This is a genomic window from Halopenitus sp. POP-27 (assembly GCF_029889855.1).
Taxonomy (GTDB): Archaea; Halobacteriota; Halobacteria; order Halobacteriales; family Haloferacaceae; genus Halopenitus; species Halopenitus malekzadehii.
The window spans coordinates 1-94,520 of record NZ_JARANU010000013.1; the positions used below are offsets into that span (position 1 = coordinate 1).

A 94,520-nucleotide genomic window follows, 5' to 3' on the forward strand; every position below is an offset into this window, starting at 1 on the left:
CCGCGTCCCACACGTCGTCCTCATCTTCTTCTACATCGTCGTCTTTCTGCTCTTCCTATTCTAGTTTATTCTCGTCGTCATCATCGTCGTCATCATCGTCGTCATCATCGTCGTCATCATCGTCCTCTGTGACGTTGATATTTCCAGACTCAGTCTCCGCCGTCGAGTCGGTCGTGTCGGACTCGACGGTCAGGGTCCACTCGTAGCGCCCCGCGTCGAAGTCGCCGACGTCCTCGAAGGTGACCGTCGCGGTCCCGTCCCCGGAGACGGTCCCGACGTCGATCGTCTCCTCGACGCCGTCGTCGGCCTCGACCGTGAGCGTCACGGTCACGTTCTCGGCGGTCACGCCCGCGGTTTCGGCGACCGTGACGGTGGGTTCGTACTCGTGGTCCGTGTCGGCGTCCTCGAGCCCGTCGATCGAGGCAAACTCGAGGGTCGGTGCGGTGGGCTCCTCCTCGTCATCATCAGCATCGCCGTCGTCCGTCCCACCATCGCCGTCATCGGCATCGCCGTCATCGGTATCGTCACCGTCGCCGTCATCGGTGTCGTCACCGTCACCGGCATCGTTCGTGGCGGCGAGGTCGCGGGTGGTCCGGTCGAGCACCTCACCCGAGGCGTCGTGGACGACCGAAACGACGACGGTGTCCCCGTCGTCGTACGGCGGAGACGTGAGTCGCCACTCGTCGCCGGGGCGCCACGTCCCGGTGATCGGGGTGACGGTGCCCGGACCGTCGGTCCCGTCCAGCCGATAGCGGTCGACCTGGTCGTCGTGTTCGATCCGTATCGAGACCGAATCGGCGGCAAGCGCGTCGCCGCCACCGTGAGTCACGGAAACGGCCGATTCGGTCACGTCGGTCTCGACGATGGTCGCCCCGGTGCTCCCCGGGGCGTCGTCGGTCACGGCGGCGAGGCCGGCGACTCCGACCGTCGTTGTGAGGGCAATGACTACCCCCAGAATCATGATCGCGCCGATCGCCGACGACTGTGCACGCACGTGAGGTATATACGACACGGATCAGTATAATTGTACCCTTTGAGAGGTACTCCGGCCGATAGAGGTGTTTCAGACGGAGCGTTCGACCGGGATCCCGTGACGGCGGAACACGAGAACCACCGCGGTGATGCCGGTCAGGGCAACCGCCGCCGCCAGCGCGGTCGAGACGTCGATCCCGACGATCCCCGCGACGCTCGTCACGAGCGTGAACGCGAGAAAGACCGGCAGAACGACCGCGATCGCGTAGTACCACGGTGCCTCGAGGATCCGGGCGATCGGCCCGGCCCCACGCGAGAACTCCTCACGGGCGAGCCGACCGAGCACCCAGCCGTCGAACAGCAGGAAACCGATCAGGCCGGCGGTGAGCACGACGTTCGAGAGCGTGTCGGCGAGCAGCCCGAAGACGGACGGCGAGAGCGCGGCGACCGTCCCGGTGACGAGGAAGATTCCGCCCGTCCCGAGGGTCGCTCGGCCGCGTGAGAGGTCGTGTTCGTCGACGAGATAGGCGACGAGGACCTCGAGGATGCTGATCGCCGAGGACAGCGCTGCCAGCAGAACGACGCCGAAGAAGACGACGCCGACGAGACGGCTGTAGGGAAGTTCGGCGAAGGCACCCGCGAGACTCACGAACAGGGCACCGGGACCGCCCTGTCCGGGTGAGACGCCAAGCGAGAACAGCAGCGGGAAGATGACCAGCCCGGCAAGCACGCCGATGGCGGTGTTGAGAACCGCGATCAGGGTGCCGTCGGCGGCAAGCGATCGGTCCTCGCCGAGGTACGACGAGTAGGTGAGCATCGTGCCGGCCCCGACCGAGAGGGTAAAAAGCGCCTGTCCGGCGGCGGCCGGCAGGACGCTGAAGAAGTTCTCACGAAGGTACGAGACGTCCAGAGAGAGGTAGAAGTCGTAGCCGCCGCCGGCCCCCGGCAGCGTCGAGACCCAGACGGCGAGCCCGCCGAAGAGGACGACGATCCCCGGCACCATCACCGTCGTCGACAGCTCGATCCCCCGTTCGACGCCGAGGTAGACGATGGCGACCGTCGCCGCCAGAAAGAGGACGTGGAACCCGACCGCGCCGAGCCCGTAATCGATCGCGGCGAAGTACTGCTGGGGCGCCGCGAAGTAGGCACCGGTGGTGCTCGCGAACGTGTACCGCAGGATCCACCCGCCGACGACCGAGTAAAACGAGAGGATCACCAGACACGCGATCAACGCGATCGCGCCGAGTGGGCGGTACCACCGTCCGGCCAATTCGTCGAAGGCCCCGACCGGATTGCGGTTGCTTCGACGGCCGATCACGAACTCGCCGATGAGACCCGGAACGCCGACGCCGACGACCAACACGAGATACAGCGTCAAAAACGCCGCCCCGCCGTTCTCGGCGGTCAACCACGGGAACCGCCAGATGTTCCCGATCCCGACCGCGCTCCCGACGGCGGCGAGAATGAAGCCGATCCGGGTCCGCCACGTGGATCTCGTCATCGTCGTTCGCTCGGGGACCGGCGCGAAAAAGGCTGACGAGACGCATCGACGGCGGGCGGCGGTGCGACGGACGCCGACGCTCAGAACGGCGCGAAGAACGCGGCGTCCTCGACGAGGAACAGCTCGTTGATGCCGAGCGCGAGCGTGAGCAGCACGCCGCCGACGACCACGAGGCGGATGGTCCATAGCCAGACGGTACCGAACGTCGCGTATCCCTCGGCGCCCGAGAGCAGCTCCTCGACGGACTCCCGGCCGATGACCCACCCGACGAACAGGACCGTAAGCAGCACGGACAGCGGGAGCAGCGCCTGATAGGCGATGTTGTCGAACCAGGTCAACCAGGCGGTGTCCCACGCGGAGGGCACCCCGAGCAGGAAGAGGGCGACCCCGATGGCGATCGACAGCATCGGCCGCGGCACGTCGTAGTTGTCGTTGGCGTACGAGACGGTCACCTCGAGCAGGCTGATCGCCGAGGAGAGCGCCGCGATGAACACGACGCCGAAGAAGACGACGCCGAAGAGCCGGCCGAACGGGACCGACCCGAAGCCGGCTGCGGTCGCGACGAACAGCGCGCCGGCGCCGCCGGTGTCGGTGGTGATGTCCGCCCCGGCGCCGATCGTCAACAGGATCGGGAAGACGACCAGTCCGGCGAGGATCCCGACGAGGGTGTTCGTGATGACCACGGAGCCGCCGTCGAGGATCAGGTTGTCGTCACGCCCCACGTACGAGGAGTAGGTGATCATGATCGCCATCCCGAGCGAGAGGGTGAAGAACGCCTGCCCGACCGCGAACGGGATGATGGTGCCGGCGTTCTCGATCATCGTCGAGAGGTCCGGCGAGAGGAAGAAGGCGTAGCCCTCGCCGGAACCCGGCAGCGTCGCCACCCAGATAGCCAGCGCGACCATCAGGATCACGATGCTGGGCACCATCACCTTGGTCGCCTTCTCGATGCCGTCCTCGATCCCGAGCGCCACGATACCGACGACGATCGCGAGGAAGACCGCCTGTGCGAGGACCGCCCCCGGACCGGCGGAGACGGCGGCGAAGTACTCGCCGGGGTTCGCGAAGTACGCGCCGTTCACGCTCCCGAGGATGTACCGCAGGACCCATCCGCCGACGACGTTGTAGTACGAGAGGATCCAGAAGCCGGTTACCACCGCGAGTGCACCGGCGATCCGCCACGGACCGGAGCCAAGCCGGCCGAAGGCGTCGATCGCGTTGCGTTTCGTCCGGCGACCGAGTACGAACTCCGAAAGCATCGCCGGGAAGCCGATCAGGAAGACGGCAGCGAGGTAGAAGACGACGAAGGCCGCGCCGCCGTTCGTCGCCGTCTTGAACGGGAACTGCCAGAGGTTCCCGAGTCCGACCGCGCTACCGATCGCCGCGAGGATGAACCCGACACGGGTCGCCCAGGTTTCTCGTTGAGCCATGTATCGGCTCGTTTCACCGTTGTACCCGATAACCCCTGTGGTTCCGGATCCGACCGGTCCGACCCCGGAACGAACCGATGACGCGCTCGATCCGACCCCGGAACGACGCGCCGTCGACGCGTTCCTGGACGACCTTTATACCCCGGACGCACGTACGATCGCTATGGATGTGGATCCGGAGATCGGGTCGCTTTCGGGCGAGTCGGTCGTCGTCATCGGCGGCGGGTTCGGCGGGCTCTCGACGGCGTGTTACCTGGCCGATGCGGGCGCCGAGGTGACCCTTCTCGAGAAGAACGAGCAGCTCGGCGGGCGAGCGAGCCGACTCGAGACCGACGGGTTCCGGTTCGATATGGGGCCGTCGTGGTACCTGATGCCCGACGTGTTCGAGCGCTTCTTCGGGCATTTCGGTCGATCGCCGTCCGATTACTACTCGATCTCCCAGCTCGATCCGCACTATCGCGTCTTCTGGAAGGACGGCGATCAGGTCGACGTCGTCCCCGACCTCGAGACGAACAGGAAGCTGTTCGAATCCTATGAGCCGGGCGCCGGGGACGCCCTGGAACGATATCTCGCGGAGGCGGAATACACCTACGAGGTCGGGATGGAACACTTCGTCTACGAGGACCGGCCACGACTCCGGGACTACGTCGATCGCGACGTCCTCCGACACGCCCACGGGCTCTCGCTGCTCGGCTCGATGCAGGACCACGTCGAGGGCTATTTCGACCATCCGAAGCTGCAACAGCTGATGCAGTATTCGCTGGTGTTTCTCGGCGGATCGCCGCGGAACACGCCGGGGCTGTACAACCTGATGAGCCACGTCGATTTCAACATGGGCGTCCACTATCCCGACGGCGGGATCGGCGCGGTCGTCGACGCCGTCGTCGATCTCGGGGCGGAGCTGGGCGTCGAGTACGTCACCGACGCCGAAGCCACCGCGATCGAGGGTCGTCGCGGGGGGTTCGCGGTCGACGCCGAAAACGGCGAGCGGTATCTCGCCGACCTGGTCGTCTCGGACGCTGATTACGCCCACACCGAACGGGACCTCCTCCCGCCGAAGAAGCGGCAGTACACCGACGAGTACTGGGAATCGCGGACCTACGCGCCCTCGGCGTTCCTGATCTACCTCGGCGTCGAGGGTGAGGTCCCCGAGCTGGCCCACCACACGCTCGTGCTCCCCACGGAGTGGGAGCAACACTTCGACCAGATCTTCGCGGACCCCGCGTGGCCCGAAGACCCTGCCTACTACCTCTGTGTCCCGTCGAAGACCGACGACACGGTGGCGCCGGCGGGCCACAGCAACCTCTTTGCCCTCGTGCCGATCGCGCCCGGCCTCGACGACGACGCGGAGACACGGTCGTGGTACCGCGACCTGATCCTCGAGGACATCGCCGAGCACACCGGAACCGACCTGCGCGACCGGATCGTCCTCGAGGAGACGTTCTCGGTGAGCGAGTTCGCCGACCGCTACAACAGCTACCGGGGCTCCGCGCTCGGGCTTGCACACACGCTCCGGCAGACGTCGCTGCTGCGGCCGCCGCACGTCTCCGAGACGGTCGACGGGCTCTACTTCACCGGCTCGTACACCACCCCGGGAATCGGCGTCCCGATGTGTCTCATCAGCGGCCAACTGACCGCGGAGTACATGACGGGATCGTGACGTCGATCGAGCCGACCGAGTCGACCGAGCGCGACGGCGGAGCCGACGCCGCGAGCCAGGCTCCCGTCCCGACGGTTCGCGGCCGGCTCCGATACCTGCTGGTGCTGTCACGGCCCCGGTTCTGGTTCTATCTGGCCGGGCCGGTCATCGTGGGCGTCGCGTACGGTGCCGACGCCGTTCCGGAACTGTTCGGCCCGGCGGCACTCGTCCTGTTCGGCTACTTCCTCGTGCCCGCCAACGTCCTCCTGTACGGCGTCAACGACCTGTTCGACGCCGACATCGACGCCGAGAACCCGAAGAAGGCGGCCGAGGACGGACGCGAGTCACGGTGGCGCGGCGACCGCGTCGTCACCGCCGCGATCGTGGCGGCCGGCCTTCTGAGCCTCGTGACGCTGGCCGTGACGCCGCCGATCGCGTGGCCGTACCTCGGCGGCTTCCTCCTGCTTGCGGTGGGCTACAGCGCGCCGCCGACCCGGTTGAAGACGACGCCGCTTCTCGATTCCGTCTCGAACGGCCTGTACGTTCTCCCGGGCGCGGCCGCCTACGCTGCCCTCTCGGGGATCCATCCGCCGGTCGCTGCCCTCCTCGGCGCCTGGACGTGGGCGATGGCGATGCACACGTTCTCGGCGATCCCCGACATCGAACCCGACCGACAGGCAGGGATCCGGACGACTGCGACCGTCCTCGGAGCGCGGCGCGCCTACGGGTACTGTGCCGGCTGGTGGGCGATCGCCGTGGTCGTGTTCGCGATCCTCGATCCCCGGCTCGGAGCGTTGCTGGGCGTCTACCCGATCTTCGTCGCCGTCGTCGCAGCGACCGACGTGGCGGTCGAGCGGGCCTACTGGTGGTTCCCGGCGCTCAACACCGTCGTCGGGACGGCTCTCACGATCGGCGGCCTGACCAGGATCGTCCGTCCGGCCGAAGCGGGACTGCTGATCGAGGTGTGGTCCCTCGTTGGGGTGATCGTTGGTGTCGCGTGAAGACGGGGGCGGACCGCTCGGAAGCGCACTGCATCGACTCCCGCGAACGCGTGCGGACGTCGAGGTCGCCTTCGACCGGCTCGTTGCGGAGAATCGGTTCACGATCGCGGTGGTGTTCCCGATCGTCGGCGCGGTCTCGCTGGTCGCGAGCGCGGCGGAGTGGCTTCCCGAGCCGCTGGCGTTCAACCCGTGGTTCCTGTTGATGGGGGTCGTGGTGATGCGCTCGCCGCTCGTCGCCGGGGTGTTGCCGCTGGTCGATCGGCGGGCGGCGGCCTGGATCGGCGCGCTCGTCGCCTACACCTACGTGATCGAAGCGATCGGCGTGGCGACTGGGTGGCCCTACGGCGCGTTCACCTACGGGATCGATCTGGGCCCGATGCTCGGCGGCGTCCCGCTGGCGCTCCCGGTCTTTTTCATCCCGCTCGTGGTGAACGCGTACCTGCTGTGTCTGTTGTTGCTGGGTACGCGCGCGGAGACCGCGATCGTCCGCCTGCTGGCCGTGATCGCGGCCGTGATCGCGATGGACGTCGTGTTGGATCCCGGCGCGGTCGCGCTCGGGTTCTGGCGCTACGACGCCGGCGGCGCCTTCTACGACGTTCCGCTCTCGAACTACCGCGGCTGGGTGCTCTCGGCGACCGTTGCCGTCGTCGCGCTCGATCGGGCCTTCGACCGGCGGCGACTGCTCGACCGGCTCGAGTCGTGCCCGTTCATGCTCGACGATATGGTGAGCTTCGTGATCCTCTGGGGCGGGATCAGCCTCTGGTTCGGGGCCCTTCTGCCGGCCGCCGTCGCCGTGGTCTTCGGTGTCGGGCTCGTTCGTGCCGACCGGTTCGACGCCCGCGTCTTCGATCCCCGCCACCGCGGGACGTGGGGTCGCGCCGACGCCCCGCGAGCACCGGCGTCCGACGACCCGAGTCGAGATCCCGAAACCGATCGGAGTTAAGGTCGATCGGTACCTCTTCGAGGGTATGTCACGGCAGGGTGACGGGTCGGCACGGGCAACCGACACGGGAACGACCGACTCCGAGGCGGCCGACTCCGAGGCGACAGACCCGGAGGCGACGCCCACCGACGCCGGCGGACGACCCTGTCCGCTGTGTGCGCGACCGATGCAGCACCGCCACTGCAAGTACGTCTGTCCGACTCACGGCGTGGTCTACGACTGTAGCGATACGTTCTATTGAGCAGGTCGAACCGGACGACGATCGGGCCGTCGACGCCGGCGTCGTCGAGCGAAACCGCACGAACAATTATGGGTCTACGTCCCGTGTGATCCGATGGTATGGGAACCCGCACATTCACGTCCGATCGATCGATCACGGCCGATCGTGACGCGTCACGGGTGGTCCGATGATCGACGACGACCGGGTCGCCCGCGGCAAGCGGATCCAGCGGCAAACGGGGGCGACCTTCCACGTCGCCACGCGCCTCCTGCCGGAGCGGATCCGGTACCCCACCTACGTCCTCTACGGCTTCTTCCGCGTCGCCGACGAGATCGTCGACGCGGCCGACACCGCTCCGCCGGCCGAACAACGGGCCGAGATCGAACGGATCCGACGGATCGTCCTCGGTGAGGAGCCCCCGGGTGAGGATCCGGACGACGAGGTGCTCGCCGCGTTCCGTGACCTCAGGACCGAGACCGGAATCGCCCGGACGGACGTGGCGGTGTTCCTCGAGGCGATGGCCAGCGACGTCGACCGATCGCGGTACGAGACGTACGCCGACCTCGAGGCGTACATGGACGGGTCGGCGGCGGCGGTCGGTCGGATGATGACCGCAGTGATGGACGTCGAGGACCCGGAACGGGCGCTTCCACACGCCACGACGCTCGGCGAGGCGTTCCAGATGACCAACTTCCTGCGCGACGTCGGCGAGGACGTCCGCGAGCGCGACCGCGTCTACCTGCCCGCCGAAACGCTGCGCGAACACGGCGCCTCGGTCGATCAGATCCGTGAGCGGCACTTTGACGAGTCGGTCGCCGCCGCGATCCGGGCGGAACTGGCCCGCACCGAGGATCTCTACGCTGAGGGTGTGGCGGGGATCCGGTACCTGCCCGCGGACTGCCAGCTCGCGGTCCTGCTCGCGGCGGTATTGTACGCCGATCACCACCGACTGATCCGGGATCTCGACTATGATACGCTCTCGCAAACTCCCGAGCTCTCGATCGCGCGGCGGCTCCGACTGCTCGCGCGCACCTGGTGGCTCTTCCGGCGGTACGACGACCCGGAGACCGTCTTTTATGCGGCGATCGATTCCTTCGACGTCGAGGCGCCGGCGCGAACCACACACACGCACAGCTGGCGGGACTGTCAGCTGATGTCGTACCTCTCGCGGTGAGAACCCGGCTGCAAAACCGCAAAAACGCAAAGACCGCACGAACGCGAACCCGAACGTCAGGGTACCGTTACCGGTTCAGCACTCGGACCAGCCGCAGGACTCGCACGTCTTACAGCCCTCCGAGAAGTAGAGGCTGAGACCGCCACACTCGGGACACTCCGGCGACTCGCCGGCCGCGATCAGGTCCTGCGTGGCGTCCTGCTCGGGCTCGGCGACGTCGCTGCCGGTACCCGGCGCCGGACCGGCCTCGCCGGCCGCCGCGTCGGCAGCAACCCCGCCGCCGTCTGTCTGTTCCGCGCCGGTTGCCGGCACGTCCTCTGCGCCGTCCTCCTCGAGTTCGCTCAGCGACTGCTGCTGGGGGATCCCCTTGTCGATCTCGTCGTCGAGGTAGCGACGCAGCGCCGTTCCGATCGCGTCCGGGATGGACTGGATCTGCTCGCCTTTGTCCCAGGCGACCTTCGGGCTGCGCGTGCCCTGCAGCTCGTCGACGATCTCGACCGGGTCGACCCCCGAGCGGAGCGCCGTCGAGATGACCTTCGCGAGCGCCTCCGTGAAGGAGTTCGTGTAGCCGCCCGAGTGGCCGATGTTGGCGAACAGCTCGAAGGGCCCGCCGTTCTCGTCCTCGTTGATGGTCACGTAGAGCTTGCCGTAGCCGGTTTCCACCCGCTGGGTGACGCCGTTGAGCGAGTCGGGACGGGGACGCGTCTCCGCGTAGTTGACCGTCGGTCGCTCGCTGGCCTCGAGCAGGCCGTCGATCTCCGCGTCGATCTGCGCCCGGACGTCCTCGTTGTCGAGGAACGCCTCGACGCCGCCGAAGACCTCCTCGATCTGTTCGACGATCGTCTCGGCCGCCTCGGACTCGTCCGCGAACTCCGCGTTCTTCGCACGGGTCGTCAGCACCTGCTTCGAGCGCGTGCCGTCGCGGTAGACGGTGACGCCCTTGCCGCCGTGGTCGTAGATGTATCGGTACACCTCGTCCATGTCCTCGGGCGACGCCGAGTTGGGGAAGTTACAGGTCTTCGAGATGGCCGAGTCGACCCCGCGCTGGCAGGCACACTGGACCGCCGCGTGCTGTTTGCCCGAGAGGTCGCCGGTGACGACGAACAGCTCGCCGATGGGGTTGGGAACGGTGTCGAGCCCCTCGACGCCGTCGAACTCGTTGTTCGACATCTGCTCCTGGGCCTCGCGTTTGACCGCCTCGACGTCGACGTCGTTGGCCTCAAGCGTTCGCAGGAAGTAGTCGTCGAACTCGACGAGCATCTCGTCGCCCTGGACGTCGTCGGAGACGTTCTTGTAGAAGGCGACGTTGTAGATCGGCTCACAGCCACCGGTCGTGTTGCCGATCATCGACGTCGTTCCCGTCGGCGCGATCGTCGTCGTGTTGTGGTTCCGGATCGGGTACCCGTCCGCCCACTCGTCGGCGTCCTCGCCCGTGTGGTGTTCGAACCACTCGCGGTACTCCGTCGGGTCCGCGTACTTCGAGTCCGCCCAGTCGTTGAAGGAGCCGCGCTCCTCGGCGAGTTCGTGGGAGGCCTGCTTGGAGACGTGGTTGATGTGGGTCATCAGCTGGCCCGCGATCTCGTTGCCCGTCTCGGAGCCGTACCGGACGCCGAGCTGGATGTACAGCTGGGCCAGCCCCATCACGCCGAGGCCGATCTTGCGCATGTCCCGGACCTTCTGTTCGATCTCCGGGACCGGGAAGTCCGACATCGTGACCACGTTCTCGAGGAAGCGCGTGCCGTAGTCGATGCGCTCGTCGAACGCCTCGAAGTCGATCGCCTCCTCGAGGAAGGCGTCGACGGCCGCCGCCGTCGAGTCGTACTCGTCGGCGTGCTCCTCGCTCCAAACGCGCCAGTCGGGCGCGTCCAGATCGGCGAGCGTCGAGAGGTTGATGTGGCCGAGGTTACAGGCCTCGTACTCCTCGAGCGGCTGCTCGCCGCAGTTGTGGACGTTGAGACATTCCTCGCCCGCTGCGCTCGCAAAGAAGTTGTGTGTTCCCTCGACGGAGAGATCATACACGTCCTCGCTTCCATCGGGAACGACCGCAGCGATCGTTTCGGTGGTCGTTTCGTGTTCGGTGCCGTGAGGCGTCGCGAGTGGCTTCGACAGCCCCACGACCTCATCACCGGCTGAAAGGGAGTCCGCTTCGACCCAGTCACCGTCCGCAGTACGGATCTCGTGATCCGGAGTGACGCGGACTGAAAGCTCGGATTCGGTCGAGACTCGAACGACATCCGCATCCTGCTTCGTTTTGAAGGCCGTCGCTGAACGCGTGACGACCTCGTCATCGTCGATCGTCTGAACCTCCACACGATCGTCGCGATCAGCCAGTTCGCGAATCGGCCGTGTCGTTTCGTCCGCGAGGCGGACCTCCATCTCTCCGGTCAGACACGGGTTTGTTGCGAGGATACGGTGGTCGGGATGCTCCTCGACGTCGAAGGAGTGCTCCTTGTTCACCCGTTCGAGGTAGATGACGCCCGGTTCGCCGTTCTCGTGAGCGCCCTGGACCATATGGTCCCAGAGTTCGTCGGCCGGGATCGACAGCTCCTCGCCGACCTCGACGTGGTGGCCGAGGTCGAACATGTCGTAGAGCTCCTTCGTCTCGGCGGTGGCGATGTGGGGTTCCTCGGTGCGGGGGTTCGTGAAGGTGAACTCCTCGTCGTTGTACAGCGCCTCCATGAAGTCGTCGGTGACGCCGACGGAGATGTTGAAGTTCGAGAGGTGGCCTTCGACGGCGTTCCGGAGGTGTTTGGGGACGCGACCCTCGTCGTCGATCAGCTCGCGGGCTTCATCGAGGGCGTCCTTGAAGGAGGTGTGTGTGTAGTCGTCGGGGTCGTTGAGACGCAGGGAGTGGGCCAGCGAGACGTCCTTGTTCTTCGCGTGGATGAACTGGATGACGTCGGGGTGGGAGACGCGCATCACGCCCATCTGGGCGCCGCGTCGCGCGCCGCCCTGGGCGATCGTCTCGCACATCTGGTCGTAGGTCCGCATAAAGGTGATCGGCCCGGAGGCGATCCCGCCCGTGGAGCCGACGGCGTCGCCGTAAGGGCGTAATCGCCAGAAGGCGTAGCCCATTCCGCCGCCGCTTTGGAACACCTCGGCGGCCTCCTTGGCGGTCTGGTGGATGTCGGTGATGTCGTCGTCGGGGGAGTCGACGAAACAGGCCGACAGCTGCTGGAGCTCGTCGCCGGCGTTCATCAGCGTCGGCGAGTTCGGCATGAAGGAGAGCGACTCCATTCCCTCGCGGAACGTCGAGGCCGTCTCCTCGACGTGTTCACGAACGCTTTCTGGAAGCTCGGGAACGATCGTCTCGTAGGAGAACTTGTTGACGTTGTGTGCGGTCAGGGTCGTCTCGACGTCGTCGTCCGCGGTGACGCCGGCGCCGAAGACCTCGCTCGCGAGCTCGTCGCGGCGCGGGTGGTCGGGCTTGAGCTGGTCGGGCGTGACCGTGATCTCGACGTCCTGCTTTTCGGCTTCATAGACCGCCTCCGCGAGCGCGACGTTCTTCGCGACGCGGACGAACAGCTCCTCCTGGGTCTCGATCTGGTTCCCGTCGGCGTCCTTCCGGAGGTAGCGGGCCGGCAGGATGTTGTGGTAGGCGTTGGCCGTCAGCCGGTCCTCGAGCGTCTCGCCAGTGGTTCGTTTGATCGGCAGTTCGAGTTCGTCGGCGGAGAGATCGCTCCCGCTCATCGCGGGATGACGCCCCCTCGATCGTGTGCTGTCTCGTGCATCTATCGTGATATGGTGCTGTTGCGGTGGACCCTTGTATCTTCCCTTCCCGGCCCAATAGGTGGCGATCGTATCGCTTCTGTGACTATTATTCGTCGGTGCGGATCGGTTCCGCACCCACACGAACCAATAGTCGAGTAGCGATCTACATAAGGATGACCCCTCCGGAGCGAAAGTGGACACAGGACCGGAAAATCGACAGCATTCGGCGGGTCATACAGTAGAATCGAAGGGGTGTTTCGGGATCCGATACGGACGATCGTGTGAAGCCACGCCATCGACGTCGTTCCCGTAATCCCGATACACGGGATCGATCCACGTCATAAATATCCGTTCACTTATATCTGTCAGACGAAACCTGACGGGCCACAGACTTATGCCGTCGGTGTCCCTCCGGGACGGTATGCACGGCATCCTACACACCTCGACGATCGATGCGATCGCTCCGGAACTCACGGCGACGGCCGGGTCGCTGCTCCTGCAGCCGGGGTTCGCGTCGACCCCGCTCCGCCAGATCCTGATCGCGCTGGTCGCCGCGGCCATCGTGATCGTGGTCGGACGGATCGTGCTTGCGATCGCCTGGAAACTCGTCACGATCGCGGCGATCGTCGTCGCGCTGCTGTTGCTGCTGTCGACGTCGGGGATCGTCTAGAAAGGGCCGACCCAGACCCCCGACCGTCGAGCGGCTCGTTCGAAAGCAGTCGTCGCGTGGCGATAGCGGGCTGTGATAGCGGTCACGGCGTCGGCGCCGCGACCGCGGCCAGGAAGTTCCGGATCACGTCGTGGCCGACGCCCGTGAGGACGCTTTCGGGGTGGAACTGCACGCACTCGATCGGATACTCGCGGTGGCGGATCCCCATCACGAGCTCCGTCCCGTCGTGGTCGGTGGTCGCGGTGACCGCGAAGCAGTCGGGGATCTCGGTCGCGATCAGCGAGTGGTATCGCCCGGCGCGGAACCCCTGATCGAGGTCGGCGAAGACGCCCTCGCCGTCGTGGTCGATCGGGAAGGCCTTGCCGTGGACCGGCTCGGGCGCGTGGCCCACCGATCCGCCGTACTCGTAGACGGCGGCCTCGAGGCCCAGGCAGACGCCGAGCGTCGGGATCGTCGGCGAGAGCTCCCGCAGGACGTCGGTCGTGACGCCGACGTCCCGGTCGTTCTTCGGGTGTCCCGGCCCCGGACTGATGACGATCGCGTCCGGGTCGGTCTCCCGGACGTCCGACAGCGTCGCCCGGTTCTTGAGCACGGTCGTCTCGACGCCGCCCGGAAGTGGCTGTTCGGAGACGTACTCGACGAGGTTGTACGTGAACGAGTCGTAGTTGTCCACGAACGTGACGCGCGTCGTCATCGGTCCGCGTCACCCCCCGCCTCCCGGATCGCCTCGACGGCGGCGCGCACGCCGTCCATCTTCTGTTCGGTCTCCTCGTACTCGGCGGTCGGGTCCGAGTCGGCGACCAGGCCCGCGCCGGCCTGGATCGTGATCCGGTCCGTGGGCCGGGTCTCGGAGGAGGAAGGGGAGGATGACACATCCGATACGGCGTCGATCGGGACGTCGTGGTCGGTCGGAACGTCGTGGCCGACCGAAACGTCGTGGTCGATCGTCGCCGTCCGGATGACGATCGCGAAGTCCGCGTCGCCGGTCCAGGAGTAATAGCCCACGCCGCCGCCGTAGACGCCGCGCGGCGACCGTTCGAGCTCGTCGATGATCTCCATCGCGCGCACCTTCGGCGCGCCGGTGAGCGTCCCCGCTGGGAACGTCGCGCGCGTCGCGTCGAAGGCGTCGACGTCGTCGGCGAGCGCTCCCGTGACGGTCGACTCGATGTGCTGAACGTGACTGTACTTGAGGACGTTCATGAACTCCTCGACGCGCACCGATCCCGGCTCGGAGACGCGCCGAACGTCGTTGCGAGCGAGGTCGACGAGCATCGTGTGCTCGGCGCGCTCCTTCTCGTCGGCGAGCATCTCGCCGGCGAGGCGCCGGTCCTCGACCGGACTGTCCCCGCGGGAACAGGTCCCGGCGATCGGGTTCGAGACGATCCTGTCGTCCTGCACCGACACGAGCGTCTCCGGGCTCGCGCCGACGATCGACCGATCGCCGTGGTCAAGCAGGTACATGTACGGCGACGGGTTGATCTCCCGGAGCGCCTCGTAGAGCCCCAGAGGGTCGACGTCGCCGTACAGCTCCCGCGTCCGGGAGACGACGCCCTGGTACACCTCGCCGTCGAGGACGCGCTCCTTGGTCGTCCGAACCGCCGCCTCGTAGTCCTCCTGTGGCCCCGCCGTCTCCGCGATCCCCGTGAATCCGCCGGGGTCCGGATCGGTGGCAGCCCGAAGGTCCGCGAGAACGTCGGCCGCCTCCGCGACCCGGTCGTCGTAGACCGCACCGGGATCGTCGGCGGGCGTGACGACCGGCGTGAGAACGAGGTCGACGGTCTCGGCGACCTCGTCGAAGACGAGCGTGCGCGTCGTGAGACAGAACTCGGCGTCTGGAACGACCGGGTCGGGGCGATCGACGCCCACCTCATCGAGCCAGAGGTCGTAGACCGCGTCGTACGCCAGGAAACCGACGAATCCACCCGAGAGCGTCTGCCGGTCTGTCTCCGGGAATCCGCGACGTTCCACGTCCGGGAACGCGCCGCGAACGCGGTCGAGAACGTCCCCGTCGGCCGGCGTGACGTCGCCGTCAAGCAGGTCGGCCGCGGGGCCGAGCCGCGTCAGGTCGGTTCGGTCGGGATACACCGAGAGAACGGCTTCGGGGTCGTACCCCACGAAGGAGTAGCGCGCGTGGCGGTCAGCGTCGGTGCTGGGCGCGAAGGCGCCGTCCGGGTCGCTCGAGGCGACCTTCTCCGCCGACTCCAGCAGGAAGCTGTGGTCGCTGCGGTCGGCCAGCGCGGCGTAGGCGGTCACCGGCGAGACGTCGACGTCGAGTTCGATCGCGATCCGGACCACGGCCGGACCGTCGGCGTCCGCGACGTGGTCGACGAACGCCTCCCGTGACAGCGAGGGATCGAGATCCGAAAGCGAGGGAGTGGGCTCCGACTCGGAGCGGGTCGTCACGCGAGCGTCACCTCCCGGCCGGCGTTGCGGACGAAGCGCGCGAGCGCGTTGTGGTCCTTGCGGCCGCCGCTCAGCTCCACGCCGGAGGCGACGTCGACGGCGTACGGGTCGACGGTCTCGACGGCCTCGGCGACGTTCTCGGGGTCCAAGCCGCCTGCAAGCACGACCGGCGAGGTGAGCCGGCTCGCGAGGGCACCCGTCGCCTCCCAGTCGTGGGTCCGGCCGGTGCCGCCCGCACCCCCCTCGGTCGTCGAGTCGACGACGAGCGCATCGACCGCCTCGTCCAGCCGTTCGGCCAGCGCGTGCTCGTCGGCGTCGACGGTGACGAGCACCTTCACGCCGGTCTCCGCGCGGACGTAGCCGATCTCCTCGGGACTCCACTCGCCGTGCAGTTGCAACGCGTCGGGGCCGACGGTTCGGACGAGTTCGACCGCCCGTTCCGGGGAGTCGGGCATCGTCACGAGCGTGGCGGTCACGAACGGCGGCACGCCGGCCAGCAGGTCGGCCGCGGTCGCCGGGTCGACCTCCCGCGGCGTGTCGACCGGAACCTCGGTGATGGCCCCGACGGCGTCGGCACCGGCCTCGATCGCCGCGCGGACGTCGGCACCGCGGGTGAGCCCGCAGACCTTCGCGCGGGCCATCAGTCGTCCGCCTCGGCGCCCACGTCCGTCTCCTCAGGCCCCGATTCGGCGGTAGCGCCGCACAACGCGGCGAGCTTCTCGGCGGCGGCGCCGGAGTCGATCGCCTCGGCGGCCGCGTCGACGCCCGCCTCGAGGGAGTCGGCCAGGCCCGCGACGTAGACGGCCGCGCCGGCGTTCGCGAGGATCAAGTCGCGCTTCGGGCCGGTCACCTCGCCGGTGACGATCCCGCGGAGGTCGGCCGCGTTCTCCTCGGGACCGCCGCCCGCGACGTCCTCGATCGGCGCGCGTTCGAGGCCGAGGTCGGCCGGCGCGATGGTGTACTCGGTGACGTCCTCGCCCTCGACTTCGGCGACGACCGTCTCGTCGTGGAGCGCGATCTCATCCATCCCGGAGCCGTGGACGACCAGCGCGTGCTCGACGGGCATATGCGCGAGCGACCGGGCGATCTGCGGGACGAGGTCGGCGTCGTAGACCCCGAGGACCTGCCCGTCGGCTCCGGCCGGGTTCGTGAGCGGGCCGAGCACGTTGAAGACCGTCCGTACCCCGAGCTCCTTGCGCGGGCCGATCACGGCCTTCATCGCGGGGTGGAACACCGGCGCGAGCATGAAGCCGATGCCGTCCTCGTCGATCGCCGCCTCGACGGCCGGCGGCTCGGCCTCGATGTCGACGCCCGCCACCTCGAGCACGTCCGCGCTCCCCGAGGTGGAGGACACCGAGTAGTTGCCGTGTTTGGCCACGGCGGCCCCCGCTCCGGCCGCGACGATGGCCGCAGTGGTGGAGACGTTGATCGTGTCGTAATCGTCGCCGCCGGTGCCGCAGGTGTCGACGAGGGACTCCCGATCCGGGTCGATCGTCCGGGCCGCATCGCGCATCCCCGTCGCGAACCCCGCGATCTCCGCCTCCGTCTCGCCCTTCGTCCGGAGCGCCGCAAGCAACGCCCCGATCTGTGCCTCCGTGGCCTCCTCGAAGACGATCCGGGCCGCCTCGCGGGCCTCCTCGACGGTCAGATCCTCGCCCTCCGTGACGCGCTCGATGATGGTTGTGATGTTCATTGTGGGCACCGATGTATAGGTTCGTCTTGTAGTGTACATATCTGTACATCGCCTTAAGCGTGTCGTCGCCGGCGTCGGACTCCCGTGAGAGGATGTCACTCGGCACACTGGACCCGGAACCCGAAAACGAAGGAAGTGACCGCCAGGGCGGCCGGCATCACATATCGCGCGATCGGCCGATGTTCCACAGGTCGCCGCCGCAGTCGTCACAGGTCGTGGTTTCCGGATCGACCGTTCGAGCGAGGCAGTCAAAGCATTCGTACACTGAGTCGGTTTCGATCTCCGTTTCTGGGCGCATATAGGGAATAGAACGAACGAGATATATAATTCGAATCCTGAAACACCTTATATTGATCAGTGACGTTGATGTCGGCCGATCTCGGTAATTGATCCCGATACACGTGGTATATCATTGCATAGCCAGCGTGTCATAGAAGTCCCCATACACGACAGTCCTTCCGGTCAAACGTGTTACTGAACGTCTTCATCCGCAAGCCGTTCATCGATTCGAGTTCCGAGTTCTTCAGCTTCCTCTTGGTACTCCTGTGCGTCATTTTCCCATTCTCGTGCCTCACCATCCAGATCTGCCGTCCGAGCGGACGCTGCCTGTTCCATCGCTTCCGTATGATTTCTGAGTGCTCCGAAATAGTCACTTAATAGGGTGAACGTCTCAGCGGTGAATTGGTGTTCATATTGATCTGCTTGTTCCGTCGCATTCTGTTCTAATTCTCCCCACTCTTCACCGACAGTACGGTACCAATCAGCCGCATCTTCATATCGTTCAGAATCATACTCATCGTTAGCGGTAGCCAGATAGTTGGACTGTGCTTGTATTGTATTCTCGTTATCATTCAGCCATTGTTCAATGACCTCCAAAGCTTGTTCCCGTGACTCGACTGATTCTTGTTGTTCGAATTCAGGCAGTTCCGGCGGGTCAAACCGTTCATCTAGAATACTAATATCATCTCTTGCAGACTGAAGGGCCTGGACACCCTCTGGGTGGGCCTCTTGAGCATCATTTTCATATCCCACGGCCTCTTCGAAATCACCTTCCGAACGTAGACGAGCGCTATTTGCTAACGATTCTGATGAAGATAGCATCTGGTTTATGAAATAAGAGATGTCACCATAGAGTTGATATAATTCCGAGTCCTGGGGATACTTCGTTGCAAACTGGCTGTTGATGTCGTCCAATAACCCTTGATAAATCTCAGCAGAACTTATGAACGTTTCCCGTGCAGTCGTGTAATTTCGGGTGTTAAATTCAGTAGTTGCCTCCTCAAACGTATTGTTCGCTTCAAGAATATCGTCCTCGTTTTCAGAGATCCAAGTACTGACGAGATCTTCGATTTCAGCGTCAGTAGTGTCACGATAGAGAGTTATCTTCTTTCGTATATCCTGGGCATCATCATACGTCTCCTCCAGCATTTCGAAAGCAGATGCCGACCGAGAGAACGCATCAAGGACGTCCTCTTCATCCAACAAAGCATCTACTCCTTGATACCCAAATGCTGACGCCTCCATCATTAAGCGATAATACTCGGAAAGTGTATTGAATATCTCCGATCGTTCATCGCCTTGGTCTTCATGGAGGTTCGATTGTTCTTCTGCATAACTGCGCAACTCATCATAATCTTCACGAGCCTGATCGAAGTTTGAACGTGCTTGCTCGAAATCCGATACCGTCAGTTGGTCCACCGGAGTGGCCATAACGAGATCATATGATTGAGTGAAATTATCCCCTGCTTGAACATCCAGACTACTATGTTCAGAGAGGAACTCGTCAAGAGAGAGGGCCTGCTCATCATCAGTTTCTGAACAACCAGCAAGGGCCAAGGGCAGTGCTACCCCGAAAAGGCTGATCGTGCGACGGCGAGTTATAGTACCGTTATCACAAATACGAGACCGGTTCATATCGTGACATCATCAAGGAGCAACTTATAGGCCCGTGTTCTCCGCAGCAGAACGTCATACGCTACACCACATATCAGTAAATAAATATCCACACCGCGGTTTCGTACCATATCAAGAATACCAGGTGAGTTACGTACGAAGTGATGGAAGCCGGAAAGTGAATTCAACGACAGCTATACAAGATATATATTGGTAGACAGCTTCCGAATACGGCGGCTACCGAGGCAGGTCCGCTATTCGAGTATATCAAGTTCGCGTTTTTATTCATCATTTCGGACGGCGTCACAGTTCCTCATGAACGACCTCGCCGTCGACGACCGTGAGATCGACGTCGATGTCGCGGATCGACTCGGGACGATCCCACGGCGAGTCGTCGAGGGCGACGAGATCGGCCCGCTTCCCGATCGCGATCGTCCCCAGTCGGTCCTCGTCGAAGCCGGCGACCGCGCCGCCGCGGGTGTAGGCACGGAGCGCCTCGGTGACCGGGAGGCCTTGGTCCACAGCGGGATCGTTGACCGCCCAGTGGAGCCCGACGAGGGGGTCCATCGGCATCCCGTCGGAGCCGAACGCGAGGGTCGCCCCGGCGTCGAGGAGGTCGCGGAACCGGTTCGTCCGGCCCCGTCGATCGCCGAGCCGACGCTCGTAGAGGCCGCCGTCGCCGGCCCACTTGCGGAAGTTCGGCTGGACCGAGGCCACGACGTCGTCCGCAGCGATCCGGTCGATCGCCTCGTCGCTGGCCAGTTCGACGTGTTCGATCCGGTGGCGTGCGTTCCTGGAGGTTCCGGCACCCGCATCGGTGCCGGCGGCTCCCCCGTCCGTCGCATCGATCGCCTCGTAGGCGTCGAGGACCGCGTCGATCGCCTCGTCGCCGATCGCGTGTGCGGCGACCTGGTAGCCGGCTCCGGCGGCGTCGGCCACGAGAGCGGCCAGCTCGTCGGGTTCGACGACCCACTGGCCGGTTTCACCGGGCGCGTCGGCGTAGGGCTCCGAGAGCTTCGCCGTGCGTCCCCCGAAGCTGCCGTCGGTGAACGTCTTGATCGCGCCGACCCGGACGAAGTCACTGCCGGCGTTCGTCGGGAGTCCGGCCTCCACGAGCGCGTCGAGGTGGTCGCTCCAGTAGTTGATCCGCACGCGGATCGGCAACTCGTCCGCGGCGTCGAGCTCCCGGTAGACGCGCGGCGCGTGCGATCGGCGAACCATATCGTGGACGCCGGTTATCCCCTTCGCGGCGGCGTCCGCGAGCGCCGCCGTGACGAGCTCGCGCGTCTCGGCGAGATCCGGGGCGGTGGCGTCCCGGATGGGGTCGATCCCGTCTTCGACGATAACGCCCGTCGGCTCGCCGGCGTCGGTTCGTAGGCAGTCGTCGGGGATCGACCCGCCGAACCGCTTCAGGACCGTCGAGTCGACCGACGCGAGATGCATATCCGCCCGAAACGCGACGACCGGCCGGTCGGTCCCCACCCGATCGAGGTCCTCGCGGGTGAGGTACCGGTCCTCGCTCCAAGTCGACTCGTCGTAGCCGTAGCCGATGACCCAGCGGTCGCCGTCGTGGTCGGCCGGGCTCCCGTCCACGTCGTGGTCGGTTGGGGACCCGTCCAGTTCGTCGGCGCGCGCCTGCAGCCGATCGACGGCGTCGGCCGGGCCCGTCGCGTCCGACAGATCGGCGTGGACGAGCTTCCGGCCGGCGATCGTCACGTGCGTGTGTGCGTCGATGAATCCCGGCAGGAGGACGCGACCGTCGAGGTCGAGGACGGTCGTTCCGGTTCCGACGAAAAATTCGACGTCGTCGCTCGGCCCGAGACGGACGATCTCGCCGTCCCGGACCGCGAGCGCCTCGTCCGTCTCGTCCGGCTCCGTCAGCGTGTGGATCTCCCCGTCCAGCAGGACGAGGTCGGCGGCGTCGGTCATACGCGTTGGACCGACGCGAATCGGGTTAACGGTTCGGGCCCCGGGTCCGGCCGTCAGTCCGGCGTCCGTGTGCGTCGAACCGACACGCCTTAGCCCGCGCCGCGAGCACACCCGCGTATGTCACCCGCCGAGGACCTCGCGGAGCGCGTCCGCGAGGGCGAGATCCGCCTGCACGAACTCGAGGACCACGCCGACGCGGACGCGGCGGCGACGGCCCGCCGGCTGCTCGTCGCCGACGAGTCGGGCGCCGACCTGGAGGCGACCGGGGCGTACGCCTTCGACGCCGCCGTCGCGGAGCCGAACGTCGAGAACATGGTCGGGGCGGTGCAGATCCCCCTCGGCGTCGCCGGGCCCGTGACGATATCGGGCGGGGCGCTCTCGGGCGACCGATACCTCCCGCTTGCGACCACCGAAGGGGCGCTCATCGCGTCGGTCAACCGCGGCTGCGGGGTGCTCGATGCGGCCGGCGGCGCGAACGCGCGCGTGACGAAGACCGGGATGACCCGGGCGCCGGTGTTCAAGACCGACGGGATCGTCGAGTCGGAGGCGCTCGCCGCGTGGACGCGCGACAACGCGGACCGGCTCCGGGAGGCGGCCGAGTCGACGACGAGCCACGGGGAGGTGACCGACGTCACGCCCTACGTGGTCGGGAACAACGTCTACCTCCGGTTCCGCTACAACACGAAGGACGCGATGGGGATGAACATGGCCACCATCGCCACCGGCGAGGCCTGCGAGCTGATCGAGGCGGAGACCGACGCCTCGCTCGTGGCGCTCTCGGGCAACCTCTGTACCGACAAGAAGCCGGCCGCGATCAACGCGATCGAGGGGCGCGGCCGGTCGGTGACCGCCGACGTCACGATCCCGGCCGAGGTCGTCGAGGACCGGCTGCACACCACTCCCGGGGCCGTCGCCGAGATAAACACCCGGAAGAACCTCGTCGGGTCCGCGAAGGCGGGCTCGCTCGGGTTCAACGCGCACGTCGCGAACGTCGTCGCCGCGATGTTCCTCGCGACCGGCCAGGACGAGGCGCAGGTCGTCGAGGGGGCCAACGCGATCACGACCGCGGAGGTGACCGACGACGGCGATCTCTACGTCTCCGTCTCGATCGCGAGCCTGGAGGTCGGCACCGTCGGCGGCGGAACGAAGCTCCCGACACAGGCCGAGGGGCTCGAGATCCTCGGCGTCCGCGGCGGCGGGGAGCCGGCGGGAAGCAACGCCGACGCGCTCGCGGAGGCGATCACGGTCGGCGCGCTCGCCGGCGAACTGTCGCTGCTTGCCGCGCTCGGGTCGCGACACCTCTCCTCGGCACACGCGGACCTGGGCCGGTAGCGGACTTGAGCCGGTAGCGGACTCGAGCCGATAGCGGAGCTGGACCGGCAGCGGACCGAGAACGAGGGCCCCCTGGAACCACCTGGAACGGTCAGGCGATCAGGTGGCGTCCAGCGGTCACACCGAGGCGCCGCCACGTCCGCCCCGAAGGAACGCGTCCTGCAACAGGACGCCGCCGCCGATCACCAGGAGCACGATCCCCAGCCAGGCGATCCGGCCGCCGCCGCCCACCGCGACGACGAGGAAGCCGGCGCTCGCGAGCAGATGCCCCGCGAGCTGTTCGGCGCGTCCCTCGCGAGCGTAGGCGAGCGCGATGGCCACGAACCCGACCCCGCACGCCCCGAAGGCGACGCGCACGGCCTCGGCGCTTGCGACGCCGGGGGCAAAGGCGCGTACCACAAGCGCCGTCGCGCTCGCCCCGCCGAGAACGGCCACGGCCACGAGGGCGGCTCGGATCCTGGACGCCATTTGGTATTAATACACATAGCAATCGTTTAAAACCGCGTCAGACAGCCGTCATCACGGATCCCGCCGAGTGGGCTTGGTTTTCCAGGTTCGTTCAGAGCCGGCGATAGGTGCCGCCCGACTCCGACACCTCGCCGCGACGCCGAAGGCGCTCGAGGAGGTCGCGGGCCGCCTCGGCCGGGACGCCGTCGGCCGTCGCGTACGAGACGATCGACTCCTCGGTGGGATCCTCGACCGCATCGACCGCATCCCGGACGACGTCGAGCCGGGAGCGGCCGCCCGACGCCCCGCCGGATCCCGAGGCGGTGTGATCGTCCGTGCTCCCGATTTCGTCGGGATCGAGGCCGACGCCCTCGAGGTACTCGCGGTCGTCGATCCCGGAGTCCTCGGCGCGGGCCGCGAGCTCGCTCGCGTGTTCCACCTCCGCAAACGCCTCGGAATCGCCGTGTTTCTTCGCGAGCAGCGCCGACCGTGCCTCCCGCGCCGCCTCGCGGTCCTCGGACTCGAAGAAGCGCTTGAGTCGATCGGTCCGGTGCTGTTTCTGACAGCGGGGACAGGTAGCCGTCTCGCTCGTCTCGGGATCGGTGAGCAGCCACATCGTCGCACAACCGTTGCACCCGACGACCGCGTACATACACACGCGTTGTGTCCCCGCGGACGTGAACGTGCTGGTCCGGAGCGCACGCGGACGACACGCGGAACGCTCCGGGCCGATCCGTCCGCGTCGAACTGCCACCCTTTTTACTCCGGCGAGCCGGAGACGCTGCCAATGAGCGAGTACGATTACGAGGAGCTGGGCCTCGTCGCCGGGCTGGAGATCCACCAGCAGCTCGATACGGCGACGAAGCTGTTCTGTGACTCCCCCACGACGCTCCGGGAGCCCGAGGAGGCCGACCGCGAGTTCACCCGATACCTCCACCCGACGAAGAGCGAGCTCGGCGAACTCGACGAGGCCGCCCTCGAGGAGAGCCGCGTCGACCGCGAGTTCACGTATCTGGCGTACGACACCACCTGCCTCGTCGAGGAGGACGACGAGCCGCCGAAACGCCTCGACGAGGAGGCGCTCGCGGTCGCTCTCCAGATCGCCGATCTGCTCGACGTGTCCGTCGTCGACCAGGCCCACGTGATGCGCAAGCTCGTCATCGACGGCTCGAACACCTCGGGGTTCCAGCGCACGCTGTTGCTGGGCCAGGACGGCGAGATCGAGACCGAGGAAGGCCCCGTTTCGATCGTCGACCTGCTGCTCGAGGAGGAGTCGGCCCAGCGCGTCGAGGAGACCGACGACGGCGTCGTCTACTCACTGGACCGACTGGGGATCCCCCTCGTGGAGATCGGCACCGGGCCGGACATCCGATCGCCAGCGCAGGCGCGAGAGGCCGCCGAGCGCATCGGGACCCTGCTCCGGTCGACGGGCTCGGTCAAACGTGGCCTCGGGACGATCCGCCAGGACGTCAACGTCTCCATCGCCGAGGGCGCCCGCGTGGAGATCAAGGGCGTCCAGGACCTCCAGGGGATCGAGGACATCGTCCGCAACGAGGTCGGGCGCCAGACCGAACTCGTCGCGATCGCCGACGAGCTGGCCGCACGCGACGCGGCCGTCGGCGAGCCCCGCGAGGTGACCGACCTGTTCGCGGACACCGATTCCGGCGTCATCCGCGGCGCGCTCGAGGACGGCGGCGCCGTCACCGCGGTCCCGCTGTACGGCTTCGATGGCCTCGTCGGTCGGGAGATCCAACCCGATCGTCGGCTCGGGACGGAACTGTCCGACCACGCCAAGCGACACGGCGCCGGCGGCATCTTCCATACGGATGAGCTCCCGGCCTACGGCGTCACCGAGGCCGAGGTCGACGCGCTTCGTGAGGCGGTCGGAGCGGGCCCCGACGACGCGGTCGCGATCGTCGCCGCGGATCCGGAGACCGCCGAGTTGGCGATCGAGGCGGCCGCCGAGCGTGCCGCGGACGCGATCGAGGGTGTCCCCGAGGAGACCCGGGACGCGAACGAGGACGGAACCACCCGCTATCTCCGACCGCTTCCCGGCGCCGCCCGGATGTACCCCGAGACCGACGTGCCGCCGGTCGAACCCGACCCGAGCGAGGTGGAGACACCGGAGCTGCTCGACGAGAAGACCGACCGATACGTCGACGACTTCGGTCTCGATCCCGGTCTCGCCGAGCAGATCGCCTTCGGACAGCGATTCCCGCTGTTCGAGACGGCCGTCGAGCGCGGGATCGACCCAACGCTTGCTGCCACCACGCTGGCGTCGACGACGACCGAGCTCCGACGAAACGGCGTCGCGATCGAGCGCGTCGCCGACGAGCAGTTCCTCGGCGTGCTCGATCTCGTCGAGTCCGGCGACCTGGCCAAGGAGGGCGTCGGCGAGGTGCTCTCCGAGATCGCCGCGGATCCGACGCTGTCGGCCGACGAGGCCGTCGAGGCAGCGGGTCTTGCGGGCGTCGATCGGGAGACCGTTCGCGAGGCGGTCAGTGAGGTCGTCGACCGGAACGCCGATCAGGTCGCCGAGGAGGGAATGGGCGCCTTCTCCGGGTTGATGGGCGAGGCGATGGGCGCGCTCCGCGGGAAGGCGGACGGCGAGGTCGTCTCCGAGGTCCTCCGCGAGGAGATCGGCAAGCGGTCGTAGTCACTCGGTCAGTTCCTCGTTCAGCGACTCCAGGTCGTAGGTCGCCGGGCCGCGTGGCTCATCGCGCAGCGTCGAGATGACGAACGTGGAGTTCGTCCGCTCGACCTCCGGAAGCGCCTCGAAGTCGCCGATCAGCCGCTCGACGGCGTCGGATGAGGAGAGCCGCGCGAGGACGATGAAGTCGGTCTCGCCCATCGTGAAGTACGCCTGCGTGACGCCCTCGACCGTCAACAGTTCGTCGGCGAACTCCTCGTAGGGGCCGTCGTAGTCGGCGAGGATCTCGACGATCACCGTGACCCCCAGACCCAGCTCCTCGTGGTCGAAGTCGTAGAGGTCGTTCCGAATGACCCCCGCATCACGCAGGTTGTTCAGCCGGTAGTGGATCGTCGAGACCGGGATGTCGGTCTCCTCGTGGAGTCGTTCCGGGCTGCCGGTGCCGAGGTCGGCGATCGCCTTGAGCAGGCGAACGTCGCGGTCGTCCATGGGGCGGAGTTTCGCGTCGGGATCCATTGGTATTCCGATCGATACGCTTGGAGGTTCCTCCAACTGGACCGGGGGAGATCGGATCCGGATCGATCCGAAAACAACTGTTTGATCTATCATCCTCGAAACCAGATGTTGTTAGAGATGAGTTTAAGAGTATAGAGATACTTCGATCAGACAACCAATGAATGGAGATTCGTTGTTGTCGTCTCCGATCTCCATCGCCGCGGCGTTCTCGCTGTTGGCGGTGCTGTGGGGCGGGTCGTTCGTCGCCATCGAGATCGGGTTGGAGTATTTCCCCCCGCTGCTGTTCGCGGGGGCGCGCTACGCGATCGCGGGCGGGATCGTGTTGGGGTACGCGATGGTCGTCGGAACGCGATGGCTGCCGCGAACCCGGACCGAGTGGACGAGCATCGCCGTCACGGGCGTGCTCGTCATCGCCGTCTACCACGCCTTCCTCTACGTCGGCGAGCTCTACGTCCCGGCCGCGATCGCGGCCGTGGTCGTCAGCCTCTCGCCGGTGTTGACCGCCGCCTTCGCGGCCGTGCTGTTGCCGAACGAGCGGGTCGGCCCGGTCGAGATCGGCGGCTTTCTGATCGGCATTCTCGGCGTCGCGCTGATCGCGAACCCCTCGACCGGCGGACTCGTCTCCGCCGAGCTGATCGGGGTCGGGCTCGTGCTCGCCAGCGCCGCGTCGTTCGCGCTGGGCGCGGTCCTCCTCCGGCCGCTCCGCACGGAGTTCTCGATCGTCGCCCTCCAGGGCTGGGCGATGGTGGTCGGTGCCGGACTGCTCGGCGTCGGCGCCGCGGTCACCGGCGAGTCGATCGCCGACGTCACGCTCACACCCGCAGCCATCGGGACGCTTGCGTACCTCGCGCTGCTGTCGGGCGTGGTCGCGTTCCTCATCTACTTCGCCCTGCTGGACACGATCGGTCCGACGCAGCTGCACCTGATCGGCTATGCCGAGCCCGTCACGGCCGCGGCGGCCAGCTGGCTGGTCCTCGGACATCTCGTCGACGGCGACGCGCTGCTCGGCTTCCTGGCCATCCTCGTCGGGTTCCTCGTCCTCGAACGGGACGCGATCCGCGGACTCCTTCGGTCCCGGTTCCCCGCGCGGGCCTAAGCCCGAAGCACGTCCCGCCGACCGGACGTGTGGTGGCGACTACATGTACATCCGGTCGTCGGGAAGGTCGGCGTTCCGGTCGTCCATTCGCTCGGCCAGATCGGCGTAGTACTGCTGTATATCGGCCGCGAACGCCTCCAACGGTCCCGAATCTATCTCGAGGTCGTAGATCGTCGAGACCGTCTCGACGAGCCGGATCGCGGCTTCGACGTCGGGGACCTGGGCGTGAACCGGCGTCACGTACACGCATACGCCGAGTGACGAGTCGATGCCGCGCTCGAGCAACGCCGCGTTCGTTCCGTCGAGAAAGCCCGATCCCATCCCCTCGATCCCGGCATCAGTGAGCCGGCGTTCGCGGTAGTCGTCGGTCGCGACGTAGTAGGTCCGATGGCCCTCCGGTCCGTGTGGGACGGGAACGCCGGACAACACGGCGACCTCGGCGGCGTCGGTCTCGTCCGCGACGGCAGCCGGGTCGGCGGCGGGATCGTCGGCGCCGTTTTCGGCGTCGGCATCGACCGCGCCCCCGGTCCACTCGAGGATCGACGCCGCGAAGGCGTCCCCGAACTGGACGGGGACGAGCAGTTCCCCGACCAACACGGTGAGATCGAGGTCGTCGCGGGAGAACAACCGGTTCGGACGCCGGGGACGGCCGTTCTCGAAGGGAGTGATCGAGGGAAACCCATCGACGGAGACGTGGCCAGTCTGTGTGAGATCGAGGGCGTCGACAAGATAGTTGGCCGCCGTCAATCCCGCCAGCCCGTAATTCGAGAATCCGGCCAGAAGGACGTCGCTCGGGCCGGATTCGTGCGTCACTTCGAAGGTCGGATCGTGTCGGTGGGGATCGGACATAACCGATGGGTTCGGTCGGGGACTGCTTATCGGTTCGGGTGGTGTCGGGCGACTACGGACGGCGATCCGACGGCAGCCGACAAGCACGTGAGAGGGACGGAGGGAGGAAACGCTTTTTCCGGTGGGGGGCACCCATACGCTATGGACGCCACGGCGGCCCTCCAGTCCACGTCGACCATCGATGCGGTCCCCGACTGGGTCTCACGGATCCCCGGCATCGATCTCCTCGTCGCCGTCGCCGTGATCGTCGTCGGGGTGTGGCTCTCGAAGCTGCTCGTCCGCCTGCTCGGCAGGCCGGTGGCCCGCCGGTTCCACAGACAAAGCGTCGCCCAGACCATCCTCCGGTCGGTCCGCGTCGCGACGGTGCTCTCGTCGCTGTTCCTCGCCGGGTGGGTCGCCGGGCTCGGTCTGCCGGACCTCGTGTTGTCAGTCACCGTCTTCTCGGCCGTGGTGGGCGTCGTCCTCGCGCCGCTGATCGGGAACGTCATCAACGGACTGTTCGTGCTCGCCGACCAGCCCTTCGAGATCGGCGACATGATCGAGCTCGACGACGGCCGGCGCGGCTTCGTCGAGGACATCACCATCCGGTACACGAAGGTGATCACCATCGACAACACGTTCCTCGTGATCCCGAACTCCAACACCCGGGAGCGGGACATCACCAACTACTCCGCCGAGGACGAACGCACCCGGCTGACGCTCGAACTTCTCGTGACCTACGAGTGCGACGTGGACGCGGCACGCCAGCTGATGGAACGTGCCGCCCGCGACTGTGAGGACGTCATCGACGGCGGCCCCGACATCCGGATCGGGGCTGCGCGATACGCCGCCGGGCCCGACTGCCGGCTGGCGGAGTACGCCGACGACGGGATCCTCCTTCAGCTTCGATACTGGGCGAAGAAGCCCTACAAGATCCCCAAACTCCAGTCACAGGTGAACTCCCGAATCTGGGAGCTGATCGCCGACGCCGACGTCGAGGTCGCCTACCCGCATCGACACATCGTCTTCGACGACACGAGCGGGGTGGCTCACGTGGGGAAACCGATCGACGGCGATCCCGCGGATCCAGTCGATGACCCCGTCGACGATGCCGCCGAGAACCCCATCGACGCCCCTGTGGAACCCTCCACTACCGGGGATGAGCGGACTGACGATCGGACCGGCGGCGACTCGGACGGCGGCTCGCCACACGGGGACCACTGATCATAGGGACCACTGATCACGGGAACGGGTGATATTCCCGGTCGAGGTCGGGATCGAAGCCCATCGCCGCCGGCACCGACCGGGCCCGATCGCCGAAGAAGGGATCGCCGGTGAAAAGCGGCTGTGCCGACGGAACGAGCACGCGCGTCGCCTCGAACCCGAGCGTCTCGAGATCCCGGGTGGTGAGGCGGGCCGCATACGCCGTCAGTCCGGCGTCGTCGAGATGAACGAGAACGGTATCCAGCTCGGTAGTTCCGGCGTATTCGGGCTCCCCAACGGTGTCCGGATCGACGGCCGTTTCGGGGTCGAAGAACCGCCGGGTCTCGTCGGGGAACTCGGCGTGGTGTGCGATCGCGCCACCCTCGGTCGCGGCCGCCTCGGGGCCCATCGACCGGAGCTCCATCCAGTTCTGGAGCGCCTCCGAGACGGCCGACCGAGCCGCCGCGATCGGGTCCAGATCCGCGGCCGATCCCGCGGCGAACCGGGGCCACGCGCCGTCGCGATGGACGGCGGCGGCGACCACCGGCACGTCGACGTCGGTCGTCACGAGCACCGTCCGGACCGTGAGTCCCTCCGCACGGGCCCGTTTCCGAAGCTCGACGAGCGCCGTCGCGTCGTCGGTCGGCCCGTCCGGGTCGGACGCGGTACCGGTACTGGTACTGGCCGCAGCCGAGTCGGCGGCCCGATCGGCGATGCCGTCGAGCGACAGCCCGAGGGGCTCGAACGTCGAGTACCACGCCACCATCGTCGCATCGCGTTCGATCGTCTCGTAGAGCCCCGACAGCAGGGCGTCGACGCCGGAACTGCCGACGCCGAGCCCCGTCGTGATCGAGGGGCGAAACCGGCGTTCCGGGGGCGGGAAGTGGACGAACTCGGCCGGAAGGTGAACGCGTTCATCGCCGGCCGGTCCGTGTCCGGTCGAGCCGTTCCCGGTCGAGCCATCACCGGACGTGCCGAGCCGGACGCCGGACACCCAGGGCATCGACTCGTTCGGATCCACCGTGACCGGCTCCGGCGTGACGAACGCGTCGGGATGAACCGGGGCATCGACGGCGGCGAGGGGCTGCCGTTCGAGATCGGCCGCGCGATGGACGCCGGCGGCGTATCGTTCGAGCCCCTCGCCGAGCGCCTTCATGAAGGCGGCGTCCCAGTCGACGTCGACGCCGGCGGCGAACTCGGCCGCCCGCACGTCGCTGAACCCGCGAGTGTCCGCGGTCTGTGCGATGTAGTAGGGGACCGGGAAGGACTCGCGCTCGCCGACCACCTCGATCGGCCCGATCCGATCGTCGACGGCGCGTTCGGCCCGATCAAGCGTCTCGGCCAGCGACGACTCACGGTGCGTCCGCAAGACCCTGGCCGATCGGTCATCCGACCCGCGGCCGCCGGCAGCATTCCCCCCGGCACACGCACAGCCCGGAACCGGAAGCAGGGTGCGTTCGGGCCCCGGAACCTCCACGACCGTATCGCCGACCGCGTCGGCTCCGCCCGAGAGAACGCCGATCGCGTGTCGGCCGGCCACCGCGCCGGCATACCGGACCGCGGACCGAACGCCGGTCGGACGGTCGCACGTTTCGGGGTCGCCGGCCGCCACGCGACGGCGGAGACAGTCGTAACAGGCCTCCTGCAGGACGGTCACCGCGGCGTCGATCGACTCGATCGGGTGGCCGCCGATGCCGCCGATCTCGATCGCGATCCAGGCGTCAAGGGCCTCGTTTGCCGTCGCGAAGACCGGGTCACCGGTCGTGGCCGCGACCACGGCGAAATCCACCCCGGCGAGGAGATCCGGGTCGGCATCCATCGGGAGAACGTTCACCTCGACGTCGCCGAGTGCCGCTTCGACCGACTCGATCGCGGGGCCGTCGCCGACGAGACCGATGTCCATACCCGGCGTACGGACACCCGCGAGAAAAACCCACGGTCCGGCGCGGGAAAGCGGGGGGAGCCGGACCGATTAGTCGTCGCTGCCGAGCGCGGACTCGCCGACCGGATCGTGGCCCTCGATCCGCTCCATCCCACCCATATACGGCCGGAGCGCCTCGGGGACCGTGACCGTCCCGTCGGGGTTCTGGTAATACTCCAGGATCGCGACGACGATGCGGGGCACGGCGAGTCCGGATCCGTTGAGCGTGTGGAGGTGCTCGGCCGACTCGTGGTGCTCCTCGCGGTACTTGATGTCCGCACGGCGCGCCTGGAAATCCTCGAAGTTCGAGACGCTGGAGACCTCAAGCCACCGTCCGCCACGGTCGGGGCCCTCCGGCATGTCGTCGGCGGGTGCCCACACCTCGATGTCGTACTTCTTCGCCTGCGTGAAGCCGAGATCGCCGGTACACATCTCGAGGATCCGGTAGGGAAGTTCCAGCCGGCGGAGGACCTCCTCGGCCTCGTCGAGCAGCCCCTCGAACCGCTCGGCGCTCTCCTCGGGGCGGACGAAGTTCACCATCTCGACCTTGTTGAACTGGTGGACACGGACGATCCCGCGCGTCTCGGTGCCGTGCTCGCCCGCCTCCTGGCGGAAGTTCGGCGAGTAGGCCTGGTACTTCAGGGGCAGGTCCTCCGAGAGGAGGATCTCCTCGCGGTGGAGGTTGGTGACGGGGACCTCGGCGGTCGGGAGCAGCCACAGGTCGTCCTCGTCGTAGGGCTCGTCGTTCGACCCCTCGATCCGGTAGGCGTCCTCGGTGAACTTCGGGAACTGACCGGTCCCCTCCATCGACCGGCTGGCGACCGGCAGCGGCGGGAAGACGTCGCGATAGCCCTGCTCGCGGTGGACGTCGAGCATAAACTGGATCAGGGCGTGTTCGAGCTGGGCGCCCTGGCCCATCGCGAAGTAGAACCCGCCGCCGGAGACCTTCGTCGCGCGGTCGAACTCGAGGATCCCGAGTTCCTCGCCGAGGTCGTAGTGGGGCTCCACGTCCGTGGGCAGATCGCGGACGTCGTCGAACAGTTCGCGGCGGCGCTCGACGTTCTCGGACTCGTCGACGCCGACCGGCACCGACTCGTCCGGGATCTGCGGCAGCTCCAACAGCGCCGCCTCGAGCTCCGCCTCGAGTTCGTCGGCGCGCTCCTCGACGTCCTGCAGCTCGGCTTTGAGCTCCTGGGAGCGCTCGATCGCCTCCTGGGCGGCCGCCTCGTCGCCGGCCTGTTTCAACTCGCCGATCCGTGAGGAGACCTCGTTGCGCTCGTGACGGAGGTCGTCGCCCCGCGATTTGAGCTCCCGCCACTCCTCGTCGACCTCGAGGATCCGATCGAGGTCGACGTCGACGCCCTTGTTCTGCAGGGCCTCGCGGACCGTCTCCGGGTTCTCCCGGACGAATTGACGCGACAGCATTTGGGAAGGCTTTCGCCGGCGCACCCAAAACCGTATCGGAGCCACGCCGGGGTCGCTCCGACGCGTCGGTCCGCCGACGGCGGTCGACGACACACCCCCGCGTTTTTACCGGGTGGCGGCGAACCCATCGGTGAGATGCAGGTCACCCTCCTCGGGACCGGCGACACGACCGGGACGCCGACCGTCGGCTGCGACTGTGACACCTGCACCGCGGCCCGCGAGCGTGGAATCTCCCGATCGCGGTTCTCGGTTCACGTCGAACACGAGACGACCGGCGAGTCGCTGCTCGTGGACTTCAGCCCCGACTTCCGCCAGCAGTTCCTCGAGAACGACGTTCCACTGCCGGACGCCGGGCTCGTCACGCACATCCATTTCGATCACCTCGACGGGCTGGGAAACGCCTATCGCGTCTTCGACGCCCTCACGGTCCACGCCCCTGACGAGGTCGATCCGGTGACCGACGAGAGCGTCGCCGAGACGGTCCGCCGCAAGTACGACTACCTCGAGGACCGGATCGGCGTCGCGGGCCACGACCCGATCGAACCCTTCGAGACCTGCGGGTTCGAGGTCCGGTTCGTCCCGGTCGACCACCCGCCGCTCGTCTGCTACGGCGTCACGATCGAGGAGCCCGAAACGGGCGCGAAACTGTCGCTGACCGGTGACTCGAGCTACGACATCCCCGATCGCTCCCGGGAGGCCCTCGCCGACCCCGACCTGCTGCTGGCTGACGCGATCGTCCCCGCCTCCCTGTGTGAACACCACCCGATGGGCGGCCGCCACGAGCGTCTGGACGGCACGCCGCGTACCTTCGGCACCAAGCACATGACCCGCGAGGGCGCGCTCGATCTGGCCGACGAGTTGAACGCGAGCGAGACGCGGCTGGTCCACCTCGCACACTTCTACCCGGCCGACGAGGCCTTCGAGGAGCCGCTGGCGATCGACGGCGAACGGTACCGGTTGGGGTGAATCCGGACGGCCCGGGGCGCTGCCGTCACTCGAATCGGTCGAGCCCCGTCTGCCTGCGCGGCGCGCGATCGGGGTCGGCAACCCACGCCGAGTTTGCGGCCCGCAGCGCCCGGTGATCGGTCCGGGGCGGATCGGCCGGATCGTACGCCGTACAGCCGTTTCCGCAGTCTCGGCCGGGGTCCACCACACGGTCGAATCGGTCGCAGTAGGGGCGACCGTCCGGTGTCGTGCTCGCGTGGGCGCATCCCGGCGGGTCCGGTCGCCAGCCCTTCCCGTAGGCGCGCTCCGCGATCCGGCGTCGCTTCCGAGACTTGGCTGCCGGAGTCACGACCTCGACGTCGGTTCGGAGTCCCTCCGCTGCGACGATCTCGATCCCCGGATCGGCGACGGGAAGCGCCGTCGTCTCGCGAACGACCTCCCGATCGCCGGTCTCAGGGTCGGCGCGCTGCACGCCGACCTCCATCGGGATCCGGTTTAAATGTGCGCGAGTGACGTGGGACGCCGTCGCGAGCCAGACCCGGTCGAAGAGTCCGAGTTCGACGTCGAACCGGAGCTGTGCCCGGAGGTCCCCGGGGCGGTCGAGGTCCGGCTTGTTCTCGATCGCGACGAGTTCGCCCACCCAATCGTCCGGGTATCTGGCGGTCGCACGGACCAGATCTCGGCCGTCGCGCCGTTCTCGTTCGAGGTATCCGGCGTCGACGGCGGCGTCGGCCACGCTTCGTGCCCGATCCGGCGACAGATCGAACGCGTCGGCGATCGGGACGGCCGTTCCGGGACCAACGTCGGCCGCCAGGGCCGCGTCCGGGATCGTCGCCGGAGTGATCGACGTTCGATCGGCGAACCCCGGGCCGGGTTCGAGCATGCAGACGTCGACGACCCGTGCGCCCGGTCGCGCGACCGCACCGCCCAGCTGTCGAGCCACCACGCGGTCGGGCTTCTCGAGGACGGCACACAGCGCCAGCTCGAAGCCGAACTCCGAATCGGGCGACGGCACCATACCAGGTGACAGGTCCCGAACGAGGAAAACTCGTTCGACGCGATCCTCACCTCCCCGCTTCGTCGACGCGAATACCGCTCCCCCACCGCTTCGAAACCCGTATTCGCTCGGGGTCCGTACCCCGGTCGTATGCGTCGCGTCACGCGGAACCTCCTCATCGCGATCGGCATCGTCGTCCTCGCCCTGCTCGCGCTCGGCGCCCTGCCGAGCTATCTCGGGACGGGGGAACCCTACCACCTCACCGTGGAGCCGACCGATGACGAAGGGCCCACCGTCGACGTCTCGAACGTGACCGATCGCCGGTATCCGTACCTGGCCGGGGCGCTCGCGTCGGACGACGGTCGATCGCCGGGCTATCAGGAGGGACCGTTCGGGGTCAAAGAGCACTTCACGCACACCCCGTTCGACGAGCTGGACGCGCTCCAGCGGCGAAACCGCGAGGCGGTCCGCGAGGACGGGCGGGTCCGGGTGGTCCACGATGGCCGGCACCTTTACGTCGACGTGCGGAGGGGATCGGCGTGACTGATCACGAGGCGACCGGCGGCGACCGCGCGGCCGACGACGATGATCGCGCGGCCGATCACGAACCGGACGGCCCCGGCACGAGCGAACGGCCGATCGACCACGAACCGGCCGCCGACCTCCGGGATCTCCCGGCGTTCAGGGATGGCCGGGTCCACTCGCTGCCCGGCGAGCCGGACTGGCCCGTCGAATCGGTCGCGGTCGAGTACGAAACGGGCTGGCTGACCGCGGGCTACGACCGCGTCGAACAGCCGGACGGCACGACAAAGGACTACTACTGGGCCGAGCTGCCGCCCGCGACCGTCGTCGTCGCGATCAACGACGGCGACGTCCTGTTCGTCGAGCAGTACCGCCCCACGATCCGGCAGCGACAGCTCGAGTTGCCGGCCGGGATCGTCGAATCCGACGAGTCCTACACGGACGCCGCCGCGCGCGAGCTGGCCGAGGAGACCGGCTTCGCGCCGGCCGAGACGACGCTGCTGCAGGAGGTGTGGTGTTCGACCGGCGTCTTGCGCCACCGGCGCGGCTACGTCCTCGCCAGGGACCTGGAGCCGGTCGAGCGGGAGTTGGACACGAACGAGTTCCTGGAGCCGCGTGCGGTTCCGATCGAGGACGCGCTCGTGACCGCTCGCCGGCCCGGCTGTAACGACGCGACGCTGGAGGGCCTGTTGCTCGCGAAAACGGACGGCCATCTCGACGATCGGTGATCGACCGACCGACTGGTATTTTTATAAACGCCCGATCGATCAAAAATTGGCGCCATCGATAGCCTATTAGTCGCCGGCGACGCAAGCCGGACTCGATGACGAACCCGCCCGCGGAATCCGTCCTGTTGTCCGAGGACCCGCCGCTCGACCTCCGGCTCTCGGAGACCGAACTCGAAACGACCCGCGACCGGATCGTCTCCTTCATCGCGGAGACGGTCGACGCCGCCGGCGCTGAGGGGGCCGTTCTCGGGCTCTCCGGCGGGATCGACTCGACGCTCACCGCGTACCTCGCCGTCGAAGCGCTCGGCACGGACGGGCTTCACGGGATCACGATGCCGGCGTCGGTCAACGATCCCGAGACGATGAGCGACGCCGAGCGCGTCGCCGAGGAGTTGGATATCGAGTACGACGTCGTCGAGATCGACCCGATCGCGGAGACGATCTTCGAGCAGTACCCCGAGGCCGCCGAGGACACGATGGCGGCGGGGAACGTCTACGTCCGGACGCGGGCGGTTCTCAACTACTTCGTCGCCAACGCCGAGAACCGGATCGTTCTCGGCACCGGCAACCGGTCGGAGGCGGCGACCGGCTATTTCACCAAGTACGGCGATCAGGCGGTCGACTGCAACCCGATCGGCAACCTCTACAAGATGCAGGTGCGCCAGCTGGCCGCCCACGTCGGCGTCCCCCAGGATCTGGTGATGCAGACGCCGACGGCAGGAATGTGGACCGGACAGACCGACGAGGAGGAGATGGGCGTCGGGTACGACACCCTGGACGCGATCCTCGCGACCCACGTCCACGGCCCACTCTCGAAGGCTGCGACCGTCCGCGAACTCGGCGTCGACCCCGAGCAGGTCGAGGCCGTCGTCGACCTCCACGAGGCGAGCGCGCACAAACGCCGGATGCCGCCGGCGCCCGAGCAGTAACGCTCCGCCGCGAGCGCCCCGTCTAATCCCGGCGTGTGGCGGCGTGGGCGTGGGTGAACACGAACTCCCGAAGCAGTTTCCCCGCGAGCGCCGCCGTCTGGCCGTCGTCGCGGTCGTTCACCTCGACGACGTCGACGCCGTCGGCGTGTGGTGCGACCGCCCGAACTGCGTCCCGCAGTTCCCGCGGCGACAGGCCGAACGGCTCCATCGTGCCAGTTCCGGGCGCGTATCCGGGATCGGCGGCGTCGATGTCGACGGAGAGGTAGACGGACGAGTCCTCGCCCGGGAGGACGTCGCCATTCTGGACCGAGCGCGTCCACTCGCCGACGTTCTCGGGCGGGACGACGGTCACGTCGTCCGCCTCGGCGCGCTCCCACTCCGCGGCCGAACCCGTGCGGGCGCCGATCACGTACGCGTGGTCAACGACGTCGAGCGCCCGCCGGGTGACGCAGGCGTGGTTCCAGGGGTTCCCGGCGTAGTCCTCCCGGAGGTCCAAGTGCGCGTCGAACACCACGAGGACGTCCGGGTCGACTGCCTCGACGCCGGCGTACGTGACGGTGTGCTCGCCGCCGAGAAGCGCCGGGACGGCGTCGTCGAAGGTGATGCCGCGGAGTTCCGCGGCGAGATGGTCGAGGTACGCTTCGACGTCGTCCCAGGGATGAACGTCGCCGGCATCGTGGACGCCGAGTTCGGTGAAGCGGCTGTCCGTCCGGTGGTCGTAATCGTCGGAGGATTCGGAAAATCGCCGGATCCGGTCCGGTCCGAACCGGGTGCCCGGCTGAAAGGTGGTCGTGGCGTCGAGGGGAGCGCCGACGACCACGTAGGATGCGGCCTCGCGATCGATCGTCGCTCCCGGAAACATCTCGATTATCCGACGATCTTGCGTTGGCCCTCGTACTCGAGGTACTCGATCTCGTCGTCGGAGGCGAGGCTCTCGTCCTCGGGGATGCGCATCGTGAACGTCTCGTAGGTGTCCAGGTCCATCACCTGGGCGTCGTCGCCGGAGACGGAGACGACCTGGCCCTGCTTGCGCTCGATGATCGGGACCCAGACCTTCGCGTCGACCGGCTGGGACAGGGACCGCTTCCTGTCGTCGAAGACGCCCTTGCCCTCGATGCGGGCCTTGGCGCTGCCGTGTTTGCCCGGTTTCGCGGTGCTGTAGTGGTTGATCTTACACGGCGCTTCGTCCATCATCACGTAGCTTCCCTCTTGCAGTTCGCGAACCTGCTTTTGCTCACGAGGCATACCTCCGCTTCCCTCGCGGCCGGTATAAACGGTTTGGAACGCGTTCGGCGTGGACGGACGGAAGGACGGAACGGGCGGAGCGAGGGGAACGTGGGGGCGCCGACTCGGTCTGCGTCACTCGGCGTCGTCGGCCAACCCGGATCGGCGTCGTCGGCCAACCCGGATCGGCGTCGTCGGCCAACCCGGATCGGCGTCGTCGGCCAACCCGGATCGGCGTCAGTTCCCCTCGTCATCGGTCCCGTCGTCCGGCGGGAACTGACCGGAGATGAGGAAGCTCACGAGGATGAAGACGAGAAAGCCCGCGCCGACCGCGGCGGTCGTCTGAACGACGAACGGGATGTCGTGGTACCAGGCGTATCTGTCGACGATGATGATCGCGACGATCGCTAGCAGGATCGCCTTCTGCTCGTCAGTCGGATCCAGAACCGCCCCTTTGACGTCGTCGACGAGTTCGTTCACGAGGCCCATCGGTGCGCGGGAGTTGGCGGGCCGCGTGGAACCGTGTTTCGATCGCGTCCGCCGATCGTGGTAGAGGGCCGTCGATGGTGGTGGGGAGCCGTCGATCGTTAGTGAGGACCACCGATCCGAGCTAGATCGTGAACAGCTCGCGCGGGAAGTCGGCCAGCGGCTCGGCGCCGGTGGCGGTCACGTGGAAGGTCTCCGAGAGCTCGACGCCGAAGTCGTCCTCCCAGATGCCGGGGATCATGTGGAACGTCATATCCTCCTCGAGAACCGTCTCGTCGCCCGGCCGAATGCTGGCGGTATGTTCGCCCCAGTCCGGCGGGTAGCCGAGCCCCATCGAGTAGCCGATCCGGTCCTCCTTTTCGAGTCCGTACTGGGCGATCGTCTCCCGCCAGGCCTTCTCGACGGCCTCGCAGGTGACGCCGGGCTCGACGGCGTCGAGGGCGGCCTCGATCCCCTCGATCACGACGTCGGCGGTTTCCTGGACGGCCGCAGGGGGATCGCCGACGTACGCGGTTCGAGCCAGCGGCGAGTGGTACCGGTGGCGACAGCCCGACAGCTCGATGAGCACGAGTTCGTCGTCGGTGAACGGCCGGTCGGTCCAGGTGAGGTGGGGCGTTCCGGTGTGGTCGCCGGAGGGCATCAGCGGAACGATCGAGGGGTAGTCGCCGCCGTAGTCGTCAGTGCCCCGGATCAGGCGGTCATAGATGGCCGCGGCGGCCTCGTACTCGGGGACGCCGGCATCGATCGCGTCCAGGCCGGCCAGCATCGCCTCCTCGGAGATGCGGGCCGCCTCGCGCATGTACTCGAGCTCCTGCTCGGACTTCTTGATGCGGATCCAGCCGACCAGCAGGGTGGCATCCTCGAAGTCGGCCTCGGGGAGGTTCGACTGCAGCCGCGTGTAGGACTTGGCGGTGAAGTAGGACGCGTCCATCTCCAGGCCGATGCGGCCGTCGGCGACGTCGAGATCCTCGAGCACGCCGGCGACGTAGTCCATCGGGTGGAGGTCGTACGGCGAGTGGACGTGGTCGTCGCTGTAGGCCCGAATGCTCTCCTCCGAGAGCCACGTCGTCGCCCGGGCGCCGTTGCCGTCCATGTCCCGGCCGACCCACACCGGCTCGTCGCGCTCGCGGGTGACGATCACGGCCTGATGGACGTAGAAGGACCAGCCGTCGTAGCCGGCCAGATAGTTCATGTTCGCCGGGTCGGCGACGACGATCGCGTCCAATCCCTCCTCGCGTAGCCGCTGTTTCGTGCGTTCGACGCGCCGTTCGTACTCCGATTCGGTGAAGAGGTCTCGTGGCATGGCGACGGATCTCACGTAGACGGTCGTCAAGCCGGTGTAAAAATATTTCGTGTACGCAAAGAACGGTTACTGTAGACGGTGGATCCTGCCTCCGCCGAGGATCGTCAGACCTCCGGCGGCGCGACCGCCTCGTCGGCGGCGTCGCGCCAGGACCGCGTGGGGTTCCACCCGAGCAGCCGGTCGGCCTTGGCGGTGGCGTACGCCGACGCGTCCCCCTCGACCGAGCAGTCCGCCGGCAGCCGACCGTAGTGGTCCCGCAACAGCTCCCGAAGCGGCTCGCCGAGCGCGTTGTCGGGAGCGGCGCAGTTGAACGCCTCGTGGCCCGCGATCGCGGCCGGCGTCCCGTCATCGTCTGCGCCCGCGACGTCCGATTCCTCGACGCGTTCCACTCCGTCGCTCGGCTCCGGTTCCGACGCCTGCGCCGTGACGCCGGCCAGCGCGACGACGACGAGATCGACGACGTCGCGAACGTCGACGTACGACCAGTAGTTCCCGGCACCGGCCGACCGGTCCGTGACGTACTCGGGCTCCCGGCAGGCGTACGCTCCCGGTTCCTGGATCCAGGTGGGGCGGATCGAGGCGATCGAGACGTCGTCACGGCGTGCGACCGTCTCGGCGATCTCCTCGGTCACGACCTTGGAAAGCCCGTAGGCGTCCTCGGGACGCAAGGCGTGGTCCTCCGTCACCGGAATCGCGTCGGGGACCGGCGTCTCCTCGGCGAAGAAGAAGCCGTAGGTCCCGTCGGAGGACGCCTGCACGACGTCCGCGCCGACGCGCCCGGCGGCCGTGAGGACGTTGTGGGCCGCCAGCGTGTTGTTCCGGTAGACGTCGACGCCCGGATGCGTGCCGGCCACGGGGATCGCGGCCCAGTGGATCACCGCGTCGGGGTCGATGGCAGTGATCGCGTCGAAGGTCCCACCCGCCTTCGTGAGATCCAGCGCCCGATACTCGACGTCGGGATGGCCGCCGTTCGACGGCAGGGACCGATCCAGGACGACCACGTCGTGATCGGCCGCAAGCGCGTCGACGACCCAGCGGCCGGACCTCCCGCGACCGCCGGTGACGATGACGTTCATACCGGACGTTTTGACGTTCATACCGGGATGCTCGGCGGCGGCGTTCAAAACGTGCCGGATCGACGGATCGTCCCGTTTCGTCGGTCATATATCCGTGCCCCGCAAACGATCGTCGATGACACGTGGTCCCGCGCCGTCGATCGGCGTCGATCGTGTGCCGCCGAACGCGGACGCCGTCCTGGTTCGCGTCGGCGCGATCGGCACCAAAAGCGAGCGCGTCCGCTACGAGATGCAGTCGCAGCTCGGCCGGAACCTGCGCGCGCTCCTCGCCGACCGCGCGATCGACGCGCCGGTCCGACATCGGCGAAACCGCCTGGTTATCGAGCCGACGACGTCGTCGGATCAGACGCCGGATCCCGCGGTCGTCGCCGCGGTGGTGGACGCCGCAACCGACGCCGCGGGCGTGGTCTCCGCGAGCCCCGCGATGACCGTCGCCCCGACGATGGCGGCGGTCACGGACGCGCTTGCGGCCGTCGCGATCGACCGGTTCGACGGCGGGAGCTTCGCGGTTCGGGCCAACCGCGTCGGCGACCATCCGTTCACGAGCGAGGACCTCGAGCGCGAGGGAGGCAGCGCGGTCTTCGAGGCGGTCGCGGACCCGGATCCGACGGTGGATCTGGAGGACCCGGATCTGACGTTTCGCGCCGACGTCGCCGACGACGAGGCGTTCGTCTTCGTCGAGAAGCATCCGGGTCCGGGCGGGCTTCCGCTGGGGAGTCAACGGCCCGTCGTCGCGCTCCTCTCGGGCGGGATCGACTCGCCGGTCGCCGCCTTCGAGCTGATGCGGCGGGGAGTCCCGGTCACGCCGGTCTACCTCGATCTGGGCGATTTCGGCGGCCCCGACCACCGCGCTCGGGCCGAGGAGTCGGCGCGGCAGCTGGCACGGTACGCGCCGAACCACCTCGATGCGATCCACGTCGTCGACGCCGGGGACGTCTGTCGGCGGCTCGCCGACACGATCGAGCAGGGCCGGATGCTCGTCTTCCGCCGCTTCATATACCGGGTCGCCGCCGACATCGCGGCGGACCGCGGGGCCACCGGAGTCGTCACGGGGGAAGTTATCGGCCAGAAGTCGAGTCAGACCACCCAGAACCTCTCCGTGCTCGATTCGGTCACCGACTTCCCGATCCATCGACCGCTGCTCACGCTCGACAAACCGACGATCACGGAGCGTGCCGAGCGGATCGGGACCCGCGGCACGGCCGACATCACGGTCGGTTGCGACCGGTTCGCGCCCGATCGCGTCGAGACGCGGGCCGGCCTCGATCAGATCGCCGACGTCGAGCCGGAGTGGCTCCGGGACGCGGCCCGCGACGCCGCCGACGGCGCCGAGCGCGTCTTGCTGTAGAACGGTTGGGAAGTGCGGTTGGAGAATCCTCGATCGATTACGTCACCATATATAAAGTCACCGCCGCTTCCGGTCGGTAGGGAATCGCCAGGAACGGCTTATATATCCCGACACTCGTCGCGAGTGGGCAGTCCTGACATGCGCGGCCACCCCGGCCGTCACCGAAACCCATCTGCCCACTGCGTGAACACGTCCCGCTCGTCCCCGGGACTTCGTTGTCCGACCGTGCGGAGGCGTCCCCTTCACACGGTACGTTTCTGGAAGAAATCATATATTCAAAACTGATGTTTTGGGTCACAAACGATCGCGTGAACACACGGATCACGGCCGATGGAACACCGATGGAACACCGATCGGCGACGGGATCGGTCGGGAACGAGCGAATCGAATATAAACCAATTTAGTAAATCGACAGGCGGCGGGCCAGAGAACCCTCCCACGAACGTCAGCTTCGAGTACCAAGACGTCGAAGACCATTCGTGTTTTTCGATCGTCCTCAAAATATAATATATTCGATGATTTCTTTGAACGATCGTTCATTCGAGCATTCGTCGCGACGAGCGGCGTCGGACTCGATAACAATCTTAATGAGTCCGTTCGGCAAGCTATGACTGATGAACGTTACCGTACTCGGAGCCGGGACGATGGGACACGGTATCGCACAGGTGACCGCGATGGCGGGCCACGACGTCACGATCCGCGACATCGAGGAGTCGATCCTCGAGGACGGGGTCGAGGCGATCGAGAAGAACCTGCAGGGCGGCGTCGAGCGCGACAAGCTCACGCAGGCGGAAGCCGACGCGGCCCTCGATCGGATCGACACGACGACCGACCTCGCGGGCGCGGTCACGGACGCGGCGTTCGTGATCGAGGCCGTCCCCGAGGACCTCGACCTCAAACGCGACACGTTCACCGACGTCGAGGAGCACGTCACCGACGACACGATCATCGCCAGCAACACCTCCTCGCTGTCGATGACGGCGATCGCCGACGCGCTCGAGCATCCCGAACGCGCGGTCGGACTCCACTTCTTCAACCCCGTCCACATCATGGGGCTCGTGGAGATCATCGTCGCCGAACAGACGAGCGAGGACACGCTCGCGGCGGCGACCGACCTCGTCGAGGAGATCGACAAGGAGCCCGTGACGGTCACCGACACCGCCGGGTTCGCCTCCTCACGACTCGGCGTCGCGCTCGGCGTCGAGGCGATCCGGATGCTCGAGGAGGGCGTCGCCTCCGCGGAGGACATCGATCAGGCGATGGAACTCGGCTACAACCATCCGATGGGACCCCTCGAGCTGACCGACGTGGTCGGGCTCGACGTCCGGCTCGACATCCTCGAGTACCTCCGTGAGGAGCTCGGCGAGCGGTTCAAGCCGCCCCAGACGCTCAAGCGGAAGGTCCGCGCGGGCAAGCTCGGCAAGAAATCCGGCGAGGGCTTCTACGTCTGGGAGGACGGCGAGATCGTCGGCGTGAGCGGGGACGACGGCCGATGACCGGAAGCGATTCCGACGCGGACGCCGACGGAACCGGGAACGGCGGCGCCGCCGCGGACGATGCCGCCGCGGCCGACACCGCTGCCGTTGCCGCCGACTGTGACACCGTCGACGTGGCGCTCGACGACCTCGCCGAGGGAGTCGCGACGGTCACGATCTCGCGACCGGACGCACGGAACGCGCTCGACGCGACCGTCCGTGAGGAGTTCTCAAGCGTCCTCGCGGTGATCGACGACGACGATGCGGTTCGCGTCGTCGTGGTGACCGGCGACGCCGAGGGGAAGGCGTTCGTCGCGGGTGCGGACGTGAGCGAGTTCCGCGACCGGGACGCGATCGACCAGCGCGAGGTCAGCGAACGTCCACGGATCTACGAACGCGTCGCGGAGCTGTCGAAGCCCGTGATCGCCCGGATCAACGGCCACGCCCTCGGCGGCGGCTGCGAGCTGGCCCAGGCGTGCGACGTCCGGATCGCCTCCACGCGCGCGAAGCTCGGCCAGCCCGAGATCAACCTGGGCATCATCCCCGGCGGCGGCGGCACGCAGCGCCTCCCTCAGATCGTGGGCACCGGCCAGGCGATGCGGCTGATCCTCTCCGGAGAGCTGATCGACGCCGATGAGGCGGCCGAGATCGGCCTCGTCGACGAGGTATACGACCCCGACGAGCTCGACGACCGGGTCGCCGAGCTGGCGGGGATGATGGCCGACAAGAGCCTCGTCGCGCTCGAGTTCGCCAAGGACGCGGTCCGAGCCAGCGGGCAGCTCGGACTCGAGGACGGCATCGAGTACGAGGCGGAACTGTTCAGCCAGCTGTTCGCCACCGCCGACAAGGACGAGGGGATCGCCGCGTTCTTCGAGGACCGCGACCCCGAGTGGAACGACGCCTGACCGCGCTCACCGACGCGTCGGTCGGCGCCGTCAGGAACACCGGGACGTCGCGATCGTCACCTCATTCCCCGGTGAACTCCGGATCCCGATCCTCCCGGAACGCCGCCACGCCCTCCTCGTGGTCCGCCGTTTTCAGGAGCGTGCTCTGGGCGAGCGACTCGACGAAGCCGGCGGTCCGGGTGTCGGTGTCGCGTGCCGTGTTGACCGCCCGCTTCGCCAGCCCGAGCGCCTGCGGCGGCCGATCAAGGAGGTCCGCGGCGTAGGCCGCGGCGGCGGCGTCGGGGTCGTCCTCGACGCGCTCGACGAGACCGATCTCGGCCGCCTCCGTGCCGTCGATCAGATCACCCGAGAAGATCATGTCCTTGGCGACTCCGGGCCCCACCAGCTCGACGAAGCGGGAGCAGCCGCCGAGGCCGGGGATAAGTCCGATGTTGTGCTCCGGGAACCCGAGCGTTGCGTCGGGCGCGACGATTCGGACGTCACACGCGAGCGCGAGCTCGAGGCCGCCGCCGACGCAGGTGCCCTCGATGGCGGCGATCACGGGCTTTTCGATCGTCTCGAGTCCGTCGAAGACGCGGCCGAGGACGCGGGAGTTGCTGCGGAACTCGGCGGTCGTCCACTCCTGCGCCTCCTCGAAGAGGCCGACGTCGGCACCCACCGAGAAGACCGTCGGGGTGCCGGCGAAGACGACGACGCGGACCCGGTCCTCACGGAGCACTTCGAGCGCGTCGGCCAGCTCGTGGCGCATCGCCTGGCTGATCGCGTTGACGGGATCGCTGGCGAGTCGAACGGTCGCGACTCCCTCCTCGGAAACCGTGACCTCGAGCGTGTCGAACGTGGGCTGCTGGTCGGTCATCGATACGTGGTGGCTCGACGGGAACTAACTTGTGTCGATCGATCCCGCGCGTGGGGCGCGAGCGACCCGCGTCGCTGCGCAACCGCGGTTCAGTGCCACTCCGGCTCACGTCGGTCGAGGAACGCCGAGAGCCCCTCGTCGAAGGTGTCGGTCCCGCTCATTCGCTTGATCGCGGTCCGCTCCTGTTCGAGATGTTGACTGAGCCGGCCCTCGTAGGAGGCGTCGACGAGGGTCTTCGTCTCCGCGTGGACGGCGGTCGGACCGGCGGCGAGCTCGCGTGCGCGATCGGTCACCGTCTCGAGGAAGTCGTCGGCGGAGCCGCCGTAGGTCGCGTTCGCGAAGCCGAGATCGACCGCCTCCGCGGCGTCGATCGGCTCGGGATCGAACAGCAGCTCACGGGCCTTGTACGGACCGACCGTCTTCACGAGGAAGAAGGAGATCGCGTTGTCGGGCGTGAGGCCGATCCGGGCGAAGGCGGTGTCGAGGGTCGCCGATTCGTGGAGGTAGTTGAGGTCCGACGCGAGCATAAACCCGAGTCCGCCGCCCGCCGCGATTCCGGTCACGGCCGAGATCACCGGTCCGGGGAACTCCCGGACGGCACGGATATACCGGCTCGAGGCCGCCGCGATCGTGTCGATCGTGACCGGCCGCATCTCGACGGGTGCCTCGCGAATGAACTCGAGGTCGGCACCGGCCGAGAACTCTCCCTCGCCGTAGACGACGAGACAGTCGACGTCGTCGGCAAGCGCCTCGACCGCCGCGGCCATCGCCTCGAGTTTGGGCGGTCGGAAGACGTTCAGGCTACCGTCGCCGCGCTCCATCACCAGCCTGGCGACGCGTCCGCTCCGTTCGTCGCCGGCGTCGCCGCGATCGCTGCCGTCAGGACGCTCGATACGAACCTCCTCGTGGACGCGTTCGACCTCGTACTCGGCCATCATTGCTGGCCCGTGTTCGGGACGATCCGGCCGGGTCGTCTCGGCGTCATCTGGAGATCACTGCCTGCGATACGGGGTCCATACCGAATCGGTGGTCGATTGAGGGGTTTATACTTTCCGGCGATGGGCACGGCATCGTCCCGGCGCCACAAGTATCGCCGAGGAAAACCAACAAGTATAACGCGACGAAATAGTATGAGATAGGGTAGATGCAGCCATCAGTACCACAGGAGTACCTCCCGGACGAATCGGACCGGCCGGATTACATCCACCCGCTCCCGGAGCTCCACTACCCACAGGAGATCAACGCCGCCGAACAGCTCGTCGACGTCCACGTCCGTAACGGTCACGGCGACGCCGTGGCGATCCACTTCGAGGACGAGGAGATCACCTACGCCGAGCTGCAGGAACGGGTCAACCGGATGGGGAACGCGCTGACCGACCTCGGCGTCGAGGCCGGCGACCGCGTCGTTGCTCGGTTCCCGAACCGCCCCGAGGCGATCGTTACGTGTCTGGCCGTTCAGAAGATCGGCGCGGTCGCGCTCCCGTCGATGAAGCTGCTGCGTGCGAAGGAGCTTCGCTACATCATCAACAACGCCGAGGCGTCGGCAGTCGTCGTCTACGACGGCCTGGTCGAGGAGGTCAACAACGCGCTCCCGGATCTCGACACGGTCGACGACGTGATCGTGGCCCAGCGCAACGGCATCGAGCACGACCACCACGACTACGACGAGCTCCTCGAGGCAGCCAGCCCCGAACTCGACGCGTACCCGACCGAGCGCGACGACCTCGCGTTGATGCTGTACACGAGCGGAACGACGGGTCGACCGAAGGGCGCGGTCCACACCCACCGACACGTGCTGTCGACCGCCGACGGATACGCACGCTACTGCATCGAGCCGACCGAGGACGACGTCTTCGGAGGTAACCCGCCGCTGCCGTTCGCGTACGGCTACGGCGATCTGGTCACGTTCCCGCTTCGATTCGGCGCGAGCGTGAGCCTGGTCGAGGACGCCTCACCGAAGGACCTCCTCGAGGCGACCGAGGAGCACGGCATCACCGTGATGTGCTCGATCCCGACCGGCTACAACCAGATGCTCTCCCAGCATCCGAACGCGACCGACGAGTACGACCTCTCCTCGCTCCGGCTCGGGCTCAGCGCCGGCGAGCCGCTCACGCCGACCACCTTCGAGAACGTCAAGGAGGAATACGGCATCAAGCTTCTCGACGGGATCGGCACGACGGAGATGCTCCACATCTTCATCAGCCACCGACACGACGAGGAGATCGATCCGACCGCGACCGGCTTCGCGGCCCCCGGCTACGAGGGGAAGATCATCGACCCGGACACGGGTGAAGAGTGTGAACGCGGCGAGGCCGGGCTCCTGGCGGTTCGCGGTCCGACCGGCGTCGAGTACTGGAACCGACCCGAAAAACAGGAGGACGCCGTCGCGGATGGCTGGTCGCTGCCGGGCGACATCTTCGTCCAGCGAGAGGACGGACGCTTCGAGTACAAATCACGCAACGACGACCTCATCGTCTCCAGCGGGTACAACATCCCCGGCCCCGAGGTCGAGGCCGTCGTCGAGGAGGTCGAGGAGACCTCCGAAGTCGCCGTCGTCGGCAGCCCGCACGAGGAGCGCGGTGAGATCGTGAAGGCGTTCGTCGTCACCGCCGAGGGCGTCACGGGCGACGACGCGCTCGTCGAGAAGATCCAGAACCACGTCAAGGACACGCTCGCGCCCTACAAGTACCCCCGCGCGGTCGAGTTCGTCGAGTCCCTCCCGCGGACCGAGACGGGCAAGATTCGCCGGACGGAACTGCGCGAGCGCGAGCGTCAGTAAACACGGAGCCGGCCCACAAACAGGGCCGAGACCCCCTTTTCCAGACGACGCGTTTTCCATTTCGTTGCCGGCACTCGCTCCCGAAGAACCGCTGTCCGTCCAGGAGGCGTCCCACGCCGTCTTGTAGCGTGTCCGGGCGTTTCGTTTCACGCATAGACCGATCCCATTGGTGTAAACGTATTTTGTATACGATTGCGTATACGATTACGTATACGAACGCGGGCGCTCGAGCGGCCGCCGTTCTCCGGTCGGAGCACAGAAGATTACAAGACTATGACTGTTTGTATAACCGAAAGTGACGAATCAAGGCCGACCCGACCACGAATGATCGAATGAACCAGACGGTCGAACGGACGGCCCGGTCGGCGCGATCGGCCGATCGAAATAACGTATACATTTACCGTATACATACGACTGCGGGCGGGAACGATCGAAGTGGCGATCGACGGGACGAGTGACAAACTGGGCTATCACGAACAGGACGATGATCAAGAGACTGTGACGGCACGCCCGGGAGGGCAGACGGGCACCGGACGGCACAACGAGCCAGTCCGTGGGCGACGATCGTCGTCAGGGTCAGGGACCGCGGTCGGTTTCGATTTTCAGGTCCGTCCGCGGCTTCGCGATACAGGTCAACACGTATCCCTCCTCCTTCTCCGAGTCGGAGAGGAACATTCCCTCGGTCTGATCGACGTCGCTCGGGTCGCTGTCGCCGGCGAGCTTGGCCGAACAGACCCCACAGACGCCCATCCGGCACTGGTAGGGCATATCGATCCCGGCGGCCTCGGCGGCCTCCAGGATCGGCTCGTTCTCCGCGACCTCGATCGTCTGATCGAGGTCGACGAACTCGACGGTATGGGTCTCGACCATACTTAGGCGTCCTCGTCGAGGCGCTGTTCGTAGACGTGTTCGACCGGTTCGAACTCGTGGGCGCGGTAGAACTCCGCGGAGTCCTCGTCGCCGTGCATCACGTCGACGCGGTAGAAGTCGATCTCACGGGGATCCTCGCCGAACCACTCACGGACGGCGTCGATCATCCGTGTGCCCAGGCCCTCGCCGCGGTGCTCCTCGGTGACGAAGTGGCCGTTGATGTAGCCGTGGTTCTGCAGGCGGAAGATCGGGTGGTTTCCCCTCACGCGGGCCTCGAGGACGCCGACGAGGTCACCGGTGTCGGTGTCCTCGGCGACGACGACGGTTCCGTATTTCGAGTTGAGCAACTGGTTCTCGAAGTACTGCAGCCAGCGGTCGTTGGCGCTCTCCTTGTGGCGATAGCGCTCGTCGTATTTCGAGAGGTGTTCGGTGAATCCGTGCCAGAGCTCGAGGAGTTCCTCGCCATCGCCGGGTTCCGCGTGTCGAACCTCGTAGGTCATACGAGCCCGAACGTCGTCGAGGATTAAAAAAGTCGCCCTCCACGACGGCCGGCTCACCGGGATGAGCCCATCGCGTTCGGGCGGTCAATTACGCCGTTCGTATACAGAAAAGGATTATAACCCTCCGCAGCCAAAGGGATGATAGCGAGTCAGCTATGCCCACGGAAGCGAAACTCAAAGAGCAAGTACAGAACGGCAAGATGATCGAATCGCGCGAGGAGATGACTGAGGGCTACGAGAAGGCACTCAAGCAGATCCTCACGGTTTCGGGTGACACCGAACTGATGAGCGCACCGGCCTACTACGAGCAGTCGCTCAACGCCCCCTCGATGGACGCCCGTGCGTCCTGTATCAGCGTCATACAGGACGAGCTCGGTCACGGCCACATCGCCTACCGACTCCTCGAGGATCTCGGCGAGGACCGTCACGACCTCATCTACGAGCGTGAACCCCACGAGTTCCGGAACACGTACGGGTTCGACCAGCACATCGACAACTTCGCGGAGCTCGTCAGCGCCCACGGGATGTTCGATCGCGCGGGGATCGTCCTCCTCAGCGACGTTCACGAGAACACCTCCTACGCGCCCTGGAAGCGCGCGCTCACGAAGGTGAACAAGGAGGAGCAGTTCCACCTGCGCCACGGCGAGACCTGGATGCGTCGGCTCGCCAACAAAAGCGACAAGACGCGGGCGAAGCTCCAGGGCGCTATCGACTGGATGTTCCCGATGGCGATCGAGTGGTTCGGCCTGCCGGACGACAAGAAGAAACACGACGACCAGCTCGAGTACTGCATCAAGGGCAAGACGAACGACGAGCTGCGCGAGGACTGGCTCGAACGTGCGATGCCGCTGATGAACGAGCTCGATCTGGACGTCCCGGCCCACTACGACGAGGCGGCCGACGAGTACGTCCTCGATTACGAGTTCCCGGTTGCCTTCGACGAGGACAACAAGGAATGGCGCTTCGACGAGCCCATCTCGTGGGACGACGTCATCGACCGCTGGCGCGGTCGTGGCCCGGCCAACGAGAAATACGTCGACCTGATCCAGTCGAAGACGGTCGAAGTGCAGGTGTAAAATGTCCTGTAGCACCCCGACGCCTGACGATTCGACGCCGGACGACTCGACGGCGCCCGCGACCTCGAGCGACTTCATCGAGCGCCGCCGCCGGAACGCGACCGGCTTCGAGGCGGAGGCCTGGGACGTCGTCGACGAGATCCCGGACCCGCACATCCCGGTGAGCCTCGTCGAGATGGGGATGATCTACGACGTCGACTACGCGGACGGTCACGTCGACGTCGAGATGACCTTTCCCTGTATGGGCTGTCCCGCCTACGACATGATCCACAACGACATCGAGAGCTGCCTACTCGTGTACGAGGAGGTGGACTCGGTCGACGTGGACGTCGTCTGGGAGCCCGTCTGGTCGAAGGAGATGTTGACGGCGGACGTCCGCCGGAAGATGAACGAATCGGGCATCAGCCTGTGACACGAACGACGGACACACAACACACGCAGCACACACGACACAAACGATGACACGACACTACGAAGTCTTCGCCCGGATCAACCAGGGCGATGAGACGCTCAACATCGGAAACGTACAGGCGGACAGCGATCGCCTCGCGAAGCTGTACGCACACAACACCTTCGACGAGGAGGACTGGGACTTCCTGGCGGTCGTTCGCCGAGAGGACGTTCACGAAGTCAACATCGAGCAGGAGGTGCTCTCCCCAGCATGAGCGAGTGGCCCGACATCGCCGTGGATTACGTCCAGGCGATCACGGACACCAAGATCGTTCTGGGACACCGCTACGCACAGTGGTCCCTGACCGGTCCCTCGCTGGAGGACGACATCGGCGGCGCAAGCGCCGCCCAGGAGGAGGTCGGCCACGTCCGACAGCTCTTCCGGCTCCTCGAGGACCAGGGACGCGACTCGGACTGGCTCGACGGACACCGTGACCCCGAGGCGGTCAACAACGTCGCCAGCCTCGATTCGATCGACGGCGAGTGGCCCGAATATCTCACGACGATGGCCACCGCCGATCGCGCCGCGTGGTACCTGCTCGATGCGATCGACCACGAGGACTTCGGCGGAATGGTGACGAAGATGGGCGAGGACGAGTACTTCCACCTGGAGTACCACGACGCCCGTCTCGATAGCCTCGCCGAGAAGGAGACCGACGCCATCCAGTCGACGCTCGAGGAGACGCTGCCGCACACGCTCGCGTTCATCGGCCCCGCCGAATACGACGCCGAGTCGGACCCGCTCTACGAGGCCGGGTTCACCGACCGTCCTGCAAGCGAGATCCGCGAGTCGTACCTCGGCCACTTCGAGGACCTCTTCGAGGGAACGCCGGTCTCACTCGAGAACGTGGACCGCTCGGCCCCCGACATCGAGGCATGGAACGAGACGCGTCGCCGCGTGAACGGCGGCTCGATCCCCGAAGCCGACCTCGTCCAGATCCGCGGGGACAGCAACGAACTGTACGTGATGGACTGATGACGGTGGCATCAGAGGGCCGGACCGGCGGGGAGGTGGACCCCGACGTCGAGGGCGCGGAGTCCGACGTCGAGGACGCTGCTGACGCCGCCGCCGAGACCGACCGCGACGCCGACGAGCCGACGGTCGGGTGTCCGTTCTGTGACTCCACGGACGTCGAGCAGGAGTCGCAGTTCGGCAGCGAGATCTCGAAGTCGCAGTACTACTGCAACGGCTGCCACACCGTCTTCGAGCGGATCAAGTACGACGGCAAGCGACCCGACACGAGCTGAGGGCCGCATCCACGATCCGGATCGGGCCGGAGCGAGCCGAATCGGAACGGGTCGACCCGATCGTCGGATCGACCCGATCGTCGGATCGACCCGATCGTCGGATCGACCCGATCGTCGGATCGACCTTGACGCCGCGATCGGGATAACCCGGCGTCGCCGTCGGCGATCGGCGCGGCGTTCCGTGCCACCGGCGTCGCCATCCGTGGTCCACCATCCGGAGTCCGACGAGAGGGATCCGGCGTAGATCGCGTCGAGAGCGGCTGCTGTGCCGATATCATCGTCGTTCGGTATGAGAAGCTATTTATATACTGCTTCCGATCGTTTGGGTACATGCAATCGTTCACCGAGCTCGACCTCGAGTACTTCGAGACCAACCTCGACGACCACGTCGGGTATCTCCGACTGAACCGACCGCCGGCGAACGCACACCACATCGACGTCCTGCTGGAGCTCCAGCGCGCCGTCGAAGTGATCCGGTTCGACGACGACGTCCGCGTGGTCCTGTTCGGCAGCGCGAACGAGAAGATCTTCTCGACCGGCTTCGACATCGGCGTCCTGCAGGAGAAGTCCGGCCAGCAGATCGGCTACGCGAGCCAGACGAGCAAGGAAGTCATCATGAAGATCCGGACCACGGACACGATCTTCATCGCGATGGTCAACGGCCACTGTATGGGCGGCGGCCTCGAACTCGCGCTCGCGTGTGACTTCCGCTACGTCGGCAACGACGACGACTACAGCGTCGGGATGCCGGAGGTCCACCTGGGCCTCATCGCCGGCGAGGCCGGCACGCAGCTGCTGCCGCGGTACATCGACCGCTCGACCGCGCTGAAGATGATGATCACGGGCGAGACGCTGACCCCCGAGAAGGCGACCGAGCGCGGCATCTTCGACGAGATCCACCCGCCGGAGGAGATCGAGGACGCGGCCCGGGAGTTCGCCGACCAGATCGTCCAGAAGCCGAACCTCGCGGTCGGCAACAACAAGCTCGCCGTCAACGAGGGGCTCGAACTGCCGCTGTCGGACGCGCTCGCCCACGAGCGTGAGCTGCAGAACCGCCTGCTCGGCTCGGACATCGCCAAGGAGGGCGTCGACGCCTACCTCGGCAAGCGCGACCCCGACTTCCTCGCCGTCGAGAAGGGCGAGAAGGAACCGGGCAACGCCGAGTAACGACGACAACGCGGTCCCACGGACGGACGCGCAAGTCCCATATCGGTTCTCACGTTTTTTCAGCAGTGTCGTCCGCGAGCCGCGCGAATATCCTTCGACCAGTCGCTCCGCCGTGCACGGTCGTCCCGCCGGGAGCGACCGTGTCGGTTCCGGATCGACCCCGACAGGGAACGCGACGACGGAGTGATGTCGGGAGAAGGGTCGGTGTCCGGCTGTGGACTCCGATCGGTGGCGTCTCAGACAGTTGGTGTCGACGCCCCAGCCAGCAGGGAGCTTATAAGTCGAGCGCGTGCTCGGCGACCGTCGTCTTCTGGATCTCGGTCGTCCCGCCGATGAGGCTGAGGATCTTCGCGTCGCGGAAGTACCGTTCGAGGGGGTAATCCGTCCGGTAGCCCGTCCCGCCGTGGATCTGGATCGCGTTGCGGGTGACGTACTCGACGACGTCGCTTGCGACGTACTTCGCCTTGCTGGAGGCGCGGGTGTCGCCCTCGCCGGCGGCGATGTCGTGGGCCGAGTTATAGACGAGGTGGCGTGCGCCGTCGAGCTTGGCGTCCATCTCGGCGACGAGCACCTGAACGGCCTGGTACTGGCCGACCGGGTTGCCGCCCTGTTCGCGGTCGCCAGCGTAGTCGATCGCCTCCTCGAAGGCCGCCGTGGCGATGCCGGTCGCGATCGCGCCGAGGCCGGTTCGGGCCATGTCGATCGTCCCCATCGCGATCCGGAAGCCCTGCCCGACCTCGCCGAGCAGCGCGTCCGCGGGAACGGCGACGTCCTCGAAGGTGGAGTCCCCGGTGACGTGCCCACGCATCCCCATGAACTCCACGCGGTCGAAGGTGAAGCCGGGAGCCTCCTCGGGGCTCGGAACGAGGAAGACGCTGACGCCGTGGCCCTCCTCGGGCGCCGGCCGTTTCCGCGCGACGACGAGGTGGACGTCCGCGACGCCGGCGTTCGTTCCGAAGGCCTTCTGCCCGGAGATCGCGTAGCCGTCGTCCGTCTCCTCGGCGACCGTCGACAGCTCGGTCGGCGAACTGCCCGCGTCGGGCTCGGTGAGCAGCATCGAGCCGATCGACTCGCCGCGGGCCATCGGCTCGAGGTACGCCTCCTTCTGGGCGTCCGTGCCGTGATGGGCGATGGGTAACGCCGCGAAGGTGTGGCCCTGGATGCTCTCGGCGACCGCGCCGCTCGCCTGCGCGATCCGCTCGATCACGAGACAGTACGAGAGGAAGTCGGACCCCTCCCCGCCGTATTCCTCGGGCAGGAGGACGCCGAGGAGTCCACGGTCGCCGGCTTCCGCGAGCACGTCGTCGGGGAACTCGTCGGCGTCCTCGATCGCCTCGGCCCGCGGGGCGACCACGTCGGTTGCGAAGGCGTCCGCCCGGTCACGGAACTCCCGATGCTCCTCGGAGAGCGCGCTCTCGATGAGGCTCATAGGCGTGATAGCGCCGCACGCCCTAATAAGTCCCGCGGGCTCACGCGAACGGTACCCGAGTTCGCGCAAACAGCACGCGAGTTCGCGCAAACGACACGCGAGTCGTGCGTGCTGCGGCGCCGCCGGAGGGGACGATTTATGTGGAACGACCTCCCACTGGCGGGTATGAGGGATGTGTACGTCATCGGGGCCGGCCAGTCGCCGTTCGGCTCCTTCCCCGACGAGACCTACCTGACGCTGTTCGAGACGGCCTACGAGAACGCGCTGGAGAGCGTGGGCGGCGAGTTGGACCCCGACCGCATCGACGAGGCGTTCCTCGGAACCCTCGGCGTCGGCGGCCGACAGATCGGCCTGAGCAGCCCGGCGGTCACCGAGCACCTGGGACTGCACGGCGTCCCGACGACCCGCGTCGAGAACGCGTGTGCGGCAAGCGGCTACTCGTTCCGCTCGGCGCTGACGGCCGTTCGGGCCGGCACCGCCGACGTCGCGTTGGCGGGCGGCTACGAGGTGATGACCGACACGAGCGCCGACCAGACCAAGTGGTGGCTCGGCGTCAGCGGCGAGACCGAGTGGGAGCGGATGAGCGGGACGACCTTCGCCGGCGTCTACGCACAGATGGCAAGCGCCTACCTCGACGAGTACGACGCCACCGTCGAGGACCTCTCCCGGGTCGCGGTCAAGAACCACGGCAACGGCGCGAAGAACCCGAAGGCGCACCTCGGCTTCGAGTGTTCGCTCGAGGACGCCAACTCGGCACCCGGCGTCGCAGACCCGCTCAACCTCTATCACTGCTGTCCGACCACGGACGGCGCCAGCGCGGCGCTGCTGGCCAGCGAGGAGGTTGCCGCCGCGTTCGACGGTCCCGCCGTCAAGGTCGCCGGCGCCGGCGCAGCTAGCGGGCGCGTGGGGCTGTTCCAGCGCGAATCGCTCACGAGCATCCCCGCGAGCGTGCAAGCGGGCGAGGAGGCGTACGCGGAGGCGGGAGTCACTCCCGACGACCTCGACTTCGCCGAGGTTCACGACTGCTTCGCGATCGCCGAGCTGCTGGCGTACGACGACCTCGGATTCTGTGAGCGAGGCGAGGCCGGCCGGCTGCTCCGGGAGGGCGTCGTCGATCCCGACGGCGAGCTGCCGACGAACACCAGCGGCGGCCTCAAATCGAAGGGCCACCCGATCGGCGCCACCGGAACCGGCCAGGTCGTTGAGGCGTTCTCCCAGCTGCGCGGGGAGGCCCACGTCCAGGTCGACGACCCGACCTACGGGCTCACCCACAACGTCGGCGGCAGCGGCGGCGGGGTGACGGTTCACGTCTTCGAGCGCACGGAGGTGGACGCATGAGCGACGAGCGTGACGTCGCGGGAGATCTCGCGACCGACGGCGGGACCGCGACGGACGCCGATCCGGTCGGCATCGAGACCGCGGCGATCCGACTGCCGGCGTTCCGGCTCTCGAGTGAGGAGATCGCGGACGCCTGGGGCACGAGCCACGCCCCCGGTGTCGAGCGGAAGGCCGTCGCGGGCGCCGACGAGGACGCACTGACGATGGCGGTCGCCGCCGCCGAGCGCGTGCTCGCCGGGGGAGACGAGGGGGCGGCGGAGGCGACCACGACGGTCGTGGACCCCGGCCGAATCGACCTCGTCGTGACCGCAACGACCACGCCGCCGATGGAGGAGGGCGAGTTCACGCCGCGGCTCGTTCGCGCGCTCGGCCTCCCGACGGACGTGGCGACCGCGACCGTTCGCGGATCGACCGCGGCCGGCGGCGAGGCGCTTGCCCGCGGGCTCGAGGCCGCCAGGTCGGGCACCACGCTGGTCGTCGTTTCCGACTCACCGGCGGGCGACCCGGCCGAGACGGACCACCCGATGGGTGCCGGCGCGGCCGCGTTCGTGCTGTCGGCCGATCCGGCGGTCGAGGTCGGCGAGCCGGCCTGGCACGTCGAGGAGTATCCCGGGATCCGTCACCGCGAGCGCGGCGCCGAGACGGTCGACACGCTCGACATCACGACCTACCAGCGAACGGCGATCCGCGAGTCGATCACCGCGGCGACCGAGGCGCTCGCCGACGACGGCGGGCCCCTTGAGGCGTCGGGGCTCGAGGCGGTCGACGCCGCCGCGGTCCATCAACCGAACGGGAGCCTCCCGTATCGCGCGACCGGCGATCTCCCGCTCGACCCCGGGACGGTGCAGGCCGGCACCGTCGCCGACCGGATCGGCGACGCGGGCGCCGCCACGGTCCCGATCGGTTTGCTCGCGGCGGTGGCCGCCGAAGCCGGCGAGGCGGACGACGATCCGTCCGATGAAGGTGGTCCCGAGGACCGCCGGAGCGTCGCGACGTTCTTCGGCGGCGGCACCGCGGTCTCGATGGCCTGTCAGGGGACGCTGTCGGTCGACGGGATCGACGAACTCGGCGGCGGGGAGCCGATCACCTACGACGACTACCTCCGCAAGCGCGGCACGATCGTCGACGGCGCGGTCGCGGGCGGGGGCGCCCACGTGAGTCTGCCGAACTGGCAGGGCTCGCTCGACCAGCGGTACCGGCTCGTCGCTGGGCGTTGTCCGGAGTGTGGCGGCGTGACGTTCCCGCCAACGGGCGCCTGCCGGGAGTGTCACGAGCGCGTTACCTTCGAGGAGTTCGAGGCGCCACGGACCGGAACCGTCCGCGCCGTGACCGTCATCGGTCAGGGGGGCGCACCGCCGGAGTTCACCGGCCATCAGCAGCGTGACGGCGCCTACGGGGTCGCGATCGTCGATCTCGGGGAGGGTGACGACGAGATCACGCTTCCGGGGCAGTTGACCGACGCCGACCCGACCGCCGTCGAGGTGGGCGAGACCGTGGTCGCGACGGTGCGTCGGATCTACGAACAGGAGGGCGTCCCGCGGTACGGCGTGAAGTTCGTCCCCACGGACGCGGAGTCCACGGACGCCGAGTAGGTCATCGACCTCGGGGCGGCGCGATCACTCCCGATCGAGCCCGAACTCGTCCCACCGCTCCCGAACAGACTCGCGAACGTTCTCCGGAAACGACTGCTCGAAGGTGACACGGGGCGCGATGTACTCCTCGTCCCAGCGCGGGTCCCACGTGGCGGCGATGTGGAGCCGCGAGCCGGTCTCGCCGTCGCGTCGGTAGCGCGTCGCGGTCGCGCTCGGGGCGTGCGGCTCGCTGAAGGCCCAGTCGTTGGCGGGATGCGCCTTCACCCACATGTCGTCGAGCGCCTTCGCGAGGTCGGTCGGATCCGAGTTCTCGTCGACGATCAGGACCTTATCGAAGAGGTTCGAAAAGGAGAACAGCGTGTTGGCGAGCTGCCACTCGAAGCCGGCATACAGGATCTCGCTGGCGACCAGACAGATCCCGAGCCCGCCCTCAGGCGGCAGCCTGACCCATCGAACCGGGGAGACGCCCCAGTAGCCGTTGACGCGCCGGGAGAGCCGCGCCGCCTCGAGGAGACTCACGATCTGGGTGTCATCGGACAGCGGCGCGCCAAGCGGCGCGAACGCCACGATCGGGTCCTCCCGGGTCGCGATCCGGTCAGCTCGCACCACGGCCGTGGCGGTCGCACAGGTGGCTTCCCACGCCGCGCGCCACTCATCGGCCGCGGTCGCAGCATCGACGGCGGTCGTGGTCGCCGATCGTCGATCGCCGCGATGGGCCGGTTCCGGATCGGCGGTCGGTTCGAGAACGCCGTCGATCCGAACCTCGGCGTCGCGAGGGACGATCCTGTCGGCCACACGGGAGACGGCCACGGGCGCGAGACCGGCTGCAAGCTCGGGCGTGTCGGTTCGGACACGGTCGCCGATCCAGCCCTGCAACGCCGCCAGGAGCACCGGCGCGGAGACGCCAAGGAGCACGCTGACTCCCGTCGCAGCCGCGTCCGCAGTACCGTCGGCTGGAGTGCCCTGAGCGCGCTCGAGACGGTCGTGAAACGCGCGGGGGAGGATGATCCGGAGCCGTGAACTGCCGCGCACGTCGCCGCGGACCGGGACCCACGTCGTACCGGCATCGGGACCCAGATCGACCGCGAGCACGCCGAGCGACACGAGGGGACGTGCGTTGGCCGACAGCGTCGGCAGTCCGAGGGTGTGCAGATCGAGAGTCGGGTCCGGCGTCGCTGCCGGCTCCGCGTCGCTCCGCGGGACCGGTTCGGTTCCTCGCCCGGCAAGCAGATCGAGCAGGTCGTGGTAGGCGTGGGTGGATGGAACGGCGTCGACGTCCTCGCCGGCGGTCAACGCGTCGCCGATCCGGTCCCACGGTTCGCGATCGTGGGCCGCAAGCTGGTCGGGGCCGCCGAACGCGCCCGCGACGAACCGAACGCGGCCGGGCGTTTCCTCGAAGATGACGGCGGGTCCGCCCTCGCGTGCGGCGACCGAAGCGACCGCGGCAGCCTCCTCGTCCCAGTGAACGCGGTCGTCTATCGAGACGATATCACTCCGATCGCGAAGCCGCGAGAGGTGATCGCGGAGCCCGATTCCGGGTCCGTTCATCTGCGCCATCCTCCGGCCGTCGGTTCACGATCCGGCCGGTCACCGAGCAGGGCGTCCTCGAGGGCGACCGACACGCCCGCCTCACGGAGCGTCTCGCGTGCCCGTCGCTCCAGCTCCGGTGGCCGATCGACTGCCGGTGACGATCGGGTCGCGTCGATGTAGGTCTTTGCCGTCTTCGCCTTCGAGGTGCCGGTCTGGATGTCGCCCTTCTCGCTGGGGGTCTGGTAGATGTTGAGCGGCACCTTCGGCATCGTCTCGACGCCGAACTGGTGGAAGTCCGCGTCCGGATCCGCGTGCAGCGCCAGCGCCTCCACGACCGCTCGGGAGTCGGTCGGTTCGACGTCGGCGTCGACGAAGACGAAGAAGTCGACGTGCAACATCCCCCAGGTGGTGAAGATGAAGTTGGCGAGTTCGTGGAGATAGCCCGGTTCGGTGCGGTCGGTGGCGATCACGTAGACCGTTCGCGGGGTGGACGTCCACGGCGCACAGCACTCGACGTCGAACCCGGCGGTTCGTAGCCCCAGCGTTGCGTCGGGGCCCACACAGCCGGCCTCCATCGAACTCGTGGAGTTCTCGGCGTAGCCGACGCCCGACCCCTCGACACAGAACGGAATGATCGGGTCCTCGCGGTGGGTGATCGCGGAGACCTCAAGGACGGGCATCGACCGACGGGGGCCGTGCATATAGCCGAAGTAGTCGCCGAACGGCCCTTCGTCTCGCCGGGCATCCGGCACGATCTCCCCCTCGATGACGAGCTCGGCGTTCGCGGGGACTCGAAGGTCGTTCGTCTCACACTCCACGAGCTCGATCGGTTCGCCCTTGAGCCCGCCGGCGAACTCGGCCTCGCTGCGGTCGGTCGGGATCCACATCACCGACGTGTACTCGACGGCCGGCTCTGCGCCGACGACGATCGCGACCGGCATCGGCTCGCCGCGGCGTTCGTACTTGTAGTAGTAGAGGTTCGGCGTCTGTTCGCCGGCAAGCAGGAGGACGCTTGCGGTCTCGCCGTCGTGGATCATCGCGCGGTGATACGACCAGTCGACCCACTCCGAGTCGGGATCCGGTGCGACGAGCGTGTGGAGGTTCGAGTACCGGCCGCCGTCGCCGGCGTGGATGTATGGCCACGGGAACCGGAGGAGGTCGACGTCCTCGCCGTACAGGACCCGGTCTTTCACCGGCGCGTCCTCGGCGTCGACCGCCGTCGGCGCGATCGGGTCCTGGAGGCGGTCGATCACCTCCTCGTAGAACTCAAACCGCGAGAGGTCGGCGGGAAGGTCAAGCCCGAGAGCGATCCGGTTCCAGGGCCGGTCCCCGCTCCCGCGGTAGGGATCGCCGACGAGCCTGGCGGCCTCGGTCCGTTCGAAAAGCGGGACTCGTGCGTCGCGCTCGTTGGCCAGCATCGTGATCGCGCTGGCCTCGAGGTTCCAGGACACCGACTCCTCGACGCGTTGGAGGTCGTCGTGTGACTCGAGGACCGCGAGGTACTCCCGGAGGCTGTCGACCGTCATCGGTGCCCACCGCCGGCGTGAGATATGTGCCCGATCATTCCTCGGCGTCCGTCAACGCCGATCGGAGCCCGGCCCGATCCCGTTCCACCTTGCGATCGACGTATGCCTCCAGCAGCGCCGGATACTCCTCGGCGAGGTGATCGAGCATCAGCCGTCGGCTCGCCTCCGAGACCGAGTCGAACTCGCCGGTCCGTTCGAGATACAGCAGGATCGTCTTCACCTCCGCCGAGCGCGTGTTGATGACTGTGCTTTGGTCGGCGGTCTCCTCCATGATCGACTCCAGCAGGTCGACGTCGACGTCTGGCTCCTCGACGTCGGCCTCGATGACGTCGATGTACCACCGCTCCTCGACGTTCTCGTGAGGGCCCTTCAGTACCGTCAGCGGCTCGGGATCCGAGAGCGATTCAGGATCCCGGCTGACCCGGGCACGCGTGTCGAATATCTCCTTCGTGTGTTGGTCGGTTACCTGCAGCCGGATCTCCCCGTCCTCCGGGTCGGGCGGCAGGTTCGTTTCCGATGTCACGTACGTGCCGGGCATCGTCTGCCGAATGGTACGGGGGAGCGATAATAAAGCCTTGCTGGACGCGCGTCCGGCGAGGGACGCCGTTCGGACGAGCCGGGAGCGGTGGCGGGGACGACGGCGGCGGTCGAACGACGGCGGCGGTCGAACGTGGTCGATCGAGACGACGGAATGGCTACCGACTCAGTCAGCGGCGGCCGGTTCGGCGACGTCGGCGTCGTCACCGGCATCGTCCGCGGCGTCGCCGTTCGTGGCGTCGTCCGAGTCCTCAGCGCGCGGGAACTGGCCGATCGTCTCCGCGCGGAACGCGTCGACGTCGAACGCGTAGTCCCCGTCGAGGAACTCGATCACCTGCTCGGTGTCGGCCATCGCGTTCTTCAGACAGGTCGAAGCGCCCGGCGAGGGCGTGATGTTGAACAGGATGTCCTCGCCGGTGATCTTCGCCTCGCCCATATCGAGGTCCTTGGCGTCCGTGTCGACGATCTGCGGCCTGACGCCGCCGTATCCAGATGCCCGGTCGATATCGGAGAGTTCGACGGTCGGCACGACCTTCCGGACGTTCGGGAGGAAGGCGCGCTTGCCGACCTCCGGAAGGTCGTAGACGAGGTTCCGGAGGACGTAGGGCAACAGGATCCGGTCGGCGAGGATGTTCGCGTAGCTGAGGAACGAGTCGGGCGAGAAGCCGAAGACGTCGAGGAAGTCGCCGGCGGTCGAAAAGCGCCCCCGCTCGAGGGTGGGCACGACCTTCGCGGTCGGGCCGAACCGCGTGATGTCGCCGTCGTGAACGTCGGCGTCGCCGTGGACCGCGGCGAACGGCAGCTTCTTCATCTGCAGGGTGTAGACCTTCCCGTTCAACAGGTCGTCCGCGAGGAAGAAGCTCCCGGCGACGGGCAACAGCGACATGTTCTGCCCGTAGCCCATCTCCTTGGCGATCTGGAGGCTGTGGGAGCCGGCCGCGACGACCGTGGCGTCGGACTCGAAGATGCCGTTGTCGGTGGTGATCCGGAACCCGTCACCGTCGTCGTCGATGTCGGTGACCGTCGTGCCGGTGTAGACGTCGACGCCGTCCTCCTCGTCGGCCAGGTCGACGAACGACTTCGAGACCGCGCCGTAGTCGACGACGTAGCCGTCGGGCGTCTGCAGCGCGCGCAGTTCCATATCCGGGTCCCGGCCTTCGACGACCTTCGGTTCCAGATCCGCGATCTCCTCGCGGTCGATCGATCGCAGCTTGGGGTAGAGGTCGCCAAAGCCCTCGTCGTGGTACCGCGATTCGAGCTTCTCGACCTCCTCGTCGCCGACCGCGAGCACCATCTTGCTGCGCTTGCTGTGCATCTCCCGGTCGGGATCGTGGTTCTCGAGGTAACCAGCCAGCAGCTCGGCACCCTCCTTGACCTCCTCGGCCTTTTCCAGGGTGTAGTTCGTCTCGATGTCCCCGAAGTGCAGCGTCTGGGAGTTGTTGGTGTGATGGGAGTTGATCGCCGCGATCTCCGGCTCCTTTTCGATCAACACGACGTCCTCGACGTCGGTGAACTTCGCTACCGTGTACAGTAGCGACGCCCCGCTGATGCCCCCTCCGATGATGGCTAGGTCGTATTCATCCGTCATGGTTGGCGTGAGGTACTCTCGTGTCCATCTGGAACGCCAGTCGTTAATTTACTTTTCATACGCGATTCATCCCCGGCACCAGAATACACAATAATCGGTTCTTATGTACCGAATTCTGAATCAGTTTCGCGTCGGGAGCGGACGCGCGGCGACGCCGCTCGCCCGAACCGGGTCGTGTCGGCCGAGGGGATCGACGGCGGCGTCGTGAGGTCGCGTGCCGTTTGCCCCGCCTCGATGGGTCCGGCACGTCTGCGAACGCTTTTGAGGCCGCGATCCGACCGTATAGGTATGCAAATCAGCGACAGCGATGGGGTGCGAACGGTGACGTTCGACCGGCCCGACGCGAAGAACGCGTTCACCGAACAGGCCGCACGGGACCTTGCGGAGGCGATATCGGGGACGTCGACGGACGACCACGACGCGATCGTACTGACGGGGGAGGGCGACGCGTTCAGCGCGGGTGGCGACATCGAGGCGATGGCCGCCCGCGAGGAGACGGCGGCCGAATCCTTCGAGCGCGTACAGGACACGCTCGGGCGGGTCGTCGAGTCAGCGATGACGAGCCCGGTTCCCATCGTCGCGAAGGTGAACGGCGACGCCGTCGGGGCCGGGCTCGCCGTGACGGCGGTCAGCGACTTCGCGTACGCGGCCGAGGACGCCACCTTCGGCTGTGCGTTCGTCCGCGTCGGACTCGTGCCGGACACCGGCGGAACGTTCCTCCTGCCGAAGCTCGTCGGACTGCGGGCGGCGAAACGGCTCGCGTTCACCGCCGACTTCTTCGACGCCGCCGAGGCGGCCGAGCTGGGCCTGATCAACGATGCCGTCCCGGCGGACGAGCTCGAGGATACCGTCGCCGACCTCCTGGAGACGCTCGGGAAACGGCCCTCCGAAACGATCGGGCTCGCCAAGCGGGCGATGCACGAAAACCTGGGAACCTATTGGCGGGAAGCGCTCGAACAGGAGCTGTTGACCCAGTCGTTGGCCTACGGAACGCCCGACCACGAGGAGGGCGTCTCCGCATTCCTCGAGGGGCGCAGCCCCGACTTCTCCTGACCGGCGCTCCCGCCCGCTCCACGGCCGAAACCCGGACCCGATCCCGGCGATCACCGGATTCGCGATCGAGACACATCAACCGCGAATCAATGATTGTGAACGGACAGGTTCGGGTGATCGATGTTCGAGACGACCGAGCCGATCCCAACCCATCCAGACCGGTCCATCAAGCCGACGCCGGCGGTTAGAACTCCGCGACCGCCGTCGACGCGTCGATGACGGTTTCGGCGTCCTCGGGCAGCAGCGCGACGACCAGATAGTCGGCGAACTCCTCGAAGTAGTCGATGACGCGCGCGATCCGGTCGGAGTCGATCGCCTCGAGCGAGTCGAACAGCATCACCGGCATCTCCTCGTAGACCTCGTGAACGAGGTAGCCCGCGAGCGCGAACACGAGGCCGATGACCTCCCGTTCGCTCTCCGAGAGGTGGTCGATCGTGTCCCGGTAGGAGGTTCCGTCGTCGGCCACGCGGACGATCTGGAGATCGAACGTGCTCTTGGTCACCTTGCGGCGCCCCTCACGGACGTTCCGCGTCTTCCGCTCGATCCAGATGCGCTCGATGTTGTCGTACTCGAGCACCTCGAGGACGGACGCCATGTGCTCGTTGAACGACTCGACCGACTCCTCCTCGATCCGGTCGACGCGCGTCCGGAGTTCGGTGAGTTCCTCGGCGATCTCCTCGCGTCGATCCTGCAACGATTCGTGCTGTGCCTCGGCGCTCTCGCGCTCCTCGATCTGGTCGTCGATGTCCTTGAGGTCGGACTCGAGCCGGTCGATCCGGAGGTCCAACTCGTTGGCCTCGCGGTGAAGTTCGAGCACGTCGTCGTACTCCCCGCCGACCGTTTCGGTCTCGTCCTCGAGCTCCTCGACGCGCTCCTCCTGGTCGTCGATCCGATCCTCGAGGTCCGCGATCCGGTCGTCGGTCGTCTCGATCTCGGTTTCGATCTCCGACAGCCGGCGGCGAGCGCGGTCGAGCTCGCGTTCGGTTCGCTCGATCTCGGACTTCTTTGATGTGAGGTCGTTGATCTGCTCCTGCAGCTCGTTGCGCTCGCTGAGCTTCTCGGTGCGGAGGTCACGCAGCCGGTCGACGGTCTCCTCGATCCGGTCGGCGTCGACTTCCGACCCACAGGTCCAACAGACCGTCCGATCCGCCTCGGCGACGAGCTGGTCGGTCAGCTCGCCGGTGCCGCCGTCGCCCGCGACGTCGGCCTCCTCGAGATCGAGGCCGTCACCCTCGAGCATCTCCTCGTTGAAGCTGATGACGCTGCCCAGTTGGCTGAGCGTCTCGTTCAGTGCGCGCTGGCGGTTTCGAAGCTCCTCGATGCGTCCCGCAAGCCGCTGTGGGTCCTCGTCGGCCGCCTCGGCCTCCGCGAGCCGCGACTCCAACTCGTCGCGTTCATCGGTGAGGTCCGCGAGGGTCGTCCGTTCCGCCTCGAGCTCGAACTCGAGGTCCTCGAGATCCGACCGGGCCTCCCGGAGCCGGTCGAAGGCGTCCTCGATCTCCTGTTTCTGTGACCGGCTCTCTTCGAGGCTGACGTCGGCCTCCTCGATCGCCGCCTGCACCTCCTCACGTTCGGCGCGCGCCTCCTCGAGCTCCGTCTCGATCTCGGTCCGCTCGGTCTCGAGCGACGGCAGCTCGCTTTGGAGGCGCTCGTACTCGTCGATCTGGGAGTCGATGCGCTGTTTCTCGCGTTCGAGCTCCGTGATCTCCGATTCGATGTCCGCGGTGTCGACCGGGCGCATGATGAGCTCGCGGAGGTCGTCGCCGCGCTCGACCGCACGACGGGCCTCGTTGTTCTCGAGCAGGAACGCGAACAGGTCGGCCAGCTGTGGGTCGTCGAGATACGGATCGCCGCCGTAGGAGACCTGATCGCCGTGTCGCGTGAGCGTTCGCGTGTAGGTCTCCTCGCCGATCTCCAGCTCGACGGACCCCTCGTCGGCGTCGCCCTTCAGCGAGGACCGTTCGCTGCCGAGTCCGGCCATAATCGCCTGCAGAAACGACGTTCTGTTCGTCGCGTTCCGACCGCTCAGTACAGTCACCCCGGGTGCAAACGTCAGTTCGTCCGAGTCGATTCCCCCGATGTTTTCAGCCGCCACGCGGACCTCCCGCGCGGATGTCTCGCGACTACTCATTGGTGGCGTAACGGACGCCTCATTGATAACTGTTCACCTCTTGGACCGCCACGACCGGGGTCGAAGAGCACTCACAGCGGATCGACGATCCCGACGGATGGTCGATCGGACGGTTTCGATGGGCGGGGCGATCAGGCGATTCCGGCGGACGATCGATCAGGCGGTTCCGGCGTCGCAGTCGCAGCCACCCTGTCGAAGCAGTTCGCTCGCGGTGTAGTCGGTGCCGCAGTCGCTACAGACCACACGGACGTCGACGAACACCTCGTAGTCCCGGTCGGTGAGTTTATCGCCCGAGACCAACGTCTCGATCGTGGACTCGGTGACGGCCGTGGTCCGTCCCTGCAACCGCTCGAGCGTCTCGGTCTTCCGCTCGAGCAGGTTCTCCGACCGGTCCGGCAGCTCCGCCTCGCGGTATTCCGTCAAGTACGTATAAATAGCCTGATGAGTGACGAAATCCGAGAGAACCTCGTCAACGTCGACGCCCGCATCCTCGAGGTCACGCCGTTTACGCATCTCGTCGGCCCGCGGGACGTCGTCGTCGGTAAGCGTTTGATAGGCGCTGTCGATGTCGGTTTCGGCGACCGCCTCGCCGGCCTGCCTGAGCGCGGCCTCGAGAACGGATCGATTGAACTCCTCGGCCAGATCTCGCAGGCTCGTTCGCTCTCCGGTCGCGCCGGTCCAGGCATCCTCCAGTTCCGCTCCCTTCCCGACCAGGTCGTACTCATCGATGACGCGTGCGACCTTCGTGTTCGGCCGTGATGTCTCGCTCATACCGGCCCGTTCGTTCCGAGAGATTACAAATATATCGGTGTAAAACCGATCGATTAATAATTCAATATAAACCGGTAAAACATCCGTTATGAACGTGGAATGGACAGATTTCAGATGGGATGAAACCGTCGTCAAACCCCATCGGCAGGCGCGTGGAGAGCGGATCGATGGTGGTCTCCCAACCGGCGGACCAACGGTCTCCGTCCACCGGACCACCGATCGCCACCAACGAACGATCATCAGCAACGAACGATCATCAGCAACGAACGATCATCAGCAACGAACGATCATCAGCAACGAACGATCGCCACCAACCGAACCAACGATCGCCACCAACGAACGATGGCGAACGTACTCCAGAGAGCGAAGGCGGGGCTGTCTCCGGCATGCGAAAAGGTACCGATCGGAACGGGAACGAGGATCCATACAGATTTATGAGTCTGCCTGCGCCCTGTTTAGACACGATGTCCAAGCCACTGATGGCGGCTCGGCACCCATCCTCGGCGCTCCCGGATCCGGAGACAGCCGAGAACGTCATCTACAATCCGTCGCTCGAACGGTTACGATCGTTCTCACGCGACCTCGAAACCACCACGGAGTTCGGGTCGCCCTCGTACGTCAGTCGCGAGCGGTCGCGGAACGCCGACGCGACGACGAACGCGATCGACCACGAGTTCGACGCCGAAGACGAGGAACTCATCGCCGACGTCGTCCAGTTCGCGGCGGACGCCGAGATGGTCTGTCTGGACCGCCAGGTCGGCCGGCATCCGGACAACACCTACGTCTGCCGATTCTACGTCCCGAAGTCGTACGGACGCATCGCGCTGGCCGTCGCGAAGCTGTTCGAACCCGTCGACGGCGACCGTGAGCCCGACTTCTACACCGTCCAGATCCCCGACTGGGAGGACGTCGCCGTCCGGATCCTGCCGGAGGCCGGTTTCACGGCCGTCGTCGGCAGCGATTACACCGGCGAGGCGAAGAAGTCCTTCCTGCGGCTGTTTATGTACTACGCGAAACGGCAGGGCGGGCTGGGGCTGCACGCCGGCAGCAAGCGCGTTCGGCTGCTGACGGAGGACGTCGAGTCGCCCGACGACGACGTCGGCGAGGCGATCGACGCCGACGATGCCGAGGGGCTCGAGACGATCGGCCAGCTCTTCTTGGGCCTGTCGGGAACCGGCAAGTCGACCCTGACGGCACACGGCCTCTGGCTGGACGAGCCCGAGGACGCGACGATGCTGCAGGACGACGTCTGTGCCCTGCTGCCCGACGGCTCGGTGGCGGGCAGCGAGGGACAGGGCCTGTTCGTGAAGACCCACGGGCTCGACCGGGAGACCGAGCCCGCGATGTACGACGCGACCACCGACGAGAGCGCGATCCTCGAGAACGTCGACGTCGCCGAGGACGGGACGGTCGACTTCGACAGCGACCGATACACGACCAACGGCCGCGCGATCATTCAGCGCGAGGAGCTGTCCTCGGCCGGCGAGGACATCGACCTCGACACGGTCGATCAGGTCTTCTTCATCACGCGCAACCCCGCGATGCCCCCCGTCGCGAAGCTCACTCCGGAGGAGGCGGCGGTCGCGTTCATGCTCGGCGAGTCGATTCAGACGAGCGCCGGCGACCCGACCGCGGCCGGCGAGTCGATCCGGGTCGTCGGGACCAACCCCTTCATCGTCGGCTCGGAGGGTGAGGAGGGCAACCGATTCCGCGACCTCATCGCCGACCTGGACGTCGACTGTTACGTGCTCAACACCGGCAGCGTGGGCGACGTCGACGTCGGCGTCGAGGACACCATCACGCTGCTGCGGTCCATCGCGCGCGGCACCGTCGAGTGGACGACCGACGAGGCGACGGACCTGACGGTGCCCGCGGCGGTTCCCGGGATGGACGTGAGCCGGTTCGACGTCGCGAGCACCCTCGAGAACCACGAGGAGCGGCTCGCCGAGCTTCGACGGGAACGCGAGGAACACCTCGCGCAGTTCTCGGACCTCGACGACTCCATCGCCGACGCGCTCTATTGAGCGCCCGGACTCGAGCCGGAGCGGAAGCGGGCCGAATCGGAAGCGGGCCGAAACGGAAGCGGCAACGAGGCTCGACGGACATCGATCGCGGCAATCCTTTTGGCCATACGTCGCCACAGCCACGCTATGTTCGATCCGACGCCGGCGGCTGCCTCCGAACCCGGAGCCACGGCCGTCGCGGCGATCGCGGACGGGATCGACGCCGCCCGTCCCGAGACGGTCGTGGACGAGACGGTCTCCGTCTCGACGGACACGCTCCGGGTCGGGACGGATCGGTACGACCTGGCCGCATACGACGAGGTGATCGTGCTCGGCGGCGGGAACGCCGCCGGCCGACTGGCCGGCGCTCTCGCCGACCGGCTCGGCGACGGACTCGACGGCGGGGTGGTCGTGACCGACGACCCGGTTCCAGCAGGGCCGATCGAGGTCGTGGAGGGAACCCATCCCGTTCCGAGCGAGGCGAACGCCGCGGGAACGCGCCGTCTCCGCCGCCGAGCACGGGATGCCGGTGAGGGAACGCTCGTGTTGGCGCCGCTCACCGGCGGCGGCAGCGCGCTGTTGACCGCCCCGGCGGAGGGGGTCACGACCGACGAGCTCGCGTCCCTGACCGATGCCCTTCTCGAGAGCGGCGCGCCGATCGAACGGATCAACGCGGTCCGAAAACACGTCTCGGCGATCAAGGGCGGCCGGCTCGCACACGAGACCGCCCCCGCGACGACCGTCGGGCTGCTCATCAGTGACGTGACCGGTGACGATCCGGCGGTCGTCGCGAGCGGACCGCTCGCGGGCGACCCAACCACGTACCGCGACGCGCTCGCGGTCCTGACGGAGTACGGCGCCGACGCCCCCGACTCGGTCTGCCGACTGCTCCGCGCCGGGATGGAAGGGGACCGTCCCGAGACGCCGACACCGGCGGATCCTGCCGTCGCCGCCGCATCGATCCACGTCCTGGCGACCAACCGGACCGCCTGTGCCGCCGCCGTCGAGACCTGCGAGACGGCCGGATTCGAGACGCTGTTGCTCTCCGCGTCGGTTCGGGGCGAAGCACGTGAGGCCGCGAAGACGCACGTCGCCATCGCCGAGGAGATCAGCCGGTCGGGCGAACCGGTCTCGCCCCCGGCCGCGGTCGTCTCCGGTGGCGAAACGACGGTCACGGTCGACGGCAACGGGACGGGCGGCCCGAACGGGGAGTTCGCGTTGAGTGCCGCGATCGAACTGACGGACCGGGCGACGGTCGCCACGGTCGACACGGACGGGATCGATGGCCCGACCGACGCGGCGGGCGCGATCGTCACCGAGGAGACGTGTTCGACCGACGGCGCCGGCGGAAACGGCGGCCAACGGGAGGCTCACGCGCGCCTTCGCGACAACGACGCGTACTCGTGGCTCGCGGCCCGTGACGCGCTGCTCGTCTCCGGACCGACGGGGACGAACGTCAACGATCTCCGGGTCGTGATCGTCCCGGCGGCGTCGTCCACGCCCGACGATCCACCGGAAAGTCAATACTTATACGAGTCCCACGACTGAGTCCGATAATGAGCGTCTTCGCGAACGGACGGTGGTCGATCGATGAGTGACTCCCAGAACGACATCCGGGCGTACACCCTCCGGCTCGAACTCGTCGATGAGCCGGGCGAGCTGCTCCGGTCGCTCCAGCCGATCGCGGACAACGGCGGTAACCTCCTGTCGATCTTCCACGAACGCGGAAACGTCACGCCGCGCGGGCACGTCCCCGTCGAGGTCGACATCGAGGCCACCCCGGACCGCTTCGAGAAGATCGTGGACGCGCTCCACGATGCGGGGATCAACGTCGTGCAGGCGGGCACCGAGCGCTACAGCGAGGGCCTGACGATCGTGTTGTCGGGGGACGTGATCGAGACGGACCTCTCGGACACGCTCTCGCGGATCCAGGCGTCGGCGAACGCCACCGTGACCGATCTCTCGCTGTCGGCGCCGGAGGGAACTGCGGACACCTCGAGTGCACGGCTCGACATCGCGGCCGAATCGGGCGCGACCGACACCGTGCTCGAGGGGATCCGCGAGGTCGCCGAGGAGAAGGATCTCCGTCTCATCGAACCGCTCACCACGGGAGGCGACCGATGAGGCTCGCGGTGATGGGCGCCGGCGCCGTCGGCTCCTCGGTCGTCGAGCTCGCCGGCGAGTACGGTCACGACGTGACCGCGTTCGCGGACTCCCGAAGCGCCGTCGTCGACGCCGACGGCATCGACGCGCCGACCGTCCTCGAGCGAAAGGAACGCGACGGGGTCGTCGGCGATGCCGAGCCCGAGACGGCGCTTTCAGCCACCTACGACGTCCTCGTTGAGGCGACGCCGACGACGCTCGGCGACGCCGAGCCGGGAATGTCCCACGTCGAGGCCGCCCTGCGTCGCGACCGACACGTCGTGCTGGCGAACAAGGGGCCGGTCGCCGAACGCTACGGCGACGTTCGCGAGCTGGAGGCCGACAGCGAGGGGCGAGTCCTCTTCGAGGCCACCGTCGGCGGCGCGATGCCCGTCCTCTCGACGATCACCGACATCGGCCCGGACCACATCACCGCCGTCCGGGGCGTGCTCAACGGCACGGTGAACTTCGTGCTCTCGCGAATGGCCGCCGAGGGGCTCGATTACGAACACGTTCTCGCGGAAGCACAGGACATGGGCGTCGCCGAGACGGACCCGTCCTTCGACGTCGAGGGAACGGACACCGCGCTGAAGGGGGTCATCCTCGCGAACGTCCTCGCGGACGGACGCGAATACACCCTTGCGGACGCGGACGTCGAGGGCATCGTCGATATCCCCGGCAGCGTGCTCGAGTTGGCCCGTGAGGACGGGCGTACCGTTCGGCTGATCGTCGAGGTTCGTGCGGGCGAGATCCGCGTCGGCCCGCGGCTCGTCCCCGAGAACGCGGCGCTCGCGCCGACCGGGACGACGAACGCGGTCCAGCTGGAGACCGAGCACGCCGGCCAGCTCAACGTCTCCGGTCCCGGCGCCGGCGGCCCGGAGACGGCAAGCGCCATCCTCGCCGACGTCGACCGGCTCTCCCACGAATAGACGCCGACGTCGAGCACGCTCGCTGCGTATCGATCCATGTGTCGTCGGCGCCGCACTCGCCGCGCTCACCGCCACGATCGACGGCGCTCCGTCGGCGACGAACGGTCGGGCGCTTTTAGTCCGATCGCGGGCGCTCGGGCGGTGCGGCGTCCGTTCCGTCGAGCACCGCGGGTACGTCGCCGGCATCGAACGCCACGTCCCCGACGCGCGTGGACTCGATGAGCGCGGCGAGCTGTCGCAGGGGGATCTGGCCGGGCGCGTAGTCGGCGTCGTCGTCGACGAGCGGGGCGTATCCGAGCGTCGACCCGTAGACGTGGCCGATCACGCGGACGTGGCTGCCGAGTTCACCCATCGCGATCCCCGCGACGGATCGACCGGCAGCGGTGGCCGCGCGGACGACCTCGAGCACCGTGAGCGTGTCCGAGAGGTCGTCCGGGTACGTGGCGACCTTGGCGACGTCGCCGTACTCGGCACATTCGGCCACGATCGCCGCGAGCACCTCCGCGTCGGGCGTCGACTCGAAGTCGTGGTGGGAGACGACGACGTCGACGTCGTTCGCACGGAGGTCGTCGACGATCCACGAGGTACCCCGGGCCGTCTCCAACTCGAGGTCGACGAGGGCGACGTCGTCGAACCGGGAGGCGGCAACGAGGGTGTCGAGGCGACCGTCGTCGTCGGCCGTCCCGCCGAACCAGCGGTTTCGGTTGGTGGCGAGGATCGGCAACTCACCGTCGTAGGCCGCAAGTTGGTCGATCGGGTCCGTGGCCTTGTCCATCCGGAACTCGACGAGGTCGGCCACGTCCCGCGCGTCCGCCTCACGCGACAGGTCGCTGGTCGTGGCCGCGAGGGCGAACTCGTCGAGGGTCATACTCCGCCGTAGTTCGTATCCAGGTATAAATGTTGGTTCCATCGGCATCCCTCTCCCCGCCGTCCTCAGGCCGCCCGTTCCGGGGGCGGATCGCTCGGAGGGAACAGGAGCGCGAGGAGGGCGGCGGTATATCCATCGGTCCGGACGATCGGTTCCGGAAGTCGGCGCGGTCGTGTCAGCCGGATTTCGCAGAGACACGAACCTTTACCGGATCGGACGCGCGACGTTCGGTGGATGCCCATTCCCCGCCGCCGAGCCCTCCAGCTGGCCGGCACCGCGACGGCCGTCGCGCTCGCCGGTTGCTCGCTCCCAGATCGCCTCGGATCGTCTCCGCCGGCCACCGAATACACGCTCCGCGTGGACCGGCTGGACGAATCACCGACAGCGGCCGCGATCTACGAACCGGACGACGCGCCGTTGTTCGGCGACCCAGCCCGGGCCGCGATCGAGGCGATCCTCCCGGACGGCCGATACACGACCGTTGGTTACGAGCCGATCCCGGAGGACGTCTACCTCCGACACGATCCGACCGGCACCTACCAGCAAACGACGAACGTGGTGACCGGACGACGCCGCATCGACCGCACGTTCGTCCGGCTGTCCCCGGTTGAGGACGTCGATGAGGACGACGAGACCCCGATCGTTGTCGACACGCTCAACCGCCCGGACGCGCGTGTCCTGACGATCCTGTACAGCAACGTCGTCGCGGGTGGTACCGGCGGCGCGGCGGAGCTGCTCCGTGGGGACGCGTACGTGCTGCGCCGTCCTGCGGAGCGCGAGGGGCGCCTCGCGAGCGGCGATCTCGACGGACACGTCGTCACCCTCGACGCCGAGTCCTCGCGAGCCTATCGCGTCCAGACGTCGACCGAGACGATCCACGAGCCGGCGATCACCACGCTTGCCGTTCCGGTTGCGGACTCACGGGCGGCGTTCCGTCAGGTCGTCCTCGAAACGCGCGTTGACGCCGTGATCGACCGCAGTACCCTTCCAGCGGCGGCGAGTGACCTGCTGGACCGCACGGTTTCGCGTGAGGAGTACACGGAGAAGGCACCACGGTCGGAGGCTTTCGAGACGCTGCTTTCCGAGCTCGGGATCGCGGACGTCGAGAGCTCGATCAACGGCCGGATCCTGTGGGATGGCCGGCAGCGCTATCGGTACGCACTCTACGTGGCCGAGCCGGAGTGACCAGGAGCCGGCGGGCCGTCTGGACGTGCCGATGACGACCGCGTCCTGCTGTTCCTCGAGAACACGATCGCCGCGTCCCGCGATCAGTACACGACGATCGCGAGGTACAGCTGCCCGATCCCGGCGATCACCATCACGACGCCGGCGAGCTGTTTCAACCGCCCGGAGTACGCCATCAGCCGGCCGGCGTTCGTGAGCAGCCCCATCCCCGTCGCGACGGTGGTGGCCACGAGCAGCACCGCGACGACCCCGGCGTACGTCGCGAGGAGGATCAGGGCCGTCTCCGAGGGAAGCGCGATCGCCCGCGCGACGACGCCGAGGAAGATCGGCGCGACACAGCCCGCACCGGCGAGTGCGTAGCCAGCGCCGAACAGGCCGAACCCGAGCACGCTCGATCGGCGCTTCGGCAACGCGATCGACAGCGACGGCGCGCGGCCCGCCACGACGAGGAGGCCGAAGACGACGAGCAGCCCCCCCACGAGCGACTCGAAGACCGTGAGGTTCGAGATCGTCGAGTGCCCGATCCGGACCGTCGCGCCCGCAAGCACCGCAAAGGTCGCGAGCACGCCGATACCGGCGGCGATCCCGCGCGTGCTCGCACCCGCGATCGACACCGAGTCGGCGTCGGCCTGGTTCACGTAGAACCCCACGTAGCCGGGTAACAGAGGATACGCGCACGGAGAGAAGAACGTCGCGACGCCCGCCGTGATCGCGAAGGGCAGGTTCGTCGCGAGCGTGGCGTCGGTCATCGGTCGATCATAGTCATCCCTGCATCACTTATAAGGCCCGGTCGATCCCGTCGAGCAGTTCCTCGGCGGTATGGACGCCCGAGTCGGACCAGCGAATCCGACCGGTGTCGTCGATCGCGACGGCGGTCGGATAGCCGCCGACGTTCAGCGTCGACGTGAGTTCGGCAACCACGTCGCTCGCGACGAGCCAGTCGCCGTCGTGGTCGCGCCACCAGTCGGCGATCGTCCGCCTGACGCCATCCTGACTCGCGTCCTCAGGGGTAACGGAGACGAACTGAACGCGGTCGGAAACCTGTGGCCGCACGTCCGCCAGGATCGGCATCTGCTCCTCACACGGGCCACACCACGTGGCGAAGAAGTCGACGAACGTCGGGCGATCGGTCGCCGGAATCGTCACCTCGCCGTCCTCGCTCCCGGGCGCGTCGATCGTCGGGAGCGTCACGGGATCGACCGGTTCCACGTCCGTTCCACCAAGGACGGTCGGAACGCCGCCCGTCGCGACCAGTCCGGCACCGCCGATCGTGGCGGCGCTTGCAACTCCAGCGAGGACCTGACGGCGCCGCATTCTACGCGGTCACCACCCGTTTGAAGTCGTTCACGACGGTCTCGATGTCGACGCTCGGCCCGTTCGGGTAGGCGCGCTCGACGAATCCCCGCTTGTTCGCCAGGAGGATGAGTCCGTAGTGCGGGAACTGGTACTCGAGGCCCTCGTAATCGTCAGCCGGGGCTTTCTCGATCACGAGTCCGAACTCCTCATCGATGAGCGTCTGTCCGGCCTCGTAGGTTTCGGGACGGAGGAAGTGCCAGTTGCCCGCCTCGAGGTCGACGCCCTGCTGGGTCGCGTACTCACGGAGGACGTCGGCGGTGTCGCGTTCGGGGTCGAAAGTGATCGGGAGAAACGCCGATTCGTCGCCGTATCCCTCCTGGGCGGCGACTGCCTGCGCACGCCGGAGTCGCTGTATGAGGGCGGGACAGACGCCATCCGGGCAGTTGGTGTAGAAGAACGTCATCAATACGGCGCGCTCGCCCTCGAGGGCCTCCGTCGAGACGTCCTCGTCCGCGATCGGGTCCGGAAGCGTGACTGCAGGGAGTTCGTCGCCGTAGGTCGGATGTGCCGACTCGCCCAGGTCCTGATCGGGCGGCCCGAGAACGGTATCATCGTTCCCGAACCCCGGAACCGACCCGAGACAGCCCGCGGTCCCGACGACCCCCGCGGCCGAAAGCGATCGCAGATAGTGGCGCCGATGCATACCCGACGGTTACGGCCCGACGGATAAATGCCCCGCGTTGATCGTCAGCGCGTGCAAACGCCCGGTCGTGGCGTGTCCCGGTGACGGAAGGGTTTCGTGTGCCACCTATGGCGTGTACCCCCATACCGGATCCGGCCGGAACCCGATCGATTCAAACCCGTCGGAGCGTATGTGTCCGTATGAACGACGACGACGCCCAGACGGGCGATTCCCACGCTGACGATCACGGGGGCGATTCCCCCGACGACGAGACCCGAGACAACGTCGTGCCGGGCAGCCAGGAGGAGCTGTCCACGCCCGACGTGCGCGGCCCGGATTTCCGCGGCGACCTCGACATCGGCGAGCTGCTCGAGACGTACGCGACGACGGGCTTCCAGGCGACCCATCTCGCCGAGGCGATCGACATCGCCGAACGGATGCAGGCCGAGGACGCGACGGTCTACCTCACCTTCACCTCGAACATCATCTCCTCCGGACTGCGCGAGACGGTCGCGTACCTCGTCCGTGAGGGCTACATCGACGTGCTCATCACGACGTCGGGATCGCTTACCGAGGACATCATCAAGACGGCAAAGCCGTTCAAGATGGGCGAGTGGGACGCCGACGAGTCCGAACTCCGCGAGCGCGGGATCAACCGGCTGGGGAACATCTACGTCCCCTCCGACCGGTACGTCTGGCTCGAGGAGTTCCTCTACGACTTCTTCGACGACTTCTTCGCCGAGCAGAAGGTCCGCACGCCGACGGCCTTCGCCCGCGAGGTCGGCCAGACGCTCGACGACGAGGACTCCGTGTTGAAACAGGCCGCGGACAACGACGTTCCCGTCTACTGTCCGGCCCTGACCGACGCCGAGGTCGGAAACTTCCTCTACTACTACCGACAGGGCTACGACTCCGAAATCGGCATCGAGATCCTCGACGACTACGACTCGCTGATCGAGGACGGTCTCCTCGCGGGGAAAACGGGCCTCATCGCCGTCGGCGGCGGGGTGCCGAAACACCACGCGATCATGACGAACCTCTTTCGCGGCGGCGCCGACTACGCCGTCTACATCTCCACCGGGATGGAGGGCGATGGCTCCTTGTCCGGCGCGCCCCCCAACGAGGCGGTCTCCTGGGGCAAGATCAAGGACGAAACCGAGACGAACTACACGCAGGTCGAGGCCGAGGCGACGCTCGTGTTCCCGCTGCTGGTGGCTGGCGCGTTCGCCTGACACCACACTGAGACGTCCCACAACCGAACCGACCACGCAGCCCGCAACCGAAACGGACCGATAGTCGAAAGGACTACAAGCCGACGACTGCCTTGGACGGTAAAACGAGACACGATGGACCGATCGGAGACGACGCGGCTGTTATCCGCGGCGCTGATAGCCGCGCTCGGAGTCCTCCTCGCGAGCATCTTCACGGTCGACGTCTACCAGGACGTGGTCCTCGAGGGAAACGCACTCTGGACGACCCTGCTCGAGAACAGCCTCCCGTATCTGTTGAGCACCGCCATCCTGGCCACCGGGCTGTGGATCGGCGTGATGGACGACGACGTCGACGGCGTCAGGATCCTCCGGTGGACGGTCCTGAGCCTTGGCGGCGCGCTTGCGCTTGCGGCCTGGGTCTACCTCATCCAGCGATTCCAGGGGCAAGTTAAACCGCGAATCATCGTCGCACAGCTGTCGGCCGCCGCGATCCTCGGCGGGATCGTTATCGGCGTCTACAGCGATCGGCAGCGGCGGCGACAGCGTGAGATCGCGGTCGAGAAGTCCCGACTGGAGGCACTCTTCGAGAACACCTCCGATGCGGTCTCCCGGATCGTCTTCGAGGACGGTGAGCCGATCGTCGTCGACGTCAACGGCGGGTTCACCGAGACGTTCGGATACACCGCTGGGGAGGCCCGCGGTCGGTCGTTCGACGAGTTGTTCCCGAGCACGCGCTCGACCGACGACCTCTCGCAGTTCCGCGAGCACGCCCGACGGGGCGAGCGGTACGAGACGGAGATCGAACGCGAGCGGGCCGACGGAACGACCGGCGTCTTCGTCGTCCGGTTCGTCCCGCTATCGGACGACGTCGTGACCGCCGACGGATTCACCGTCTACACCGACATCACCGAAACGCGGCGATATGCGGATCGGCTCGACGCGCTCCACGAGGCGACCCGCGACCTGATCGACGCGGGGACGCGTGAGGCGGTCGCCGACCGCGGCGTCGATGCCGGGGCGGCCCTGCTCGATCTCGAGATTTCGGGGATCTACTTCCAGACGGAGACGTCCGAAGGCCCGGTGTTGGAGCCGATCGCACTCACCGAGGGCGCCAGGCGGACGTTTACGGAGATCCCGACCCTCGAACCCGGAGGGTCGCTCGCGTGGCGGGCCTACGAGTCGGGAGCGGTGGTCCACTTCGACGACGTCCGAACCGCGGACCGTCTCCACAACCCCGAGACACCGATCCGTAGCGAGCTGATCGTTCCCCTCGGCGATCACGGGGTGTTCATTGCGGGGTCGACCACGGTTGACGACTTCGACGAGGCGGACGTCGCGCTGGCGCGGATCCTCGGCGCCAACGTCCGGAGCGCCCTCGACGGCGCCCGACGCGAACAGGAGCTGCGGGCCCGCGAGCGCGAGCTGGCCGAGCAGAACGCCCGCCTCGAGGAGTTCACGAGCATCGTCAGCCACGACCTTCGGAACCCGCTCAACGTCGCGACCGGCTATCTCGAACTCGCCGAGGCCGGCGACGCCGAGGCGCTCGAACACGTGGAGACCGCGCTGGGTCGGATGGAGCAACTCATCGACGATCTGCTGACGCTCGCTCGACAGGGGGAGTCGATCGGCGAGACCGAACCCGTCGACCTGAACGCCGTCGCACGCGAAGCCTGGGCGGCGATCGATGGCGGGGACGCGCGGCTCTCGATCGAGACGGATACGACTGTCCAGGCGGACCGTGATCGGCTCCTGCAGTTGCTCGAGAACCTCCTCGGCAACGCCGTCGAGCATAGCTCGACAAGCACCCACTCGCAGGCTCGTGGGGACGCCGTCGAGCATAGCTCCACCAGCCCTCCCTCGAACGCTCGCGAGGACGCCGTCGAGCATAACTCGACGAGCCCCCACTCGCAGGCTCGTGGGGACGCCGTCGAACAGGGCGGCGACGCCGTGGCGATCACCATCGGCGATCTCCCGGACGGGACGGGGTTCTACGTGGCGGACGACGGCCCCGGGATCCCCGAGGACGAACGCGAGACGGTGTTCGAGTCCGGCTATACGACCGCCGAGGGCGGGACCGGATTCGGCCTCGCCATCGTCGCGGAGATCGTCGACGCCCACGGCTGGGAGATCGAGGTGACCGACGCCGAGAAGGGCGGCGCACGGTTCGAGATCACGGGCATCGTGCCTGCCGGTGACGACGACGATACGGAGTCCGCGGGCGCCGACCGACCGCATTGACGCTGCTGGCCAGTCGGGGATGCGCTGCTGACGCCGTCGTTCGGACCGGAGACCGTCCTACTCGAGCAGTTCGGCGGTCGTCGACGCGAGCTCGATCGGGGACAGGTCCCGAAGCCGGTCGTCGCCCAGCTGTAGCCGAAGCCGGGGGCGACCCACGTCGATCGGTACCTTCTCCGTCTCGATCACGCCGTGGTCCTCGAGCTCGGTCTTCGTCCGGGAGAAGGTGGCCTTCGAGGCGAGACCGACGTCCTCGCCCCATTTCGAGAGGTCGTACAACAGGACGCCGTGTTTCGCGGCCACGAGCAACGCGACCGCGACGGCATCGAGCCGGTCGCCGGTCTCGGTGTCCTCGATCGCCTCGAGGATCGCCTCGAAATCGGCTCGGGGCTCCTCGCCGATCGCCTCGTCCATCGTCTCGCGGACGCGGTCGAGCGCCGGCGTGCGAAGTCGGTAGTCCGTCGCGTCGGCGAACCGGTCGCGGTACGCGTCGCCGACCGACCCGGCGAACGCGGGATCGGAACTGGAGATCACACCGACGCCGTCGGTCGACTCGACGATCGCCGAGACGTCCGTCGACGTGACGAGCAGGGTCGTCGAGAGGTCCGTCGACGGCGTTCGGATCGTCAAGGTTCGCCGGTCGATCAACGCTGCAGCCTTCGAGGCACGCAGGAATCCGTCCATCGCGTCCGCGATCGTCACTTCCTCGACGAGCAGCCGAACGTGCGGAATGGCTGGTGTGTCGGGATCGATACCGGCGGAAACGATCGCCTCGATCGCTTCAGTGGAGGGGTTGACGACGAGGAGATCGTCATCGGAATCAGCGGTCGCCGATTCGAGAACGGTCTCGAAATCGGCGTCCACGGTGGTGGAGACCATTCGGTAGGTATTGGATCGGCTCGTTCATACTTAATATTATGGGGCGATTTTACCTATATCATATGTGAGAATGATAAAATAATCATTTCTTCCGTACAAATGATCGGTGAAAACTCGAAGGATGGTCGGGATGTGCGCGGAATCGTGAGAGAGGACCCGAGCGCGAACCGGCGCTCGCGGTCGAACTGACGACCGGATTCGGACGACTCAACGATCGGATCCGGGCGATTCGACGATCGGGTCCGGACGAAGCGGATTTACGCACCGGTCCCCGAGGTCCCCGTAATGAGCACGCCGACCCCCGAGGCCGCCGAACAGGGGCGCGGGATGGACGCGCACAACGCCGTGATGCGCGAGGTCCGCGCCGAGCGGGACGAGACGTACGACCCCCACGAACCGACCCGCGTCTGGATCGACGAGGACAACACCCCCGACGGCGTCCGCCAGTCGCTGACCATCATTCTCAACACCGGCGGCTGCCGGTGGGCCCGCGCCGGCGGCTGTACGATGTGCGGCTACGTCGCCGAGTCCGTCGAGGGCGGCAGCGTCACCCACGAGGCCCTGATGAACCAGATCGACGTCTGTCTGGATCACGAGCAGGCCAACGCCGACGAGCCCTCGGGGCTGGTCAAGATCTACACCTCCGGGTCGTTCCTCGACGAGCGGGAGGTCCCGGCCGAGACGCGCGCGGCGATCGCCGAGACGTTCGCCGACCGCGACCGAATCGTCCTCGAGTCCCTGCCGGACTTCGTCACCGCCGATACCGTCAGCGACTTCACCGACGTCGGACTCTCGACCGACGTCGCGATCGGCCTCGAGACGGCCACGGACCGCGTCCGGCACGACTGCGTGAACAAGTACTTCGAGTTCGCGGACTTCGAAGCCGCCTGCGAGGAGGTCCGTACGGTCGACGCCGAAACCGACGACGTGAGCGCTGGCGTGAAGGCGTACCTCCTGTTGAAACCCCCCTTCCTCGCCGAGCCGGAGGCCGTCGACGACATGATCGCGTCGATCCGGCGCTGTGCGGACGTCGAGGGGTGTCACACCGTCTCGATGAACCCGTGTAACGTCCAGCGGTACACGATGGTGGACGAGCTGTTCTTCGAGGGTGGCTACCGCCCGCCGTGGCTCTGGAGCGTGGCACACATCCTCACGGAGACCGCGGACGCGGACGCGATCGTCGTCTCCGACCCGGTCGGACACGGCTCCGATCGCGGCGCCCACAACTGCGGCGAGTGTGACGACCGCGTGCAGACGGCGATCAAGGACTTCGACCTCCGGCAGGACCCGAGCGTCTTCGAGCAGGTCGACTGCGAGTGCGAGCGGACATGGGAACACGTGATGGCCGCGGAGACGAGCTACAACATGCCGCTCGCGCGGTAACGCCGTTCCTCGCCGGAAACGGGTGAAGCGTCGCGTCTCGGTGGTCACGTCGTCGTGGCTGCCCCATCGTGCCGGTGGAGCCAGGTCGCACAGCCGATCGCGATCACGCCCGCGACGGCGCCGATGGCGAACGCGACGCGATAGCCCGTCATCGTGTACACGCGCACGCCGTCGAGCAGCTCGCCGGTCCAGTAGGCGTCGAGCACCGTCCCCATCAGCGTGGGGAAGGTCGCGGCGCCGAAGAAGGAGGCACCGTTGATCGCCCCGATCGCGACCCCGCTGGCGCGGTCATCGTACCGCGATCGGACCATCGGGTAGGTGAGGACGAAGGCGCCGACCAGGCCGCCGACGGCGAGGAAGACGACCCCGACGACGAAGAACGGCGGGTCCCCGACCGCCGCGATGATCCCCAGTGCGGCGGTCTGTGCGATCGCCGCGCCGACGACGAACGTGGTTCGGACGCCGGTCCGGTCCGAGAGCCAGCCGAACGCCGGAGGGCCGGCGGCCGTACCGATCCCGCCCAGGAGGGTGATCGTCGAGGCGGTCGTCACCGAGACGTCGTAGACCTGGACGATGTAGGGAATGCCCCACAGACCGATGAGCGTGAGCTGGACCCCGCCGGTGCAGTACAGCAACACCGCGACGGCCCACGCCCACCGGTCGGAGAGGATCCGCGCGGCGTAGCCGCCGATCTCCCTCATCGACGGGCGGTCCTGATCGGGGACGCCGGTCACCGGTTCCAGTCCGGCCGCCGAAGCGGTGTCCCGGACGAAGATCAGGATCGCCGCAGCGACCACGAGGCCGGCGACGCCGAGACCGGCGACGGTGGGTCGCCAGCCGGCCGCCGAGACGACGACCGCAAGCGGCGTGGTGGCCAGCAGGCCGCCCGCGCCGCCGACGGCGAACGAGAGGCCGCTCATCGTGCCGAACTCGTCCGGGCGGTACCAGTTCGCACAGAAGCGCAGCACCGCGACGAAGATGAGGCTCCCGCCAAGGCCGATCAGCAACCGAGCGACCAGCGCGGTCGCGTAGCTGCCCGCCAGCGCGAACCAGACCGCCGCGAGGTTCATCACCGTCGCGCCGGCGGCAGCGGTCAACCGAGGACCGAACCGGTCGACGAGAACCCCCGTCGGGAGCTGCAGCAGGGCGTACACGAGAAAGAACACCGCGTGGAGCGTGCCGAGTTGGGTGCCGCTCATCGAGAGCGCCCGCATCAGGTTCTCGGCCAGCACCGCCGTCGAAAGCCGATAGAGGCTCACGAGAAGGAACGACGCGGCGAGGATCGCCCACAGGGCCCACCGTCGACGGGTCGGATCACGCCAGATCGATCGCAGCGATCCGAGCGAACGGATCGGTCCCGAAGTCATCGCGACCGACGGAACCCCTCGAGGTCGTCGATCGCGATCGGGCTCGACGGGTAGGGCGGCTCGGTGGCGGGATCGTTGAAGACGCGTGGTGCCACGTCGTTCGGCCCGTCGGGGTACAACAGCGACGCCAGGACCTGTATCTGTCCGCGGCCGACGCCGAGCTCGAACTGCCCGCCGCCGTAGAGCCGGATCCCGTTCTCGCGGCAGTACTCGACCGTCTCGAACAGCGACCGGATCGAGCCGAACCGGGAGGGTTTGACGTTACACCACCCCGGATCGACCGGCAGGGACCGGAGACTCTCGAGACCAGTGACTGGGTAATCAAACGAGAGCCGGTCAGCCGCGCTCGCGAGCTGGTCGCGCGTGTCGTCGGTGAATGCGGCGTCCTCGACGACCGCCTCCGGGAACCCCTCGAGAACGCGGTCGTAGAGTTCGGGATCGGCCGGAACGTCGACGTCGGTCCCCTCGTACCAGCCCTTCAGGTCGAGCACCCGAACGGCGTCCGTCTCCGCGAGCGTACCGACGAGGTCCGCGGTCCACTCCGGCGTCGGGTCGAGCTTGAACGCCAGGTCGGGGTCCGCCTCGAGCAGCCGCCGCACGCGGTCGGCGCTCGGCGGGTCCCCGAGCCGGGTCGAGACGACGAACCGAACCGGATCGAGCGCTCGGTCGAGCACGCTCGCGAGGTCGGTGTCCGCCTGCCGGAGGGCCAGATCGAGGGCCGCGCTCTCGTAGGCCCACCGACGGTACGCCCGGAATCCCTCCCGCTCGGGTGGCTTCGTCTCGAACAGGTCCATCTCGGCGAGCCGGTTCGACAGCGAGTCGACCGTCCATTCCCCCTCGATCCCGACCGGTGGGGCGTCGGCGAACGCCTCGTGATCCGCTGCCTCGTAGGCGACGTCCTCGCCGCGGCCGGTTTCGCCGTCGCCGGACAGGGCGATCTCCGTGGTGACGCGCTCGAAGCCGCTCGTGGTGTCCGCACGATGGCGGGTCCGGGCCTCCGACTCGATGGTGACCGGCAGGTCGGCGATCGCCGCATAGAGGTCCATATCGGACGGACTCGCGGCCCGCACTTGAAGCTTACAGCCGCGGATCGGATCGCCGCCGGATCGTCTCCGTCGCTGCATACCCCATCGCTGCACCGTCCCCGCCGCCGTGCCACCGAGTCTCGCGAGCCCGGGCGATAGGAAAGGCATTTGAGTGGGCCACGTGACAGTTGGGACATGACCGAGGACGCCGACGAGGCCGTAGAGACCTTCTATTCCGAGGAACGCTGGCAGAACTGGATCTCCCGGATCGAGGAGGAGGAGCTCGACCCCGAGAACGAGGACTCCGCTCGCCTCCTGATCAACCTCCAGGACGACGCCGCGATCGCCGTCGCCAAGGTCCTCTCGGCGTACGAGGACGGCCGGATCGACGAGGACCGCGCGCTCGAGGAGATCGAGGACGTCCGCGAGATCGTGCTCACCGAGGTGGACTTCGACGACGAGGACAAGACGATGCTGATCGACGGCGTCCAGACCTCGCTCGTCCCCGTCTTCTACGCGGCCGAGGAGTACATCGTCGGCGGCGTGGTCGAGGGCGACCTCGGCGAGTACGTCACCGCGGCCGCCGACGCCGAGGCCGACGAGGACCTCGACGCCGCGCTCGGCTACGTCGTGCAGGCCGGCACGCGCGTGATCGACGGCGACGAACTCGACATCGACCTCGTGGAGAGCATCGAGTACGGCCTCGTCTCCGAGTGGGTCAACGGTCTCGACTCGCTCCAGTCGGCGATCCAGGACCCCGAAGTCGTCGAAGAAGACTGAGCCGTTTCCCCGAGTCGGAGCCGCGGTTCGGTTGTGGTGCCGGCCCGCGCCACCCTGCGACTCGGGGTTACTCGACGTCGACGAAGAACGTTCTCGTCACTCCGTCCTCGAACTGCACGGAGACGACGAAGAAATCGCCCGATACGGGCGATTCGTTGAACTCCAACTCGAAGTCCGTTCCGCTCGGTTGCACGGCGATCGGCGAGTCGAGCGTTTCGAGCGATCCGGGGATCTCGAACGTCTGCGTGGTTTCATCCAGCGTGAGTTCCACCGGCGACATCTCTGGCTGGTTACCCACTCCTTGTCCGTTCCCTGTCCTCGGCTCGGCAGTGTAGGATCGGAACCCGATCGCCCGGATCGTCGCGGTCTCGTTGGTCGGATTCTCGAGCGGAACCGAAACCGAAAGTGGATTCGTCGCCGTCGCCGACCCGGCCCGTATCGATGAGGAGGGGCCGGCTTCTGGATCCGGAGCCGACCCGCTTTCGTCCGCGACCTGCACGTCGAAGGTCGTCTCGTCGAACGCCGAGGTGGCATCGATCGCGGTCGCCGTCACCTCGACGTCGCTCGTTACGCCGGTCGTGTCGACCCGGATCGACGCGGTTCCGTCGTCCGTGGTTGTGACCGGGTGCGGCGTCCCGACGTCCGCACCGCTGGCGTTCACGAGCGTCGCGCCGCCGTCCGTGACCGCGAACTCGACGGGGGTCCCCGCGACCGGGTTGGTGTAGTCGTCACGAACGGACGCCGAGACGAGTGCCCGCTGGCCCGAGACGACCGACTGGTCGTCGCCGGCGCTCGCCGTGATGTAGGCTGGGTCCGGATCCGGAACGGTGGTGGAGGTATCCGTACTCCGGACCTCCACCCGCGAGAGCTTGAGTTGATAGGTGAGATCGGCGCTCCCGTTCAGCGTGAGCGCAACGCGCTCGGCGTCGTCGCCGGCGGCGGTCACGTTGTCGGCGGCCAACACGCGATCGTAGCGGGTGACGAGCGCGTTGCCGGTCCGATCGACCCAGCCATCGGCGGAGATCCCCGACGGAGCCATCATCCGGATCGTGATGTCCCCATCATCCGCCGACTGCACCCCGACGGACTGCGTCGACGTGCTCACCGAATCGGCCGTGATGGGGACACTCGATCCACCGGTCGCGAGATTACCGTCGACCGTGGTGAGGTGGATCCGCTCGCCGTTCTCGCCGCCGATGAGCGTCTGGCTCGCCAACGGCAGGGGGCCGCTACCGGTGACGCGATACGCCTCCTGGCCCGTGACGACCATCGGTTGCCCGTCCAGAACGTTGTAGTTGGGATCGAATCGGAGGTCCCGCGTCGTGTAGGTACTGCCACTCACGTTCGACCCGACGAACGCCTGGACGTTTGCGGGTTCACTATCGACCGCCTTGATGTTCTCGATCGCGACGGTCCGCTCGTCGGTCGTCTCGATACGGTTAGGGGGTGGACCCGGGTTAACGAACAGCAACCGGTTCGGATACTCGACGCCGGTTTTGACGGTCGTGCCGGCGGTCGTGTCCCGACCGGCGGCTTCGAGAACGTCGTTGCGAACGTCGGTGAGGTCCGCGGCCGCCTGTTGGTAGGCCGAGAACTCGACCTGTCGGTTCTGGTCGGGAACGACCGTCGCCTGCATCACCGAGATCGAGACGATCAGGAACCCGAACAGCAGGACGGCACCGATCTGCACCGACTGTGCGCGATCGTCGTCTCGGCGATCGGACGGCGTCAGCCCCGTCTCACGCACCCCCGATCGCGTTCGATCCCCCCCCAGAGCGTCCATTACGCTCCCAAGGGGGCCCGACAGGCAAATAGTTGGTCCCCGAGTCCCCGTCACTGCCGCGTGAGCAGATCGACGCGGGTCAGCGAGACGGCGACGAGCACCATCGTCACCGCGACGACGAGGAAGACCACGCTGATCACGTTCACCTCGGGGGTAACGTTGTACCGGATCTGGTTCCAGATGTACACGGGCAGGGTCGGGTCGCCGGACCCCTTCACGAAGTACGTGTAGACGAACTCGTTGAACGAGAGGGTGAACGCCAACAGCCCGCCGGCGACGATCCCGGGGACGATGTTCGGGAGCGTCACCTGCCAGAACGTCCGGAGCTCGTCGGCGCCGAGGTCCTTTGAGGCCTCCTCGAGACGCCGATCGAAGGTGAGGAACGTCGGCAGGATGACGAGCGTCGCGAAGGGGATCGTCCGGATGACGTGGGCGACGACGACGGAGACGTACTCCGGCAACCCGAGGGTGCCGTTGAAGAACAGCACCATCGCCACGCCCGTGACGACGAGCGGGACGATGATCGGGAGCGTCGCCAGCATCTGCAGCCAGTCCCGCCCCGGGAAGACGTACCGGTCGATCGCGTAGGCGATCATCGTCGACAGCGTGACGGTGATGATCGTCGCCGGCACGGAGATCGTGATCGTCGTCACGATCGCGTCGATCGCGGCGTCGTTCGTGAGGAACACGCGATACCACTCGAGCGTGAGCTCCTCGGGCGGGAACGACAGCACCCCGCCGGCCGCGAAGGACATGAACACCAACACGGCGATCGGAATCCACAGGAACGCGATCACGAGCGCGATCACGGCCGTGGCCATCCGTGCGGCGTGGGTGTGCACCGTCCGTTCGACGGCCGCGGACAGGCTCGAAAGTGCGCTCACGCCTCCTCACCTCCCTGGCTCCGCTGGCCGAAGAGGCCGCCGCCGAACCGCGTCGCGAGGATCAGGAGGGCGACGACGACGGCGGAGATCACCATCCCGATCGCGGCGCCGAAGGGCCAGTTGAACGCGCTTTTGAACTGGTTCTCGATCACCATTCCGATCATGATGTTGTTCGTACCGCCGAGCAGCCGTGGCGTGATGAACGACCCGAACGTCGGGATGAACGTGAGGATGATGCCGGTTATCACGCCGTTCTTCGTCATCGGCAGCGTCACCGACGTGAACGTCCGGATCGGGCCCGCGCCGAGGTCCTTCGAGGCCTCGATGAGGTCCGGGTCGAGATTGGTCAACGAGGCGTAGAACGGCAGGATCGCCAGCGGCAGCCAGACGTAGGTGAACCCGATGAGCACCGCCGGCTGGCTGTACAACAGTCCCACCGCCGGGAGCCCGAAGAGGTTCAGCGTGGAGTCGAGCACGCCGTCGCTTTGCAGGATGTTGATCCAGGCGTACATCCGGATGATGTAGCTGGTCCAAAACGGAAGGATGACCAACAACAGCAGCAGCGTCGTCCGCCGCGAGAACCGGACGATGCTGTAGGCGAGCGCGTAGCCCACGACCGCGATGATCGCCGTCACCTGCAGGCTGATCACGAGCGTCTGCCAGACGACGGTGAGGTAGGTCTCGGAGGTGAGGAAGTTCGTGTAGTTGCTGAGCGTCCACGGCCCGCCGATCTCACTCGTCTGGAAGGAGACGACGAGCATCACGAGCAGGGGGATCGCGAAGAACAACACGAGGACGGCGTACGGCGGCCCGGCCACCACGAGCGTTCGCAGGCGCGGGCGCGACCGGAAGTACGCCGTGACCGCGTCGATCCGGTCGCCGATCGCGGAGCCGGCGTCGGATCGTCCCGCCATCACTCGCCCTCCTGCTCTCCGTCGTCACGCCGGTCCTCGCCGTCGCGCCGATTCTCGTCGTCACGCCGGTAGACGTGGACGTGCTCAGGTGCCCACGTGACGGTCACGTCCTCGCCGTTCCGGAAGGCGTCCTCACGGACCTCCGCCGAGACGGTTCCCCACGTGTCCGTGTCCACGTCGTACAGGGAGTCGCTGCCCTGATAACTCCGGCTCAGGACGGTTCCCGTGCTGGCGAAGACGTCGTCGATCGCGTCCGCGTCCGTGGTCGCCGCATCACGCAGGCTGACCTGATAGGGACGCACACAGACGTCCACGTCGTCGCCCGCGGCGACGTCGGCTGCGATCGCCGACCGCGGAACCGGGACCACGCCCGTGCCGGCGTCGATGAGGGCGCGGTCGTCGTCCAGGTCGGTGACCCGTCCCGTGACGGTGTTGACGTCGCCGATGAAGTCCGCGACGAATCGGCTTGCGGGGTCCTCATAGAGCTCCTCGACCGTTCCGATCTGCTGGGTGCCGCCGTCGTTGAGCACGATGAGTCGGTCGGAGACGGCGAGTGCGACCTCCTGGTCGTGGGTGACGTACAGGAAGGTGGTGTCCGTCTCGGCCTGAATACGCTGGAGCTCGGTCTGCATGTGCTGCCGGAGCTTCCGATCGAGCGAGGAGAGCGGCTCGTCGAACAGGACGAGCGCCGGCTCGTTCACCAACGCACGCGCCAGCGCGACGCGCTGCTGTTCGCCGCCGGACAGCTCGGCCGGGGTTCGGTCGCCGTATCCCTCGAGCCGAACCATCTCGAGCATCCGCTCGCTCCGCTCGCGTCGCTCCGCCTTCGGGACGCCCTGCTGTTTGAGCCCGTAGCCGATGTTCTCGGCGACCGTCAGGTGCGGGAACAGCGCGAGGTCCTGAAAGACCATGTTGACGTCGCGCTCGAACGGGGGCGTACCGACGATCTCCTCGCCCTCGAGGGCGATCGTGCCGTCGGTGGGCTCCTCGAAGCCGGCGACCATCCGGAGGACGGTCGATTTTCCCGAGCCGCTGGGCCCGAGAATCGAGACGAACTCGCCGTCCTCGACGTCGAAGTCGACGTCGTCGACGGCCACGAGATCTCCGAACTCCTTGGTGAGCCCGCTGACGTGCAGCAGCGACATCCTAGGCGGCCTGTACCGCGGTCCAGATCTCGTCGTATCGGGACCGGACCTCGTCCGAGAGCGTCTCCGAGAAGACGAGGTTCCAGTCGTCCGGCCAGTTCGTGAACTCGGCGTCCTGCTCGGAGAGTTCGTCGCTGATGTCGACGGCGGGCTGGTAGCCCATCGTCTCGAACAGCCGTGCGGCGTTCTCCGTTTGGCTCGCCCAGTTGGTGAACTGGAGGCTCGCGATCGGGTTCGGCGACCCCTTCGGGATCACGAACAGGTCGCTCGTGTACATCGCACCCTCCTCAGGTGCGGTGTAGTGGACCGGCGCGCCCTCGCCGAAGCGGGCGGTGTAGGTCCGACCCATCGTGAGCGGCCCGGCAACGACGTCCTCGTTGACGAAGAGGCTCATTCCCTGCTGGTAGTCGCCCCAGTAGGTCCGCAACAGCGGCTTCTGCTGGATGAGGACCTCCTCGATCTCGTCGAAGTCGTCCGGCTGGATCGGGTCCTGGCCGGTGTAGAGCGCGGCGATCTGACAGGAGACCGTCGCGTTGTCCCACATACACAGCTCGCCTTCGTGTGCGTCGTCCCAGAGAACGTCCCACGAGTCGGGCGCCGAGTCGAAGTACTCGTCGTTGTACGTGAGCGGGTACAACACGAGCGCCTCGGGAACGGCATAGGTACTGCCGTCCTGTTGGTAGGAGCTGGCTTCCTTGATCCGGTCCGTGATGTTGTCCCACGCGGGCATCACGTCGACCGGGATCTCGTGGAGGAAGTCGTTCTCGATCGATCGTTCGACCCAGTTCGTCGTCGCCGCGATGTTGTCGATGTCCTCGTTGCCGGCCTCGAGCTGGGAGTACCACTGGTCGGGCGAGGAGAACCCGCTGTTGCTCACCTCGACGTCGTATTCGTCGCCGAAGGCGTCGATCGCCCACTCGGCCCAGTCGTCGTACCAGTTCCACATGTTCAGGCTCGAGCCGATGTCCTCCGGCGGCCACTCGGTGACGTCCATCGGAACGCGGTCGTCGCCGCCACCGCCGCCGCCGAGACAGCCCGCCGTTGCCGCGAGGCCCGTTCCCGCAGTCCCCTGCAGGAATCGGCGCCGGGAGACGCCCGAGTCGAGACTGAACTTACGCATACGATCCTCCGTCACATCGCGCCGTCGTTCGGTATTCCATCTCGAGTGCCATAGACTACCGATCTAAACTCTCACAAATAAGACTGTCGGAGGTGAGGGTTCGAGAAACCGAAAGGATCCAAGAATCCGTACAGACGGCTGAATAACACGTAGTGAAGCCGATAGATGCTGACCGAACAGTCACTCCGAGGCGGATCCTGACGCCGGAGATCGGTAACGCCGGAGATCGGTAACGCCGGAGATCGGTGGCGGTGCCGGGTCGTGAGTTGCCGAGCCGGCGACGCCGACGGTCGATCGCGGTCTCAATCACGAACGGCGACGTCGAGCACGGTCGGCCCCCGCTCGTCGATCGCGTCCTCGAGCTCCGTCGTGAAGGCCTCGCGCCCGACGACGTCGCGGCCGGTCGCGCCGTGGCTCTCGGCGTTGGTCGCGATGTCGACGTGCGGGTCGAAATCCATCGCGGTGAACCCGTACTCCGACTCCTCGCCGCCGAGGACGCGAAGCGTGTTGTCCTTGAGGATCCGGTAGTTCGCGTTGTTGGAGACGACGACGGTGAGATCGACGTCGTGTCTGACCGCGGAGTAGATCGTGTTCGGGTAATAGAGATAGGATCCGTCGCCGATGATCCCGATCACCGGCCGGGGATCCTCGCGGTCGTTCTCGGCGACCGCGGCCCCGACGGACGCGGGGAGTCCGTATCCCAGTCCCCCGGATTTGTTGCCGTGAAGTCCCTCCGGACCGAGATCGAATTCGGAGAAGACGGCGCGACGCGTCGTCACGCTCTCGTCGACGAGGTACGCATCGGGCGCAACAGACTCGATCGTCTCCACGAGCGCCGCCTTCGAGATCCGCCCGTCGGCGTCGGCCGGCGTCCCGGTCGTCCCGGCCGTATCGGCCGGTGTGCCCGAATCGGCCGAGGAGTCGGTCGAGCCGTCCGCAGCGGCGGCGCGGTCGCGTTTCGTCGCGGCGACCGCCTCCAGGCGGCGGTCACGCTCGGCGGCCGAGATGCGCGAGTCGACTGCGTCCGTGAGGTCCGTAAGGGTCGTCTCGATATCGCCGACGACGCTCACGTCCGCCGGCTCGTTCTTGCCGAGCTCCCAGGAGTCGGTCCCGACGTCGATGACCGTCGTGTCCGCGGGAACGACCGGATCGGTGAAGCCGAGCGTTGGCGTGTTGGTCGAACAGCCGACGCGAACCAGCGTGTCGGTGTCGGTCACGTCACGGACGTCGTCGACGGTTGCCCCCGAGACGCCGATCCACTGGTCGTGGTCGGTCGGGAAGTCGACGCTCGACTGGAGGACCTCGCCGTGGACACGGACGCCGGCCGCCTCGGCGAAGCGGACCGCCGCCGCGACCGCGTCCGCTCCCGACCAGGCGATCTGGTCGCCGACGACGAGCGCCGGTTCTTCCGCGTCGGCGATGGCCTCGGCCGCGCGGTCGACGGCCGCGGGGTCGGCGGCACCGATCGAGGGGGGCGCCTCCAGGGGGCGAACCGCGACGTCGGTCTCGGCGGTCACCACGTCCAGCGGCAACGCGAGGAAGACCGGCCCCGTCGGCGGCGTCATCGCGACCTTGAACGCCCGGCGGAGCATCTGCGGGAGCGAGCCGACGCGTTTCACCTCGGCGCTCCACTTCGTGAACTGCTGGGTCATCTCGAGCAGGTCGCCGTGCAGGATCGGCTCCTGATGTTGGACGTCGGTCCGGTGACAGCCGGCGGTCACGACCAGCGGCGCGTTCGAGACGCTCGCCGCGTAGAGGTTGCCGAGGCCGTGGGCCATCCCCGGCGCGATGTGGAGGTTGACCACCCCGACCGGCGGCGTTTCCCCCAATCGGACGGCCTCGCCGATCGGCGCTCCGATCCGGTCCCGAAGCGTGCAGGCGTATCCCGAGGCCATTCCGACCGCGATGTCCTCCTGAAGGCCGAGGATATAGTCGAGATCGGCGTCGTCGACCGCCTCGACGACCGGAACCTCGGTCGTTCCGGGGTTCCCGAAGAGGTACTCGACGCCGTACTCCGATAGCGTCTCCACGAAGAGGTCGGCTCCTGATCTTGGCATACGAGTGACTGTACGAGGCGGCCGCGCCGTTAATTAGTTATCGCTCCGTAACCAATAGTTCGGATGAAATGCGGATATATTGTTGGAAGTCGATCTGAAGACAATATATTGGACACCGACAGAACTATTCCCGAGCCGTGGGGGATGTCGGTATGGACCACACGCTGGCGATCGACCCGGAACGGTTCCGACGCAGCTTCGAGGAGTACTCGGCGATCGGCGCCACGGACGACGACGGTCTACACAGATTGACGCTCACGGACGAGGACGCCGAGGTGCGTGACCTGTTCGTCTCCGATCTCGAATCGCTCGGGCTCGACGTCACGATCGACGAGATGGGCAACGTCTTCGGCCGCCGCGAGGGAACCGATCCGGATGCCGATCCCGTGTTGATCGGATCGCACCTCGACTCCCAGCCGAAGGGCGGCCGCTTCGACGGCCAGCTCGGCGTCCTCGCGGCGCTGGAGACGATGCGCGCGCTCGAGGACGCCGGGATCGAGACCGACCGACCCGTCGAGATCGTCAATTGGACCAACGAGGAGGGATCCCGCTTCGAGAGCCCGATGCTCGGCAGCGGCGTCTTCGTCGGCAACACGCCGCTCCAGGAGGCCTACGACCTCACCGACGACGACGGCGTCCGGCTCGAGGACGAACTCGAGCGCATCGGGTACAAGGGCGACGCGCCGTGTGAGCCCCGACCGCTCCACTCGGCCCTCGAGTTGCACATCGAGCAGGGCCCCTACCTCGAGGAACACGGGAACGCCGTCGGCGTCGTCGAGGGCGTCTACGGGATGGCGTGGCTTCAAGCCACGATCCACGGTCACGCGGACCACGCCGGCCCGACCCCGATGCACACGCGGACCGACGCGCTGACCGCGGCCGCGAAGGCGATCCGGGAGGTCGAGTCGCTTCCGCTCCGGCTCTCGGAGGACGCCGTCGCGACCGTCGGTCGGATCGACGTCGAGCCCGATTCGATCAACGTCATTCCGAGCCGCGCGGAGTTCACGATCGACGTCCGGAGCTACGACGACGACGTCGTCGACCGCGCGATCGACGAAGCCGAGTTCGAGGTCGCGACCGCCGCCGATCGGGCCGGCGGGGAGTACGACCTCGAGCAGATCTGGCGCATCCCACACACCGAATTCGCCCCGTCGGTCGCGGACGCCGCGGCCGCGGCCGCCGAGTCGGTCGACGCCGCCTACGAGCGGATGGTCTCCGGGGCCGGCCACGACGCGAAATACCTGAACGAGATCACCGACACCGCGATGCTGTTCGTACCCAGTGCGGACGGCAACACCCACAATGAAGCGGAGTTCACGCCCTGGGAGGACTGTGTCACCGGCGCGCGAACGTTCGCCGAGACGACGCTCCGGTTGGCCACGGAGTGAGCGCTCCGGTTGACGACCGACTGAGGGTGTCGAGCTGATCGACGACGTGACGCCGACGCGACGCCGGCACGATCGTCGGCTGCTGGGGTCCGACGTGCATATGGCCACCGCGTCGCTCGCCGACGGTGTTCAGATAAGGTTTGAAAGTGAGGCGGTGCGTTTTCAAAGTGTTCTATGCCAGAAAACGACCGCCTCAGCGGCTGTTTAGACGAGATCAACTTAGAGTTTGTGGAGCGAGAAGCAACACCGAGGCTGTTAATGAAGCTCA

The 94,520-nt window shown here is 67.1% G+C and carries 83 protein-coding genes and 2 pseudogenes; 38 read left to right on the forward strand and 47 right to left on the reverse strand.

Annotation, left to right across the window (positions count from 1 at the left end; all coding sequences use genetic code 11):
* Nucleotides 1-55 precede the first annotated feature (55 nt).
* The 3 genes from OQF70_RS09075 to OQF70_RS09085 all read right to left on the reverse strand — a co-directional run bounded on the left by OQF70_RS09075 (nucleotide 56) and on the right by OQF70_RS09085 (nucleotide 3,903).
* Nucleotides 56-994 carry a hypothetical protein gene (locus OQF70_RS09075; RefSeq protein WP_280537140.1) on the reverse strand — a complete coding sequence of 313 codons (939 nt, stop codon included), beginning with the start codon at nucleotides 992-994 and terminating at the stop codon, nucleotides 56-58.
* A 69-nt stretch (nucleotides 995-1,063) separates the two neighbouring features.
* Nucleotides 1,064-2,473 carry a sodium-dependent transporter gene (locus OQF70_RS09080; protein ID WP_280537141.1) on the reverse strand — a complete coding sequence of 470 codons (1,410 nt, stop codon included), beginning with the start codon at nucleotides 2,471-2,473 and terminating at the stop codon, nucleotides 1,064-1,066.
* An 80-nt stretch (nucleotides 2,474-2,553) separates the two neighbouring features.
* Nucleotides 2,554-3,903 (reverse strand): sodium-dependent transporter, encoded by a 1,350-nt coding sequence (locus tag OQF70_RS09085; RefSeq protein ID WP_280537142.1) that lies wholly within the window; start codon nucleotides 3,901-3,903, stop codon nucleotides 2,554-2,556.
* Between the two features lie 163 nt (nucleotides 3,904-4,066).
* Here OQF70_RS09085 and crtI point away from each other — a divergent pair, with 163 nt between their 5' ends.
* From crtI to OQF70_RS09110, 5 genes and pseudogenes are all read left to right on the forward strand, one after another.
* On the forward strand, nucleotides 4,067-5,563 hold the full coding sequence (crtI, locus tag OQF70_RS09090) for a phytoene desaturase family protein (RefSeq protein ID WP_280537143.1): 1,497 nt from the start codon (nucleotides 4,067-4,069) through the stop codon (nucleotides 5,561-5,563).
* Nucleotides 5,560-6,543 (forward strand): prenyltransferase, encoded by a 984-nt coding sequence (locus tag OQF70_RS09095; RefSeq protein WP_280537144.1) that lies wholly within the window; start codon nucleotides 5,560-5,562, stop codon nucleotides 6,541-6,543. The genes crtI and OQF70_RS09095 overlap by 4 nt, the downstream gene beginning before the upstream one ends.
* 28 nt (nucleotides 6,544-6,571) lie before the next feature.
* Nucleotides 6,572-7,390 (forward strand): annotated as a pseudogene (gene cruF, locus OQF70_RS09100) (bisanhydrobacterioruberin hydratase); the annotation flags it as partial.
* 247 nt (nucleotides 7,391-7,637) lie between these two features.
* Nucleotides 7,638-7,727 carry an HVO_2523 family zinc finger protein gene (locus OQF70_RS13405; protein ID WP_303651068.1) on the forward strand — a complete coding sequence of 30 codons (90 nt, stop codon included), beginning with the start codon at nucleotides 7,638-7,640 and terminating at the stop codon, nucleotides 7,725-7,727.
* Nucleotides 7,728-7,893: 166 nt separating this feature from the next.
* Complete coding sequence (locus tag OQF70_RS09110; protein ID WP_280537146.1) at nucleotides 7,894-8,880, forward strand: phytoene/squalene synthase family protein; 987 nt, start codon at nucleotides 7,894-7,896, stop codon at nucleotides 8,878-8,880.
* A gap of 75 nt (nucleotides 8,881-8,955) precedes the next feature.
* Here OQF70_RS09110 and OQF70_RS09115 read toward each other — a convergent pair whose 3' ends face one another.
* Nucleotides 8,956-12,570, reverse strand: a complete 3,615-nt coding sequence (locus tag OQF70_RS09115) for a ribonucleotide reductase N-terminal alpha domain-containing protein (RefSeq protein WP_280537147.1) — start codon at nucleotides 12,568-12,570, stop codon at nucleotides 8,956-8,958.
* A gap of 442 nt (nucleotides 12,571-13,012) precedes the next feature.
* Here OQF70_RS09115 and OQF70_RS09120 point away from each other — a divergent pair, with 442 nt between their 5' ends.
* Nucleotides 13,013-13,261 (forward strand): hypothetical protein, encoded by a 249-nt coding sequence (locus tag OQF70_RS09120; protein WP_280537148.1) that lies wholly within the window; start codon nucleotides 13,013-13,015, stop codon nucleotides 13,259-13,261.
* Between the two features lie 82 nt (nucleotides 13,262-13,343).
* Here OQF70_RS09120 and trpG read toward each other — a convergent pair whose 3' ends face one another.
* From trpG to OQF70_RS09155, 7 genes are all read right to left on the reverse strand, one after another.
* Nucleotides 13,344-13,955 carry an anthranilate synthase component II gene (trpG, locus tag OQF70_RS09125; protein WP_280537149.1) on the reverse strand — a complete coding sequence of 204 codons (612 nt, stop codon included), beginning with the start codon at nucleotides 13,953-13,955 and terminating at the stop codon, nucleotides 13,344-13,346.
* Nucleotides 13,952-15,664: an anthranilate synthase component I gene (gene trpE / locus OQF70_RS09130; RefSeq protein WP_280537150.1), complete on the reverse strand. Its 1,713-nt coding sequence runs from the start codon at nucleotides 15,662-15,664 to the stop codon at nucleotides 13,952-13,954. The genes trpG and trpE overlap by 4 nt, the downstream gene beginning before the upstream one ends.
* Complete coding sequence (locus tag OQF70_RS09135; RefSeq protein ID WP_280537151.1) at nucleotides 15,661-16,305, reverse strand: phosphoribosylanthranilate isomerase; 645 nt, start codon at nucleotides 16,303-16,305, stop codon at nucleotides 15,661-15,663. The genes trpE and OQF70_RS09135 overlap by 4 nt, the downstream gene beginning before the upstream one ends.
* On the reverse strand, nucleotides 16,305-17,357 hold the full coding sequence (gene trpD / locus OQF70_RS09140; protein ID WP_280537152.1) for an anthranilate phosphoribosyltransferase: 1,053 nt from the start codon (nucleotides 17,355-17,357) through the stop codon (nucleotides 16,305-16,307). The genes OQF70_RS09135 and trpD overlap by 1 nt, the downstream gene beginning before the upstream one ends.
* 157 nt (nucleotides 17,358-17,514) lie before the next feature.
* Complete coding sequence (locus OQF70_RS09145; RefSeq protein WP_280537153.1) at nucleotides 17,515-17,655, reverse strand: rubrerythrin-like domain-containing protein; 141 nt, start codon at nucleotides 17,653-17,655, stop codon at nucleotides 17,515-17,517.
* A gap of 173 nt (nucleotides 17,656-17,828) precedes the next feature.
* A complete protein-coding gene (locus OQF70_RS09150) occupies nucleotides 17,829-19,271 on the reverse strand; it encodes a hypothetical protein (protein WP_280537154.1) in 1,443 nt (480 codons plus the stop codon).
* 282 nt (nucleotides 19,272-19,553) lie between these two features.
* Nucleotides 19,554-21,179, reverse strand: coding sequence for an amidohydrolase (locus tag OQF70_RS09155; RefSeq protein WP_280537155.1), 1,626 nt, complete (start codon nucleotides 21,177-21,179; stop codon nucleotides 19,554-19,556).
* A gap of 117 nt (nucleotides 21,180-21,296) precedes the next feature.
* Here OQF70_RS09155 and hmgA point away from each other — a divergent pair, with 117 nt between their 5' ends.
* Nucleotides 21,297-22,511, forward strand: a complete 1,215-nt coding sequence (hmgA, locus tag OQF70_RS09160) for a hydroxymethylglutaryl-CoA reductase (NADPH) (protein ID WP_280537156.1) — start codon at nucleotides 21,297-21,299, stop codon at nucleotides 22,509-22,511.
* Nucleotides 22,512-22,628: 117 nt separating this feature from the next.
* Here the strand turns inward: hmgA and OQF70_RS09165 are convergent, their stop codons facing one another.
* Both OQF70_RS09165 and OQF70_RS09170 read right to left on the reverse strand, forming a co-directional pair.
* Nucleotides 22,629-22,979, reverse strand: a complete 351-nt coding sequence (locus OQF70_RS09165; protein ID WP_280537157.1) for a hypothetical protein — start codon at nucleotides 22,977-22,979, stop codon at nucleotides 22,629-22,631.
* A gap of 91 nt (nucleotides 22,980-23,070) precedes the next feature.
* Nucleotides 23,071-23,610 carry a DUF5817 domain-containing protein gene (locus OQF70_RS09170; protein WP_280537158.1) on the reverse strand — a complete coding sequence of 180 codons (540 nt, stop codon included), beginning with the start codon at nucleotides 23,608-23,610 and terminating at the stop codon, nucleotides 23,071-23,073.
* A gap of 135 nt (nucleotides 23,611-23,745) precedes the next feature.
* Here OQF70_RS09170 and gatE point away from each other — a divergent pair, with 135 nt between their 5' ends.
* A complete protein-coding gene (gene gatE, locus OQF70_RS09175; RefSeq protein WP_280537159.1) occupies nucleotides 23,746-25,614 on the forward strand; it encodes a Glu-tRNA(Gln) amidotransferase subunit GatE in 1,869 nt (622 codons plus the stop codon).
* On the opposite strand, the gene OQF70_RS09180 is transcribed toward gatE, so the two are convergent.
* Entirely contained in the window at nucleotides 25,615-26,097 is a 483-nt protein-coding gene (locus OQF70_RS09180; RefSeq protein WP_092817020.1) for an Lrp/AsnC family transcriptional regulator, read from the reverse strand.
* Nucleotides 26,098-26,281: 184 nt separating this feature from the next.
* On the opposite strand from OQF70_RS09180, the gene OQF70_RS09185 reads away from it, so the two are divergent.
* The gene (locus tag OQF70_RS09185; protein WP_280537160.1) at nucleotides 26,282-27,220 is read left to right on the forward strand and encodes a DMT family transporter; all 939 of its coding nucleotides are present in this window, start codon (nucleotides 26,282-26,284) and stop codon (nucleotides 27,218-27,220) included.
* Nucleotides 27,221-27,259: 39 nt separating this feature from the next.
* On the opposite strand, the gene OQF70_RS09190 is transcribed toward OQF70_RS09185, so the two are convergent.
* The gene (locus OQF70_RS09190; protein ID WP_280537161.1) at nucleotides 27,260-28,069 is read right to left on the reverse strand and encodes a PAC2 family protein; all 810 of its coding nucleotides are present in this window, start codon (nucleotides 28,067-28,069) and stop codon (nucleotides 27,260-27,262) included.
* A gap of 141 nt (nucleotides 28,070-28,210) precedes the next feature.
* Between OQF70_RS09190 and OQF70_RS09195 the strand changes: the two genes are divergently transcribed.
* The gene (locus OQF70_RS09195) at nucleotides 28,211-29,272 is read left to right on the forward strand and encodes a mechanosensitive ion channel family protein (RefSeq protein ID WP_280537162.1); all 1,062 of its coding nucleotides are present in this window, start codon (nucleotides 28,211-28,213) and stop codon (nucleotides 29,270-29,272) included.
* A 16-nt stretch (nucleotides 29,273-29,288) separates the two neighbouring features.
* Here the strand turns inward: OQF70_RS09195 and OQF70_RS09200 are convergent, their stop codons facing one another.
* A complete protein-coding gene (locus OQF70_RS09200; protein WP_280537163.1) occupies nucleotides 29,289-31,154 on the reverse strand; it encodes a YcaO-like family protein in 1,866 nt (621 codons plus the stop codon).
* Between the two features lie 69 nt (nucleotides 31,155-31,223).
* Nucleotides 31,224-32,597 carry a serine--tRNA ligase gene (serS, locus tag OQF70_RS09205; protein WP_280537164.1) on the reverse strand — a complete coding sequence of 458 codons (1,374 nt, stop codon included), beginning with the start codon at nucleotides 32,595-32,597 and terminating at the stop codon, nucleotides 31,224-31,226.
* A 135-nt stretch (nucleotides 32,598-32,732) separates the two neighbouring features.
* On the opposite strand from serS, the gene OQF70_RS09210 reads away from it, so the two are divergent.
* Nucleotides 32,733-33,563, forward strand: a complete 831-nt coding sequence (locus OQF70_RS09210; protein ID WP_280537166.1) for an MBL fold metallo-hydrolase — start codon at nucleotides 32,733-32,735, stop codon at nucleotides 33,561-33,563.
* A 25-nt stretch (nucleotides 33,564-33,588) separates the two neighbouring features.
* Here the strand turns inward: OQF70_RS09210 and OQF70_RS09215 are convergent, their stop codons facing one another.
* Nucleotides 33,589-34,560 (reverse strand): DUF5787 family protein, encoded by a 972-nt coding sequence (locus OQF70_RS09215; RefSeq protein ID WP_280537167.1) that lies wholly within the window; start codon nucleotides 34,558-34,560, stop codon nucleotides 33,589-33,591.
* Between the two features lie 129 nt (nucleotides 34,561-34,689).
* Here OQF70_RS09215 and OQF70_RS09220 point away from each other — a divergent pair, with 129 nt between their 5' ends.
* The 3 genes from OQF70_RS09220 to OQF70_RS09230 all read left to right on the forward strand — a co-directional run bounded on the left by OQF70_RS09220 (nucleotide 34,690) and on the right by OQF70_RS09230 (nucleotide 36,718).
* The gene (locus OQF70_RS09220; RefSeq protein ID WP_280537169.1) at nucleotides 34,690-35,082 is read left to right on the forward strand and encodes a hypothetical protein; all 393 of its coding nucleotides are present in this window, start codon (nucleotides 34,690-34,692) and stop codon (nucleotides 35,080-35,082) included.
* A gap of 95 nt (nucleotides 35,083-35,177) precedes the next feature.
* Nucleotides 35,178-35,789 (forward strand): NUDIX hydrolase, encoded by a 612-nt coding sequence (locus OQF70_RS09225; RefSeq protein WP_280537240.1) that lies wholly within the window; start codon nucleotides 35,178-35,180, stop codon nucleotides 35,787-35,789.
* 95 nt (nucleotides 35,790-35,884) lie between these two features.
* On the forward strand, nucleotides 35,885-36,718 hold the full coding sequence (locus OQF70_RS09230; protein WP_280537171.1) for an NAD+ synthase: 834 nt from the start codon (nucleotides 35,885-35,887) through the stop codon (nucleotides 36,716-36,718).
* A 22-nt stretch (nucleotides 36,719-36,740) separates the two neighbouring features.
* Here the strand turns inward: OQF70_RS09230 and speB are convergent, their stop codons facing one another.
* The 5 genes from speB to OQF70_RS09255 all read right to left on the reverse strand — a co-directional run bounded on the left by speB (nucleotide 36,741) and on the right by OQF70_RS09255 (nucleotide 40,828).
* Entirely contained in the window at nucleotides 36,741-37,580 is an 840-nt protein-coding gene (speB, locus tag OQF70_RS09235) for an agmatinase (protein WP_280537173.1), read from the reverse strand.
* Nucleotides 37,581-37,585: 5 nt separating this feature from the next.
* Nucleotides 37,586-37,963, reverse strand: a complete 378-nt coding sequence (locus OQF70_RS09240) for a translation initiation factor IF-5A (protein WP_092816892.1) — start codon at nucleotides 37,961-37,963, stop codon at nucleotides 37,586-37,588.
* A 216-nt stretch (nucleotides 37,964-38,179) separates the two neighbouring features.
* Complete coding sequence (locus OQF70_RS09245) at nucleotides 38,180-38,431, reverse strand: hypothetical protein (protein ID WP_280537175.1); 252 nt, start codon at nucleotides 38,429-38,431, stop codon at nucleotides 38,180-38,182.
* A 121-nt stretch (nucleotides 38,432-38,552) separates the two neighbouring features.
* The gene (locus OQF70_RS09250) at nucleotides 38,553-39,731 is read right to left on the reverse strand and encodes a M24 family metallopeptidase (protein ID WP_280537176.1); all 1,179 of its coding nucleotides are present in this window, start codon (nucleotides 39,729-39,731) and stop codon (nucleotides 38,553-38,555) included.
* 104 nt (nucleotides 39,732-39,835) lie between these two features.
* Complete coding sequence (locus OQF70_RS09255; RefSeq protein ID WP_280537177.1) at nucleotides 39,836-40,828, reverse strand: NAD(P)-dependent oxidoreductase; 993 nt, start codon at nucleotides 40,826-40,828, stop codon at nucleotides 39,836-39,838.
* A gap of 94 nt (nucleotides 40,829-40,922) precedes the next feature.
* Between OQF70_RS09255 and OQF70_RS09260 the strand changes: the two genes are divergently transcribed.
* The 3 genes from OQF70_RS09260 to OQF70_RS09270 all read left to right on the forward strand — a co-directional run bounded on the left by OQF70_RS09260 (nucleotide 40,923) and on the right by OQF70_RS09270 (nucleotide 44,535).
* Entirely contained in the window at nucleotides 40,923-42,155 is a 1,233-nt protein-coding gene (locus tag OQF70_RS09260; protein WP_280537179.1) for a THUMP domain-containing protein, read from the forward strand.
* Between the two features lie 614 nt (nucleotides 42,156-42,769).
* On the forward strand, nucleotides 42,770-43,651 hold the full coding sequence (locus OQF70_RS09265) for a 3-hydroxyacyl-CoA dehydrogenase family protein (RefSeq protein ID WP_280537180.1): 882 nt from the start codon (nucleotides 42,770-42,772) through the stop codon (nucleotides 43,649-43,651).
* Nucleotides 43,648-44,535, forward strand: coding sequence for an enoyl-CoA hydratase-related protein (locus OQF70_RS09270; RefSeq protein WP_280537182.1), 888 nt, complete (start codon nucleotides 43,648-43,650; stop codon nucleotides 44,533-44,535). Before OQF70_RS09265 ends, OQF70_RS09270 begins: the two co-directional genes overlap by 4 nt.
* 61 nt (nucleotides 44,536-44,596) lie before the next feature.
* On the opposite strand, the gene OQF70_RS09275 is transcribed toward OQF70_RS09270, so the two are convergent.
* Nucleotides 44,597-45,391, reverse strand: coding sequence for an enoyl-CoA hydratase/isomerase family protein (locus tag OQF70_RS09275; RefSeq protein ID WP_280537184.1), 795 nt, complete (start codon nucleotides 45,389-45,391; stop codon nucleotides 44,597-44,599).
* An 89-nt stretch (nucleotides 45,392-45,480) separates the two neighbouring features.
* Nucleotides 45,481-46,326, reverse strand: coding sequence for an enoyl-CoA hydratase-related protein (locus OQF70_RS09280; RefSeq protein WP_280537185.1), 846 nt, complete (start codon nucleotides 46,324-46,326; stop codon nucleotides 45,481-45,483).
* Between the two features lie 209 nt (nucleotides 46,327-46,535).
* Between OQF70_RS09280 and OQF70_RS09285 the strand changes: the two genes are divergently transcribed.
* The gene (locus OQF70_RS09285) at nucleotides 46,536-48,170 is read left to right on the forward strand and encodes an acyl-CoA synthetase (protein ID WP_280537187.1); all 1,635 of its coding nucleotides are present in this window, start codon (nucleotides 46,536-46,538) and stop codon (nucleotides 48,168-48,170) included.
* A 576-nt stretch (nucleotides 48,171-48,746) separates the two neighbouring features.
* Here OQF70_RS09285 and OQF70_RS09290 read toward each other — a convergent pair.
* Together OQF70_RS09290 and OQF70_RS09295 are read right to left on the reverse strand one after the other, a co-directional pair.
* Nucleotides 48,747-49,040 (reverse strand): 2Fe-2S iron-sulfur cluster-binding protein, encoded by a 294-nt coding sequence (locus tag OQF70_RS09290; RefSeq protein WP_092816883.1) that lies wholly within the window; start codon nucleotides 49,038-49,040, stop codon nucleotides 48,747-48,749.
* A gap of 2 nt (nucleotides 49,041-49,042) precedes the next feature.
* A complete protein-coding gene (locus OQF70_RS09295; protein WP_092816882.1) occupies nucleotides 49,043-49,540 on the reverse strand; it encodes a GNAT family N-acetyltransferase in 498 nt (165 codons plus the stop codon).
* A 155-nt stretch (nucleotides 49,541-49,695) separates the two neighbouring features.
* Between OQF70_RS09295 and OQF70_RS09300 the strand changes: the two genes are divergently transcribed.
* The 6 genes from OQF70_RS09300 to OQF70_RS09325 all read left to right on the forward strand — a co-directional run bounded on the left by OQF70_RS09300 (nucleotide 49,696) and on the right by OQF70_RS09325 (nucleotide 53,481).
* Nucleotides 49,696-50,616 (forward strand): Phenylacetic acid catabolic protein, encoded by a 921-nt coding sequence (locus tag OQF70_RS09300; protein ID WP_280537189.1) that lies wholly within the window; start codon nucleotides 49,696-49,698, stop codon nucleotides 50,614-50,616.
* 1 nt (nucleotide 50,617) lies between these two features.
* The gene (locus OQF70_RS09305) at nucleotides 50,618-51,028 is read left to right on the forward strand and encodes an iron-sulfur cluster assembly protein (RefSeq protein WP_092816880.1); all 411 of its coding nucleotides are present in this window, start codon (nucleotides 50,618-50,620) and stop codon (nucleotides 51,026-51,028) included.
* A 46-nt stretch (nucleotides 51,029-51,074) separates the two neighbouring features.
* A complete protein-coding gene (locus OQF70_RS09310; protein WP_280537190.1) occupies nucleotides 51,075-51,281 on the forward strand; it encodes a phenylacetic acid degradation PaaB family protein in 207 nt (68 codons plus the stop codon).
* Nucleotides 51,278-52,042 (forward strand): Phenylacetic acid catabolic protein, encoded by a 765-nt coding sequence (locus tag OQF70_RS09315; protein WP_280537191.1) that lies wholly within the window; start codon nucleotides 51,278-51,280, stop codon nucleotides 52,040-52,042. Before OQF70_RS09310 ends, OQF70_RS09315 begins: the two co-directional genes overlap by 4 nt.
* Nucleotides 52,042-52,314, forward strand: a complete 273-nt coding sequence (locus OQF70_RS09320) for a hypothetical protein (protein ID WP_092816877.1) — start codon at nucleotides 52,042-52,044, stop codon at nucleotides 52,312-52,314. The genes OQF70_RS09315 and OQF70_RS09320 overlap by 1 nt, the downstream gene beginning before the upstream one ends.
* Nucleotides 52,315-52,644: 330 nt before the next feature.
* The gene (locus tag OQF70_RS09325) at nucleotides 52,645-53,481 is read left to right on the forward strand and encodes an enoyl-CoA hydratase/isomerase family protein (RefSeq protein ID WP_280537193.1); all 837 of its coding nucleotides are present in this window, start codon (nucleotides 52,645-52,647) and stop codon (nucleotides 53,479-53,481) included.
* A gap of 274 nt (nucleotides 53,482-53,755) precedes the next feature.
* On the opposite strand, the gene OQF70_RS09330 is transcribed toward OQF70_RS09325, so the two are convergent.
* Entirely contained in the window at nucleotides 53,756-54,910 is a 1,155-nt protein-coding gene (locus OQF70_RS09330; RefSeq protein WP_280537195.1) for an acyl-CoA dehydrogenase family protein, read from the reverse strand.
* 165 nt (nucleotides 54,911-55,075) lie between these two features.
* Between OQF70_RS09330 and OQF70_RS09335 the strand changes: the two genes are divergently transcribed.
* Nucleotides 55,076-56,248 (forward strand): beta-ketoacyl synthase N-terminal-like domain-containing protein, encoded by a 1,173-nt coding sequence (locus OQF70_RS09335; protein WP_280537197.1) that lies wholly within the window; start codon nucleotides 55,076-55,078, stop codon nucleotides 56,246-56,248.
* Nucleotides 56,245-57,840, forward strand: a complete 1,596-nt coding sequence (locus tag OQF70_RS09340; RefSeq protein ID WP_280537199.1) for a zinc ribbon domain-containing protein — start codon at nucleotides 56,245-56,247, stop codon at nucleotides 57,838-57,840. Before OQF70_RS09335 ends, OQF70_RS09340 begins: the two co-directional genes overlap by 4 nt.
* 24 nt (nucleotides 57,841-57,864) lie before the next feature.
* On the opposite strand, the gene OQF70_RS09345 is transcribed toward OQF70_RS09340, so the two are convergent.
* The 4 genes from OQF70_RS09345 to OQF70_RS09360 all read right to left on the reverse strand — a co-directional run bounded on the left by OQF70_RS09345 (nucleotide 57,865) and on the right by OQF70_RS09360 (nucleotide 63,021).
* The gene (locus OQF70_RS09345; protein ID WP_280537201.1) at nucleotides 57,865-59,388 is read right to left on the reverse strand and encodes a UbiD family decarboxylase domain-containing protein; all 1,524 of its coding nucleotides are present in this window, start codon (nucleotides 59,386-59,388) and stop codon (nucleotides 57,865-57,867) included.
* A complete protein-coding gene (locus tag OQF70_RS09350) occupies nucleotides 59,385-60,896 on the reverse strand; it encodes a UbiD family decarboxylase (protein WP_280537202.1) in 1,512 nt (503 codons plus the stop codon). The genes OQF70_RS09345 and OQF70_RS09350 overlap by 4 nt, the downstream gene beginning before the upstream one ends.
* 34 nt (nucleotides 60,897-60,930) lie before the next feature.
* A complete protein-coding gene (locus OQF70_RS09355; RefSeq protein WP_092816871.1) occupies nucleotides 60,931-61,434 on the reverse strand; it encodes a hypothetical protein in 504 nt (167 codons plus the stop codon).
* 165 nt (nucleotides 61,435-61,599) lie between these two features.
* Nucleotides 61,600-63,021, reverse strand: coding sequence for an FAD-dependent oxidoreductase (locus OQF70_RS09360; RefSeq protein ID WP_280537203.1), 1,422 nt, complete (start codon nucleotides 63,019-63,021; stop codon nucleotides 61,600-61,602).
* A 288-nt stretch (nucleotides 63,022-63,309) separates the two neighbouring features.
* Here OQF70_RS09360 and OQF70_RS09365 point away from each other — a divergent pair, with 288 nt between their 5' ends.
* Nucleotides 63,310-64,074 carry an enoyl-CoA hydratase-related protein gene (locus OQF70_RS09365; protein ID WP_280537204.1) on the forward strand — a complete coding sequence of 255 codons (765 nt, stop codon included), beginning with the start codon at nucleotides 63,310-63,312 and terminating at the stop codon, nucleotides 64,072-64,074.
* 184 nt (nucleotides 64,075-64,258) lie between these two features.
* On the opposite strand, the gene OQF70_RS09370 is transcribed toward OQF70_RS09365, so the two are convergent.
* Together OQF70_RS09370 and rdfA are read right to left on the reverse strand one after the other, a co-directional pair.
* Entirely contained in the window at nucleotides 64,259-66,205 is a 1,947-nt protein-coding gene (locus OQF70_RS09370) for an archaea-specific SMC-related protein (protein ID WP_280537205.1), read from the reverse strand.
* A gap of 156 nt (nucleotides 66,206-66,361) precedes the next feature.
* Complete coding sequence (gene rdfA, locus OQF70_RS09375) at nucleotides 66,362-66,976, reverse strand: rod-determining factor RdfA (RefSeq protein WP_280537206.1); 615 nt, start codon at nucleotides 66,974-66,976, stop codon at nucleotides 66,362-66,364.
* A 464-nt stretch (nucleotides 66,977-67,440) separates the two neighbouring features.
* On the opposite strand from rdfA, the gene OQF70_RS09380 reads away from it, so the two are divergent.
* The 4 genes from OQF70_RS09380 (at nucleotide 67,441) to OQF70_RS09395 (ending at nucleotide 72,050) form a co-directional block, all read left to right on the forward strand.
* The gene (locus OQF70_RS09380) at nucleotides 67,441-69,000 is read left to right on the forward strand and encodes a phosphoenolpyruvate carboxykinase (ATP) (RefSeq protein ID WP_280537208.1); all 1,560 of its coding nucleotides are present in this window, start codon (nucleotides 67,441-67,443) and stop codon (nucleotides 68,998-69,000) included.
* A 126-nt stretch (nucleotides 69,001-69,126) separates the two neighbouring features.
* Nucleotides 69,127-70,527, forward strand: coding sequence for a DUF4147 domain-containing protein (locus OQF70_RS09385; protein ID WP_280537209.1), 1,401 nt, complete (start codon nucleotides 69,127-69,129; stop codon nucleotides 70,525-70,527).
* Nucleotides 70,528-70,569: 42 nt separating this feature from the next.
* Entirely contained in the window at nucleotides 70,570-71,103 is a 534-nt protein-coding gene (locus OQF70_RS09390) for an amino acid-binding protein (RefSeq protein WP_280537210.1), read from the forward strand.
* Complete coding sequence (locus tag OQF70_RS09395; protein WP_280537212.1) at nucleotides 71,100-72,050, forward strand: homoserine dehydrogenase; 951 nt, start codon at nucleotides 71,100-71,102, stop codon at nucleotides 72,048-72,050. Before OQF70_RS09390 ends, OQF70_RS09395 begins: the two co-directional genes overlap by 4 nt.
* Before the next feature lie 115 nt (nucleotides 72,051-72,165).
* Here OQF70_RS09395 and OQF70_RS09400 read toward each other — a convergent pair whose 3' ends face one another.
* Nucleotides 72,166-72,849 carry a type I 3-dehydroquinate dehydratase gene (locus tag OQF70_RS09400; protein WP_280537241.1) on the reverse strand — a complete coding sequence of 228 codons (684 nt, stop codon included), beginning with the start codon at nucleotides 72,847-72,849 and terminating at the stop codon, nucleotides 72,166-72,168.
* 303 nt (nucleotides 72,850-73,152) lie between these two features.
* Between OQF70_RS09400 and OQF70_RS09405 the strand changes: the two genes are divergently transcribed.
* Nucleotides 73,153-74,103 carry a hypothetical protein gene (locus OQF70_RS09405; RefSeq protein WP_280537214.1) on the forward strand — a complete coding sequence of 317 codons (951 nt, stop codon included), beginning with the start codon at nucleotides 73,153-73,155 and terminating at the stop codon, nucleotides 74,101-74,103.
* Nucleotides 74,104-74,186: 83 nt separating this feature from the next.
* Here the strand turns inward: OQF70_RS09405 and OQF70_RS09410 are convergent, their stop codons facing one another.
* From OQF70_RS09410 to OQF70_RS09420, 3 genes are read right to left on the reverse strand one after another with little or no spacing between them, the layout of a single operon-like run.
* On the reverse strand, nucleotides 74,187-74,852 hold the full coding sequence (locus tag OQF70_RS09410; protein WP_280537216.1) for a cytochrome c biogenesis protein CcdA: 666 nt from the start codon (nucleotides 74,850-74,852) through the stop codon (nucleotides 74,187-74,189).
* 28 nt (nucleotides 74,853-74,880) lie between these two features.
* Nucleotides 74,881-75,417: a TlpA disulfide reductase family protein gene (locus OQF70_RS09415; protein ID WP_280537217.1), complete on the reverse strand. Its 537-nt coding sequence runs from the start codon at nucleotides 75,415-75,417 to the stop codon at nucleotides 74,881-74,883.
* Nucleotide 75,418: 1 nt separating this feature from the next.
* Nucleotides 75,419-76,102 (reverse strand): SCO family protein, encoded by a 684-nt coding sequence (locus OQF70_RS09420; RefSeq protein ID WP_280537219.1) that lies wholly within the window; start codon nucleotides 76,100-76,102, stop codon nucleotides 75,419-75,421.
* Nucleotides 76,103-76,281: 179 nt separating this feature from the next.
* Here OQF70_RS09420 and OQF70_RS09425 point away from each other — a divergent pair, with 179 nt between their 5' ends.
* Together OQF70_RS09425 and OQF70_RS09430 are read left to right on the forward strand one after the other, a co-directional pair.
* Nucleotides 76,282-77,313, forward strand: coding sequence for a deoxyhypusine synthase (locus tag OQF70_RS09425; RefSeq protein ID WP_280537221.1), 1,032 nt, complete (start codon nucleotides 76,282-76,284; stop codon nucleotides 77,311-77,313).
* Between the two features lie 114 nt (nucleotides 77,314-77,427).
* The gene (locus OQF70_RS09430) at nucleotides 77,428-79,530 is read left to right on the forward strand and encodes an ATP-binding protein (RefSeq protein ID WP_280537222.1); all 2,103 of its coding nucleotides are present in this window, start codon (nucleotides 77,428-77,430) and stop codon (nucleotides 79,528-79,530) included.
* Nucleotides 79,531-79,587: 57 nt separating this feature from the next.
* On the opposite strand, the gene OQF70_RS09435 is transcribed toward OQF70_RS09430, so the two are convergent.
* A complete protein-coding gene (locus OQF70_RS09435) occupies nucleotides 79,588-80,406 on the reverse strand; it encodes a DUF5821 family protein (protein WP_280537224.1) in 819 nt (272 codons plus the stop codon).
* A 285-nt stretch (nucleotides 80,407-80,691) separates the two neighbouring features.
* On the opposite strand from OQF70_RS09435, the gene OQF70_RS09440 reads away from it, so the two are divergent.
* Complete coding sequence (locus OQF70_RS09440; RefSeq protein ID WP_280537225.1) at nucleotides 80,692-81,789, forward strand: archaeosine biosynthesis radical SAM protein RaSEA; 1,098 nt, start codon at nucleotides 80,692-80,694, stop codon at nucleotides 81,787-81,789.
* A 44-nt stretch (nucleotides 81,790-81,833) separates the two neighbouring features.
* Here the strand turns inward: OQF70_RS09440 and OQF70_RS09445 are convergent, their stop codons facing one another.
* Both OQF70_RS09445 and OQF70_RS09450 read right to left on the reverse strand, forming a co-directional pair.
* Complete coding sequence (locus tag OQF70_RS09445; protein WP_280537226.1) at nucleotides 81,834-83,156, reverse strand: MFS transporter; 1,323 nt, start codon at nucleotides 83,154-83,156, stop codon at nucleotides 81,834-81,836.
* Nucleotides 83,153-84,202 (reverse strand): hypothetical protein, encoded by a 1,050-nt coding sequence (locus tag OQF70_RS09450; RefSeq protein WP_280537227.1) that lies wholly within the window; start codon nucleotides 84,200-84,202, stop codon nucleotides 83,153-83,155. The genes OQF70_RS09445 and OQF70_RS09450 overlap by 4 nt, the downstream gene beginning before the upstream one ends.
* Nucleotides 84,203-84,376: 174 nt before the next feature.
* Here OQF70_RS09450 and OQF70_RS09455 point away from each other — a divergent pair, with 174 nt between their 5' ends.
* On the forward strand, nucleotides 84,377-84,961 hold the full coding sequence (locus OQF70_RS09455) for a DUF2150 family protein (RefSeq protein ID WP_280537228.1): 585 nt from the start codon (nucleotides 84,377-84,379) through the stop codon (nucleotides 84,959-84,961).
* A 67-nt stretch (nucleotides 84,962-85,028) separates the two neighbouring features.
* On the opposite strand, the gene OQF70_RS09460 is transcribed toward OQF70_RS09455, so the two are convergent.
* From OQF70_RS09460 to OQF70_RS09485, 6 genes are all read right to left on the reverse strand, one after another.
* Nucleotides 85,029-86,744 carry a hypothetical protein gene (locus OQF70_RS09460; protein WP_280537229.1) on the reverse strand — a complete coding sequence of 572 codons (1,716 nt, stop codon included), beginning with the start codon at nucleotides 86,742-86,744 and terminating at the stop codon, nucleotides 85,029-85,031.
* A 50-nt stretch (nucleotides 86,745-86,794) separates the two neighbouring features.
* Entirely contained in the window at nucleotides 86,795-87,628 is an 834-nt protein-coding gene (locus OQF70_RS09465) for an ABC transporter permease (RefSeq protein WP_280537230.1), read from the reverse strand.
* The gene (locus OQF70_RS09470; RefSeq protein ID WP_280537231.1) at nucleotides 87,625-88,542 is read right to left on the reverse strand and encodes an ABC transporter permease; all 918 of its coding nucleotides are present in this window, start codon (nucleotides 88,540-88,542) and stop codon (nucleotides 87,625-87,627) included. Before OQF70_RS09470 ends, OQF70_RS09465 begins: the two co-directional genes overlap by 4 nt.
* The gene (locus tag OQF70_RS09475; RefSeq protein ID WP_280537233.1) at nucleotides 88,542-89,687 is read right to left on the reverse strand and encodes an ABC transporter ATP-binding protein; all 1,146 of its coding nucleotides are present in this window, start codon (nucleotides 89,685-89,687) and stop codon (nucleotides 88,542-88,544) included. The genes OQF70_RS09470 and OQF70_RS09475 overlap by 1 nt, the downstream gene beginning before the upstream one ends.
* 1 nt (nucleotide 89,688) lies before the next feature.
* Complete coding sequence (locus OQF70_RS09480) at nucleotides 89,689-90,807, reverse strand: substrate-binding domain-containing protein (RefSeq protein ID WP_280537234.1); 1,119 nt, start codon at nucleotides 90,805-90,807, stop codon at nucleotides 89,689-89,691.
* Nucleotides 90,808-91,109: 302 nt separating this feature from the next.
* Nucleotides 91,110-92,864 (reverse strand): thiamine pyrophosphate-dependent enzyme, encoded by a 1,755-nt coding sequence (locus OQF70_RS09485; RefSeq protein ID WP_280537236.1) that lies wholly within the window; start codon nucleotides 92,862-92,864, stop codon nucleotides 91,110-91,112.
* A gap of 152 nt (nucleotides 92,865-93,016) precedes the next feature.
* Here OQF70_RS09485 and OQF70_RS09490 point away from each other — a divergent pair, with 152 nt between their 5' ends.
* Both OQF70_RS09490 and OQF70_RS09495 read left to right on the forward strand, forming a co-directional pair.
* A complete protein-coding gene (locus tag OQF70_RS09490; RefSeq protein ID WP_280537238.1) occupies nucleotides 93,017-94,252 on the forward strand; it encodes a Zn-dependent hydrolase in 1,236 nt (411 codons plus the stop codon).
* A 174-nt stretch (nucleotides 94,253-94,426) separates the two neighbouring features.
* A pseudogene (locus OQF70_RS09495) lies at nucleotides 94,427-94,520 on the forward strand (IS6 family transposase); the annotation flags it as partial.

Coding starts and splice junctions, on each gene's coding strand:
- OQF70_RS09080 (WP_280537141.1), bottom strand. CDS start 2,473: ATGACGAGATCCACGTGGCGGACCCGGATCGGCTTCATTCTCGCCGCC.
- OQF70_RS09085 (WP_280537142.1), bottom strand. CDS start 3,903: ATGGCTCAACGAGAAACCTGGGCGACCCGTGTCGGGTTCATCCTCGCG.
- crtI (WP_280537143.1), top strand. CDS start 4,067: ATGGATGTGGATCCGGAGATCGGGTCGCTTTCGGGCGAGTCGGTCGTC.
- OQF70_RS09110 (WP_280537146.1), top strand. CDS start 7,894: ATGATCGACGACGACCGGGTCGCCCGCGGCAAGCGGATCCAGCGGCAA.
- OQF70_RS09115 (WP_280537147.1), bottom strand. CDS start 12,570: ATGAGCGGGAGCGATCTCTCCGCCGACGAACTCGAACTGCCGATCAAA.
- OQF70_RS09120 (WP_280537148.1), top strand. CDS start 13,013: ATGCACGGCATCCTACACACCTCGACGATCGATGCGATCGCTCCGGAA.
- trpG (WP_280537149.1), bottom strand. CDS start 13,955: ATGACGACGCGCGTCACGTTCGTGGACAACTACGACTCGTTCACGTAC.
- OQF70_RS09135 (WP_280537151.1), bottom strand. CDS start 16,305: ATGGCCCGCGCGAAGGTCTGCGGGCTCACCCGCGGTGCCGACGTCCGC.
- trpD (WP_280537152.1), bottom strand. CDS start 17,357: ATGAACATCACAACCATCATCGAGCGCGTCACGGAGGGCGAGGATCTG.
- OQF70_RS09145 (WP_280537153.1), bottom strand. CDS start 17,655: ATGCGCCCAGAAACGGAGATCGAAACCGACTCAGTGTACGAATGCTTT.
- OQF70_RS09150 (WP_280537154.1), bottom strand. CDS start 19,271: ATGAACCGGTCTCGTATTTGTGATAACGGTACTATAACTCGCCGTCGC.
- OQF70_RS09155 (WP_280537155.1), bottom strand. CDS start 21,179: ATGACCGACGCCGCCGACCTCGTCCTGCTGGACGGGGAGATCCACACG.
- hmgA (WP_280537156.1), top strand. CDS start 21,297: ATGTCACCCGCCGAGGACCTCGCGGAGCGCGTCCGCGAGGGCGAGATC.
- OQF70_RS09165 (WP_280537157.1), bottom strand. CDS start 22,979: ATGGCGTCCAGGATCCGAGCCGCCCTCGTGGCCGTGGCCGTTCTCGGC.
- OQF70_RS09170 (WP_280537158.1), bottom strand. CDS start 23,610: ATGTACGCGGTCGTCGGGTGCAACGGTTGTGCGACGATGTGGCTGCTC.
- gatE (WP_280537159.1), top strand. CDS start 23,746: ATGAGCGAGTACGATTACGAGGAGCTGGGCCTCGTCGCCGGGCTGGAG.
- OQF70_RS09180 (WP_092817020.1), bottom strand. CDS start 26,097: ATGGACGACCGCGACGTTCGCCTGCTCAAGGCGATCGCCGACCTCGGC.
- OQF70_RS09185 (WP_280537160.1), top strand. CDS start 26,282: ATGAATGGAGATTCGTTGTTGTCGTCTCCGATCTCCATCGCCGCGGCG.
- OQF70_RS09190 (WP_280537161.1), bottom strand. CDS start 28,069: ATGTCCGATCCCCACCGACACGATCCGACCTTCGAAGTGACGCACGAA.
- OQF70_RS09195 (WP_280537162.1), top strand. CDS start 28,211: ATGGACGCCACGGCGGCCCTCCAGTCCACGTCGACCATCGATGCGGTC.
- OQF70_RS09200 (WP_280537163.1), bottom strand. CDS start 31,154: ATGGACATCGGTCTCGTCGGCGACGGCCCCGCGATCGAGTCGGTCGAA.
- serS (WP_280537164.1), bottom strand. CDS start 32,597: ATGCTGTCGCGTCAATTCGTCCGGGAGAACCCGGAGACGGTCCGCGAG.
- OQF70_RS09210 (WP_280537166.1), top strand. CDS start 32,733: ATGCAGGTCACCCTCCTCGGGACCGGCGACACGACCGGGACGCCGACC.
- OQF70_RS09215 (WP_280537167.1), bottom strand. CDS start 34,560: ATGGTGCCGTCGCCCGATTCGGAGTTCGGCTTCGAGCTGGCGCTGTGT.
- OQF70_RS09220 (WP_280537169.1), top strand. CDS start 34,690: ATGCGTCGCGTCACGCGGAACCTCCTCATCGCGATCGGCATCGTCGTC.
- OQF70_RS09230 (WP_280537171.1), top strand. CDS start 35,885: ATGACGAACCCGCCCGCGGAATCCGTCCTGTTGTCCGAGGACCCGCCG.
- speB (WP_280537173.1), bottom strand. CDS start 37,580: ATGTTTCCGGGAGCGACGATCGATCGCGAGGCCGCATCCTACGTGGTC.
- OQF70_RS09240 (WP_092816892.1), bottom strand. CDS start 37,963: ATGCCTCGTGAGCAAAAGCAGGTTCGCGAACTGCAAGAGGGAAGCTAC.
- OQF70_RS09245 (WP_280537175.1), bottom strand. CDS start 38,431: ATGGGCCTCGTGAACGAACTCGTCGACGACGTCAAAGGGGCGGTTCTG.
- OQF70_RS09250 (WP_280537176.1), bottom strand. CDS start 39,731: ATGCCACGAGACCTCTTCACCGAATCGGAGTACGAACGGCGCGTCGAA.
- OQF70_RS09255 (WP_280537177.1), bottom strand. CDS start 40,828: ATGAACGTCAAAACGTCCGGTATGAACGTCATCGTCACCGGCGGTCGC.
- OQF70_RS09260 (WP_280537179.1), top strand. CDS start 40,923: ATGACACGTGGTCCCGCGCCGTCGATCGGCGTCGATCGTGTGCCGCCG.
- OQF70_RS09265 (WP_280537180.1), top strand. CDS start 42,770: ATGAACGTTACCGTACTCGGAGCCGGGACGATGGGACACGGTATCGCA.
- OQF70_RS09270 (WP_280537182.1), top strand. CDS start 43,648: ATGACCGGAAGCGATTCCGACGCGGACGCCGACGGAACCGGGAACGGC.
- OQF70_RS09275 (WP_280537184.1), bottom strand. CDS start 45,391: ATGACCGACCAGCAGCCCACGTTCGACACGCTCGAGGTCACGGTTTCC.
- OQF70_RS09280 (WP_280537185.1), bottom strand. CDS start 46,326: ATGGCCGAGTACGAGGTCGAACGCGTCCACGAGGAGGTTCGTATCGAG.
- OQF70_RS09285 (WP_280537187.1), top strand. CDS start 46,536: ATGCAGCCATCAGTACCACAGGAGTACCTCCCGGACGAATCGGACCGG.
- OQF70_RS09290 (WP_092816883.1), bottom strand. CDS start 49,040: ATGGTCGAGACCCATACCGTCGAGTTCGTCGACCTCGATCAGACGATC.
- OQF70_RS09295 (WP_092816882.1), bottom strand. CDS start 49,540: ATGACCTACGAGGTTCGACACGCGGAACCCGGCGATGGCGAGGAACTC.
- OQF70_RS09300 (WP_280537189.1), top strand. CDS start 49,696: ATGCCCACGGAAGCGAAACTCAAAGAGCAAGTACAGAACGGCAAGATG.
- OQF70_RS09305 (WP_092816880.1), top strand. CDS start 50,618: ATGTCCTGTAGCACCCCGACGCCTGACGATTCGACGCCGGACGACTCG.
- OQF70_RS09310 (WP_280537190.1), top strand. CDS start 51,075: ATGACACGACACTACGAAGTCTTCGCCCGGATCAACCAGGGCGATGAG.
- OQF70_RS09315 (WP_280537191.1), top strand. CDS start 51,278: ATGAGCGAGTGGCCCGACATCGCCGTGGATTACGTCCAGGCGATCACG.
- OQF70_RS09320 (WP_092816877.1), top strand. CDS start 52,042: ATGACGGTGGCATCAGAGGGCCGGACCGGCGGGGAGGTGGACCCCGAC.
- OQF70_RS09325 (WP_280537193.1), top strand. CDS start 52,645: ATGCAATCGTTCACCGAGCTCGACCTCGAGTACTTCGAGACCAACCTC.
- OQF70_RS09330 (WP_280537195.1), bottom strand. CDS start 54,910: ATGAGCCTCATCGAGAGCGCGCTCTCCGAGGAGCATCGGGAGTTCCGT.
- OQF70_RS09335 (WP_280537197.1), top strand. CDS start 55,076: ATGAGGGATGTGTACGTCATCGGGGCCGGCCAGTCGCCGTTCGGCTCC.
- OQF70_RS09340 (WP_280537199.1), top strand. CDS start 56,245: ATGAGCGACGAGCGTGACGTCGCGGGAGATCTCGCGACCGACGGCGGG.
- OQF70_RS09345 (WP_280537201.1), bottom strand. CDS start 59,388: ATGAACGGACCCGGAATCGGGCTCCGCGATCACCTCTCGCGGCTTCGC.
- OQF70_RS09350 (WP_280537202.1), bottom strand. CDS start 60,896: ATGACGGTCGACAGCCTCCGGGAGTACCTCGCGGTCCTCGAGTCACAC.
- OQF70_RS09355 (WP_092816871.1), bottom strand. CDS start 61,434: ATGCCCGGCACGTACGTGACATCGGAAACGAACCTGCCGCCCGACCCG.
- OQF70_RS09360 (WP_280537203.1), bottom strand. CDS start 63,021: ATGACGGATGAATACGACCTAGCCATCATCGGAGGGGGCATCAGCGGG.
- OQF70_RS09365 (WP_280537204.1), top strand. CDS start 63,310: ATGCAAATCAGCGACAGCGATGGGGTGCGAACGGTGACGTTCGACCGG.
- OQF70_RS09370 (WP_280537205.1), bottom strand. CDS start 66,205: ATGAGTAGTCGCGAGACATCCGCGCGGGAGGTCCGCGTGGCGGCTGAA.
- rdfA (WP_280537206.1), bottom strand. CDS start 66,976: ATGAGCGAGACATCACGGCCGAACACGAAGGTCGCACGCGTCATCGAT.
- OQF70_RS09380 (WP_280537208.1), top strand. CDS start 67,441: ATGTCCAAGCCACTGATGGCGGCTCGGCACCCATCCTCGGCGCTCCCG.
- OQF70_RS09385 (WP_280537209.1), top strand. CDS start 69,127: ATGTTCGATCCGACGCCGGCGGCTGCCTCCGAACCCGGAGCCACGGCC.
- OQF70_RS09390 (WP_280537210.1), top strand. CDS start 70,570: ATGAGTGACTCCCAGAACGACATCCGGGCGTACACCCTCCGGCTCGAA.
- OQF70_RS09395 (WP_280537212.1), top strand. CDS start 71,100: ATGAGGCTCGCGGTGATGGGCGCCGGCGCCGTCGGCTCCTCGGTCGTC.
- OQF70_RS09405 (WP_280537214.1), top strand. CDS start 73,153: ATGCCCATTCCCCGCCGCCGAGCCCTCCAGCTGGCCGGCACCGCGACG.
- OQF70_RS09410 (WP_280537216.1), bottom strand. CDS start 74,852: ATGACCGACGCCACGCTCGCGACGAACCTGCCCTTCGCGATCACGGCG.
- OQF70_RS09415 (WP_280537217.1), bottom strand. CDS start 75,417: ATGCGGCGCCGTCAGGTCCTCGCTGGAGTTGCAAGCGCCGCCACGATC.
- OQF70_RS09420 (WP_280537219.1), bottom strand. CDS start 76,102: ATGCATCGGCGCCACTATCTGCGATCGCTTTCGGCCGCGGGGGTCGTC.
- OQF70_RS09425 (WP_280537221.1), top strand. CDS start 76,282: ATGAACGACGACGACGCCCAGACGGGCGATTCCCACGCTGACGATCAC.
- OQF70_RS09430 (WP_280537222.1), top strand. CDS start 77,428: ATGGACCGATCGGAGACGACGCGGCTGTTATCCGCGGCGCTGATAGCC.
- OQF70_RS09435 (WP_280537224.1), bottom strand. CDS start 80,406: ATGGTCTCCACCACCGTGGACGCCGATTTCGAGACCGTTCTCGAATCG.
- OQF70_RS09440 (WP_280537225.1), top strand. CDS start 80,692: ATGAGCACGCCGACCCCCGAGGCCGCCGAACAGGGGCGCGGGATGGAC.
- OQF70_RS09445 (WP_280537226.1), bottom strand. CDS start 83,156: ATGACTTCGGGACCGATCCGTTCGCTCGGATCGCTGCGATCGATCTGG.
- OQF70_RS09450 (WP_280537227.1), bottom strand. CDS start 84,202: ATGGACCTCTATGCGGCGATCGCCGACCTGCCGGTCACCATCGAGTCG.
- OQF70_RS09455 (WP_280537228.1), top strand. CDS start 84,377: ATGACCGAGGACGCCGACGAGGCCGTAGAGACCTTCTATTCCGAGGAA.
- OQF70_RS09460 (WP_280537229.1), bottom strand. CDS start 86,744: ATGGACGCTCTGGGGGGGGATCGAACGCGATCGGGGGTGCGTGAGACG.
- OQF70_RS09470 (WP_280537231.1), bottom strand. CDS start 88,542: ATGGCGGGACGATCCGACGCCGGCTCCGCGATCGGCGACCGGATCGAC.
- OQF70_RS09475 (WP_280537233.1), bottom strand. CDS start 89,687: ATGTCGCTGCTGCACGTCAGCGGGCTCACCAAGGAGTTCGGAGATCTC.
- OQF70_RS09480 (WP_280537234.1), bottom strand. CDS start 90,807: ATGCGTAAGTTCAGTCTCGACTCGGGCGTCTCCCGGCGCCGATTCCTG.
- OQF70_RS09485 (WP_280537236.1), bottom strand. CDS start 92,864: ATGCCAAGATCAGGAGCCGACCTCTTCGTGGAGACGCTATCGGAGTAC.
- OQF70_RS09490 (WP_280537238.1), top strand. CDS start 93,017: ATGGACCACACGCTGGCGATCGACCCGGAACGGTTCCGACGCAGCTTC.